Origin of the sequence: Serratia sp. BNK-17 (assembly GCF_048684935.1) — a bacterium.
Classification (GTDB): Bacteria; Pseudomonadota; Gammaproteobacteria; order Enterobacterales; family Enterobacteriaceae; genus Serratia; species Serratia nematodiphila.
Genome location: NZ_JBLQTR010000001.1, coordinates 4,196,089 through 4,309,521 on the forward strand (window position 1 = coordinate 4,196,089; position 113,433 = coordinate 4,309,521).

The following is a 113,433-nucleotide window of genomic DNA, read 5'->3' on the forward strand; positions in this document are numbered from 1 at the left end:
GCCGTGCAGCAGCTCGTCGCTGACCAGCCGCCCCAGAGTCGGAGCGCACATCACGGCCGGATGCATCACCGCCACATAGAGACAGGTGGCGCCCAGCGGCCCGAGGATGGGATAACCGTCGCGCGGCCTGGGGCGCAGCCCCACCGAACACGTCTGCAGCTGCAATGGCGCCGAGCCGTGCAGGCGGTTTTGAAGCGCCGATCGCGCGTCCTCTTCCACGTGTTTGACATCGCCGCCAGCGGGATAATCCTCCGCCGCGAGCAGATCGCCATTTTGCGCATGACGCACTTCGATGTCGTCGCCCGCAATCAGCGTGTTCACCGCCTGCGCCGCCGCGTGATAGCGCAACAAAATTGCCGGCGACGCCTCGATCGGCAACGAGAATTCGCTGCCGTCCAGCAGCGCAGAGATCCCCGTACCGCAGGCGAGCACGACCCGTTCGGCGGCGATCGCGCCCTCATCGGTAACGATGCCGGTTATCTGCCCACCGGCTTCGCGCAGAAATCCGCTGACCGCACGTCCCAGAAGCAACTCGCCGCCCAACGCGCCTACCCGTTCGAGCAGCCGCTGTGTCACCTCTTGCGGATCGACCGCGCCATCGCGCGCCGCAAAATAGGCCTGGCTATCGGGCCGCCAGAGCGCCGGCTCCAGCGCCATCACCTCGGCTAAGGACAGACGCCGATTGTCGGGGTTTTGCGTAGCCGGCGCCTGACCATAGCTGAGCGCGCCGGACCAATTCACCCACAATTCCGGGATCTCCTGCGTCAGGCGCATCCAGTCAGCCACGATCTCGCGCCGCAGAAACGCGTCGGGAGCGCCGTCAGGTACGCCTTCGCTGATCCAGCCGAACGAGCTGCCTGTGGCCCCCGCTGCGGGATACGCCTGCTCAACGACGATAACGCGCTGCCCCTGACGCGCAAGATGATAGGCGATCGATGCCCCGACAATCCCGGCGCCCACGATAATAATGCGTGATGATGTTCCATTCATTAATGATGCCCGTGCCTCATTTCAAATGTTGTCGCCAAAGCAGCCAGGCCGCCAGACAGGCTACCCCGCCGCCGCAGGCCAGCACGGCGTAAGACGCGCCCCAACTGTGGGTGGTATCCATCACCACGCCAAAGGATAACGGGGCGAACGAACCGATGCCGAACCCCAGCAACGATCGCCAGCCCATCACGCTGCCCAGCTGTTGCGGCGGCACGTTGTCCGCCATCGCAGCCGACAGCACGCCGGAGTCGCCGAGGATGAAGAAACTGCCGATGCTGACGACCAGCAGCGTCCAGCCCGGCCCCCAGTTCGCCGACCACCCCATCAACAGCGAACCCAATGCGCCGGCGGCGCCCATAAACATCAGCACCGACGCGCGATTGAAATAGTCCGAAACGGTGCCGACAATCAATGTAGCCACCATGCCGGCCAGGTGGATCACCGCCGCGACGATCAATCCGGCGCTGAGCGGATCCAGAGAGAAGCCGCTCAACGCCTCGCTGACCAGGCTGGGCGCCCAGGCCCAGTTGCCGAGCAGCTCCCAGCTGTGGGCGATATACCCGATCAGCAACAGCAGGGTCGCGTAGGTGATAGCATAGCTTTCACGTTTCGTCTTCCTCCCCAGCGTGCGCGGTTGCGGTTCCCGATAACCGACCAGGGCCAACGATCCCGCCAGCGCTCCCAGTAACGCACCGGCGGCACACAGCGAAAACGCCACGCCGGCGCCCCAGCGCGTGGCGCTCCAACCGGCGATGAAAACCGACAGAAAATACCCCAGCGAACTGGCCGCCAGCACCATGCCAATGGCATAACCGCGCCGCGCCGGACCGTTCATCCCCATCGCCAACAGCAGCGCCGGCGTATAAGCCCCGCCCTGCGTCAAACCGACGAAGGCCATCAACACCAACGCGCCGAGATAAGAATGGGCAAATACGGCGAACAGCATCAACGCAGCGGCACCCAGCCAGGAGAACAGCAGATAAACCCGGCGGGCGCCCAACGAATCACACCACCAGGAGGCCACCAGCAACGCCAGGGCGTTGGTCAGGCTGAACACCGTCTGCACCGTGCCGGCGGAGGCGGCGTCGAGCTGCCACTCGCTCCTGATGGTCGGCAATGCGCCGGCGAACATCATGGTGCCCAGGCAGAGGCCGGCCCGGCTCACGCAAAGCAGAAAGAAAGCTCGCATCTCAGCGCCGCCTCCCTGTCCATCGATGGGTGAGGATGACTCGACTAACACGGGCGACAGGTGGGGAAAACGTCAGCATGACACACTCACAGACAAGGGAGAATGCGCCATAATAATGAGCAAAATCAATGGCCGACAAACGATCTTTTCTCCCTCATTTGGTTGAGCTAAACTCAACCTATGAAGCGACTTTATTCCCTGCCGCACCTGCCCGCTTTCGAAGCCGCCGCCCGTCTTGGCAGCTTCAGCGCCGCTGCGGATGAGCTGTTTCTCACCACCGGCGCGGTCAGCCGCCATATTCGCAGCCTGGAAGCACAGCTGGGGATCACGCTGTTTTATCGCGCACACAAGTCCGTGCGGCTGACGCCGGCCGGTGAGAATTTTTCGCGCACCGCGTCTCGGGTGATAAGCGAATTGTTTGCGGCGGAAAGCGCGCTGAAAGCGAGCGCCGGCCGGCAGCGGCTGGTAGTGCACAGCCTGCCGACGTTTACCATGCACTGGCTGATGCCAAAGCTGGCGGCATTCAATGAGATACATCCGGGGATCGCGGTTGATATCACCACCAGCACCGGCGCCGTCGATCGCAATACGCCGTTTGACGTGGCGATCCGGCGCGATCCCGCGCACTTCTCCGGGCTGAAGGCGATCCCTTTCCTGCAGGAAGACAGCTTGCTGGTCTGCAGCCAGAGCTATTTGCGCGCCATGCCGGTCAGTGCGCCGGACAAGCTTGGCGAGCATACCGCCATCCGCATTCGCGCCCGGGAAGATTTATGGCACAGCTGGCTGAATACCTACCCGACGGCGCTGGACGCCTCACCGCCGCCGCTCACGCTCGACCATACCTTCGCCGCCATTCAGGCGGCCGAAGACGGCCTGGGGCTGGCCGTCGTACCTTACCTGTTCTGCGCCAAACATCTGTCGTCCGGTCGGCTGGTGTCGCCTTTCCCGGCGTTGACTATCCGAACCGGCGTTTACTCCCTGCTGCTGCGCGATCGGGACGATGAGATCGTGAGAAAATTCGCCGCCTGGCTGCAGACGTTCCAGGCCTAAGCGCCGTATTGGAAGCGCACCGCGCTAACGGTATTCTCAGGCGTGGAGCGTCAGCCCTTTTATCGCCTTATCCACCGCTTTCTTCGGCCCGCGCAGCGCCAGGCCGACCAAATCCAGGTTGTCCGCGTTTTCAGCGAGAAAAACCTGCCGGTTGGCTTCATCGTGCCCGGTCGAGAACATGGCGTGCACATAGGGGATCAGCGTCAATTCCCGTTCCAGCCCTTTACGATGCGCATTTTGCAGGCCCGGCAGATCCGCGGCGAAAATCAGCATCGGCTGCCCGGAAATGCCGCCGTAGCGTCTGCCTTCCGCATCCACGTAACATTCGCCGATGATCTCCGGGGCCGCAGCGGCGATCCCCGTCGCCAGAAAGGCCACCACGTTCAGCCGCTGCCAGGTTTGCAGATCGTCACGCACGATAAACGCTATCTTGGTATCAAACATGTTTCGCTTTACTCCGTTGTGCTCTTAAAAGCGCATCATCGGCGATGAGCGAGTCAGCGGTATAGAACGTTTGTGCACTGGCGTTGATAGGCCGCCGGCGATAAACGGTAGGCGCGCCGGAACCAGCGGCCCAAATGACTCTGGTCGGCAAAGCCGACCTGCATGGCGACCTGCGCCGGCTCTTCCCCCTGCGCCAGTAACAGTCGCGCGGCACGCAGCCTCAGCCGGATCAGGTAAGCATGCGGCGACTGGCCGAAAGCGCGGGCGAATTGGCGAGTCAGACGGAAACGATCCAGGCCGCACTGAAGCGCAAGTTCCTCCAGACTGGGATTATCCGCCATGTGCTCGTGCAAGTAGTCCCGTAAACGATTCATCTCAATCAAAGCGTCATCGCTTTGGGACGTTGGCCTGACGCGTATATGCCGCGCCAAAAGCGTCAGCAGTTGGTCCAGGCTTTGATCGCGCGCCAGCCGGCCTTCCCTCTGATGCAACGCAAAAAAAGCCTGTTGTATCGCGGTCGCCAGCATCGGATCGTCGGTCAACGTGCTGTGGAAAGCGCCTTCCAGCACTGAGGCGTCCCCCAATCCGCGGCGCTGCATCGCGTCGGAGACCCAGCGCTGCGGTAGATAAAGCATCGCATAGGTAAACCCTTCGGCCTGCGGCGCATGGCCATCGTGCACCGCGCCCGGCTCGATCAGCATGGCGCGCCCCGGCCGGCTGGTATGCAGCGAGCGGTGGCAATTGAAACGCTGCAAGCCCTGCTGCGTGACGCCCACCAGCATTTCATCATGATCGTGAGGATCGTAGGCATGCCCCTGAAAGTGGGCGTTGACGCTCTCAATACCCGTTTCGTCATCGCGCTGCAGTTCGAGCCAGTCGGTATGTTGATGATTTGACGCCATGCAATAAATCCGGAGTTCTGCTCACAGGAAAAGAAAAAACAGCTTACCCTGAGACCGCCACCGTTGCACGCTCACAGCTCGCAGATGGCATAAGTGCCCTTTCCGGCCGATTTCGCCTGATACATTGCGCCGTCGGCGCGGGTCAGCAGCATCTCCTCCGTCACATCGCCGCGTGGGGAAATGGCCGCGCCGATGCTGGCGGATTATCGAAAAATCGCGGGTCTTTGGCGGTATCGGGCACCAGCAGCGCTTCGCGTTGCAAGATAGCATGGCCGCAAAACGAGATATTGCGCGGCGTTTCCCGGGCATCCAGACCGTAACGCGATAAAAACCATTGGCGATCCAGTTTTTCCACCGAGTTTGAATCCAGCACGTTCAGCGAATGCAATACCGACAGGCGTTCGGCTTCGTTTTCGGGGAAGCAGGGTTCGAGCATGTTGTCTCCCATTGTGTCACCGACGGACCCGGCATAGCCGGCGTGAGTCCGTTCAGCGTTTCCGTCGGTTAGCGGCAAATATCCTTGTCCATCATAGACTCACTCAGTATCAATCCGATTGCGCATTCTCGTCAGCTTTGCCGGGCGTTGCGTTTGTCACCGCGCTGCGCTACAGTCGTTAACAAGGTGATGGTGTTCCACCTTTCCCAACCGCCGCGTTCGCTCGAACCGGATGATGACGCCTGATATACAACTTCGCTTTATTTTTTAGGCAGGTATGTCAGGAGTCGCTATGAATGAAATCTCACGCTTTACCCTTTTTCCACTCCAGCCCGATGCCGTCGCGCGGGAAATGCCGCTGTACGTTTTCGGCCATAAAAATCCCGACAGCGACAGCATCTGCAGCGCGCTGGTGGTCGCGGACTGGCTCAATCACCTCGGCAAACCGGCCGTCGCTTTCCGCCTTGGCGAACTGACGCCGGAAACCCGCTACATACTGGCCGCCGCCGGCGTACAAGCGCCTCCGCTGCTGACAGAAGATCTCCGTGACCGTAAAGTCTGGCTGGTCGATTTTACCGACGTCGAACAAGGGCCGGCCTCATTGCCCGACAGCGATGTGGTCGGCGTTATCGACCATCACCGGCTGGGCACGTTAGTCACTCGCAACCCGCCCGATGTCTGGGTTCGCGCCGTCGGCTGTTGCGCCACCGTGATCCTGCAGATCCTGGCGACGGAAAGGCCGATGCCGCTTTCTTCCGCCCAGGCCACGCTGCTGCTGGGCGCCATTTTGAGCGATACCGTCGCGCTGAGCGCGCCGACCGCCACCGAACAGGATCGGCTGGCGGTCTCGCGGTTGCGCGCAATTTCTCATGTCGACTATGACGCCTTCACCGCCGGGCTGCTCGCCGCCAAAACCGATCTCTCGGGGCAATCCGCCGCGCAGTTGCTGCACCGCGACGCCAAGAATTACCGCATCCAGAGCGTCTCGCTGCTGCTGTCGCAGATAGAAGTGCGGACCATGAGCGACATCGATCCGCTGTTGCCCGCACTGCAACAGGCGCTTGAACATGCGAAGCAGGACGCCGGGCTGGAGATGGCCGCGCTATTGGTCACCGATATCACCTGGCGTCGCTCCACACTGTATTTCTCGCCGAACCGGGTGCTCGACATTCGTCAGGTGTCTCTGCCCGGCATGACGAGCCGGAAAAAAGAGGTTTTACCGTGGTTAACCCGCCAGATCGCTAACGCAGGGAGATAAGTCATGCCGCTCTACCAACATGCTTTACTGCTGGTGCAGGATGAACGCGACGGCCGGCTGCTGTTGCATCATGCCGAACGCCTCAATCAGCAGATGAATACGCGCATTACCGTGGCGCACATCAGCGCCGACTATGCCGAGCTGGACTATCTCAGCGATTCGCTGACCAAAGATCGCCAGTCCAGCGAGGTGATCGCCGCCAAGGCCATGCTCAGCCGTCTGGTGGAAGACTGCTCAATCCCCCTGGAGGTGCGCGCAATTGTCAGTATCCATCGCTTCAAAGACGTCGAAGCCCTGATTGCCCGCGAAGGCGTCGATCTGTTGCTGTTAGGCCATCAGAACCGTCCGTTCGGCGTCTTTTCCTCCTTCGGCTTCGAGTTCATTAACCATTTGTCCATCGACGTGCTGATAAAGCATGTGCCAACTCCCTAGAATGAGGTGACTACCCATGAGCTATGAGATTGAAAACGTAACCGCCAGAGAAATCCTGGATTCGCGCGGCAACCCGACCGTCGAAGTCGAAATGAGCGCGGCGGGCGTCGTAGCCCGGGCTTCGGTCCCCTCCGGTGCCAGCACCGGGTCGCGCGAGGCGGTGGAGCACCGCGACGGCGATCCGCACCGTTTCGGCGGCAAAGGCGTACTGGAGGCGGTGCACAGCATCAAAACGGCGATCAATGAGGCGCTGCGCGGGGTGGATGTGCGCCAACAAGAGGAGATTGACCGCCGACTGATCGCGCTGGACGGCAGCGAGAACAAGAGCCGATTGGGGGCCAACGCCCTGCTCGGCGTTTCTCTGGCCGCCGCCCGCCTCGCAGCGCAATTGTCGCAGTTGCCGCTGTATCGTTATCTGGGCGGCATCGGCGCCAACCTGCTGCCGGTGCCCTGCATGAATATCATCAACGGCGGCGTGCACGCCCGTTGGCAAGGGGCGGACTTTCAGGAGTTTATGATAGCCCCTCTGGGCGCGCCGTCGCTGCGCGAGGCCGTGCGCTGGGGCAGTGAAGTCTATCAGGCGCTGCGCCAAATCCTGTTGGAACAAGGCCTGTCGGTCGGCGTCGGCGACGAAGGCGGTTTCGCGCCGGCGGTCGCCTCAAACCGCCAGCCGCTGGAGCTGATCGTGCAGGCGATAGAGAAAGCCGGCTACCGACCGGGAGAAGATATCGCTATCTGCATGGATCCGGCCTCGAGTGAATTCTACGCCGACGGCAAATACCGCCTGCGCAGCGAGAACCTCGAGTTGGACGCAACCCAGATGACGGCCTATTACCAGCGGCTGGTACAGGATTTCCCCATTGTGCTGATTGAAGATGGCTTGGCCGAGGACGATTGGGCCGGCTGGCGTATTCTGAGCGACGCCCTGGGCGATCAGGTGGAGCTGGTCGGTGACGATCTGTTCGTCACCAACGTGAAATATATCCAGCGCGGGATTGATGAACGGTTGGCTAATGCCGCGCTGATCAAGCTGAACCAGATCGGCACCCTGAGCGAAACCTTCGCCGCCGTGCAGCTTTGCCAGGCAAACGGCTGGGGCGCCTTTATCTCGCACCGCAGCGGCGAAACCGTCGACAGCTTTATCGCCGATATGACGGTTGCGATGCGAGCCGGCCATGTGAAAACCGGCGCGCCGTGCCGCGGCGAGCGCATCGAAAAATACAATCAGCTGATGCGCATTGAGGACCAATTGGGCACCGCGGCGGTATATGCCGGGCGCTCCGCCTTTAAACGCCGCTAATCTTTGCAGGCCGGCCACGCACCGGCCAACTTTTCATTTTTGACCTGGCATAACCCCGCCACGCCGGATCCCAGCAAGGTAAGTCGGGTCGCCAGCAATGCTTCTCGCTGCTCATTCAGCGTGACCAACATCCGCTCGATTTCCGCCAGACGGGTCTCGACGCCCTGTATCAACCCATCCTCATAAGCGCTGCCCTGCAGCGCCAGCACGCGTTGGATCGCCTGCAGCGAAAAGCCCAGATTCTGGCCAATTTGGATCAGATGCAGCCGTTCCAGCGCGCTTTCGCTATACACCCGATAACCGTTGACGCCGCGCACCGCTTTGGGCAGCAGCCCCTGCTGCTCGTAGTAGCGTATCGCCGAGGCGGCCACGCCGGCCCGTTCCGCCAATTCTCCGATCTTCATGCCCTATTGACCTTAAAGTTAACTTTAAACCTAGTATAGCGCCATTCCCCCTGCGACAGGAGCGCAAACCCGATGTTTACCCCACTGACACTACCCAACGGCAGCCGCCTGACCAACCGTTTGGCCAAAGCCGCGTTGGAAGAAAATTTGGCCGATGAAGGCCAACTGCCCGGCCCCGCGCTATGGCGCTTGTATCGCCACTGGGGTATCGGCGGCGCCGGTCTTATCATCACCGGCAACGTGATGATCGACGGCCGCGCCATGACCGGACCCGGCGGCGTGGTGCTGGAACAGGATACGCCGCTCGCCTCGTTCGAAACCTGGGCCAAGGCCGCGCGCCAGGAAGGCGCGCAGGTTTGGATGCAGCTCAGCCACCCGGGCCGCCAGGTAATGGCCGACATGGGCGGCAACGCCTGGGCGCCCTCCGCCATTCCGATGGCCATGGGTAAGTACAGTAAAGCGTTCGCGCAGCCGAAAGCCATGAGCGAAGCGCAGATTGCCGAGGTGATCGCCCGCTTTGCCGCCAGCGCGCACGCCGCCGAGCGGGCCGGGTTTACCGGCGTGCAGATCCACGCGGCGCATGGCTACCTGATCTCTCAGTTTTTGTCGCCGTTGGCCAACCAGCGCAGCGATCGTTGGGGGGGCGAGCTGGCAAATCGCGCCCGCCTGCTGCTGGAGGTGGTGCGCGCGGTGCGCAAGCGGGTCTCGCCAGGTTTTTGCGTGGCGGTAAAGCTCAATTCCGCCGATTTTCAGCGCGGCGGCTTTTCGCCGGACGAAGCCCGGCAGGTGTTGCTGATGCTCAACGAACTGCCGGTCGATCTGGTGGAGTTATCGGGCGGGAGCTATGAAAGCCCGGCGATGCAGGGCGAAACGGCAGACGACAGTACCCTGGCGCGTGAAGCTTATTTTCTGACCTTCGCCCGCGATCTCGCCGCAGTAGCCCGCATGCCGGTGATGACCACCGGCGGCATCACCCGCCCGACGGTGGCGCAACGGGTGCTGAACAGCGGCGTCGCGGTGGTCGGCATCGCCACCGCCATGGCGGAAATTCCCGATCTGCCGCGCCGCTGGCAAACCGGCGAAGCCCCTCATGCGCTGCCCGCGCCGGTAACATGGCGCGACAAAACGCTGACGCTGCTCGCCCGCATGGCGCTGATCAAGCGCCGCATGCACGCTCTGAGCCGCGATCGGACGCGCAACGTGCGTTACTCCCCGCTGTGGTCGCTGCTCATCGATCGGTGGCGCACCCGCCGCACTCTGCGGCGCTATCATGCCTGGTTACGGCAACGTTAATGACCGCGGCGCCGGCAGACATGCCGGCACCGCACAAAAATCCCGCTGTTTTGATCGCGCTACGTAAAATCTGCAAGAAATCACCACTCTGGGTACTGCGCTTTTAACGCTCGATTGCTTATATTCATCACAAATTTTGTGTATATAACCGCTATAGGACTTAAGGTGGTGAATAGATGAAAATAAGCCGCTATTTTCTATTTATGTTATTAATCGGAAATTCACCTTAATAATAAATGCATTAAAGAAGCAGCCAAAGGAAAGCAGAAAAGGATTTTTACGCAATGTTAAAGAAATGTTGTTTTCTGCCGGCAAAACCAACGGTCAACAAATCAACAACATATTGATGAGCCTAAGAAAAAACTAAACAATTCAAAACAAAATCGGCTATTGAGTCCCAGGCGAAAAAGCCATATATTGGTCGCGCTTTTCACAAGGCAGTTACTTTTCTAATTCATTAATTCAATCGTTGCGTCTTGAGACCTTCGGTTGTAGGAGAGATATGATGACGGATAAAGTCCGTATTGATACTTTAGTTGCAAACTCATTAAACGGAAACAATGAAACCTATTTGGCGCGTCAAGCCGAATTTGAGTCGAATGTTAGGAGTTATCCGCGCAAATTGCCGTTGGCAATTGCGAAAGCCCAGGGCGTTTGGATCACTGATGTTGAGAATAATCAATATCTTGATTGCCTGGCCGGGGCGGGAACGTTGGCTCTTGGACATAATCACCCCGACGTCCTGCAAAGCATCCAAAATGTCATTACCAGCGGCTTGCCGTTACATACTCTCGATCTCACGACCCCGTTGAAAGATCGTTTCTCCGATTACCTGCTCTCTCTGTTGCCTGGCGAAGGCAAAGAGTATTGCCTGCAGTTCTGCGGCCCGTCCGGCGCCGATGCGGTGGAAGCCGCGCTGAAGCTGGCGAAAAAGCACACCGGCCGTTCCGGTGTGATCAGCTTCTCCGGCGGCTACCACGGCATGACCCACGGCGCGCTGTCGGTCACCGGCAACCTGTCGCCGAAGGCGGCGATCAACGGCATGATGCCGGAAGTGCAGTTCATGCCTTATCCGCATGAATACCGCTGCCCGCTGGGCATCGGCGGTGAAGCCGGCGTCAAGGCGCTGACCTACTACTTCGACAACCTGATCAACGACGTGGAAAGCGGCGTGCGTAAACCGGCTGCGGTGATCCTGGAAGCCGTTCAGGGCGAAGGCGGGGTTAACCCGGCGCCGGCCGAGTGGCTGCAGCGCATCCGCAAAGTGACCCAGGAACACGGCATTCTGCTGATCATCGACGAAGTTCAGGCCGGTTTCGCCCGTACGGGCAAGCTGTTCGCCTTCGAACACGCGGGCATCGAGCCGGACATCATCGTGATGTCGAAAGCGGTCGGCGGCGGCTTGCCGCTCGCGGTGCTGGGCATCAAAAAAGAGTTCGACGCCTGGGAACCGGGCCACCACACCGGCACCTTCCGCGGCAACCAGCTGGCGATGGCCACCGGCCTGACCACCCTGCAGTACCTGAAAGAGCATAAGGTCGCCGACAAAGTGGCCGCTCAGGGTGAGTGGCTGAAAGGCAAGCTGGCCGAGCTGCAGAAACGTTATCCGGTGATCGGTCACGTCCGCGGTCTGGGCCTGATGATCGGCATCGAGATCGTCAAGCCGAACGAAGCGCAGGATCACATGGGCTGCTACCCGGCCGATGGCGAACTGTCCGCGCTGCTGCAGAAGAAATGCTTCGAATCCGGTCTGATCCTGGAGCGCGGCGGCCGCAACGGCTGCGTGCTGCGTCTGCTGCCTTCGCTGCTGATCACCAACGATGAGCTGGGTATTTTCCTGGATAAATTTGAGCAGGCGCTGTTGGCCGCCGGCATCAAGCCAGTCTAAGTGGAGCGAATAACCGCGATGTCCAAGTTAAACCCGATTCTGGCTTCCTCGGCGCACAGCGCCGAGGCTTACCGCCAGGCGATCGCGCAGAGCAGTGAAGCCGTCGTGCAGTGGCTGCAACAGCCCGAGATGTATCAGGGCAAAAGCGTTGCCGAACTGCGCGAGCGCATCCAGCTCGACTTCACTCCGCAAGGCCTGGGCAACCAGGCGGCGATCGAGCGCGCCATCGAGTACTTTTTGAAAGACAGCCTGTCGGTGCACCACCCGCAGTGCGTGGCGCACCTGCACTGCCCGAGCCTGGTGATTAGCCAGGCCGCCGAAGTGCTGATCAACGCCACCAACCAAAGCATGGACTCCTGGGATCAGAGCCCGTCGGCCACGCTGATCGAAATGAAATTGATCGAGTGGCTGCGCGCCCAGGTCGGTTACCAGCCCGGCGACGCCGGGGTGTTCACCAGCGGCGGCACCCAGAGCAACCTGATGGGGCTGATGCTGGCGCGCGATGCGTTCTTCGCGCGTCAGGGCCACTCCGTGCAGCAGGACGGTCTGGTGGGCGATCTGCGCAAGCTGAAAGTGTTCTGTTCTGAAAACGCCCACTTCTCGGTGCAGAAGAACATGGCGCTGATGGGCCTCGGCTACCAGTCCGTCACCCTGGTGAAAACCGATCGCTTCGCCCGCATGGACGTGAACGATCTGGCGGACAAACTGGCGCAGGCGAAGGCCAACGGCGAGCAGGTGATGGCGATCGTCGCCACCGCCGGCACCACCGACGCCGGCGCGATCGACCCGCTGCGCGATATCGCGCGGCTGGCGGCGGAGCAGAAAATTTGGGTGCACGTGGATGCGGCCTGGGGCGGCGCGCTGCTGCTCTCCGAGCAGTACCGCGACTACCTGGACGGCCTGGAGTTGGTGGACTCCATCACCCTGGACTTCCACAAGCAGTTCTTCCAGACCATCAGCTGCGGCGCCTTCCTGCTGAAAGACGCGCGCCATTATGAGCTGATGCGCTATCAGGCGGCCTACCTGAACTCCGAGTTCGACGAGGCGCAAGGCGTGCCGAACCTGGTCTCCAAATCGCTGCAGACCACCCGCCGCTTCGATGCGTTGAAGCTGTGGATGGGGCTGGAAGCGCTGGGGCAGAAGCAATACGCCGAGATCATCGATCACGGCGTCACGCTGGCGCAACAGGTGGCGCGTTACATCGCCGACCAGGAATCGCTGGAACTGGTGATGCAGCCGCAGCTGGCCAGCGTGCTGTTCCGTTACCGTCCGGCGCAGCTGGCGGCGAAAGGCGACGCAGCGGTCGCCCTGTTCAACCAGCGCATCGGCGACGCCTTGCTGGAATCAGGCCGCGCCAACGTCGGCGTGACCGAGTTCGATGGCGTGACCTGCCTGAAAATGACGCTGCTGAACCCGATCGTGACGCTGGAAGACATCAAGCTGTTGCTGGCGCTGGTCGAGAAAACCGCGCAGCAGCTGCCGGCGTAACGTCGTCCCCCTGCCTGTAAAGCCGATAACGTTTGTTATCGGCTTTTTTATTGCTCATCAATCGCAGGAGACGCAGCGCTTACGCTGATATACTGCAGCAAACGCCTTCCCTATTTCCAGCGCCACAGGATAAACGCATGACCGACCCGGATTTCAACCTGCTGATCGCGCTCGACGCGCTGCTGACGGCGGGCAGCGTTGCCGGCGCGGCGCGCCGTCTCGGTTTAAGCCCCTCGGCGATGAGCCGTACCCTCAGCCGACTGCGCGCGGCCACCGGCGATCCGCTGTTGGTGCGCGCCGGCCGTCATATGGTGCTGACGCCCTATGCCGAAACGCTGTGCGAGCGGGCACGGCACGCGACGTTCGAAGCGCGCGCTGTGTTGCGCCCGGCGCAGGGAGCATTGGATCCCGCCGCGCTGGATCGTACCTTCACGCTGCGCGCCAACGACGGCTTCGTCGAGGCCTTCGGCCCGGCGCTGATCGCCGCCGCTGCCGAACAGGCGCCGCGGGCACGGTTGCGCTTTGCGCCCAAGCCGGAGAAAAGCGACCGCCCCCTGCGTGAAGGGCTGGTCGATCTGGAGATCGGCGTGCTGGGTGACATGGGCCCGGAAATCCGCCTGCAGGCGCTGTTCCGCGATCGCTTCGTCGGCGTGATGAGAACCGCACATCCGCTGGCGCAGCAGCGCGAGATCGGCGCCGTCGACTACGCCGCCTGCGGCCACGTGGTGGCCTCGCGCAGCGGGCGCATCCTCGGGCCGGTAGACGCCGCGCTGGCGGAGCTGGGGCTGGCACGCCATATCGCCGCCGTGGTGCCGAGCTTTCCGGCCGCGCTGGCGGTGGCGCAGGCCTCGAACCTGTTGGCGTTGCTGCCCGCCTCTTTCCTCCAGGCTCAACCTGCCGATGGCCCGCTGCGCGTCTTCGAGCTGCCGGTAAGAACGCCGCCCATCACCGTCTCGCAGATGTGGCATCCGCGTCTGGACGCCGAGACGGATCACCGCTGGCTGCGGCAGCTACTGCTGACGGTCTGCCGCCAACGCGTGCAGGAACCGCTTTGCGAATAGTGACAATGTCACTAAGTTTTGCCCTGCTGATGTCGAGTGATCCAGTCGACGGCAAAACCCCCATAGCCTGAGGGTTGTTCCCCCTCGCGCGATGGGAGAACATAGCATTCACGATGCCTGACTCAGTGAAATGCCCATGACGCTTCCCCCTCTCTGGCCGGTGTTCGACGGCCATAACGATCTGCTGCTCAACCTGTGGCTACAGCATGACGACGATCCGGTCGCCGCCTTTTATTCCCGCGTCACGCCGGGCCACCTCGATTTCTCCCGCATGCAGCGCGGCGGATTCTGCGGCGGGCTGTTCGCGGTATTTATTCCCCCGGTCAGCTATATCGCCCAGATGCGTAATCAAACGCCGGAGGAGGCGCAGGCCGCCTTCGATCCGCTGGCGATCGCCGAACGGCAGATCGCTATCCTTTATCAGCTGGAACAGGCTTCCCAGGGGCGGCTGCACATCTGCCGCACCGCCGCCGAGATAGAACAGTGCCGCCTCAACCGGCAAATGGCCGCGGTGCTGCATATCGAAGGCGCCGGCATGATCGATGCGGAGCTGACGCAGTTGGAGGCCTTCTACCGGCTGGGCGTGCGCAGCATCGGGCCATTCTGGAATCTGCCGAACGCCTTCGGCACCGGCGTCAGCGGGCCGTTCCCCGGCTCCCCCGATACCGGCCCCGGCCTGACGCCGGCCGGCGAGGCGCTGCTCCGCGCCTGCAACCAGCGCCGCATCATGATCGACGTCTCGCACATGAACGAGAAAACCTTCTGGCAAACCGCCGCGCTGAGCCGCGCACCGCTGGTCGCCACCCACTCCAACGTCCATGCCCTCTGCCCGCAGCCGCGCAACCTGACCGACGCACAGCTGGAGGCCATCGCCCAGAGCGGCGGGATAGTCGGCGTCAATTTCGGCACCGCCTTCCTGCGCGCTGACGGTAAACGTGACAGTGCAACGACCGACCTAACAGAAATTGTTAAACACGTTGAGTATTTGATCGCTAAACTTGGTGAAGATCACGTGGGATTTGGCTCTGATTTTGACGGGGTCAACGTACCGCAACCGTTGGAGGACGCCGCCGGCCTGCCGCGCCTGACGCAAGCGCTGGCGCAGGCCGGGTTCGATAACCGGCTGCTGGAGAAGCTGACCTGGCGCAACTGGCTGAACGTGCTCGCCGCCACCTGGGGTGAATAACCCGGTTACGCTTTAAAGGTTGCGATCTTCGTCACATTTCGCCAACATTGGGCCGGCCTAATGCGAAAATTTCTCATTGGGCTCGAACTATCACGATGCATGTAAAGGAGCACCGCTATGACTACCTGGACTAAACCTGAGTTTGTTGACCTGCGTCTGGGGCTGGAAGTGACGCTGTACATTTCCAACCGTTAATCGCCCGTCTGCCCGCCTTTCGCGCGGGCATTTCTTTCCTTCTTTTTCTGGTTCAGACATGCAGATAAAAGTTCTCGGCTCGGCAGCGGGCGGCGGCTTTCCCCAGTGGAATTGCAACTGCGACAACTGCCGGGGCGTTCGCAGCCACAGCATCAGCGCCACGCGCCGCACGCAGTCTTCCATCGCCGTCAGCGATGACGGTAAAAACTGGGTACTGTGCAACGTTTCACCGGACATTTGCCATCAGCTGCTGGCCTCGCCCGAATTGAACAATCCCGACGTGCTGCGCGGCACCGGTATCGGCGCGATCGTGCTGACCGACAGCCAGATCGATCACAGCGCGGGCTTGCTCAATTTGCGTGAGGGGTGCCCGCACCACGTCTGGTGCACACCTGAAGTGCATGACGATCTCAGCACCGGCTTCCCGCTGTTTCCCATGCTCTCCCACTGGAACGGCGGGTTGATTCACCACCCGGTAACGCCCGGTGAACCTTTTCACACGGCGGTCTGCCCGAACGTACGCTTTACCGCCATTCCATTGCTCAGCAACGCGCCGCCCTATTCGCCGTACCGCGATCGCCCGCTGCCGGGCCACAATGTGGCGCTGTTCATCGAAGATATCGCGCGCGGTGTCGGCCTGCTGTATGCGCCGGGCCTCGGTGAACCGGACGAAGCGCTGATGCCCTGGCTGCGCCGCGCCGACTGCCTGCTGATCGACGGCACGCTGTGGCGCGACAATGAGCTGGCCAACGCCGGCGTGGGGCGCAACACCGGCAAGGATATGGGGCACCTGGCGCTAGCGGAAGAGCACGGGCTGGCGGCCCTGCTCAGCGCCTTGCCCGCCAAACGCAAGATCCTGATCCACATTAACAATACCAACCCGATCCTCAATGAAGACTCGGCAGAGCGGCAGAGCCTGACCGCCGCCGGCATCGAAGTGAGCTGGGACGGCATGAACATCGAACTGTAGGGAATCGCCATGACGCAACCACGCCCCCTGACGCCGCAGGCATTTGAAGCGGCGCTGCGCGCCAAAGGCGCTTATTATCATATCCACCACCCGTATCACATCGCAATGCACAACGGCGAAGCGACGCGTGAGCAGATCCAGGGCTGGGTGGCCAACCGCTTCTACTACCAGACCAGCATTCCGATCAAGGATGCGGCGATCATGGCCAACTGTCCGCAGCCGGACACCCGCCGTAAATGGGTGCAGCGCATCCTGGATCACGACGGCTACGGCGGCAGCGAAGGCGGCATCGAAGCCTGGCTGCGTCTGGGCGAGGCCGTCGGGTTGCAGCGCGACGCCCTGCTTTCTGAACAGCTGGTGCTGCCGGGCGTGCGCTTTGCGGTGGATGCCTACGTCAATTTTGCGCGCCGCGCCTGCTGGCAAGAAGCGGCCTGCAGCTCGCTGACCGAACTGTTCGCACCGCAGATCCACCAGTCGCGCCTCGACAGCTGGCCGCAGCACTACCCGTGGATCGACGCCGCCGGCTACGACTATTTCCGCAGCCGCCTCGGCCAGGCCAACCGCGATGTGGAACACGGTCTGGCGCTGGCGCTGGACTATTGCGACACCGTCGAAAAGCAGCAGCGCATGTTGGAAATCCTGCAGTTCAAGCTGGATATTTTGTGGAGCATGCTGGACGCCATGAGCATGGCCTATACCCTGAACCGCCCGCCTTACCACAGCGTGACCGCCGCGCGGGTATGGCACAACCAGAGGCTGGTGTAATGACGCCGAATCCTGAACACACCCCGGTCTTCCGCCGCGGCTACCGCCTGCAATGGGAGCAGGTGCAAAACAGCCACGTGATCCTCTATCCGGAGGGCATGGCCAAACTGAACGACAGCGCCGCCGCCATTTTACAGCTGGTCGACGGCCACACCACGCTGAACGGCATCATCGCGCAGCTGAACGCCCGCTTCCCCGGCGCCGAGGGGTTGGCGGATGACGTGCTGGAGTTTTTCCAGCGCGCCTACGAACAAAAATGGGTGACCTTCCGTGACTGAGCCACGCGCGCCGACGGTCAATCCGCCGCTCTGGCTGCTGGCGGAGCTCACCTATCGCTGCCCGCTGCAGTGTCCCTACTGCTCCAACCCGCTCGATTTTGCCGCACAGGAAAAAGAGCTGACGACCGAACAATGGATCTCGGTATTTCGCCAGGCGCGGGCGATGGGCAGCGTACAACTCGGTTTCTCCGGCGGCGAGCCGCTGGTGCGTAAAGACCTGCCTGAACTGATCGCCGCCGCGCGCGATCTCGGCTTCTACACCAACCTGATCACCTCCGGCATCGGCCTGACCGAGAAGAAACTGCAAACCTTCGCCGACGCCGGTCTGGACCATATCCAGATCAGTTTTCAGGCCAGCGACGAAACGCTGAACGCCGCGCTGGCGGGCTCGGCCAAGGCGTTCCAGCAAAAGCTGGCAATGGCCAGGGCGGTCAAGGCGCTCGGCTACCCGATGGTGCTCAACTTCGTGTTGCATCGCCATAACATCGGCCAGATCGATCGCATTATCGAACTGGCGATCCAGCTGGATGCCGACGATGTCGAGCTGGCGACCTGCCAGTTCTACGGCTGGGCGCACCTGAACCGCGAAGGGCTGCTGCCGACCCGCGAACAGATCGCCGAGGCAGAAGCGGTGGTGAAACGCTATCGCGAGCGCATGGCCGCCGACGGCAAGCTGGCCAACCTGCTGTTCGTCACGCCGGATTACTACGAGGAGCGGCCTAAAGGCTGCATGGGCGGTTGGGGGGCCATCTTCATGAGCGTGACGCCGGAAGGCATGGCGTTACCCTGCCACAGCGCCCGTCAGTTACCGATTACGTTTCCGTCGGTGCTGGAGCACGATCTGCAGCATATCTGGTACCACTCCTTCGGCTTTAACCGCTATCGCGGCTATGACTGGATGCCGGAGCCCTGCCGGTCCTGTTCGGAGAAAGAGCAAGACTACGGCGGCTGCCGCTGCCAGGCGTTCATGCTGACCGGCAACGCCGACAACGCCGACCCGGTGTGCGGCAAATCGCCGCACCACGGCACCATTCTGGCGGCGCGTGAAGCGGCGAATCGCTCGCAGATCGGTATCGATCAGCTGCGTTTTCGCAATCAGACCAACTCCCGACTGATCTTCAAGGGCTGACGATGACACTCGCCGCTTCGTGGCAGCTCGATAACGGTTTGGCCGTCAGGGCGATAAGCACCCCTGGCGCCGAGGCCGCCGCCGCGCTGGTGCGCATCGAGGCGGGCAGCTTTCAGGCGCCTGCCGCCTGGCCGGGCCTGGCGCATCTGCTGGAGCATATGCTGTTTCGCGGCAGCGCGAACTTCAGCGCGCAAGATGGGCTGATGGGCTGGACGCAGGCGGCCGGCGGCCGGCTAAACGCCACCACCCAGGCCACGCAAACCGCGTTTTTCTTTGAAGTGGGCGCTGACCCTCTGGCGGAGGGGGTGGCTCGGCTGAGCGATATGCTCGCCGCCCCGCAGCTGGCGGCTGAGGCCATCGCCCAGGAGATCGAGGTTATCGACGCCGAATACCGCCTGTTGCGCGCCGACGGTGAAACCCGCTGCGAAGCGGCGCAGCGGCAGATGTTCAGCGGATTTGACGCGCTGCATCGCTTTCATATCGGCAGCCGCGCCGCTTTCGGCAGCGATATTTCCGCATTGCAGCAGGCGTTGCGGCAGTTTCACCACCACTATTACCGCACACCGAACATGACGCTGTGGCTGCAAGGCCCGCAATCGCTCGAGCAGCTGCATGCGCTGGCGCAGCGCTACGGTGGCGGCTTGCCGTCGGGCAGCGCCACGCCGCCCGAGACATTGCCGCCGCTGGCCGCCGGACAAGATTACACGCTGTCTCTTCCCGGCGCGCCTCAGCTGCGGCTGGTGTTTGCTCTGCCGCACTGCCGTTCACGCGGCTGGCTGCGACGGCTTGAGCGTTTATTGCTGGACGATGCCCCTGGCGGGCTGCTGGCACGGCTGCGCGCGCACGCGTGGGGCGACGCCGTTCGTCTGGATTATGCCCGCTGCGGCGAAAACAGCGCCCTGCTGAGTTTTATTTTCACCGTCAATCACGGCTCGGCGTCTGAGGCCGCCCATATCGAAAGCGCCTTGCTGGCATGGCTGCAGGCGCTGAACGCGCTGACACCGGGCCAGCTCGAGCATTTCGGGCAACTGGCGAACCGCGATTTTCACCGTTTGGCGCCGCTCGCTCAGCTGCGGGCCCGGGCATTGGGGCTGCCGCCGACGGAACAGCATGACGACTGGACACGGCAACTCGCTATGCTGATGGCAGCGCCGCGCCGCCGCCTGGCCGTGCTGCCCGAGGGGGGCGGTGAAACGCGCGAAATCCAAGGGCTGCCGCTGACCCTTGGCCCCTTCGTCGGCGCCGCGCTGACGCCTACAGTGGAGCCTTTCCGCTTTTTCTCCGTTTCGGCGGCGCTGCCGATACCGCCCTTGCCGGCCGGCCAGGCGCCGCTGCAGCATCTACGTTCCGGCGAGGCGCAGCCGGTGCTGTTGCTGCGCCCATCGTCGCATGGCGCACTCAGCGAAGAACAGGCCTGTGGTTTGCAGGCGGCATTGCGCCCCGGAGCGGCCGAGTTAGCGCATCGGGAGGGACATTTAAGCGTCGAACGCCACCAGGGTGTGTGGCTGCTGCAGCTGGCGGGCAGCCACGGGCTGATCTGCCACGGCCTGAACGTCGTGAACCGGGCCCTGGCGGTGCCGTCGCCGGCCGTCATCAACGAGGCGGCGAGAAACCTGCGCCACGCGCAGTTAAAACAACAAAACGATATCGCCATTCGCCGCCTGTTAGCCCAATTGCCGGCGGCGTTGAACGTCTCTACGGCAACGGCGCCACACTGGCATGCCACCCTGGTCGGCGGCGATGGCGAGTTAAAACGGCGGCTGTCACATTTGCTGTATGACTTCCCCTACGCCATAACGGCTGAGCCGCAAACGCCGCCGCGTTTACATCCTCCTGTCACGCTGACGGAAAGCGGCGCCGAACACGCTTTGCTGCAGTTTTACCCGCTGCAAAGCGATGAAGCCGAAGGCCGCTGGGCGCTGCGCGTGCTGGCCCGGCTTTACGCGCCGCGCTATTTTCAGCGGCTGCGCGTGGAACGCAACGTGGGCTACGTGGTGCAATGCACCTTCCACCGCTGCACCCATGTCGAAGGCCTGCTGTTCGCGCTGCAATCCCCGACGTTCACCGCGGAACAGCTGCGGCAGTTAACCGACGAATTCTTGCAGCAGATGCATCATGAGCTGACGCACGTTAGCGTTGGTGAGCTGGAGCAAACGCAACAGGCGCTGCAACAAAACTTGCAACGCCTCAGCGCCGAGCCGTTGCAACGCGCGCGGGAGATTGCGTTGGAAAATCGCGCGACCATTGCTGCCGCTGCGCCAATCACGCTGACACAACTGTTGCACTGGCAGCAGCGGCTGTTCGTTGCCGGCTGATATTGCGCCGGTGTCCACCCGACGCAATATAAACGCAGCAAGACAACGAATAACCAAGGGAACGATATCTCAGAAAATCGTGAGCGGAGCGACGTGAAACCTGATGACCGCGTTCAGAAGCGCCGGCCGAGGCCGAGGGATAAGAAGGCGTTGTTGGCTAGTTATTTCTCTTCAAGATTTTTCCTGTCTCAGCCCAGATTTGACTACGGTAATGATCGTCTTCCTGAGAGAAGAAAAGTACGGTTAGCCCATCCTTGTCCAACAGCGCAATGCCATCGGGGGCGGGACGCCATGCGGCAGGCTCTTGCGGCAATACGTCGGGCGTGCAATCAGACAAGAATTTCAGGCTATAGCCGCCAGCCGAATCCACACTCTCCGTGTTGAGCTGCACAACACAAGATTTTGATTTATCACTGACCGTCCACTGCCCGGATAGCGTTTCGGCGGAAGGTAAAACCAGGCTGCTTGCCATAGAGACTCCTGAAAACAAGAATATTATTCCGACAAGAATAAATTTATACATAGGTGGCCCATGTGAAACGGTGGGCATCATCGCCCACCGTTGCCATTTTAAACGATAAAATCAACAGCGACGTCAGCCTGTCCAACGATGTGCACCAGGAAGTCTGGATTTGCACCGCCCTGGATGTTGAAGGCCAATTCACTCAGATTGTTCTGGATATCATAGGACAATAGCGCCTCACCGGCCTGCCCGCTGAAATGATCGACGAACTGAATGAAATCACTGCCTTTATCGCCTTGGTTGAAGAAGGACAGATCGATCTTGTCCTTGCCTGACTCAAAGTCCCAAATTGTATCAGGTGCCTGAACAGGCGAGTCATTAAGATCAGAGAAGACAAAAATGTCATTACCGTCTCCTCCCCATAATTGATCCTGACCAGCCCCGCCGTAAATAACATCATTGCCGGCGCCGCCTTTGAGCGTATTGTCTGCGTGATTCCCAACGATGATGTCATTACCTGAGCCCCCTATCGCGTTTTCGATGGTGACACCGGCAGCGATGGAAACATTCCCTTTTAATCCCCCGACGTCGGAGAAAGCGCCTTCGTTCAAGTTGATACGTTGATTTTGGCTATACCCCGAGAAATCAAGGGTATCATTACCACCTGCATCCCAGACAGACATCACCAGCTTGTCGTGGCTGCCCTTGAGTGTATAGAAGTCTCGGCCTGTATTTGAATTAAACCCGTAAACGGTGTCGCCGGTTCGGGTGGTCATGTTGGCACCGTAAAGATGTTGGATGGCCGCGATATCATCAACCAGCGGTGCAGCGGCATAGTAGTGGCCATGATCCGCATCGGTAATGGATTCATTCCAGTAACTCATTACGCTAAACTGCCGGGTATCTTCGGCGTAAACTGCCTTGGTATAATTTGGGCTTCCTTGCCCCGCATTATACGTTCCCGGATGATCTAACCCGAGAGTATGGCCAACTTCGTGGGTAATGGTTAAACGGCCGTAATTACCCAGCTCAGGGTGCAAGTTTTCAGAATGGTTCTTAATATTATACCAACTTTGCCCATCAGAATTGTATCCTCTGTAGTCATTGCCATTATATGAGAATGGTTTCAAGGCATACGCTTGCCCTTTCCCCTCATAATTCCCAAAAGTAATATTGGAAGGTTGATCCGATGCCACTTCGACAAACTTTAGGTTGGCAACATCGGCCCAGGATTGCAAAGATAACTTCGCCTGTTCTTGTTGATGTTGCGTGAACGCACTTAGCCCCGTATCGCGTTCTGAGGAGCGGTGGCCCAGGTTCAGTTCGTTATATTCCCAATCCGGGAAGGAATAGGTCACCGTCGCATCTTTGCCCGTGACGTGAACGCCATTCCAGGTTTTATCGCTGCGCGCTATCTGCAACCCCGCATCATTTATGTCATAGGACGGTTTATTATTGATCGTTAAACCATTCCCGCGCTCATGGTAGTGAATAAGATCGTTAACACTGTCCCAACCTGTTTTGTTTCCATTCATGGTATTACCCATAGCTTTCTCCACAAAGAAGCTAGTATTAATATGACATCCGAAATGTCTCTTGGGGTTAATCAAAGTCCTGAGAATAGCGGTAACCCGATACGCCCCATTCTTTTTGCCAATTCCTTTACACCCAGAGAGTAAATTTAATTTTAACCGCCCGAGGCCTCCTTACCCATGATTGAGAACGTATGCAACTCCGTGAGATCGCGATATATCCGCGAAAAATGCGTGGAAATAATAGACCGCCTTGATCCGGCCATGGCTTAATACTGAGATCTGCTGGTTGAGGCTAAGTGAAGATGCCGCCCAAGAGGCCTGATGACAACTGCCGTTCGATACATTGTCTCGTTGCCAGAGACCACAGCAGACGTGGTCTCGTGTGATGAACGTTGCCTGTCATCCGAACCGCTACCTGGGGATCATTACGTGAATGCATTTGCGACACTATCCAGTTTTGCTAATGATTATCATTCGCGAGGCTATCTCACACGTCAGCAAAGTGTCAACAGATGAAACAAAACATTTCTTGATTTATATCATCACTTTTCTCGTCATCGCCCGGGAACCGTGCTTTGGCGTCTGTTGAAACGTGCATAAAATGGTGAGCATCACCGCCATAAGCGAGGATTTCTTCAGTATTGGTGCATAGCGCAAGCAAAATGCCGAGCGCAACAACAGCATGGCAGCTAAACATTTCGCCACATTGAAACATCAATATTGATTACTTTTTCAGACAGTAAAACATCGTAGTCAGAGCACTTATTTTTCGATGCAATATAAGAGGGGCTTATAAATAACAGGAGTATTCCTAATGCGTTCTTGCGTAATCTATTTCATGCTACCAGGCTGGTTCTTAGCCACGCCCGCTGGCTATTTCCATTTTCATTGGCAATGACTATATTGAAAGAGGCTCTGCTATAGAGCAAGAATATGGGTAATTTTCCGAGGAAATACCGCATGACCCTGTTGCCCAAGCAGAGTAATAACAAAAATCCGATTGATCTCTATAGCGAAATCGTAGACGACTTGCCAGGTCTGATTTGCTTCGGCAACCGCCTTGGCGGTTACTTCAATAAGCAGTGGCGCGACTATACCGGCGCCATCGCCGGTGAGCACTCCGCCGCAGACTGGCTCGATGCACTGCATCCCGACGACCGCGATCGCCTGGCCGCGCAATGGCGCCAGGCGATCGTTGCCCTCTCCTCGTTCGCCGGCGAAGCCCGTCTGCGCGAGCGCAGCGGCGCCTACCGGTGGTTTATGCTGGCGTTTAACGCCCGTCAGGACGGCATGGCGCAGGAGCCCAGCTGGTACCTCACCGCCACCGACATCCATCCGCAAATGCTGCAACGCCAGCAAAACGTTCAGGCGCTCTCTATCCAGCAAGACATGCTGGACGCCAGCGTCGACTGCATCAAAGTGATCAATCACGACGGCACGCTGCGCCACATGAATCGCTCCGGCAGCCTGGCGCTCGGTCTTGATCCGGCGCAAAAAGAGTTTGGCATGCCCTGGCTGGGGCTGCTGTCCCCCGAGATCCGTCGCCGCGGCGGCAAGGCGCTGCGCAACGTCAGAGCCGGAAAAAATGCGCGCTTCACCGGATTGAGCGTGACGCCTCAGGGTAAAAAACAGCACTGGGACAACATTCTCACACCGGTCAGCGATGAACACGGCGCCGTGGCCGAGATCTTGTGCGTCTCGCGCGACGTGACGTCGCAACGCGTGATGGAACAACGTCTGTTGCTCGCCAGCGAATATGACGAATTGACCGGCCTGCCCAACCGGCGCTTATTCAAGAAAAAGCTGAAGCAAGAGATGAAACGCGCCCTGCACGGCAAAAAGTCGCTTGGGCTGATGCTGCTGGATCTTGACCACTTCAAGCTGGTGAACGACACGCTGGGCCACGCGGCGGGCGACCATCTGCTGCGGGTCTTGGGTAAAAGGCTCAGCGCCTGCATGAGTGCGCATTCGTTCGTCTCCCGCCTCGGCGGCGACGAGTTCGCCGTGGTGATCAGCGATGTCGAAAACGAGCAGGATATTTTCCGCATCGCCAACAAGTTTCTGCTGCAGTTGGAGACGCCGATCACCCACGGCGGCAAGACGCTGCATTGCGGCATGAGCATCGGCGGCGCCATCTATCCCAAAGACGCTCGTGACGCTTCGGAGCTGATGAAATGCGCCGATACCGCGCTGTATGAACTGAAAGACGGCGGCCGCGGCGGCGTCTACATGTTCGATCGCAAGATGATGGACAAAGCCCGCGCCCGCGCCAGCCAGCTCAACTACGCGCGCCAGATCGTGCGCGACAACTGCATCCGCCCCAGCTACCAACCGAAAGTCTGCCTGATCGACGGCAGCATCGTCGGCTTTGAAGCGCTGCTGCGCTGGCACTGCCCGCAAAACGGCGTACAGCTGCCGGCGACGGTAAGTGAGGCCTTCAACGACTACGAATTGGCAACCAAGATCAGCGAAGCCATGCAGCTGAAAGTCTTCGCCGATATCGCCCGCTGGCGCGCGGCCGGCGTGGCGGTGCGGCCTATTTCGCTGAATGTGTCGCCGATCGAGTTTTTACGCGACAACTACGCCGAAACCTTCCTGCAACGTCTGCTGAAGTTCCGCATTCCCCATCACCTGATCGAACTGGAAGTGACCGAACACGCGTTCAACAAGCACGGTTCGAAATACGTACTGCGCGCGCTGCAAATGCTTAAAGAGATGGGTATTCGCATCGCGCTGGACGACTTTGGCACCGGCCACTCCTCATTCAGCCATATCATGGATTACCCGCTGGACTGCATTAAGCTGGACTGCGACTTTATTCAACGCATGAACACCGAACCGGCGATCCTGGCGATCGTGGAAAGCATCGGCATTCTCGGTCAAAAACTGTCGATCGATATCATCGCCGAAGGCGTGGAAACCGAGCAGCAGCGCCAAACGCTGTGCGAAGCCGGTTTCCATATCGGCCAGGGTTTTCTGTTCAGCCGGGCGGTGGAGTCCCAGCAGGTGCCCGAGTTGCTGCAGGCGATGCCGCAGTTTGTCGAGGGCCGCTAAGCGCCCTGCCGTTCGCCGAACGGTGCCAGCTTCATGCCGACCAGCGTCACCACGCAGATGATCGCCCCGGCGTAAAAGGTGGAGGCGGAACCGAACAGTTCCCACAGGGTTCCGGCGCCGAGACTCGCCAGCAGCAATGCCGCGCCACCGATCAGATTGAACATGCCGAACGCGGTGCCGCGCAGGTGCGCCGGCGCAGTGTGCGCCACCATCGCCGCCAACAGTCCCTGCGTCATGCCCATGTGCACGCCCCACAGCGCCACGCCAAACAGCACGCCCGCCCAATGATCGCTCAGCGCCAATACCAGGTCGGCGGCGATCAGCACCAGCAGCCCGGCTTTCAGCAATCCTTCATGGCTCATGCGGTCGGACAATTTACCGAACGGATAGGCCGAACAGGCGTAGACCAGATTCATGGCGACCATCACCAGCGGGATCAACGCCAGCGGCGTGCCGCCCTGCTGCGCCTTCAACACCAGGAACGCTTCACTGAAGCGCGCCAACGTGAAGATCGCGCCGATGCTCACCACCCACCAATAGCTGCGCCCCAATAGCCGCAGGTTGGCGCGGGTGATCGGGTTGGTGCGTTTGTGGGTTATCGCGGCGGCCGGCTCTTTCAGGCCGAAAAACAGCAGCGCAATCGCCAGCGCCGCCGGGATCGCCGCCACCCAGAAGATGGCGCGAAAATCGTTGTGCCACAGCAGCATCAGGCCGACGGCCAGCAGCGGCCCTAAAAAGGCGCCAACGGTATCCAGCGACTGGCGCAGCCCGAAAGCCGCGCCGCGGATCTCCGGCGGCGTCACGTCGGCCACCAGGGCATCGCGCGGCGCCCCACGGATGCCTTTGCCCACGCGATCCAGCAGGCGCGCGCTCATCACCATGCCGGACGACGACGCGATGGCGAAAAACGGTTTGCTGATGGCGCCCAGCCCGTAGCCCAGCAGCGCCAGCCCCTTGCGTTTGCCGAGGTAATCGCTGAGCACGCCGGAGAACACCTTGACGATCAACGCCGTCGCCTCCGCCAGCCCTTCGATCAACCCGATGACGATCACGCTGGCACCGAGCGTCGTCGCCATAAACAGCGGCAACAGGCTATGGATCATCTCCGAGGAAACGTCCATCAGCAGGCTCACGCCACCCAATATCCACACGCCGCGCGGTATGCGCGAAACGCGACGACATGGTGCATCCTCGATCGATTCAGCGCCGCCAGAGGCGCCTCATGATTTTTCCAAGATTGGTTAGTTGATTTTGTTCGTTCACAGATCTGCCGCCTTTAGAGATAGTGCAACGACCGTGTGACACCCATAATAATGAAGGTAATTAACATAATGATATATAGCAAAAAGATGATAGTGATTGCGGCGCTGCTGAGTTTTTCCGCCGCCGCCGCACCAGGCGTGGATCTCGTCGCCAACGAAACGCCGATCCACACGGTGAAGAGCGCCGAAGCCGTGGCCAAAATCCCCGCCGGCTTCCGGTTCGTGGAACCCGGCACGCTGACGGTCGCCATTTCTCTGCTGGGCAGCGGCCCGCCGTTCGGCCTGTACGCCCGCGACAATAAAACGGTGATTGGCAGCGAGGCGGACATTGCGCGCCTGGTGGCCGACGGTTTGGGGTTAAAACTCAAGCTGGTGCCCACCTCGTGGGAAGACTGGCCGCTGGGGGTGGCCTCCGGCAAATATGACGCCGCGGTTTACAACATCACCGTGACCAACGAACGCAAGACCAAATTCGATTTCGCCACCTATCGGCAGGATACGCTGGGTTTCTACGTCAAATCCGACAGTAAAATCACCCAGATCAAAACCGCGCCGGATATCGCCGGTAAAAAGATCATCGTCGACTCCGGCACCAATCAGGAAGCGGTGCTGCTGGCCTGGGACAAAGAGAACCGCGCCAAAGGGCTGGCGCCGCTGCAGCCGGTGTATGTCACCGACAAGGCCGCCTCCACGCTGGCTATTCAGTCCGGCCGCGCCGACGCCACCTTCGGGCCCAACGTTTCCGGCGCTTATCAGGCGCGGCTGACCGGCAAAACCCGGCTGGTGGGCATCGTGCCCGGCGGCTGGCCGAAGACCGCCAACATCGCCGTCACGCTGAAGAAAGGCAACGGCCTGGTGGACGCGGTGCAGGCTTCGCTCAACAGCGCCATCGCCAACGGCAGCTATCTGCAGGTGCTGGATCGCTGGGCGGAGAGCGACGAGAAGATTGCCCATTCCGAGATTAACCCGCCGGGGCTGGGGGATTGAGAGAGCAACAGGCCCCGCGCAGCGGGGCCTTATCGCCGCTCAATCGCGCCGCCTTATTCCGCCGCCGTTTTCTGCCTCCCCAGCTTGCGGTACAGCGTGCTGCGTGAAACGCCGAGCGCCTTCGCCGCCCGGCTGAGATTGCCGCCCGCCCTGTCGATCGCCGCCTGCAGCGCCCCCAGATCGGTATCGGCGTTCTCTTGCCGCGGCGCCAGCACCGCGATGGACTGAGGAAGATCGTCCAGGGTAAGCACCGCATGATCGTCCGCCAGCGCCAGCAGCACCTTGAGCGTACTCAACAGTTGCCGCACGTTGCCGGGCCACGGATAGCGCGCCAGCATCGCCAGCGCCTCCGGCAACAGACGAATGTCGCGCCGCTCGCCGCCCAGATCTCGCCACAGCTGCAAAATGAAGGCCTCCAGCTGCGCCCGCTCTCTGAGCGGCGGAATGCGCAGACTGTATTCCTGTATGCGGTACAGCAAATCCTCGCGAAACGCCCCCGCCTCTACCTGCCGATGCAGATCGTGGTGCGTGGCGCAGACCAGCGCGAATTCGACCGGATAAGCGCTGCGGCTGCCGAGCGGGGTGACCGTTTTTTCCTGTAATACCCGCAGCAGGCGCGTTTGCAGGCCCGCTGGCATGTCGCCGATTTCATCGAGAAACAGCACGCCGCCGTCCGCCTCGCGGATCTTGCCGATGTAGCCTTTCGGATTGGCGCCGGTAAACGCCCCCGGCGCATAGCCAAACAGTTCGGATTCGATCAGCGGCTCAGGCAGCGCCGCGCAGTTGATCGCCACGAAGTTGCCGTTGCGCCAGCGGCTCTCTTGAAACAGGCGGCGGCTGAAATGCTCTTTACCACAGCCGGTTTCGCCGGTCACGCACAGCGAAAGGCCGGCGTTGAGAATGCGCAGCGCTTTCTGATGCTGCTCGTCGTGCCGTTCCGCCGGCGGCGCAGAACGCAGAGCGCTGACGCGGCGCTGCGGCGCCTCAAGCAACGAATAATAGTGCTGTTGATTGCCTGCCAGCGTCTGGCGCGGTGCCCCGGAAGGCTGTCGCAACAGGTCGGGAAACAGCTGGGTGAACTCAACGGAGCCGAATGAGGCCGACGAGAGCTGGAACTCCATCATCGCCAGTCGATTGGCAGCGATCAGCACTTCGTCGTGAAACACCAGTAGCAGCTCTTGCGCACTGCCCAGGCAGCGGGCATCGGCGTGCAGACGCAGCGTCCAGTGGCGGTCGGCGATCGCGCTTCTGACCCAGCGGTGTTCGATATGCCGCACCGCCTGCATGATCAGGCGCTGTGCATCGCGGTACGGGCGCTGCGCGGGTGCGGAGAGATCCAGTATGCCGGCAATGCGGCCATCCGGCCGATAGATCGGTGCGGCGGTGCAGTTCAATCCGGCATTTTGGTTGAGAAAATGCTGGTCGCCGCGCACTTCGCAGAACGCGCCCAGCGCCAGCGCGGTGCCGATGGCGTTGGTGCCCCGCTCCGCTTCTCCCCACTGGTTGCCCGGCGCCAGCGCAAAGCGCGACGCCTTATGCAGAAAGTCAGTATTGCCGCGGGTTTCCAGCACCAACCCGTCGGCGTCGGCGATCACCACAATGGCGGGCTGGCGCGTAATTTGCGCGCCCAGCTGCTCGATCAGCGGCTGTACCCGCTGCGGCACCCAATCGTTGCGGCTGCGCAGCTCTTCGAGCAATCCGGCTTTGATAAACGGGATATGTTGATCGGTGCGCGTCAAGCCATAACCCTGGCTGCGTTGCCAGGATTCCGCCAACGGCTGGGTCAGCAAGCTGGCGCCCTCTGCGGGCAAGCGGTCGTCAGACAACATGCGTTTCTCCCCCGTTCGCGAGTGTTGCAAATGTGTATCATAAATGTGTACCAGGCGTTGCGACACGGGACACAAAAAATCATCGGCGACGGCGGCGCCGCCCGAAGTTCTCAGCCCTCTCAATGCTTAAGGTTTTAATAACTCGTTCTTTTTTTTTACGGATGCTACCTCTGTCGCTAATCTGGCACGCGCCGTGCTTCTCTGTGCTGCGGCGACATGCCGCATTCACAGGCGCAGCCCAATAGCGCCGCTTTTCATCTGCAGAGAGGTGCTTAACATGAAATATGTCCACCCCGGTTTGCCTGGCTCGCTGGTTTCGTTCCGCAAACGCTATGGCAACTACATTGGCGGCAAATTCGTCGAACCGGTATCCGGCAACTACTTCACCAACACCTCGCCGGTGACCGGCCAGCCGATCGCCGAATTCCCGCGTTCCGACGCCAAAGACATCGAGCTGGCGCTTGACGCGGCGCATGCGGCGGCGAACGCCTGGGGTAAAACCAGCGTGCAGGAGCGTTCCAACGTGTTGCTGGCGATCGCCGATCGCATCGAATCGCGGCTGGAGATGCTGGCGCTGACCGAAACCTGGGACAACGGCAAACCGATCCGCGAAACCCTGAATGCCGATCTGCCGTTGGCGGTCGACCATTTCCGTTACTTTGCCGGTTGCCTGCGCGCGCAGGAAGGCACCGCGGCGGAGATCGACCAGAACACCGTGGCCTACCATATCTATGAACCGCTGGGCGTGGTCGGCCAGATCATTCCGTGGAACTTCCCGCTGCTGATGGCCGCCTGGAAACTGGCGCCGGCGCTGGCGGGCGGTAACTGTGTGGTGCTGAAACCGGCGGAACAAACGCCGCTCGGCATCAGCGTGCTGATGGAAGAGATCGGCGATCTGCTGCCGCCGGGCGTGCTCAACGTGGTGCAAGGTTTCGGCGCCGAGGCCGGCGAAGCGCTGGCGCGCAGCAAACGCATCGAAAAAATCGCCTTCACCGGCTCCACGCCGGTTGGCCGCCACATCCTCGCCTGTGCGGCGGAGAACATCATCCCCAGCACCGTCGAGCTGGGCGGAAAATCGCCGAACATTTATTTTGAAGACATCATGCAGGCGGAACCGGAGTTTATCGACAAGGCGGTTGAGGGGCTGGTGCTGGGCTTCTTCAACCAGGGGGAGGTTTGCACCTGCCCTTCACGCGCACTGATCCAGGAGTCCATCTACCCGCAGTTCATGGAGAAAGTGCTGGCGCGTATCGCCACCATCCGCCAGGGCGATCCCTTCGACACCGAGACCATGATCGGCGCCCAGGCGTCAAAACAGCAGTACGACAAGATCCTGTCCTATATCGAGATCGCTAAAAACGAGGGAGGCAAAATCGTTGCGGGCGGCGAGCCCGCTCAGCGCGGCGACGAAGTGCAAAACGGTTTCTACCTGCAGCCGACGCTGATTACCGGCAACAACAGCATGCGTTTCTTCCGCGAGGAGATCTTCGGGCCGGTGATTGGCGTCACCACCTTCAAGGATGAGGCCGAAGCCCTGGCGCTGGCCAACGACACCGAGTTCGGGCTGGGCGCCGGGCTGTGGACCCGCGACATCAACCGCGCTTACCGCATGGGCCGCGCGATCAAGGCCGGCCGCGTGTGGACCAACTGCTACCACCTGTACCCGGCGCACGCCGCGTTCGGCGGCTACAAGAACTCCGGCATCGGACGCGAAACCCACAAGGCGGCGCTGTCGCACTATCAACAGGTGAAAAACCTGCTGGTCAGCTACGACGCCAAGCCGCTGGGCCTGTTCTGAATCCGGCGTAATGACAAGAAGGCCACCCGCAGGTGGCCTTCTTTTTTCGCGTGGCCTACTTCGCCATGCCGAGATCGATCACCATGCGACCGCGAATGGTGCCCGCCTTCATCTCGTCGAAGATGGCGTTGATATCCCCCAGCGGCCGCTTGGTCACTTTCGGCGTCACCTTGCCTTCGGCGGCGAACTGGAACGCCTCCTTCAGATCTTCGCGCGTGCCCACCAGCGAACCCACCACCTGAATGCCGTCCAGCACCAGGCGCGGAATGCTCAGATCCATGCTCTCCGGCGGCAGCCCCACGGCCACCACTTTACCGCCGGCGCGCACCGCATTCACCGCCGAGTTGAAGGCGGCTTTCGCCACCGCCGTCACCACCGCCGCGTGAGCGCCGCCGGTTTGCTGCTGAATGATCTCCTCCGCGTTTTGCGTTTTGGAGTTGATGGTCAGATCGGCGCCGATCTGTTTGGCGAACTCCAACTGACCGTCGTTGACGTCGATGGCGATCACTTTGGCGTTAAACACGTTCTTGGCATACTGCAGCGCCAGGTTGCCCAGCCCGCCCAAGCCGTAGATGGCGATCCACTGTCCCGGTTTGATATCGGAAATCTTCACCGCCTTGTAGGTGGTGACGCCGGCGCAGGTGATGCTGCTGGCGGCGAAAGAATCGAGCCCATCCGGCACTTTCACCGCGTAGTCCGCCACCACGATGCACTCTTCCGCCATGCCGCCGTCAACGCTATAGCCGGCGTTTTTCACCGAGCGGCACAGGGTCTCGTTGCCGCTGACGCAGTATTCGCAATGGCCGCACCCCTGGTAAAACCAGGCGACGCTGGCGCGGTCACCCACTTTTAACGAGGTGACGCCCTCACCGACGGCGGAGACCACGCCGATGCCCTCATGCCCCAACGTAATGCCCGGCACCTCACCGAAATCGCCATTTTTCACGTGCAAATCGGTGTGGCACACCCCGCAACACTCCATTTTCAACGCCGCTTCGCCGTGCTTCAGCGGGCGCAGCACTTTATCCTGAATGTCTACGGTATGGTTTTTCGTCACTACGGCAGCTTTCATGGTGTTTTCCTTAGCAGAGTGGGAAGTACAGTTGTTAATGTAGTGACTGTATTCGGTGAGGGCAAGTGCCACCTGTTTTGTGTAAAAACAAATAATTAAATATGAATCAGTCTGCTTATTTCATAAAAAACCATTAACAGACGGCGCGATCGCCTTGAGGTTGGCAGCCGTGAACGATCGCGCCTCCACGGCTTGATTTACCCCTTGAAGCGATTAACAGGGATTTTGAGGTAGTGCCGCCCATCATCTTCGCAATCTGGCAGAACGCCGCCGCGAATATTGACCTGCAGCGCCATCAGCATCAATTCCGGATGCGGCAACGTGGCGTCTCGCTGCTTTCTTTGCGCGATAAATTGGGCTTTATCCATGTTGGCCACCCAGGGGTTGTTCTCGCGCTGCTCTCGCACGGTGCTTTCCCAGCGGGCCTCACGCCCCGCCGGGCGATAATCATGGCCGGTAAACAGGCGGGTATCCGCTGGCAGGCTCAAGATCCGCTGCAACGAATCCCACAGGGCTTCCGCATTTCCGCCGGGGAAATCGGCCCTTGCGGTGCCGCTGTCCGGCATGAAAAACGTATCGTGAATAAACGCCGCATCGGCGATGTGATAAGTGACGGACGCCAGGGTGTGGCCAGGAGACAGCAAGACTTCAGCACGCAGGTTGCCGATAAAAAAGACGTCCCCATCCGCAAACAGCGCATCCCACAGGGTCTCGGCAGGAGGCAATTCTTTCAAATTATAGATGTCTTGCCACAGCCCCTGCACAGCGGTAATTTTTTCGCCTATGCCGGTGAGGGCGCCGGTTTTCTGCGCCAGCCAGGTGGCGGCAGAAAAATGGTCGGCATGCGGGTGCGTATCCAGCACCCAGGCCACTCCCCATCCTTGCTGCTGGATAAAGCTTAAAATGGTGCGGGCCTGCTGATGCGAGACCGTGCCCGATCGGCGATCAAAATCCAGCACCGGGTCGATGATGGCGCAGCGACGCGCTGCGGGATCGGCGACGACATACTGCAGGCTGCCGCTTTCCGGCTCATAAAACGCGTGCACTTGCGCGTGAGGCTGAACGGCCTGATGCCGGCCATACCAGCCCAGCGCCTTATCGGCATCGGCGCCATACTCTGCGCACTGGCTGCGGAATTGCGCTTCGTCTATCTGGCCTTCGCGCAGCGCATACAGCAGGGAAAGGCAGGCAGAACGCGCTCCGCTCCTGCAATGCGCCAGGGTCTTCTCACCCCGCCGCAACAGGTAATGGAAGATATAAACGGTCTCCCAGGTCAGCGTGTCGAATGTGTAAGGCAGATAGACGTAGCCCATTCCCCATTGCTCAGCCAACGCTTTTTCTTGTTGATGGTTAAGGTACTCGCCCGGCTCTTCATCTGGCCGATTGTTGACGATAAACCGATAGCCTTGTTGATGCAGGATGGCGAAATCATTCGCTGCGGGCGCCCCCGAAAAGGAGAGCTGATGATGGTAAGTACGGATGTGCATATTTTTTCCTTTTGTTTTATAGGCTTTTAAAAAGCATATAAAGGGCCAGCACCAACAACATGCCGGCATAGAGCACACGGATAATGTCCTCGCGTTTTTTCAGGCGCTCGGTGAGCGCCACCCCCACGACGCCCCCCAGAACACCGCCGACGATGAGCCAGCAGGTAATGACCAGCGACACCTTGCCGGACATGGCATAGCTTGCGCTTGTCGATAATCCCATGGCGGAAACCACGACCAGTGAGGTCGCCACCGCTTCAACCAGCGAAAAGCGGAAGAACCAGAGCAGCGCCGGCACCACCAAAAATCCGCCGCCGATGCCCAAAAAACCGGCCACCGCGCCCAGCGCCAGCACGCTGGGCCACACGATGGCGGGATGAAATGTCGGATGGGAGGACGGTAATCCGTTGCCTGCCCGATGATTTTTTTTCAGCGTCAATCCGGCGACAACCAGCATCAGCAGAGAGAAAGGCAGGGTTAAATGGTGCCCGTCCGTCATTTTTCCCACCTGAGAGCCCGCCAGCGTTCCCACCACCGCCACCAGCGAAACGGTAACGCCGGTCCGCCACCGGACGTTTCCTTTGGCGGCATGAACAAAAAGATTGATCAGCGCGCTAATGGCAACGGACATGGCACTGGTGCCTATAACCAAGTGCGTATCCGGGATTTTCACCATATACAGCAACAAGGGCACGCAGACGATGGATCCGCCTCCCCCGGTCAGAGCCAGGAGAAATCCGACTATTCCCCCGGTTATCACCAACAGCGTCAGGGTATAAAAAGTAAAATGGAAAAAATCCAATGCATTAATTCCCTTTCGATATTTATGGCATTTATTAACGATCAGTTTGCGTTGATTGTCAAATAACTTATTACATTTGGCTATTACATATAGCAAAATCGAATATGCGAATTTTAATATAACCATAAGTTCTATAAATTATCTTTAAATCTGAGCCGCAACCCCCTACTTTCTTATGAAAGGAGACCTGCATGAAACCAGAAAAAATAAACACCCTGAAGAAAGTTGTTGTTATTGGCGGTGGTTCATCTGGCATCGGCGTCATCGCAAGCTTAAGGAAGCGAGTTAAAGATGCGGATATAATTGTCGTTGAACCCAATGACTGTCATTATTACCAGCCGGCATGGACCCTGGTGGGCGGCGGGCTCTTTGATATCAATAAAACGCAGCGCGCCATGCGCGATGTTATTCCTTCTGGCGTCTCATGGCTCCAGGACAGCGTTGTCAGGGTTGATCCCAATGAAAAATATATAGAGACCCGTCAGGGTAAACGCGTAAACTATGATTTCCTTATTGTTGCCTGCGGCCTTGTTTTACGTTGGGATAAAATAGAAGGCCTTGAAGAGACGTTAGGATTTAACGGCGTCACCTCTAATTATCGTTTTGATCTTGCAGAATACACCTGGCAACTGGTCCGGGAGATGCAAGGCGGCAAGGCGATATTTTCCCAACCCACGCTTCCCATAAAATGCGCCGGCGCGCCGCAAAAAGCCTTATATCTTTCATGCGACCATTGGCGGCGGCAAGGCGTTCTGAATAATATTAACGTCAATTTCTGTCTTGCGGGCACGGCGGTTTTTGGCATTCCGCAATTTGTCCCCCCGCTGAGCGGCTATTTGGAAAAATACCGTGCACAGGTCAACTTCAATCATAATTTAATCCGTATAGATGGCGAAAATCGGCAAGCGATATTTGCCGTGGAGACAAATGAAGAGGAAAAACGCGAGTTAACCCTGCCCTTCGATATGCTTCACGTGGTGCCGCCTCAATCAGCCCCGGCGTTTATTTCGCAAAGCGGACTCGCGGATGGCGCCGGCTGGTGCGATGTGGATAAATTGACGCTGCAACATAAGCATTGGCCGGATATTTTTGCGGTAGGCGACTGTTGCTCAACGCCAAACGCCAAAACCCTGGCGGCAGCGCGAAAGCAGGTGGTGGTGGTGGCGGAAAACGTCGCGGCACGTATTCATGGCACGCCTCTCACAGCCCATTATGATGGTTATGGTTCCTGTCCATTGACGGTCGAGAAAGGCAAAGTTGTGCTGGCGGAGTTTGGCTATGACGGTAAATTGCTGCCCACGTTTCCACTGCTCGACGCAACCCAGCCCAGCCGTATGGCCTGGTGGCTGAAAGCCTGGTTTTTACCCCGGTTTTATTGGGCGGGCATGCTGCGCGGGGTTGAATGGTTTGCCGGAAGCAAGCGGCCGTGATGCGCACTCGGCTCCCCTTGTCGCTCTGGCCGCAGCAGGCGCTTGACTATTTGGCGATACACAGCCACCATCGCTTGCGAGCCAGCAGGCTGATTGCAAGCCGTCACCACTAACCGGTCGATCAACGATGAAAAACGCACCCGCCGTTACGATTCACTACTGTTCACAATGCAACTGGTTGCTGCGCGCCGGCTGGATGGCGCAAGAGCTGCTGAACACCTTCGGCGACGATCTCGCCTCCGTCACCCTGATGCCGGGCACCGGCGGGGTCTACCAAATCAGCGTCGATGGCGTGATGATTTGGGATCGCAAGATTGACGGCGGCTTCCCCGATGCGGCGCAGTTAAAGCAGCGGCTGCGCGATCACAGCTTCCCCGATCGTTCTCTCGGCCACAGCGACGGTAAAAAAGCCAGACACTGAAGGCCGTCAGCGCCCCGTCGGCGGCTGCGCGCCGAGAATGCGCGGCATCGTTTCTTTCATCATTTCCATGAATTTGCGTAAACGCGCGGGATAATAGCTGGCGTAGGGATACAACAGGTAAATAGGCAGTGGCTCGGCTCGCCACAGGGGTAACAGCGTCTGCAGAGCGCCTTGCGCCAATTCTTCTTTCACCACCCAAGACGACACGATCGCGACGCCCAGCCCTTCCAGCGCCGCCTTGCGCGCCGCATAAAGGCTGTCGGTGCTCAACCTCGGCGCGATGTCGAAACGCCGCTGTTCACCGCTGGTCGCGTGGGTCAAGACGACCTCATTACGATAAAAACTGTTTACCGCCAGCCACGGCAATGAGGCCAAATCGTCGAGATCGACGATCGCCGGTCGTTCAGCCAACAGCGCCGGTGACGCCACCGTGCTGCGCGGCACCTCCGCCAGCAACACCGCCACGACCGACGGATCGGTCACCGCACCGACGTGAATGGCGCAATCCACCCCCTCGGGAATAAAGTCCGGAGAATGATCGTTTAGCGTCCACTCAACGTAAGTTTGCGGGTAGCGCCGCAAATACTCGCCCAACGGACCGATCAGCTGATCCTGGCCGAATGCGTGCGGCGCCCGCACGCGCAACACGCCGACCGGTTCGTCGCGCGCGCCGCCAAGCCCTTCTTCCAGGCTTTGCCATTGTTCGATCAGCCCCCGCGCCTGGCGGTAACAGCGCTCGCCGTCGTCGGTCAGTTTGAGGGCGTGGGTGGTCCGCTGGATCAGTTTGGCGCCCAGCAGCTGTTCCAATGCCTGCAGACGCCGGCTGATCGTCGGCTGCGAAGTGCCCAGCTGCTGCGCCGCCGCCGACAGGCTGCCGCTTTCGACGATGCGCACCAGCGTATGCAGCAAAGTTATGCGGTCGCCGTTAGGTAAGTTAATTTTATTCATACGTTGAGTGTATAACAGTTTTACCTGCGAGGGGGCTACAGCGGCATGAAGCAAGCGGTAAAAATGACCGCACATTCACCTTACAGGAATTTTTGCCATGAGCACCGCCACCACCCACGGCGCACCGTCCGCCAACGTCGTATTTCTGCTGGCCGCCGGCGCCGGCCTCAGCGTCGCGTCAATCTATTACAGCCAGCCCATGCTTGGCATGATGGGCGCCGATTTCCACGCCGGCGTCGCCGATGCCGGCATGGTGCCGACGCTGACCCAGTTAGGCTATGCGCTGGGCATTTTACTGTTGGCGCCGCTCGGCGACCGGTACGATCGCCGGCGGATCATTCTGGTAAAAGGCGCGCTGCTGACGCTGACGCTGTTACTCTGCGCTTTTGCTGCCTCGTTCCCGCTGTTGTTGCTCAGCAGCCTGGCGATAGGCCTGACCGCCACCGTCGCGCAGGACATTATCCCCGCCGCCGCCACGCTGGCGCCGGAGGCCAGCCGCGGCAAAACCGTCGGCGCGGTGATGACCGGGCTATTGGCCGGCATTTTGCTGTCGCGTGTGTTCAGCGGCGCGCTCGCCGAGTACGCCGGCTGGCGCAGCGTCTACGCGCTCGCGGCGCTGGGCGTTTTGTCGATCACGCTGGCGATCTGGCGCATGTTGCCGCGTCTTCGCCCTCATAACGCGCTGAGTTACCCCGCGCTGCTGCGCTCGCTGGGACATCTGTGGGCCGAGTATCCCGCGCTGCGGCGCGCAACGCTGGCGCAAGGCTTTCTGTCATTGGGCTTCAGCGCTTTCTGGTCAACGCTGGCGTTGATGCTGGCGGAGCGCTACCAGATCGGCAGCGCGGCCGCCGGCGCGTTTGGCCTGGCGGGGGCGGCGGGTGCGCTGGCGGCGCCGTTGGCGGGCAGTCTGGCCGATCGGCACGGCCCTGACGTCGTGACCCGTATCGGCGCGGGACTGGTTCTGGCCTCCTTCGCCTTGATGTTTCTGCTGCCGCTGTTGCCGCTCCCGGCGCAACTGGCGCTCATTGCGCTGAGCGCCGTCGGATTCGACCTGGGCATCCAGGCTACGCTGATCGCGCACCAAACCATCGTTTACGGTCTCGATCCGGCAGCCCGCAGCCGATTGAACGCCCTCTTGTTCACCGGCGTGTTCATCGGTATGGCGACCGGCGCCGCCCTCGGCAGCCGCATTCTGGCAAGCGCGGGCTGGCCGGGCGTCGTGGCGCTGGCGACGGCGGCGGGGGCCGTGGCGCTGTGGATCCGCAGCGGGCGAAAAACGGCGCGCGTAGTGGCCTGATAGCGCCCTCTGCTGGCGCAAGCGGTTGATTTCACCCAGGCCTCTTGCGCTATACTGAGCGCCCTTTTTGCTACGCATTTAAAACAATTTTATGATGGAACGCTTGCTAGAAAACGCGATGTACGCCTCCCGCTGGCTGCTCGCACCGGTTTATTTCGGCCTTTCGCTCACTCTGGTCGCCCTGTCGATCAAGTTTTTTCAGGAAATTCTCCACGTCCTGCCAAATATTTTTGCCGTTACCGAAGCCGATCTGGTGTTGACCTTGCTGTCGCTGATCGACATGGCGCTGGTCGGCGGCCTGTTGGTGATGGTGATGTTCTCCGGCTATGAAAACTTCGTCTCGCAATTGGATATCACCGAAGGGAAAGAGAAACTGAGCTGGCTGGGCAAAATGGACGCCACCTCGCTGAAAAACAAGGTCGCCGCATCTATCGTCGCCATCTCCTCCATTCACCTGCTGCGGGTGTTTATGGACGCCAAGAACGTGCCCGACAACAAGCTGATGTGGTATGTGATCATCCACCTCACCTTCGTGCTCTCCGCCTTCGTGATGGGTTATTTGGACAAGGTGACCCGCTCCAAGCACTAAACGCGCCACCACGCCCGATCGTCAGGATCGGGTGTCTTCCCCTCCTTCGCTGTTCCCCAACCGTCACCGCCGTCATGTCTTTCATCTGGCACATCTGATGATAATTTTATTATAATGTCATTACACTCATTATGGACCGAACGCCGGCCACCGCACCGGATTCGCCGCAGACAGGATCACGCACTTCCATGCCATTAAACGGTCACCCCCTGCAATTCAACGATATTCAGGCGATTCTGCCTCATCGTTATCCCTGCCTGTTGGTCGATCGCGTGCTGCCCGCCGGCACCTGCATTGCCGAAGGCCGGTTGAGCGCCATCAAGAACATCACCGCCAATGAGCCGACGTTCTGGAGCGGCCATGCGCACTTCGCCGGTTTTCCCGGCGTGCTGTTGGTGGAAGCGCTGGCGCAAAGCACTGGGCTGCTGGCGCATTATTATCTCGGGGCGTTGAATGAAGGAGAACATTACTACTTCGCTTCCATTCAGCGGGCGCGGTTTTATCGCGCCGCCCGTCCCGGCGACCAGGTGTTGATGGAGGTCGCCTTTGTACGCCGGCGGGGCGCGATCGCCCGCTTCACCGGCCGCGCCAGCATCGATGGCCGGCGCATTTGCACCGCCGATTTCATGTGCGCCCGTAAATAGGCCGCTTGCCAAAGGAAACCTGCGAATACCATGTCTCTGGTTGACAGCTTACTCAGAACCCTCGATTTCTCCCCGCGCGGCCAGGTGATCGCTCGCGAAACCGACGCCTGGGGCGAAATCATCGTTTCCGATCACAAGGACTACCGCACGCTGCGGTTTGACGGCATCTGCGAGCAAAGCAAGATGAGCCTCAGCAACCCCGCGCAGCCGATCCACAACTATATCAAAGCGATGCTGATGGCGGTGGCCTGGCAGCCGCCGACCTCGGCGCTGATCCTGGGGTTAGGCGGCGGCAGCTTGCTGCGTGCGCTGCACGCGCTCGATCCGGCCATGCGTCTGGACGTAGTTGAACTGCGCGCCGCGGTGATCGCCGTCGCGCGCCGCTATTTTACGCTGCCGGCCACCGACACCATCAGCCTGCGTACCGCCGACGCCATGGACTTTGTGCGCCCACCCGCCGAGACGCGTTACGATCTGATTTTCTCCGATCTCTATTCGGCGTTCGCCATGGATCCGCAGCAAGGCACCCAGACATTCCTGGAAAACTGCGCCGCGCGGCTGAACGACGGGGGCTGGCTGGTGCTCAATTACCACGATCTGCCCGATGAAAACAGCCTGCTGTACCACAGCCTGCACCGGATATTCGGCACCGTATTATTTTGCGTCGCCCCCAGCGGCAACGTGATCATTTACGCCACGCCGGCGCCGGTGACGTTGCCGCTCAGCACGCTGCGCACGCTGGCCGCCGGCAGCGGCGAGCTGTTCAACTGCGAACTCGGCTACCTGTCACGCAAAATAGAACGGCTGCATTTCCGCTAAGAACGAGCGGCGACGCGGTCTGGCTGGCCGCTTCGTCCACATGGTATTATCATTCAGTCATCATTCTCTGGAGGATCCTGATGGAAAAGAAAACGGCGCGGCTAACGGTGCTGATTGACCCGGACAAGAAGAAAGCTCTGGAAGAGCTGTGCCTGCAGCAGGACGTCACCCCTTCTCAGGTGGTGCGTCAGCTGATCCGCGATTATCTGCACAAGCATCAGGTGGATTATCCCAGCCAGCCGACCCACGCCAATCCGCGCGTCGAGAGCAATTGAACGGCAGCCTGCCCCGCGAACCGTGAAGCGCGCTACACCTGCGCGCGTCCCTAATCCGAATCCTCCACGGCGGTCTGTCCATCCTGCGATATCGCTGCTACTGTTTTAGGCGTTCATTATTCTCTCTTGGGGAAGGAAACGCGCCATGTTCAGCCATATTACCGTCGGCGTCAGCGATCTGGATGCCGCCGCCGCGTTCTACGACGCCATTCTGTTGCCATTGGGCTTACAACGGCGGGAAGTGACGCCGGACGGCGGTCCCGCCGCCCGCTGCTGGGTGATGCCAGGCCAAACGCTGCCGCGTTTTTACGCCTACCAACCCTTCGACAGACAGCCCGCCAGCGCCGGCAACGGCAGCATGCTGGCCTTCCTCGCCGCCGACGAGCTGGCGGTTAAACGCGCCTACGCCGCCGGTCTGCTGGCGGGCGGCAGCAGTGAAGGCGAGCCCGGCGAGCGCGCGCACTACGGCAAAGGCTATTTCGGCGCTTACCTGCGCGATCCCGACGGCAACAAGGTGCATGTGGTTTATCGGGGAGATCTCGCCTGATGAAATGCTCGGTTTACATCGCCACCAGCGTAGACGGATTCATTGCCGGACCGGACGGCGACATCGACTGGCTGCTGCGGCCCGAATATGCGGTTTCGCTGCTCAATGGGCTGAGTTTTGAAGCGTTTGTCGCCGACATCGACGCGCTGGTGATGGGCCGCCATACCTATGATAAAGTCCGCGCCTTTCCCGAGTGGCCCTATGGCGCACTGCCGGTGGTGGTGCTGTCGACGCAGCCGCCCGCGCCGCACGCAACGGGCCACGTTCGCTGGATGAATGGCGAACCGGCGGCCATCGTGACGCAGTTGGCCGAGCAAGGCTGCCGTCACCTGTATATCGACGGCGGCCAGACCGTGCAGCGCTTCCTGCAGGCCGGCTTGATCGACGAACTGACGATTACGCGCGTGCCGCTGCTGTTGGGCGGCGGTATCCCCTTATTCGGCACCGATGGCCAGGAGCAGCGCCTGCGCCTGCTTGCCGTCACTTCATCGGACAACGGTTTCGTGCAAGAACGCTACGCGGTTCAGCGCGCGCCGTAACGCAGCATCAGGCGGCGGCCGCCGAAGGCGATGATCAACGCCGCCAATGCCAACAGCGACGCCACGCCGTAGCTCACCCGCATGCCGTAAGCCGCGGCGGCCGCAGTGCCCGCGACCTGCTGCGAAGCCAGATAAAACAGCGCCCCCATCGCCGACGCGCCGGTGATCGCCCCCAGATTGCGCGACAGGTTCACCATGCCGGCGATCAGCCCGCGCCGTTCAGGAAACAGATCCTTCATCAGCATGGTGTTGTTGGCCACCTGAAACAGCGCATAGCCGGCGGTCAACAGCGCGATGGGGGCGATATAGCCAAGCACGCCCCAACGGTTAAACAGCGACAGCAACGCCGCGCCTGCGGCCACCGCCGTCAGCCCAAACTGGGCGATGCGCTGCGATCCGAAGCGATCCACCAGATAGCCGGCCGGTATGCCGGTCAGGATCGCCACCGCCGGTCCCGCCGACATCACCAGCCCGACCTGCGCGGCGCTTAAGCCCAGCGCCCGCGACAGATAGAACGGCCCGACCACCAGCGTGGCGGTCATCACCGTCATCACCAGCGCACTGGACGCCAGCCCCGCCGTCAGGGCCGGATGGCGGAACATCGACGGCGCAAGCAACGGCGATGCGGCGCGGCGTTCCACGCGGATAAACAGTGCCCCCGCCAACAGCGCCCCCAACATCAACGCCAGGTTAAGCGCGCCGAAGTCGCCGCGCCCGAGGGTCATCGCCAGCGAATAGCAGAGCAATGCGCCGCCCAGCAGCAACGTGCCGGCGCGATCGAACGGTTCCGCGCGCGTTGCCGCGCGCGGCCCATTCGGCAAGTATCGCCAGGCAAGCCACAGCGCCAGCAGCCCCAGCGGCAGGTTGATCAGGAACATCGCCCGCCAGCCGAAACCGGCGATCAGCGCGCCGCCCAACGACGGCCCCAGCGCGGTGCCCACCGCCGACATAGTGCCGAGCAGCCCCATCGCGCGGCCGATTTTTTCCTTCCCCAGAACCTCGCCCGCCAGCGCCATGGCGATCGACATCATGACTGCGCCCCCCAGCCCCTGCGCCAGGCGCGCCGCCAGCAACAGCCACAGTTGCGGAGCCAGCGCGCAAGCCAGCGAAGCGGCGGTAAACAGCGCAATGCCCGCCAGCAGCAGGCGGCGACGATTGAGGCTATCCCCCAAACGGCCGATGCCGATAATGCAAGTGGTGACGGCCAGCAAATAGCAGAGCAACACCCACTGCACCGCCTGGAACGAGGCATGGAACGCAGTGGCGAGCGCCGGCAGCCCGACGTTGGCAATGCTGATGCCAAGCGATGACAGCAGCATGCTCAGAGAAAGAGCGGCCAGTATGCCGCGGACGCCTTGCGGCGAAGGGTGGGATAACATGATGAACACTCCTGACATAGACTGCGGGTAAGCCTATGTCAGGGGTTAGCATGGCGGAAGACGCATGGCATGCACTGTATCCATGCGCCTGACGCCTTATCTGACGCGAGCCGTTACCAGGCGGCGATTTCCGCCTCGGTGAGCGGCAACGTCTGAGTCACACCGGTTTCCGCCGCCAGGGTGGCCGCTTCCAGCACCGCCATCACCGCCAACGCCTGCGCCGCGGTAACCGGGTTGGCGCCTGCGCCGCGCAACGCATCGCGCACTTGGAAGTAATACTGGCGCTGATCGCCATCCGGCGTCGGCAGCGTGCGCACCGGCTCCGTACCGATAAACAGGCTCATCGCGTCGTCGTCTTTGCCCCACTCCGCCGAACCCGGCGTCACGCCGGCCAGCAGCTGGCTCTCCTGCCCGTCGGCGCGCGCTTTGACCACGCTGCCTTTCTCGCCGTGCACGGTAAAGCGTGAGACGCCGCCCGCCACCAGCATGCTGCCGTGCAGGATCACGCGGTGCGTCGGATAGTTCAGCACCACGTGGGCCCAGTCGTTAATCTGCGCGTTGGGGCGCAACGTGGCGATGTTGGCCTGCACGCTGTGCGGCAAACCGAACAGCTGCAGCGCCTGATCGACCATGTGCGGCCCCAGATCGAACCACAGCCCGCTGCCTGGGAGGTTTTGTTCACGCCAGCGCACCCGTACTTCAGGGCGATAGCGGTCGATATGGGACTCAAAGTGCGTCACCTTACCGATCAGCCCCTGCTCGATCACCTGTTTCACCCCCAGGAAATCGCTGTCCCAGCGACGGTTCTGGAACACCGACAGCAGGCGGCCGTGCTTCTCCGCCGCGGCAATCAGCGCGCGCGCCTGCGCCAAATCCAGCGTAAACGGCTTATCCACCACCACGTGCTTGCCCGCCTCCAGTGCGGCCAGCGCCAGCGGCGCATGGGTGTCGTTCGGCGATGCGATCACCACCAAATCCACCTCCGGCCGGCGGATGGCCTCCAGCGGATCGGCGATCACCTGCGCGTGCGGCAGATCGGCATGTACCTTGGCGGCATCGCGCGAAGCCACCACGCTCAGTTCCAACCCCGGCACCGCGTTAATCAGCGGCGCGTGAAACGCCTTGCCGACAAAGCCGTAGCCAATCAGGGCCACCTGCAACGGTCGAGCGGTATCGTTCATCAGTGTTCTCCTCTAGCGGTCGTCGGCGACGACACAAAGTTCAATCAATGATTGTTCGTCCAGGTTGTCCCACGGGCGATCGGTAAACAGGCGTTGGATCTGCGCCAGATCCGCAACGTGATGCGGCTCGCAGCGATCCAGTTTCATATGGTCGGCCACCAGCCAGCGCTCGCCGCTGTTAGCCAGCATGGCGCGTTTGACCTCTGCATCGGCCTCTTCGCCGGCGCTCAGTCCCAGCTGAGGATGCACCGCGCAGGCGCCCAGCAAGGCGATATCCGCGCGGTAGCGCGCCAGCAACGCCAGCGTGGCGCTGCCGGCGAACAGCCGCTGGCGCGCATCCCACTGGCCGCCGAGCAAGATCAGATTGATCTCCGGCCTGTCGCTCAGGCACTGCGCGATATCCAGCGAAGCGGTGATCACCGTCGCCGGGCCGCGCAACGCCTGCGCCACCGCCAACAGCGTACTGCCCGCATCCAGCATCAGGGTGCTGCCGGGCGGGATCTGCGCGGCCACCGCGCGGCCAAGCCGCTGCTTGACCTGCGGCAACAGCGCAGCGCGCGCCTGGCGCGGCATGCCGGACGGTTCGAGCGCTATCGCCCCGCCGTGATGTTTCTGCGCCAACCCCTGCCGCTCGAGATCGGCCAAGTCGCGGCGCACGGTATCGACCGAAACACCGATGGCGCTGGCCAATTCCGCCACCGCCGCCTGCCCGCGTTCGCTGAGCAAATCCAGTAAATGGCGCTGTCGTGCCGCTTTGTGCATGAGTTTATTCCGCAGTAGAACGCATAAAACAGCAATATACCGCAAAAAGAAGCAAAAAAGAACGCCCGTCGGCGACGCATTCCGCATCAAACATTAAAAAAGCATTAGGTGGATAATCGAGCGTCACCAACAAGGAGAAGTTATGAAAATCGACCTGATGTTCGACGATACCGCCGCCAGAGCGGTGCAATACAACGCCCGCGCGTCGGTGGAAGATTTTGACGCCTGCATGGCGGAATACGCCGCGCTGGCCCAGCGAGCCAAGGCACAGACCCCCGGCATTTACGATCTGCGTTACGGCATGAGCGCCGCCGAGCGCCTCGATCTGTTCCCGGCCTGCACGCAGCCCGCCCCGCTGCTGATCTTTATTCATGGCGGCTACTGGCATTCGCAGCGCAAAGAGGAAGCCTGTTCGATGGCCGCCGCGTTTGCCCAGCGCGGCGTGGCCGTCGCCACGCTGGAATACACACTGGCGCCAGAAGCGACGCTGGCGGAGATCGTGCACGAGGTGCGCAGCGCCGTCGCCTGGCTTTATCATCACGGGGCGCCGTTCGGCATCGATCCGGCGCGCATTTTCGTCAGCGGCAGTTCGGCCGGCGGCCACCTGTGCGGCATGCTGATCGCCGACGGCTGGCAGCAACGCTATCGCCTGCCGCCCGACGCGATCAAAGGCGCGCTGGCGCTGAGTGGCCTCTACGATCTGCGCCCGCTGTGCGATATCTACATCAACGACTGGCTGCACCTGACGCCCGAACAGGCGCAAACCCTCAGCCCGCTGTTTCTGCTGCCGGAGAAAGACCATGCGCCGCAGATCCTGCTCGACGTCGGCCAACGCGAAACGCAAGGGTTCAAAAACCAAACGCAGGCCTATTATGACGCCTGCCTGTCGCGCGGCCTCGACGTTCAGTTGCTGGCCGATCGCCACTGCAATCACTTTACGCTGGTCAACGAACTGGCCGATGCGGAAAGCGCGATGTTCCGGCAGGTGATGGCGATGATCGACCCAACGCAGCGGTAGCCTGCCGCTGCAACCGCAGCCTGGCGGCGATCGTTATCACCGCCAGCGCGGCGAACAAGGCTCCGCACAGCAGGCTGCCCTGTAGCCCCCACGCGGTGATGGACCAGCCGCCCGTCAGCGACCCCAACGCCACCCCCAGATTGATAAAGGCGATATACAGCCCGGTGGCGAACGCCGGCGCCTGCGGCGCTTCGGATGTCAACCAGACCTGCGTCACGATCAAACCGCTGGTGTGCGCCGCTCCCCAATACAGACAAAGCGCCGTCATCGAACCGATATTCGCGCTGCCGTAGCGATACAGCAGCGCATAAGCCACAATCAAGGCTAGCGGGTGCAGCAGCACCGTCACTGCACGATGGCGGCTCAACCCCTTGCCGGCCAACAGATTGCCCGCGACGCCGCCCACGCCGAACACCACCAGAAGAAAGCCGATGGCGGCGGCGCCAATGCCGGCTTCACGGCTGAGGTACTCGGCCGCATAAGCGTAGACGGCAAACATCGCGGCAAAGATCAGCACGCAGGTAATGATATTCAACCACAGCGTGCCGCTGCGCAGGATTGCCAACTGTTTGCCATAGCTGAGGCGCTGCACGGCCGCATCAGGCAAGCGCCACAGCAATCCCAACGCCGCCAGAAGGTTTACCAGCGCGCAAAATCGAAACGACGCCTCATAGCTGAACTGCCCGGCGATCCATTGCGTCAACGGTATCCCCAACACCATGCCCATGCTGGTGCCGATGAACGCATAGGCGGTTGCTTTGGTGGCCAGATGCGGCGGATAAAGCGCCGCGGCCGCCACCATGGCCAGCGAAAAATAGATCGGATGAAACAACGCCGGCACAATGCGCAGCAACATGAGCATGGCGAAGCTGTCCGTCTGAGCGGACAGCGCGCTGGCCGCCGCAAACACGGCCAACGCGATCAACAACATGCGTTTGCGATTGAATCGCGACGCCAGCAGCACCAACAGCGGCCCGAGCAGCGCGATGGTCAGGGCGAAGATCCCGACCAGCCAGCCGGCCTGCGCCGTGGAGATGCCATACCGTGCGATGATCTGCGGCAAAATACCCACCACGCCAAACTCGATGCAGTAAACGCCGAACAGCCCCAGCGCGATAAAGAAAATCGGTGGCATCAGGCGCATTGCATCGCTCCCGTCGCGGCATAGACCGCCTGACAAATCTCGCCGACAAAGGCGCCGGACATGCCCTCCAGCGCCGTGTTGGTAAACGCGACGACGCTGAGCTGCCGGACAGGATCGACGAACCAGGAATGGCCATAGGTGCCGCCCATTCGCCAGGTCCCCACGGACTCCGGCGTTTGCGCGGCGATGGGGTCTTTCAGTACGGTAATGCCGAGGCCGAAACCGCGCCCCGGCCAAAACGGCATCGGCAAATCGCCGATTTGGTTGGTGGTCAGCGCCGTCACCCATTCGGCCGGCAGCACCTGCCCGCCCCCTTGGCGCAACGTTTCCAGCAGGCGCAGGAAATCCTCCGCCGAGCCGACCATGCCGGCGCCGCCGGAGGCGTACGCCTGCGGATCCAGCGCACGCGCCGGCGACAGATGAAAACCGGCGCAGCCATCGATGAACGGTAAACGATCCGGTTGGCGCAAACGGCGCGGCTCGCCGGGATGATCGGCGTAAGCGGCCGCCAAACGTGCGGGATCCACCGCCAGGAAATCGGTATCCGTCATCGCCAGCGGCCCGGTCACCCATTTTTTTACTGCCTGCGTCAGCGGCAGGCCGCTCGCCTGTTCGATCGCCGCGCCCAGGACATCGGTGGCGATGGAATAGCGCCACGCCGCGCCGGGCGGAGCCAGCAAAGGGGCGCAGGCAATACGCCGCACGTTCTCCTGCAGGCTGACAGACGCTTCATCCATGCCGTCGGAGACGCCCAGCTGGGCATAGAATCCCCCTTCCGGCTGGAAAAAGCGGTAGCTTAGTCCGGCGGTGTGGGTCATGAGATGCCGTAGCGTCATCAACGGAGTGGTGCCGTCCGCCAGCCGCGGGCGAAAATTCGGCAGCCAACGGGTGATCGGATCGTCTAACCGCATGGCGCCTTGCGCCATCAATGCCAGCGCCGCCGTGGACACGATCGGTTTGGATACCGAGGCCAGACGAAACAGCGTATTGAGCGCCATCGGCTTGCCCGCTTCGCGATCTGCCATGCCCGCCGCGCGGTGATAAACGATCTCACCGCCCTGCGCCACCAAAACGACCGCGCCAACCAATCGTTTTTCACGCAAGGCTTGCTCTATCGCGCCGTCAATCGCGTTGGCAGAGGATCCGTATTCATTCATTTTTATTACCCCAGGTAGTCAGCCCATGCTGTCGCCACCGAGCATAGAGCGTGGTGATTAACGAAAAAACAGGCTAGATTTCCTTTCATAGCGGACACTCAAGTCCGCAATGGGGCAAGCAATGGATAATCTGTCTGGGGTGAACGTCTTTGTGCAGGCCGCAGAGACGCTGAGTTTCGTAGAGGCCGGGCGCGTGCTCGGCATTTCCGCTTCCGCGGTGGGGAAAAGCATCGCCCGCCTGGAAAATCGGCTGGGCGCGCGTCTGTTCCACCGCAGCACGCGCAGCATGACGCTGACCGCCGAAGGCCGGCTGTTTCTGCACCGCTGCCAGCGCATTCTCGGGGAATTGGCGGCGGCGGAACGGGAAATCAGCGATACGCACAGCGCGCCGCGCGGCAAGCTGCGTGTCAGTTTGCCGCTGGTGGGCGGCCTGCTGAATCCGGTGCTGGCGGAATTTGTCCGGCGTTACCCGGAGATTGAGCTGGAAACCGATTTTTCCGACCGTCGAGTCGCGGTGATCGAAGAAGGGTTCGATGCGGTGATCCGCGTGGGCGATACCGAGGACTCTCGCTTAATGAGCCGCCAACTGGGCACGTTTCACCTACAGCTGGTGGCGGCGCCAGAGTATCTGCGCCGAGCGGGAATACCCCGCCAGCCGGCAGAACTGCGCGATCACGCCTGCCTGTTATACAGATTCCCCACCACCGGCAAAATCGAGACCTGGCCGGTGGCGGGCGGAGATAAACTGCTCGACGAAGGCCTGGGCAAGCGCACGGTATGCAACACCGTCGACACGCTGATTTACCTGGCGGAACAGGGCCTGGGCATCGCCTGCTTGCCCGATTTCGCGGTGCGAGAGGCGCTGGAGCGACGGCGGCTCCAACCGGTGCTTGGCGACCACTGCCGACACAGTGGCAGTCTCAAAATTCTCTGGCCTTCAAGCAAACATCTTACACCGCGTCTCAGGGCATTTATCGACATCATGAGCGTTCGCCTTTTCTCGGCCTGAGTCCTCTATCGTGCTAGAGCAAATACAGCTTTGCTTTGCACAAAAATAGCTAAGGCGCAGACTGCCGCGCCTGCCAGCAGCTCTGACGGCGGCGCAGTGCCGTCGTTATATTCCATTCAGAGATATGGAAGCGCCGTTCGTTCTTTCGGGACAACGAAAATCGCCACACAATACCTTTCACCCCGCACTCGTGCATAACCGTATATAAATTCAGGTGTTAACGCCTTGTCATTACCGATAACCGCCCAATTCGCCCATCTGATATTGAACAGCCAGCCGGATGAAAACGCCCTGTCAGCCGCTCGCCGCGGCGTGAAAGATTACTTCGCCTGCGCGCTGCCGATTGCCCGCGGGGCGTTGAGCGATGCCGGTCTGGCAGCGATCGGTAAGACGTTTCCGCCGAACGGCAGCGAGAACCGCGCACTGCGCTATGGCTATGTCAGCCACGCGTTGGACTTCGATGATTACCATCCTGCGCTGCGTGGCCATCCGAGCACCGTAGTGCTCTCAGCCCTGCTGGCGCTGAACGGTGAGAGTGACGATGTCACTGAGCTGTTAACCGCCTATGTCATCGGCGTAGAGGCCGCTGGCCGGCTGGGATTGGCCGCTGGCACGCAACATTACGTGCTGGGTTTTCACAGCACCGCCACCCTGGGCGCGGTCGCCGCCTGCGCCGCCGTGGCGCGTTATCTGCAGCTTGACCAGCGGCAGACGCAGATTGCTCTGGGCCTGGCGGCCACGCAGGCAGCGGGCCTGCGCAGCCAGTTCGGTTCGGCGGCCAAACCGCTGCATGCCGGGTTGGCGGCACGCAACGCGGTCAACGCCGCTCTGCTGGCTCAGGCCGGTTTCATCGGCCAACCGGAGGGCGTGCTGAACAGCCTGCTGACTTCCCACGGCGGCGGCCGGCAAAAACCGGAATGCCTGACCGCCGGCTGGGGCACGCCCTGGCGCATCCTGCAGCCGGGGCTGGAATTCAAGCGGTACCCGACTTGCGGTGGCACTCACAGCGCGGCCGAGGCGGCGCTCGCCCTGCGCGCGCGGCTGCTGGCACAAGGCGACGCCCTTGCGGAGATCGCACAGGTTGAGGTCAGTTTTCCGCCCGGCGCAGATACTGCGCCCTTTATTCGCCAACCGGCCACCGGTGTGGAAGCGCGCTTTAGCCTCGAATACGTCATCGCCGATGCGCTATACCACGGCGAGGTCCCGCTGACGCATTACGGCGAACAGCCTGTCGATGCGGCTATCGCCGCCCTGGCGGCAAAAGTTGTGCGCCATGTCGATCCCGCAGCCCCGCCGGACGCGCTCGATCCGGAGATGCGCTTCCATCGTCTGACCCTGACGCTGCAGGACGGGAGGCAAATAAGTGACATAGTCACAAGAAAGCAAACCGCCGCCCGGCCGACAGACCTCGACGCCAAGCTGCGCGCCATTCTGCAGCTGCTTCCGGGCCTCGAAGGCGAGAGCGTTATCCGCGACTGCGCGCTTATGTCCCCTGGCGCGCTGCCGCGACTGATTGCATTGTTAAATTAATAATAAAACAGGAATAATTATGAGTACTTCACCTTCAACACCATCGCGCCAACTCCGTCTCGGCCTGTTCGTTCAGGCTCTGGGGCACCACATCGGGGGATGGCGCGCAGAAGGCGCCAGCGGTTCACCGACCGATATCGACTGGTTCACCTGGATCGCAAAAAAAGCCGAAGAAGGCACTTTCGATATGTTCTTCGTCGGCGACGCGTTGGCAACCAGCGTGCACCGCCTGCCCTCGACGATGTCACGCCTGGAGCCGCTGACGCTGCTCGCGGCGCTGGCGGTCAACACCCGCCATATCGGGCTGGCGGCGACCGCCTCCACCACGTTCGATCAACCCTTCCACCTGGCACGCGCCATGGCCTCCATCGACCATATCAGCCACGGCCGCGCCGCCTGGAACGTAGTGACCTCTTTCTCCAGCGATGCGGCGCGCAACTTCAGCCGTGAAGATCTGCCGTCGCACGCCGAACGCTATGAAGTGGCGCGGGAATTCCTCGAGGCCAGCTACAAACTGTGGGACGGCTGGGAAAAAGACGCCATCGTGCGCGACAAGCAAAATGGCGTGTACGCCATCGACGAGAAAATCCACGCCGCCAACCATAAGGGCAAGCATTTCTCGGTGCAGGGCCCGCTGAACATTTCCCGCTCGCCGCAAGGACGGCCGGTGATCATTGAGGCCGGCTCTTCCCCGGCCGGCCAGCAGCTGGCGGCGGAAACCGCCGAAGTGGTGTTCACCGCCGCCGCCAGCCTGGAAGAAGGACAAGCTTTCTACCGCAGTCAGAAAAAATACGTGGCCGACGCCGGCCGCAACCCGGACCACCTGCTGATCCTGCCAGGTGTGATGCCGATTGTCGGGCGTACCAAAGAAGAAGCGCAGGAAACCTGGTATCAGCTGAATCAACTGGTGGATATCGATAACGGCATTGAGCAGCTGTCGGCGCGCTTTGGTTTCGATTTGAGCGATTATCCGCTGGACGGCCCGGTGCCGAACGTGGGCGCCACCGAAGGCGGCCAAAGCCGCGTGAAACTGCTGACCGATCTGGCCGCGCGGGAAAACCTGACGCTGCGTGAGCTGGCGGCCGTCGCGGCCGGTTCGCGCGGCCACCGCGTGGTGGTAGGCACCGCCGAAGAGATCGCCGACGACTTCCAGCTGTGGCTGGAACAGCAAGGCGCAGACGGCTTCAACATCATGCCGGCGGTATTGCCCAACCAGCTGGAACTGTTCGTCGAGCAGGTGATCCCGGAGCTGCGTCGCCGTGGCCTGTTCCGTGAAGAGTATCAGCATGCAACCCTGCGTGAAAACCTGGGTCTGCCGGAACCGGCAATCAACTTCGCTAACGTAAAATCGGCTTAATCCGCAGGGAAATCATGATGAAAACCACATTCAAACGCACCGTACTGTCCCTGCTGTTGGCTTCCTCCACGCTGGCGCCGTTGGCAGCCGGTCATGCCGCTGAAGGCGATGTTCCCTTCAAGGCGGCGCTGAAAGCTGCCGCCGATCCGGCGCTGCACGACAGCCTGCCTGAAGCGATCAAAAAGGCCGGCTACATCGTTGCCGGCACCAACCCGAACACCCCGCCGACCACCTTTTACCAGGCGGACAACAAAACGCTGGCCGGGCGTGAAATCGACGTGATGAGCGCGATTGCCGATCGCCTGGGCGTGGCGATCCACTGGAAGGACACCGGCGGCTTCGACAACATCATCCCCGGCCTGAAGTCCGGCCGTTATGACGTCGCGCTGGCCAACATTGACGCCAACAAAAAGCGCTTCCAACAGGTGGACTTCGTCGGCTATTACCACGCTTCCAAGCTGGCCTTGATCGCACGCAAAGACGCTGCGCTAGGCCCTTACACCGAGCTGGCGCAGCTGTGCGGCCAGACCGTCGGCGCCGGCGCAGGCACCTCGCAGATCACCCGCCTGCAGCAGGCCAGCGATCAATGCGTCGCCGCCGGCAAGCCGGCCATCACCATGCCGATCTTCCCGGACCGCCCGGCCGGGGTGCAAGCGGTGATCAGCGGCCGCGTACCGATGTTTTTCGGCCCGTATGAAGGGTTGCGCTACCAGGCCACCCACGTTAAACCGCTGACGCTGGCCGGTGATATCAACATTGACGGCACCACGGTGGCCATTGCCCTGCCGAAAGGCTCCGAACTGGTGAAACCGGTGCAGGCAGCGCTGAATTCTCTGATCGCCGACGGCAGTTACCAGAAAATCCTCGACGGCTGGGATATCGGTTTTGGTGCAGTGAAAACCGCCGGCATCAATGAAGAGATCGCCAAATGAGTGGGCAACACCCTGTCGACGACGCGGAACTGAGCATCGTCGGCCATCGGCATTACGGGCGTTGGCTCAGCGCCCTGATTGTGCTGTTGATCGTCGGCGTTATCATCAATTCCATGCTGCACAACCCGCGCTTTGAATGGGCGGTGGTGGCGGAAAACCTCACCGAGGCTTCCATCCTCAACGGCGTGCTCATGACGCTTAAGCTGACGGTGATTTCGGTGGTGTTCGGCTTCGCCGGTGGCGTGCTGCTGGCGCTGATGCGCCTGTCGGCCAATCCGGTATTGGTTGCGGTAAGCTGGTTCTACACCTGGTTCTTCCGTGCGGTGCCGATGCTGGTGCAGCTGTTCCTTTGGTACAACATCGCCGCGCTTTATCCGCGCATCAGCCTGTGGATCCCGTTTCTTGGCGAAGTCGCCAGCGCGCCGACCAATACCCTTATCAGCACCTTCAGCGCGGCGGTGATCGCGCTGGTGATGCATCAGTCGGCCTATGCGGCGGAGATCGTGCGCGCAGGCATCCAAAGCGTCGGCAGCGGCCAGCTGGAAGCCGCCAAAGCGCTGGGATACCGTCGTGGGCAAATCCTGTGGCGCGTGGTATTGCCGCAGGCGATGCGCACCATCCTGCCGCCGGCGGGCAATGAGGTGATCGGGCAGTTGAAAACCACCGCGGTGGTGTCGGTGATTGCCCTGCAGGACGTGCTGTATTCGGCGCAGATCATTTACCAACGCACCTACGAGGTCATCCCGCTGCTGCTGGTCGCCACCCTGTGGTATCTGGCCATGACTTCGATTCTGTCGATTGGCCAATACTACGTGGAGCGCTATTTTGGCCGCGGCACGCAGGCAACGCGCCGCGGCGGGTTCTTCCTCAACCGCAAAGCCCCTCAGGGAGGTGAACAATGAGCGCATCCATCCACATCAACCGGGTGCGGAAATCCTTTTCCGGCACCGACGTGTTGAAAAACATCAGCCTGACCATCCCGGCAGGCTCGGTGACGGTGATCCTCGGCCCTTCCGGCTCCGGCAAATCCACCCTGTTGCGCTGCATCAACCACCTGGAAAAGCTGGACGGCGGCACCATTCGCGTTGGCGAACAGCTGATCGGCTATCGTCAAAAAGGCCGGCATCTGTACGAGCTGAAAGAAGCCGAGGTGGCCGAACAGCGTAAAAGCATCGGCATGGTATTTCAGCAGTTCAACTTGTTTGCGCACCGCACCGTGTTGCAAAACGTCAGCGACGCGCCGCTGCGGGTGAAAAAGGAAAAAAAAGCCGAGGTGCAGGAACGGGCGAAGCAGCTGCTGGCCCGCGTCGGGCTGGAACATCGCATCAACGCCTGGCCGCGAGAACTGTCCGGCGGCCAGCAACAGCGCGTCGCCATCGCCCGCGCGCTGGCGATGAACCCGCAGGTGTTACTGTTTGATGAACCGACCTCCGCCCTCGATCCTGAATTGGTTGGCGAAGTGCTGCAGGTGATGAAAGACTTGGCGCATTCGGGCATGACCATGGTGGTGGTCACGCACGAAATCGGCTTCGCCCGCGAAGTGGCCGACCAGATTGTCTTTATGGATCAGGGAAAGGTGGTTGAAACGGGCAGCGTGCAGCAGGTTCTGGATGCGCCGGGACATGAGAGGACGCGCAACTTCCTGGCGACGGTATTGTAGTCCTGCGTCAGGGGGCGCTGCGTCCCCTGACGTTCAAATTCAGCCGTTATTTTTGCGGCCGATAGCGGAAAAGACGTTGAACACTTCACCCAAGCCGTAAATCGCGCCGAGCAAGACGGCCACCATTACCGGCACCAGGACCACCACGGTGGCCAAGCTTTCAAGCATTTCTAACATCGTTCTCTCCTGGTTTATAAGCACAGCGAATCTGCGCCGGAAGAAAAGGTTTCCGGCCAATCGATCGATTATCGTGGGGAGGCAGTCTAAAACGTGACCCACATCACACTTGATGCGAGCTAATGTAACTTACACAATTACATTAACGCAATGCAAAAAATGCTCTGCGGGAAGACGGAATTGGCGTGGGTTTTTATTGCGTATCCGCTTGATATTGCGCTGAACAAGGGACAAAAGGATAGCCGGCTTGCCGCTCGACCTGCCCGGCCATTTCGGCGATGCTGGTTTGCGCCAGGCTGGCCTCCAGCGCGTGACCAACGCGCGCAAACTCTTGCTCCAGCACCGGGGTAATCGCGTGGCCGATATAACACGCATCGTTAGGCCGGGCGCGGTGCAGCATGAAATAGGGTTGATCCTCCACCGCGCGATACACGTCCAGCAGCGAGATCGCTTCTGCCGGCCGCGCCAGCAGCGCCCCGCCGCCTTGCCCCATCTGCGAATAGGTCAGCCCGGCCTCCGCCAGCGCGCCGAGGATCCGCCGCACCACCGTCGGGTTGGTGTTGACGCTGCGCGCGATATCTTCGGAACGCACCGTCTGGCCACGACACAGCGTGATGTTGGTCAGAATATGGATGGCAACGGCAAATCGCGTAGAGGTAGACACCTTGGCACCTGCTCAGAGTTTCGTTTATGTCGGATTAAAACATAAGGAAAGCGTATCAGTTTCCAGTAATACACATAATGAGTAGGGATAAGCGGAATGTCAACCTGCCCCCGCCCGGCGGCGGCGGCATGTCAGGCTTCAGTACTGATTTCTGTCACTTTGTCGGGATAAAATGCCAGATAATCCTTGATCGCCACCACGGCGTTGTAAGGCATTTCATAGCTCCAGGCCGTATTGGCCCCCTGTGCGCCGTTCAGCGCGAAGGTGAAATAACTGCAGTCGCCCTTATACGGGCAGTAGCTGACGTGCCCGTTTTTCTGCAATAGCGCCATATTCACGTCCTCACGCGGAAAGTAAAACACCGGCGGATAGGTGGCCTCCTGCAGGATGAGCGCATTGCGACTGTCGGCCAGGGTTTTCCCGGCAGCACGCACCACGACCCGCGTCGGATGACGAGTCAAGGTGATCGGGTGATCCGGGCCGGGGATTTTCACCGGTTTGCCGGACGCGGAAACGAGATCGGACATGGCGGCCTCCAGAGTGTGTGCCCCGCCCCCGCGAGGCGTCTTCCCAGTATAGACCAGCGGTTTTATCGGTGGCCGCACATTCGGCGAGCAATCGCTTTTCACCGCCGCAAAATTAAGAATTTTTACCTGTTCGATTTTCTTTCGGAGGAATACATTCATCCCAACTTCTACCGGTGGGTTAATCGGATTATTTTTAATCCATTAATCAGCCAATTTACCAGGAACTCATTATGAATATTAAACGTGCCGCAGGTGTGTTGGTGGTGGTGATGGCGACGCTTTCCGTTACCGCATGTGGGCATATGTCCAATCGCGATCGCAACACGGCGATCGGCGCGGGCGTCGGCGCGGTCGGCGGCGCAGTGCTGACCGACGGCAGCACGCTGGGCACCCTCGGCGGCGCAGCGCTGGGCGGTATTATCGGCCACCAGACCAGCCGTTAATCCTCCCGTTAAAATAATCTCTGCAGGCCGGCGCTTTTTTAATCCATAAGCGCCGGCCTGTTTTTATTTATCGAAATAACGTCCCTCAGCACAGGGAAATAATGAATAACATTAAGCGCAGCTTTATTATTCATTAACCTGCATCGGAAGTATTTATTGCGCCGGCAGCCTGAAACGCGCCATCGCTTTTTCTAACCGTTCCGACTCGCCCTGCAACAGCTGCGAAGCCTCGGTCACCGCGCTCACCACGGCGCCGGTTTGCTGCGCCACCTGATTCAGCGCGGTGATGCGCGCCGTCACGTCCTGGATGCTCTCCCCTTGATTGAATGACGCCAGCGAGATTTCCCCCATCAGCGCACTGCATTTGTTCACCAGATCGATAATTTTGCGCAGGTTGCCCGTCAGCCGTTCGACCGCCTGCGAACCTTGATCGATTTGCTGCAATGAGCGGCCGATCAACTGCTGAATATCGCGCGTCGAATGGCTGCTCTTTTGCGCCAGCAAGCCCACTTCTTTAGCCACGATGGCGAAACCGCGGCCGTGAACGCCGGCGTGCGCAGCCTCGATCGCCGCATTCAACGCCAGAATATGGGTCTGAAACGCCACGCTGTCGATCAGCGCGACAATGCCGCGCATCTCGGCCGATTGGTTGACGATCCCGTGCATCGAAACATTGACGGTTTGCATCATCTGCTCACCGGCGCCGGCGCACTGCCGGGCCTGTTCGGTTCGTTGGCTGGCCTGCAGCGCGTATTGGCCGTTTTCTTCCACCCGCGCCGCCAACTGCTGCACGTGCTCGGTCGCCAACTGCAGTTCCCCGTCCTGCTTCGCCGACTGTGCCGTCAACTGTCGATTGCCGTCCGCCAGCCGCTCGACGCCGTTCAGGATCCCGCTCGTCGCATCGCGCACCTCGCTTACCAGGCGCTGCAGACCGCCCTGCATGTGGCCAATGCTGGTTTGCAGCTGACGCATCTCGCGGTTCAACGCCCGCTCAGGCGGCAGCGGCCGCGAAAGATCGCCGGCGGCCAGCACGTTGAGGTGGACAATTGCCCGCTGCAGCGGTGCTATCACCCAGCGGGCGACGCCGAACCACACCCCCACGGCGATCAGCGCCAGCGCGGCCAATGCGCCAAGCGCAAAGGTATTGGCCTGCTCCAGCGCCGCCAATTGCCGCACGTTGACGTCATTGCCATGCTGTTCGTTCAGCGCCTGATAAGCGAGGTACTTTTCGTTGAAATCCGCCTGAAACGCCTGGATCGGCACGGCGAAAAACGCATCGATGCTGGCGCTGCTTTGCAACCCTTGCGCCTGTTCCTTCAGGCCGTCATAGAACAGGCGATAACTGTCTTTCAGGGCGCCCGCCGCTTCGGGCGCAGCCGCGCTCAAGCGCTCGAACCGGGCAAAGGCCTGCTTTGAAGCCTCCAACGCCGCCAACGATTCATCCAGCAGGCTATGCCAACTGCCGTCGGAGCCGGTGACTTTGTCCTGCAGATAATAGATGCCCGCACGGTTCAGGGTGTCGCTGGCCGTCAGCAGCGACAGTCTGGCGCGATCCATCGTCGCCTGCTGGCGATGCAACCCGTCTCCCGTCACCAGGTTAACCTTGGCGTCGTGCAGAATAGTGGAAATAAATACGGTGGAAAACAATTGCAGCAGAGAAAATAGCGCAATAACGCAAATTACGCCGCCTAATAAGCCCATGCTCTTGCCGATGCCAAACGCGTGCGGCAGCGCTGCCGCAGGTTTTACCCGGCGGCCAAGTGTCAGTTTTATGCTCATGATTTTTAGTCAGTAATGCCAGAATGCCGCGAGTCTAACGCGCATTTATGACACGACTATTTCAGCCTGCTTTGTGTCGCCCCCGCAAACCAGGGCGACTCAATAATCGGAATTTCTCGTCAACGCTCATTTTTATTTCTTGACTTGTTCAATACCGGATTTATAGTTTTTCCATTAAACAAGAAACAAAGTTTCATATATTAACCGAAAATGAATTTAATATATGAAACGCACAATGAAACGTCTCAAATATAAAACAAACGAGCAACATCGCCTTATTCACAGGTAAACCCCGCTCGTCTTAATAAAAACCAAACATTCACCAGGGGCCAGGCATGCGCAAGATCACACTTTGTTTTTTTCTTGTTTCACCAGTGAGTTACGCGACTACCGTCGCATTGCCCAGCGATGCTGCTGCCACCGTGGCGCCGGTAAAAAAAAACCGCCCGGCCTTTCCGCATATTCATTGGCAAAACGAGGATAATAAAAAGAATATTGATATCGGCGGCGCGCTGCGCGCCAATTATCGCTATGAAGACTGGCACAGCAGCAATTATCGGCATCCGCCGCATTTACGCTTTGACGCCTTTCGCATCGATGCCGCCGGCCAGATAAACGACGCGTTTTTCGATAGCGGATTCTGGTTTCAGGATCGGCGCAAATACGCCATCGACCGCGCCTATGTCGGCTACCACCTGTCTGAGCGCTCCACCGTGCAGCTGGGCGCGCCGTTCAAACCGTTCGGCCTGATGCCCTATCCGCAGTTCGGCTGGTCGTACGGCATTCCGTTTTACCTCGGCTTTGGCGTCAACACCGGGCTCGGCGCCAAATACCAATACCAACGGGGCGATTGGGCCTTTGACGCCGCCTACTACCCGCGCATGATGCCGACCGGCGTGCGTTACGCCCCCGACGTCGCCAGCTACGACGATCTGAAGAACACCAACTTTGCCTCACAGCATCTGCAGCGCAACGAAAAACGCGATCAGGTAAACCTGCGGCTGACGCGGGCTTTCCACCAGGGCGGCTGGGACAATGAGCTCGGCGGTTCGCTGGCGGCCTCGCGGCTCTACAACCAGGCGACCGGCGATAACGGCAGCTTCTGGGCGGCGGGCCTGCATACGCTGGTGAATCGGGATGCCTGGCATCTGTCCGGCCAGGTGATCCGCTACGGTTACGACGCCAAAGGCCCGGCCGGCGCCAGCAATTCGGTGATCCTGATGGGCGGCAACGGCCTGACGCCGGCCTATCTGATCCCGTCGCAGGCCACCACTGCCGCCATCAACCTGGCGCGCGACGTCGAGGTGCCCTGGGGACCGGTGAAAAAGCTGCGCTTCTACAACGACTACAGCGTGCTCTGGAAGGACCGGCACGGCGGCTCCGACTCCAAAATGAATACGCTCGGGGTACAGGTGTTCGCCATGCCGGTGATGCTGTGGGTGGATCTGACCTGGGCGCAGAACGCCAATCCGTGGGGCGGCGTGGAAAACGCCACCGGCTGGACCGGCACCCAGTCCTCCGGCAGCAATAAATGGTATTTTCGCACCAACGTAAACATCGGTTACTACTTCTGAGCGCGGCGGGATCTACACTGAAGTATCGCCGTCAACCGGAGAAATCATGATGCTGAGCGCGCAAACGCTGCATGTCGCCATCAACCGCCCCTGTGACGAGGTGTACGCCTTTCTCAGCCGCCCGGAAAACTTCCCGTTGTGGGCCAAAGGATTACCCAATAGCTTACGGCGGGAAGGTGAAGATTGGATGGCGGAGACCCCGCAGGGGCGGATCCGCATTCGATTTAGCGCGCCCAATGCCTTCGGCGTGCTGGATCATTGGGTGACGCTGCCGGACGGCGGCGTAGTCTACGTGCCGCTGCGCGCGCTCGCCAACCGACAAGGCGCCGAGGTGATCTTCACCCTGTTCCGCCAGCCGGACATGGACGACGCGCTGTTCGCCCGCGACGTCGGGCTGGTGAACGCCGATCTGCAGGCGCTGAAGCGCCTGCTGGAATCGCGCTAATCCCCCTTACCCCTTGACCGACGACACCACGTTAAGCGGCTGGGCATCCGGCAGAATATTCATGTGCTCCAGCACCTGGGCCATGATCTTGCCGAACACCGGCCCGGCCACCGAACCGCCGAAGTGCTTGCCGGCTTTCGGGTTGTTGACCATCACCACCAGCGCCACCTGAGGATCGCTGGCCGGCGCCACGCCGGCGGTGTAGTTGATGTAGCCGCCGTCGTATTTGCCGCTCGGGCCCATTTTCTCGGCGGTACCGGTTTTGATCGCCAGCCGGTAGCCCGGCACTGCGGCGCTCACCCCGCTGCCGCCCGGCAAGGCGTCGCTCTCCATCATATGCACCACGGACCGAACCGTATCCGCCGGCAGAATACGTTGCCCCATCACCGGCGGCGTCACCTTGGTGATCGACAGCGGCCGATAAATGCCGAAGGAACCGATCGCGGCATACTCGCGCGCCATCTGCAGCGGCGTCACGCGCAGCCCATAGCCGAAGGAGAAGGTAGCGCGTTCGATATCGGCCCAGCGTTCGCGATGCTGCGGCAAGTAGCCGCTGCTCTCGTTGCCGATGCCGAGCTCGGTCGGTCGCCCCAGGCCAAAGCTGCGGTAGACCGCCGGCAGCACCGTGGCCGGCAGCGCCAGCGCAATGTGCGATACCGCGATGTCGCTCGATTTTTGCAGCACGCCGGTGATGGTCAGTTTCGACCAATGGCCGACGTCTTTGATCAGGTGACCGTTCACCCGATACGGCGTAGTGTCCAGCACCGTATCCGGCCGGATCAGCTTATGCTCCAGCCCCACCATTACCACCACCGGTTTCACCGTCGAGCCCGGTTCGAAGCTGTCGCTGCTGCACACGTTGCGAATATCCTTCGCCGGGGTGCTGCCATAGTTGTTCGGGTTGAACGACGGGTAGCTGGCCATGCCGAGGACCTCGCCGGTGTCGATCTTGACCAGCACCGCACAGCCGGAGTCGGCCTGGTTAGCCACCACGCCGTCGCGGATCTGCGCATAGAGCACATACTGAATAAATTTATCGATGCTGAGCGTCACGTTCGGCGGCGGCACCGGATCCACGCTTTTAAGCACGCCGATCACCGCGCCGCTGCCGTCCTTCTGATAGACCCGCAGGCCGTTTTTGCCCTGCAACAGCGGGTTGAAACCCAGCTCAATGCCCTCCAGCCCCTGATTGTCCTGGCCGACGATGCCGATCAGCCCGGCGGCGTCCTGGCCCATCGGATAGAAGCGGCTGAAATCCTGTTCGGTGCTGACGCCGGTCAGGTGCAGCTTACTGATGTAGGCGGCGTTATCGTCCTCTACCTTACGAGCGAGGTAGACAAAACGTTTGCGCGCGTTGCTCTGGATCAGGTGCTGGATGTCCGCCAGCGGGATCTTCAGCACGTTGGCCATGCTCTGCCAGCGTTCGTTGCCGGTATCGGTCTGGGTATCGAGAATATGCTTCGGATCCAGCACGATGTCTTTGGACGACACGCTGACCGCCAGCGCCTCATCGTTGCGATCGGTGATCATGGCGCGGTTGGTCGGCACCACCTGGGTGCGGATTGAACGCTGGTCAGCCTGGTTGGCCAACTGCTGGTGTTCCAGCAGTTGCAGGTAGCCGACCCTGAACGCCAACAGAAAAAAACAGACCAGCATGCCGGCACAGATCCAGCCGAAACGAACTGTGGAATAGGTTTTACCGCTCTTTTTGGTCGATGGCGCCACTGTTGTGTTAACCCTACGTTTTTATTCAGTTTATGGTGTTATTTCAGTCTACCTTGCCGGAAATGGTCAGGAGATTGCAGTTTGTAAGAAAGTAAAAACAAACCGCATCACCGTTGCACATCCGCGCTGTCGTTTAACTGCGGTTTACTTTGCGGCGTATCGCCGGGCTGTGGCGCATTGGCCGGGTCAAAAATGTGGTCGAGGATCGCGCGCGCGGTCGGCCCCGCCACCACGCCGTCGCCGCCGCCGTTTTCCAGGATCAGCGCCATCGCCACCCGGGGATTTTTGTAGGGCGCAAACAGCGTATAAAAGATGTGATCGCGCAGCCGCACCGGGATCATTTTGGCGTTGTAAGTCTGGTTTTGCTTCAGGCTGAACACTTGCGAGGTGCCGGATTTGGCGGCGATCTGATACGGCGCGGTGTGGAACAGCTTGTAACCGGTGCCGTTCGGCAAGTTGGCCATGCCGTACATGCCGTTGCGCACGATGCCCCAGTAAGGCGAGTTGGGATCGCCGATCTGCGCCGTTTGCGCCGGCGGCTGGTAGCGCGTCACCCGGTTGCCCTGCTGCAGCGAATATAACAGATGCGGCGTTTTCACCCGGCCGTTGTTGAGCAGCGTGCTCAAGGCTTTCACCATCTGGATCGGCGTCGCCACCCAATACCCCTGGCCGATGCCCACCGAGACCGTATCCCCCTGATACCAGCCCTTTTTGTGCACCTTCAGCTTCCAGTCGCGGCTCGGCAGCACGCCGCGGTACTCTTCGTTCAGATCGATGCCGGTCGACTGGCCGTAACCGAACTGGCTCAGCCAGTGGTGAATGCGATCGATGCCCATCTCATACGCTACCTGATAAAAGAAGGTGTCGGCGGACTCTTCAATCGCTTTGGTGACGTTGAGCATGCCGTGGCCGGTTTTCAGCCAGTCGCGGTAGCGCCGCTCGGTGCCGGGCAGCGTCCAGGTCGGCGCGCCGAAAAAGGTGGTGGCGGGCGTGATCACCCCGGCGAACAGCGCCGAAACGGCCATGTAGGGCTTCACCGTGGAAGCCGGCGGGTACAACCCCTGGGTAACGCGGTTGATCAGCGGCAGATCCGGGTTGTCCAGCAGCGCCTTATAGGCCTGATAGCCGATGCCTTTGACGAAGGGATTGGGATCGTAACTGGGGCTGGAGACCATCGCCAGGATACCGCCGTCGCGCGGGTCTTCCACCACCACGGCGGCGCGTTGCCCCTTCAGCACCGATTCGATGTACTGCTGCAGCGGCAGATCCAGCGTCAGGTAAATGTTTTTGCCGGCCTTCGGCGGCTGCTCCTTCAGCAAGCGGATCACCCGCCCATGGTTATCCACCTCCACCTCCTGATAGCCGGTGGTGCCGTGCAGTTCTGACTCATAATAGGCTTCGATGCCCTGTTTGCCGATGTTGCGGTCGGCGGCATAGTTCTCGCTCAGGCCGGCCTTGTCCAGGCGCTTGAGATCGCTGTCGTTGATCTTCGACACATAGCCCAGCACGTGCGCCAGCTGGGCGCCGTAAGGATATTCACGCTGCTGATAGGTATCGATAGTCACCCCGTCGAAACGGTATTGATTGACGGCAAAGCGCGCCACCTCGGTGTCGTTCAGCCCCGCCTTCAGCGTGACCGGTTTGTAGCGGCTGTTGTGGTGCATATCGTCGCGAAACGCGCTGATGTCTTCCGGCGTCAGATCGACGACCGGCGTCAACGCCCGCAGCAGCGCCGCCATGTCGGCGACTTTGCTGGGCGTGACTTCGATACGATACAGTGTCACGTTTCGCACCAGCGGAATGCCGTTGCGATCGAAGATCAACCCGCGGCTGGGCGCGATCGGCAGCATCTTGATGTCATTTTGATTGGAGCGCGTCTGGTAAAAGCCGTGCTGGCGAATTTGCAGCCGGTAGAGGTTGACGATCAGCGCGCCGAAACAGACGACGACCAGCGCCAGCGCCACGGCCGCCCGGCGGATGAACAGCCTCTCTTCCGCAGAGTGGTCGCGAATTTTTTCTTTTAACAGGGCCATGCGGTGCCGGTACCTTTTGCGTCACATTTCCCCGTAAAATCAGGGAACTGAAAAGCCGGCAAGCATAGCGTTATCGAGCGCGCCGCCCCATGAAAAGGTTGCTAATGAAATGGCATAACTGTTTCAGCATATTGGAATGTTACCGTCGGCGTTTTTTTCACCGCGCGCCCCATTGAGCCGTCGTTCGCCCCAATGCTACAATGTGATCTGAATCACATTATTCCCGTTATTCCCCCGCATTTCCCTGTCGGCGCCCTGCCGGATGCGGCTTTTTGTTACATAGGATCGAGTTCGATGAGTACCATTGCCACCGGTTTAGTCATGATGCGCTGGGAGTTGCTGAGCGCCGTGATGATGTTCTTCGCCAGCCAGTTAAACGTCGTTTGCCGTAAAACCAGCCGCAACGGCATGGCGTTCATGTTCAGCAGCCTGGGCCTGTTTACCGCCTGCTGGTTCGTGATGGGCCTGATGGGCATCCACCTCACCCTGGAAGCCTTCACCCAATTCTGGTCATCGGCCTGGGATCGCTACGTGGACGTCGTCAGCACCATGCCGGCCGATTGGCCGATGCCGTAACCTCGCTGCACGGGCGGCGCATCTGCCGCCCCGCCGATTATTCCGCGTCCGTTGACGGCGCCGCCGCCAGCCGCGCCATCAACGACCCCGCTTCGATCAGCTGCGCCTGTTCTTGCTCCGTTAAACAGCTTTCCATCGCCGCCAGCAGCCACGCCTCGCGCCGGGTGCGGCTTTGCTGCAACAGGCCCAGCCCGGCGGGCGTCAGGCGCACCCGCACCCGGCGTTTGTCTTCAGCATCCGGCGTGCGCACCAGCAGCCCATCGGCCTCCAGCTCGCGCAAGGCGGCCGCCAGGTTAGAGGAACGCATGCGCTCCGACTCCGCCAGCAGCGACGGCGTCGCCTCACCGCCGTGGCGATCGATAGCTCCCAGCAGCATCAGCTGGGCCCAGGATTTTTCGTCGCTGCGCGACTCGCGCCGCAAACGGCGCACCAGCGACATTAACTGCGTGCGCAGCAGCGTCACGTCTTCAGGATGATCTTTTTTCATTGGCATCAATAGATAACGATAGATTTGTCCGTACTTTCACACCGAGACCGGGAACGGTCAACCGAAATTGGCGGACGAAATATGCCAGCTCGCTATTGGCGGGTGCCGGCGTTGAGCGGCAACACCGCGTGCACCGCCAAAGCGAACAGCAGACCGATGCCACCGCCCAGCAACACATTGACCACCCTTTCTGCGGCGATCGACGGCGCTTTTCCGGCAATCACCAACGCGCAGGCGATGCAGGCGCAACGGGCGCCAAACCCCAAGGTATAACGATGAAAAGACACCAGGGTGAGCATCGTCACCACGCTCAGTAGTTCATAACCCACATTGCCATGCGGCATGAGGCTGCCCAGCAAAATACCGATGGGCACCCCCAGCAATGCGCCTGACGCACGCTGGCGGAGTTTGTTGCGCGTACCGGCCATATCGCCGCTGATCACGCTGACGGCCGACCAGATCACCCATTGCCCGTAATCGAGGTGTTGCCACTCAACGATCGCCGCCGATAGTGCAACGGCACAACTTACGGCGAGCAAAGCCTCGCCGCAGGCCACGCGAGCGCCAAGCTCATCGCTGCGGCGCAGCTGGAGATAATGATGCAGGCTGTCACTCGTCGACAGCCGCGCTAGCCGCCGATGCTCCGCCAGTGCAAGCATCAGCACCGGCAAGACGGCTGCCCCCAGAAAAGGGAGCTGCGCCCAGCCGCATTGGGCTAATGGCGCGCCGGCGCCACCTTCAGCGGTTTCACACGCCAGATAAAGAGCCGGAATAAAAATAAAATTCCCCAGGGATCGCAGCTTGCCGCCGAACGCGGAGATCCCAACCGCCGCCGCCGCTGCCAACACGCACGCCAAAATGAAGATTACCGGCGTGTGCATGGCGCACAGCAGCGCCATAAAGAGCAGCAGCAATGCCGCCGCATGCAGCGCCACGCCGAGCGGCGCCAGTTCAAGGCGCTCGCAAACGACAAACAGCGATATGGTGACCACCGAAGCCTTCAGCCAGTTGGCATTGCCTGTCGCCAGGCTCAGGGCCAGCAACGGCGCCAACACCCATGCTCCCCGTCGCAGCTGACGCCAGGCGATTTCTTCACGCAGCAGCTTCACAATGTGCTCAGCTGTTCCAGCGTGACGATATCGGCAATAGTGGAAAGCGTTTCCATTGAGATCCGGTGCTCTTCCGCCGTGGCCGCCGCGCAAGCCTCTTCCAGTATCAGCACCTGATAATCGCGATCGTGCGCGTCGCGCGCCGTCGCCTGTACCGCCCAGGTGCTGCTGACCCCACAGATCACCAACCGTTCAATGCGGCGGGCGCGCAGCGTCGCATCCAGATTGGTGCCATAAAACGCGCTGACGCGCGGTTTTACGATGGTTAACTCCCCCAAATCAGACGCTAAATCAGGATGAAAATCCGTGCCCGGCTGGCCCAGTGCGATAGCGCCAAATTGATGCGCCTGCCCAAACATCCGCGAGTATTTGGGTTGATCGACATAGCCGGCCGCGAAACCGACTTTAACCAATATGCGCAGCCAATCCTTGCGCTGCGCGAGAGACAATGCGCTATTTGCCCGCGCGATAGCATCGCGCTCAATGACCTGCTGCGCCGAGCGCGCAATTTTTCCTTCCGGGTGGGAGATATCCACGATGTAATCCAGAGCGATCAGTGCGGTATTCATAGAAAGCGTCTCCTTGCCGCCGACACGGCGAAATGGGTAGAGAGAGTGTGGCGCCGCCGAATTGTTGAGCGGCTTGGTGGAGTAGCTTAAAATAAATACCTATGATAATATAGCTATTAATTTATAGCTAAATATAACAACGCCGCCGACGGGCTTTACGTTTTCTCACGCATTTCCCCCGCGCCGGCCAGTTCGCGGTGTTATTATTATCTTGCTTAACAAATCCCTCCAAATTCAAAGTGGTACGACAAGTCGATGGAAGCGTGGAAAGTCAATCTGATCTCGGTCTGGCTCGGGTGTTTCTTCACCGGGCTGGCGATGAGCCAAATCCTCCCTTTTCTGCCGCTGTACGTCGAACAGCTCGGCGTCAGCGATCATCAGTCCCTCAGCCTGTGGTCCGGGCTGGTGTTCAGCGGCACCTTTTTGGTCTCGGCGGTGGTGTCGCCACTGTGGGGCAGCCTCGCCGACCGCAAAGGCCGCAAGCTGATGCTGCTGCGCGCTTCGCTGGGTATGGCGATCGTCATCGCCCTGCAGGGGCTGGCCACCAACGTCTGGCAGCTGTTCGCGCTGCGCGCCCTGATGGGGCTGACGTCCGGCTATATTCCCAACGCCATGGCGCTGGTCGCCTCGCAGGCGCCACGCGATAAAAGCGGCTGGGCGCTGGGCACGCTCTCTACCGGGCAGATCTCCGGCGTGATCGCCGGGCCGCTGCTGGGCGGGTTGATGGCCGACCATCTGGGGCTGCGGGTGGTGTTTTTCGTCACCGCCGGGCTGATGTTCGTCAGCTTCCTGGTGACGCTGTTTCTGATTAAAGAACGGCGCATCACGGTGAAAAAAGCGGATCAGCTAAGCGGCAAGGCGGTATTCCGTTCGCTGCCTTATCCAACGCTGATCGTCACGCTGTTCGTTTGTACCCTGATGATCCAGCTGGCTAACTCCTCCATCAGCCCGATCCTGACGCTGTTCATCCGCGAACTGTCGGGCGACGTCAGCAATATCGCCTTTGTCAGCGGCATGATTGCCGCCGTGCCCGGCATTGCGGCGCTGATCTCGGCGCCACGCCTTGGGCGGCTCGGCGATCGCATCGGCACCGCGCGCATCCTGATCGCCGCGCTGCTGTTCACCACCGGCCTGTTCGCCGTGATGGCCTGGGTGAATACGCCGCTGCAGCTGGGCATTCTGCGCTTCCTGCTGGGGTTCGCCGACGGCGCGCTGATGCCGGCGGTGCAGGCGCTGTTGCTGAAGTATTCCTCCGATCAGGTGACCGGGCGCATCTTCGGCTATAACCAATCCTTTATGTACCTGGGCAACGTGGTTGGCCCGCTGCTGGGATCGGGCATTTCGGCGATGATGGGGTTCCGCTGGGTGTTCGCCGTCACGGCGGTATTGGTGCTTTGCAATGCGCTGCAGCTGCGGCATCAGTTCAAAAAAGTGGAAAGTCAACGCGCGGGATAACGAGGAATGTGGGGAAACGCCTCAAGCAGTGGCGGGACAATGACGCCCATCAACCGTACCACCACTGCCAAAGGCGGCCGTAGCCTACTCGACACGATGAACGTTTGGTATTTATGTAAGTAAATAAAGTGTTGCGGGCGTGTGGAGGGCCGCCGCAGCGGCCCTTTTGGATCAGAACATGGTATTGTCGTTGGCCGATTTTTCCGGCACATCCTGATTGACGTCCCAATGCTCGGTGATTTTCCCCTGATCGTTCACCCGATAAATATCCACGCTGGCGGTGCCGCGATCCTGCGGGTTATTTTGGTATTGGACGTGAACATAGACCAGATCGCCGTTGACCGCGCTGCGGTATATTTTGGCGCTGTACTGCGGATTGTCTTTGAAGGTCTGGCTGAAGAAATCCAGGAACGGCTTGATGCCGTCGCCGACGAACGGGTTATGCTGCTTGTAGTTCTCCACAATCAGCTTTTGCGCCACGCTGATGTCATGACGGTTGAAAAAGCCCGCATACAGATCTTCCACCACCTTCAGCTTCTGCTGGGCATGATGATAACCGCCCTTGCCGGCCGATTTGTAAGACGCCGCCTGATCCGTTGACAGCGCCGGGTAACTCGCCAGCAAACCGCCGACGATCGCACAGGTAATCAATGCCTTTTTCATAACTGCTCCTTAGTTTCCTGAGTGACCTACGATTTTCAGCTGCCCTTTCAGATGGGTGAAGCTGCCGTCCCTGGCGGCGATGTTGGTGTACACCTCGCCGCGCTCAAAGTCCTCGACATGCGTCACGTTGTCGCCGGACTGCGGTTCATGCCAATAAACCATGTAGACCTTCGGCCGAATCTCCACCGCGGTGTACTGCACGGTATCGGTGATGCACTGCGACGCTTCGCCGATACCGGTGAAGGTCATGGTCTTGTCATCGGTAAAATCCAGCTTGAAGGCGAAATCGCCGAAGGTCACCTGCACCACTTTACCGACCGCAATAAACTGCCCGTGTTTTTCCGTCATCGTCGCCGCCTTACTGTTTGTCAGGGTGGTTTGCGCCGCCAAAGCGGCAGGCAATGCCAGGGGGAAAGTCAGGGCTATCGCCAGCGCGATGCCCGTTCGTTTCACTGTTTTCATCGTTCCTTCTCCTTTCCGTGGTTGAAAACGAGAATCATTATTATTTCTTAACGGTTGGCGGAAATATAAGAATAATCTCTATTCCTATCAGGCACCTGGCGGCGAAAAAAGCGGGCGAAAAATCGCCGTAAAATGGCATAGCAATAGCGCGTTCTGGCCATTGGTTTTTACGCAATGAACGGAATTACTGCTTTCAGAAAGGGAAACCACTCGGGGATTTGATGGGTCTATAGCGCAGATCGCTTTAAGCTAATGCGTATTTATTCTTAAGCCGCCCGCCGCAGGGAAACGGCGGCGAACGGCGTAGCGTTTAACGCAGCCAGGGCGTATAGGTGACGCCAACCAGCAACCCTTCCGGGCTGAGCAAACGGGTAACGCTTTGCCCCCACGGTTCTTCACGATTGGCGACCAGCAGCCGATAACCGCGATCGATCAGTCCCTGGGTGGCGGCCGCCATGTCGGCCACGTCGAACTCGATCCATGCCTGCGGCACCGCGAGATCCGCCGGCCAGCGATCGTCGCCAAAGCAGGACTGCGCCGCCTGCGCCAGCGGCCACAGGGCGAAGTGCTTCACCCCGTCCAGTGCGCCCTGCTCGGCCAGCAGATAGGTTTCGTTGCCCGGCATCGGCTTGAGCGGCAGCCCCAGCGCCTCGACATAAAACACCTTGCTCTCGTCGCTCTCACGCGTGATCGGCCCGAATCCGGCGACGAACAACACGCCCAGCCCGGCAAATGGTTGATCCATGCTTGCACTCCCTTCCGGTTAGCGCCCCTGCCGCACCTGCAGCGGAGCAAATCCATAGGCCGCCTTGAAGCGGTTGCTGAAATGGCTGGCGGAGCTGAAGCCGCACGCCAGCGCGATCTCGGTGATCGGCTGTTGGCTATGCCGCAACAGCTGTTCCGCCCGCTGCAGCCGCGCGCGCATCACAAACTGGTGCGGCGCCAGGCCGGTCGAATGTTTGAACATGCGAGCAAAATGGTATTCGCTCAACCCGGCCTGCGCCGCCAGATCGGCCAACAACAAAGGCCGATCCAGGTGGCTTGCGATATATTCCCGCACCCGCCTGGCTACCGCGGGAGCCAGGCCGCCGCGCGCCGCCGGCAGCTTCCACTGCAGCTGGCTGTAGCGCTGGATCAGGTGCGACATCAACAGGTTCGAGGCGCTGCTGAGCGCCAGCAGGTTGGCGCTGTCCCGCCAGTCGCAGTTGAGCAAAAACTGACGATACAGCAGCGTGATCTGCGGATCTTCGCCGAAGCTGCGTTGCTCCACGTTGATCGCCGCCGGGCTGCGATCCCAGGTTTGCTCCGCCAACTGCCGCAGATGGTCATCGGTGCAGTACAGATGCACGAATGACAGATCGCTGCGCACATCCCAGGTGGAAGCGTACTGGCGCGGCATGATGCAGAAGCGATCCGGCCCGCCGCCATTGCGCCAGCCGCCCGGCACCTGCTGGTAGCACTCATAGCCGTCGGCGACGTACAGGCTCAGGGTATGGTGGTCGGCGCTTTCCTGCGTGACGCGATCGTTGCAGTTAGACCAGGCCGCCAGCTCCACGCCGGTGCCCAGCAGCACGCTGCCGTGCAGCCGCGCCTTGTGCTCACGCAGTGTTTCAAACGCCTGATAGTTGGACATCGCCGGCCCCGTTGTTCGACATGCTGACAGTGTAAAGAGTGGCGCCGCGGCATGCCAGCGGCCGCCCCGCGCTTTTGGCAAAAAAAGCGCAAGAATATGCAACTGGGCGCAAAGCGCTGCAAGCGCCGCCGCGCGCCAAAGCGGATACTGCGCCATCGGTTTTTTCGGAGTGAATAGAATGAATGCGCTGTTGTACCTCGCCGTGGTGCTGATTTGGGGCACCACCTGGATAGCGATTACCCTGCAACAGGAAGGCCCGGTGGCCATTCCCGTGTCGATCGCTTACCGTTTCGCCATTTCCGCCACGGTGATGTTCGCCGCGCTGTTGCTAACGCGCCGCCTGCGCCGCATCGCCCCGCGCGATCATCTGTTCTGCGTGCTGCAGGGCTGCTGCGTGTTCGGTTTCAACTTCTTCTGCTTCTACCATGCGGCGGCTTATATCAGCAGCGGGCTGGAATCGGTGATCTTCTCGATGGCGGTGCTGTTCAACGCCCTCAACAGCCTGCTGTTCTTCCGCCAGCGCCCCAGCCCCAACCTGCTGCCGGCGGCGCTGCTGGGGTTGACCGGCATCGTGGCGCTGTTCTGGCAAGATCTGGCCGCCACCCGCATGGCGCCGGAGCTGCTTAAAGGCATCGGCCTGAGCGCGCTCGGCACCTACGGCTTCTCGCTGGGCAATATGATCAGCGCGCGCCATCAGCGCCGCGGGCTGGATATTTTTTCCACCAATACCTATGCCATGACCTACGGTGCGCTGTTAATGGCGCTGATCGCCCTGGCGCAGGGCGCATCATTCCAGATGGAGTACAGCAGCCGCTATATCGGATCCCTGTTGTATCTGGCGATCTTCGGATCGGTGATCGCCTTCGCCGCCTACTTCAGCCTGCTCGGCCGCATCGGCGCCGGCGCGGCGGCCTACAGCACCCTGCTGTTCCCGCTGGTGGCGCTGACCATCTCAACGATTTACGAAGGCTACCAGTGGCATTTCAACGCCGTGCTGGGCCTGTGCCTGATCCTGTTGGGCAACCTGGTGATGTTCGCCAAGCCGGGGATGAAGTGGCGACGGGCGGGCATCTCAAAACAAAACTCAACCCTTTGAAGCCATTGGCGAATATCGTTATTATCAGGTTTTGTTGATAACGGATGATGGCAAATGCTCAGAAGTGATGATGTGACACCCCGCGCCTACCAACAGGTGGACGTTTTCACCGCCACGCCACTGCAGGGCAATCCCGTGGCGGTGGTGCTGGAAGCCGAAGGGCTGAACGACGCGCAGATGCTGGCATTGGCCCGTTGGACCAACCTTTCGGAAACCACCTTCGTGCTTAAACCGACGCACCCGGCGGCGGATTATAAGGTGCGCATTTTCACCACCGAAAAAGAGCTGCCCTTCGCCGGCCACCCGACGCTGGGCACCGCCCACGCCTTGCTGAAAGCCGGATTGACGCCTAAACGCCCTGGAACGGTGATGCAGGAATGCGGCGTCGGCCTGGTGGCGGTCAATATCCTGCCGGAAGGCACATTGGCGTTCGCCGCGCCCGAAGTTGAGTTCCGCCCCATGGCGGCCGAGGAAACCGAACGGCTGACGGCCGCTTTACGGCCTGCAGTGATTGCAGCAGGCACCCCGCCGGTGATTGCCGAGATGGGCATTCGCTGGCTGATGGTGCGCCTGCCGGACGCGCAGTCCTGCCTGGCGGTAACGCCGGATCAGGCCACGATTAAACAGCTGCAAACGGCTTGCGATGTGGATGGCGTGGTGGTTTATGGCGCCAGCTCCGCAACCGAACCGGCCGATTACGAAATGCGCGCGTTTATGGTGGAATGCGGTGTTTTGATTGAAGATCCGGTAACCGGCAGCGCCAATGCCTGCCTGGCGCGCTTATTGAAGGCCAGCCGCTTCCCCGACGGCGGCCAGACCGCACAGGGTTACCAGGTGCGCCAGGGCACCCAACTGAATCGAGATGGCCGCGTGAGCGTGCGCTTTATTGACGGCGAACCCTGGATCGGCGGGCAGTGCCGCACCCTGATTAATGGCACGGTGGGTATTTAGTTTGTCGGCGATCGGCGCCAGCGGCAGGTGCGCGTCGATGTCGTTCTGCGGGCTGCGCTCGCCCAGCAGGTTATCCGCCACAGCCGCGCGCCCGGTTTACCTTGATTAGGTTCGCGGTGTTGCAGCAGGCTGCATGCTCTACAATAAATACTTTGAATATTAATTTTCTATGATTCTTTATTTTTAAAGAGCTGAAGATTATCTATTCACACTTTAATTTTTTTATATAAATTAGATGTTATCTGAAAGCAGACCATTATAAAATGGTTGCTCATTAGCCACCGATAGACAACACTCAGCACAAAAAACCTTGATTTAGTGAATTCATTGCTTCCAATGAAAACCCGAAAAAATCAGTGTGCGGTTGCGGCTAAACAGAGCATCGTAATGGTCTGACATGCCAACCAATCTCTAAAAAATGCTCTATTTAAATTATTAAAAAAGCGCCCAATTAATTGAGAGTCGAGCACCTTTTAGTACATTTTTCATTTAACCAAAAGTAATAAAATCAATGCTTCGTCACCAAACGATATAGCCCCTTTATTGATAGCCTCTACCGCCAATAAAAAATTATATCTAATATCGTCAGGCAGAGAATTTATTCCATTGATTTTCACCAGCAAATACTCATCCTTATCTAAGTGTATGCTAGTCATTCCATCATCAGGAAATCTAAGGCTATTTAAACAGTCAACAAAAGCGTTGAAGTTATTCCCATAAAAATCTGGAAAACCAAAAATCCTATTCATTTCATCATGAAATTCATCATCCGTATTTATTTCTGAAAAATCAACAACTACTCGTTTAAACTTCATCATTTCCACCCTGAGAGATCTATTTCTATAAAGGAATCGTAATGATCATGACTGTAGTAAGCTTTCCCTGTCGCTTTATCAACAACAAGCGGTAGTACTGTTCGTACAGGCCGTTGCATCGGCTGATCAGGTTGGTCTGCGCTCGCCCAGCAGGTTATCCGCCAGATCGTACACCAGCCGCGCGCCCGGTTTACCCTGATTGGGTTCGCTGTGTTGCAGCAGGCGGCCTTTGATGCAACTAACAATCTAATGTTTTTACTCTTCCTTTTTTATTTTTAAAGAACCTAATATCTCCTTTTCAAGCTTTGATCTTATATCTCATATTTAATGCTGCACACTAAAGAGCCCGAAAGAAAGGATCCTTTCGACAGCTTGTCGGTCACTCTTCTTCGATGCACTCATCACTTATGATCGATAATCCATCAAGTTGATTAAACGCATTCTTCAAGAATTTGTACCTGCTGAGTTTTTCTGGATTCTTCCCATTAGTGAAAGACACCTTAATTATCGTGCTAAACTCTTTGTTATCCTCCTCTAACCACTCATTAGAGTGAGGAATATAATTATCAGTAATGGTTAACTTGTCCGCATAAAGGCCAGTATATGCAAAGTAAACACCAAAATAGGAGCTGTCATACTCCGAGCAAGTTATATCCCATTTATCGTCCAGTAATTTGCTCGCTTCTTTTTTTGATATAATACTGCCATATTTTAAAAAATATAATTTTTTCATAATTTATCCACCACATTTACCAGGTATTCTAGTTCCCTTTCCTTTAGCCTTAGCTTCAGCAGCAGATTCAAAGACCATTGCGTTCACAGGTCTACCTCCTGACATTTTGGATAATTTTTGCAATGTATCATCAATACCTAATTTCTTAGCCATTTCACTCCCCATATCAATTGGTCCAGTGCGCCCTCCTTTTCCTATTCCCAGCTGCTCTGCTTTTTGATATAGCTCAGGATGTGAAATAACAACGTCAAAATCACTAACACGGCCGACATCAAATGGTTGACCTGTAGAGAAACTTACCCCGATACGGAACTTCCTTGCATATATGAAACTGTGCCGGGATATCCTAATTTACTCATTCCTGCCTGTAATGCTTCACCGAACTGTTTAAATTGGCCAAAACTATTAAAGCCATGTGGAACTCCTTTTACAGATAACCCAAACGGATCCACCCACATCAGCGGGTTCGGCGCATACTGATACAGGTTCAACCCGCCGCGCAACCCTATCGGATCCTGCGTGGTGAAACGCCCCACCTCGGGTTCGTAGTAGCGGAACAGGTTGTAGTGCAGGCCGCTTTCGTCGTCCTGATATTGCCCGGCGTAGCGCAGCGGCTGCTGATATTGCGCGCCCTGCCGCTTCGCCGCACCGGCCACCGTCTGGCCCTGCAGCTTGCCGAAGGTGTCGTATTGCCCGGACCAGCACAGGTTGCCCGCTGCGTCGGTCACTTCCAGCGGCGCGCTGTTCAGATCGGTGTGATACCAGTAAATATCCGCCGAGCGGCTGTCGCCCGCCTGCTCCAGCGCCGCCAGCGGGCTCCACGGGCTGGCCGGATCGTAGCTCCAGCTGCGGCGGCTGCCGTCGTCGCGCTGCTCCTGCACCAGCCGATTGTCGGCGTCGTAGCGGTAGTGCTGTTCGTACAGGCCGTTGCGCCGGCTGATCAGGTTGCCCCAGGCGTCGTAACGGTAAAACAGTTTTTGCCAGTGCGTCAGGCGGTTGTCGGCGATCGGCGCCAGCGGCAGGTACGCGTCGATGTCGCTCTGCGGGCTGCGCTCGTCCAGCAGGTTATCCGCCAGATCGTACACCAGCCACGCGCCCGGTTTGCCTGATTGGGTTCGCGGTGTTACAGCAGGCGGCCTACTCTACAATAAACACTTGGAATATTTAATTTTCAATGGCTTCATTTTTAAAGAGCTGGAAATTAATTTTTCATAATTTTATTTTTTAATTTTAGTCAGGAACTGGCTGAATAATGTTAATTCAAAAAGCCATTGAATACCCTCTTATAACCGCAACCATTGCGGTTAATATTTATAAACGCCAACAAAAATTGATATAGGCACCAATTTTCTCATCATACTCAATCCTTCTCCCTGTTTTATCATCAGGGGGCACTTCAACAGATTGCCCCTAGTTGCACCAAATTTACCCGCATTGACTTTTCGCTTTGAAATCAAGTTGTTCAAGCTATTTGAGCAAGTCATTCTTAGTATCAAGCATTAAGAATTAGCGCCAAAATGAAAAATCAGATACAAAAAACTCGTTTATTTCTATATCTCCAGGAATGTGTTTTATTGTATCAGCAATCTCATCATATGGCGGAGGAAGTATAAGTGAAATACCAAAATCATCATTGATAATTATTGAACCATTATATAATTTCTGAGTTTTTGTTAATTTTATCACATCCATCACCTTCATCCCTGTGAATATAGCTCCCTTGTAGCCGCCTTGATAACGCTCATTACATCCAAGTGAAAAGATAACACCATCTTTATCAGTCGCAATGGTCAAGGTATTGTCGATTTTATATGATTTCTTTTCCTCACCATCAGGGAGAAAATAACTTTTAACCTCCACACTAAATCCAGAATAAATCTCATTAATATATGACGAGATATTTTCATTTATAACGACATTCCCTATGGAAATCCCCGATACAATCTCAGCATTAAAGTCAATCATCTTAGACACCACCATTCTTAATAACTCCATCAACGTACACAGGTGAATCTTTTATCAGATCGTAATTTTTAAATTCACCATGCCCAATTCTACCAAAAACAACATCCTCACCATTCTCAACCTTATAAACCTTCCAATAATCATTGCCATGAATATTAGGCTGACTTGCATTACCTCCGGGGTGATAATCAAGTTTATATGTCGCACCCGATTTCGTTGTTCGCACATATTGAGTATGTTGAATTGCTTCTGGTCTGCCTGCTTGAGGGTAATGCTTTGCCCAACCGCGACTAGTTAAAAACGCGTCAACATCAGCTGGCTTTTTGCCAGATAGTTTATCCACCCATCTGCGAGCGATTCTATCTTTTCTAGCAAAGCCTTTAGAAACCCCACAACTCATCAACCCCAGCGGATCCACCCACATCAGCGGGTTCGGCGTATACTGATACAGGTTCAACCCGCCACGCAACCCTATCGGATCCTGCGTGGTAAAACGCCCCACCTCGGGTTCGTAGTAGCGGAACAGGTTGTAGTGCAGGCCGCTTTCGTCGTCCTGATATTGCCCGGCGTAGCGCAGTGGCTGCTGATATTGCGCGCCCTGGCGCTTCGCCGCGCCGGCCACCGTCTGGCCCTGCAGCTTGCCGAAGGTGTCGTATTGCCCGGACCAGCACAGGTTGCCCGCTGCGTCGGTCACCTCCAGCGGCGCGCTGTTCAGATCGGTGTGGTACCAGTAAATATCCGCCGAGCGGCTGTCGCCCGCCTGCTCCAGCGCCGCCAGCGGGCTCCACGGGCTGGCCGGATCGTAGCTCCAGCTGCGGCGGCTGCCGTCGTCGCGCTGCTCCTGCAGCAACCGGTAGCCCTGCCACAGGAAACGGGTCGTCTGTTCGGTTTTGCCCTTGTAGCGCACCGCTTTGCTGCTGCGGCGGCCCAGCGCGTCGTAATGGTACTGCGCCTCGAACTCACCCTGCGGGCCGCGGCCGTGCGCCTGCACCAGCCGGTTGTCGGCGTCGTAGCGGTAGTGCTGCTCGTACAGGCCGTTGCGCCGGCTGATCAGGTTGCCCCAGGCGTCGTAACGGTAAAACAGTTTTTGCCAGTGCGTCAGGCGGTTGTCGGCGATCGGCGCCAGCGGCAGGTGCGCGTCGATGTCGTTCTGCGGGCTGCGCTCGCCCAGCAGGTTATCCGCCAGATCGTACACCAGCCGCGCGCCCGGTTTGCCCTGATTGGGTTCGCGGTGTTGCAGCAGGCGGCCTTCGGCGTCGTAACCATAGTGCACTTCGCCGCGCAGCGCGTCGCTCACCCCGGCCAGCTCGCCGCGGCCGGTGTAGCGATAAGCGCGCCACAGCACGCCGTCTTCCGGCCGGGTCAGTTTATCGTGGCCGAAGGCGCTGCTCTGCCAGCTACGGCGGCCCAGGGCATCGTAACGCCGCTGCTGCTGCAGCGCGCCCTGGCTGCGGCCGGTTTCCCGGTGCAGGCGATCGCGGATGAATTCGCTCACCACCTGCTGGTTGAATTTGATGGCGCTGGCGTGGCCGGAGCCGTAATACAGCCACTGCAGGCGATCGCCCTGCGGCAGCGTCAGCGCCTGCAGGTTGGCCAGCGCATCCCACTGGTATTGCAGCTCGCCGTTCACGCCCTGTTCGCTGAGCAGCCGCCCGGCGGCGTCATAGCGCATCTGCACGCTGTCCGGCTCGATGCCCAGCGCCGCGCCGCTCGCCGTCGGCAGGCGGTTCAGCTCGCGCAGCCGCCCCATGGCGTCGAAACGGTAATGCCATTCAGCGCTGGCGTTGCCGCGCCAGACCAGCTGCCCCGCCTCGTCGAAGCGGAAGCGCTGTTCGCGCTGAGTCAGCTCACCTGCGTTGCCCGGCAAGCCGACCTCGCGGTGCTCCTCCAGCAGCCCGGCCGCGCCGTAGCGATAATCGTGGCGGGTGTCGTCCGGGCGCTCTTCGGTCAGCACGCGGCCCACCGCATCGTAGCTGAAGCGGTATTCGCCGCCGTTGCCGTTCTCCAGCCGCGTCAGCCAGCCCTGCGGGCTGTAGTGATAGCGCCGGGTGCGGTTGATGCGATCGGTGATGCTGACCGGCAGCCCCAGGGCGTTGTACTGCCAGCGGGTCAGGCTGCCCAGCGCGTCCTGATGTTCGGCCAGCTGGCCGTGCGCATTCCAGTTAAAGCGCTCTTCGCCGCCGTCCGGGTGGATCAGGGTGTGCAGGCGGCCGCCGTTATCCCACAGGTAGCGCGTCTGATGGCCTTCGGCATCGGTCTGCGTCGTCAGTTGCCCCAGCGCATCGTAGGTATAAGCCGTGACGCTGCCGGAACAGTCGGTGTAGCGCGTCAGCTGGCCGCGGGCGTCCCACTCCAGCTTCACTTCCCCGCCCAGCGCGTCGATCACACTAGCGGGCAGGCTCTCTTCGTCATCCGGATAACGGTACAGCGTGGCATTGCCCAGCGCATCGACATAGCGCGTCGGGCGCCCCAGCGTGTCCCAATGCTGCGCCTCGCTGCTGCCGTCCGGGTAGGCGACGGCGAACAGCCGGCCGCTGTTGCGCGAATATTGATAGCGCGTCACGCGGCCGAGCGGATCGGTCTCCGACAGCAGGCGGCCGTAAGGATCCCATTCGCTCTGGCGCTGCGCGCCGCCGGGCAGCAGCACGCTGCACAGCTCGCCGCGTTGGTAGATAAAACCGTAGCGGCGCTGGTCGAAATCGGTGTACTGCGCCACGTTGTCGTCGTCATCCAGCCGCCACTCCGCCCGTTTGCCGTCGCCGCGCACCGCGCTGCGGCGCCCGCCGGCGAAGTCGTAACCGAACTCAAGGGATTCCCCGGCGCTGTTGCGGTAGGCCGTCACGCGCGGCACGCCGTCGAGCTCTTGCCATTGGTATTCGTTCAGCAGCCCGGCGGCGTCCTGGTGGCTGATCATCAGGCCGTCGCGCCAGCCAAAGCGGCGCGTCACCTCACCGGCGCGGTTGCTCACCGTCGTCAGTTGGCCCTGCTCATCGTAACCGTAGCGCGCCAGCGTCCGTTCACCGTCGGCGGTTTGCAGCGCCACTGCACGCAGGCGGCCCTGCGCATAGCGGCACATCAGGCGCTGCCCGGCGCTGTCCACCAGTTCGCTCAGCAGCCCCTCATCGTCGTAAAACAGCGAGGTGGCGTTGCCGATGGCGTCGGTGATCATGCTCAGCCGGCTCGGCTGGTCGCCCGCCAGCGGCGGGTAGTGGAAAATCTGTTCGCCGACGTCAAACAGCTGCCAGCTGCCGTCGTCGTTGTGCATCAGCCAGCTTTTTTCGGCTTCGCAGTAGGTTTTATGGCCGCGCGGCACCATAGGGAAAGCGACGAAGTCGCCGGAAGGCGCACGCCACACCAGGCCGTCCTGATACGGCTGCAGGCTGCTCTCCCAGAACAGGTTCCAGCCGCGGCCCAGTACGCCGTCGCCGGGGTTGCCGCTGCGCCAATAGCGCTGCCAGGCGACCGGCAGCCGCGAAGGCAGCACGAAATCGAGATCGTCTTCGCCGTCGAGGAATTTCTGGCCGCTGACGATATCCACCGGCCGGGCGATAATGCCGACCGCGGCGGTCGCGGTCATCAGGGTGCCGGCGCGGCAGGCGATGCGCGCCAGTTTGTTGATGCCGGGCAGCTTGCCCAGCAGTTTGCCGAGCGCCCCCAGCTTGCCGGCGGCGCCGCCCACGCCGCCCACCAGGCCGGCGAACAACAGCGTCAGGTCAGAGACCTTGTACAGCCAATCCGGCACTTCGGGCTTGATCGGCAAGGTGGTGACGGTGCCGCCGCCAATAAACACGTTGGGCGAGCCTTCCATCACCTGCGCGTCGCAGTTGGTTTTGTCCCCCACGCGCGAGGCGGGCTGGCCGTTGATGCTGACCTTATCGGAGCCCTGCGCCATCTGCATGCTCGGGCCGTCGTCGCTGCAGGCCACCTGGCTGTTGGTGGCGAGCGCAGCGGGTTTGCCGTTGATGAAGACGTTGGGGGAGCCGGTGACGATATTGCCTTTGGGGGTCAGGCTACCGGCACCGGCGTCGGCAATGCCGTCGCGCGCCGCGGTGGCCGCCTCCCCGGTGAGATACCCCACCGCCAGGCTGGCGCCGATAAGCAGCACGCCGACGCCGATACAGGAAGCCGCCAGGCCGGCAACGAACAGCGCGCCCGCCGCCACCGCGCCTGCGGCGGCGATCAGGCCGCCGACAAGGGTGCCGGCAATCATGCCGGCCAGGGCATGGGAATGCCCGATGGTATCGCCGACGCGAGCCGCTTCGGTCATCGTAAGTTCCTTTTACGCAAAGAGTTCATCGTTAGGCCGCCCGGTAGCTGCTCAGCACCTGCTGCAGCAGCGCGTCGTCTTGCGGCGTCAGCTTGCGCGCCATCGCCAGGGTGAACACCAGCACCCGGCCCTCCGCCAGCGCGAACACCGCCTGGTTCTGCCAGATGCGTTTGCCGTCGCGCAGGTAGCTGGCGCGCACCCACTCACCGGCGGCCAGCCCATCGCCCAACGTCGCCGGTTCGCGGCTTTTGAACGCCCAGCCTTTCAGCCCCTGCGCCAGCGCATCGAGCTGGCGGGTGACGTACCTTTCCAGGCTCTCCGCCGGCTGCAGCGCATCGCGGGAAATATTGACTGAGGGGGAAACATCATCGCCGGCCAACAGGACGTTGACCGTACGATCGGCATAGCCTTCCGGCAAAGCGACGCTGCCTTCGCTGAAAGCGCAGCGGGATAAAGCGGACATGCGAGGATCCTTTTGCATAAATAATGCTTAAGCATCGCATAACTTAGCCTTGAAATAAAACCATCAGATACGGCGAATGTTGCGCGGCGTGACCGCGTTCACTGTGCAAAAGAGCGGTGCCGGAATCTGGCCGGGAATCAAACCGTCATATTACAGAATTATCTGAATCCACCGGCGCGCCGCCGCGCCGATTATGGCTATACTCGGCTTTCGTCCGTTTTTCAGGAGATCAGGATGCTGAGATTCACCCGTAGCGCGCTGCTGTGCGCCGCGCTGGCCGCGTTCGCCGCCGGCGCCGCCGAAACGCCGACGTTCGGCCCGGAGCTGCAGGGCTTTCACTACCCCTACCCGTTGCAGCAGTTCAGCTTCACCTCGCAGGGGCAGCCGTTAAAAATGGGCTATATGGACGTGCCGCCGGAAGGCGCCGCCAACGGCCGCACCGCGCTGTTGCTGCACGGTAAAAACTTCTGCGCCGCCACCTGGCAGGACACCATCAAGGCGCTGAGCAAGGCCGGTTATCGCGTGATCGCGCCGGATCAGATCGGTTTTTGTTCCTCCACCAAGCCGGCGCATTACCAGTACAGCTTCCAGCAGCTGGCGCAAAATACCCACGGCCTGCTGCAGAACCTGAACATCAGCAAGGCCATCGTCATCGGCCACTCCACCGGCGGCATGCTGGCCACGCGTTACAGCCTGATGTACCCGCAGGCGGTGGAACGGCTGGTGATGGTCAACCCGATCGGCCTTGAGGACTGGAAGGCGAAAGGCGTGCCGTGGCGCAGCGTCGATCAATGGTTCGCGCGCGAGCTGAACACCTCCGCTGAGAGCATCCGCAATTATGAGCAGCACACTTACTACGGCGGCCGCTGGAAGCCGGAGTACGATCGCTGGGTGGACATGCTGGCCGGGCTGAACAACGGGCCGGGCCATCGCCTGGTGGCGTGGAACTCGGCGCTGATCTACGACATGATCTTCACCCAGCCGGTGTATTACGAGTTCAAGGATCTGCAAACGCCCACCACGCTGATGATCGGCACCGCCGACACCACCGCCATCGGCAGCGATATCGCCCCGCCGGCAGTCAAGGCCAAAATCGGGCATTATGATGTGTTAGGCAAACAGGCGGCGAAACTGATCCCGCACGCCACGCTGATCGAGTTCGCCGGGCTCGGCCACGCGCCGCAGATGGAGGAGCCGGAGCGTTTCCATCAGGCGCTGCTCAAGGCGCTGGAACCCTGAGCGGCCGGTTGGCGCGGCTGCCGCACGGCGGCTAAACTTTCAGCTGGCACTCAACTGCAGGAGACAGCCATGCGACAGATTATTGCCAGCGCCTTCATCAGCCTCGACGGCGTGATGCAGGCGCCGGGCGGGCAGGACGAAGACCGCAGCGGCGGCTTTCGCTTCGGCGGTTGGACCACCCCCTACTGGGATGACGCCGTCGCGGAAACGATGAGCGATCTTTTCTCAGCGCCTTTCGATCTGCTGCTCGGGCGGCGCACCTACGATATCTTCGCCGGTTACTGGCCGCAGATCACCGATGAGGCTGACCCGTTTTCGGCCGATATCGCCCGCACGTTCAATCAGGCGGTCAAATACGTCGCCACCCACCACGGCGAGACGCTGGCGTGGCAGAACAGCCAGTGGCTGGGGCGGGACATCATCGCCCGGCTGCGCGAGCTGAAGCGCGCCCAGGGGCCGGTGCTGCTGGTGCAGGGCAGCAGCACCCTGATGCAACAGCTGCTGGCCAACGATCTGGTGGATGAACTGCGCCTGCTCACCTACCCGGTGCTGCTCGGCGCAGGCAAGCGGCTGTTCGATGACAACGCCGCGCCGGCGGCCTTCACGCTGGCCCAATCGGTGGTCTCGCCCGGCGGCGTGATCGTGGCCCACTACCGCCGCGCCGGCGAGGTGGCCACCGGCGACTTCACGGTGGAAAGCGCAGCGGCCCAGTCGTAAAAAAAGGGCCGTTCGGCCCTTTTCTCTTTTCCTTCCTCGCCATCAGGCAAACAGAATATCGCTCTGCTCCACCTGCCCGACCACGTGGATCTTGAAGTCGGCGGCGTAGCTGTTGCTCTGGGTGTTCATCAACAGATCGGTGGTGCCGTTGAAGGCGTCGAAGTTGAGTTGGATCTCGCCTTTCTGGCCGCTGAAGGCGCTGCCGCTGTCGATAAAGCGCAGCTCGCTCAGGCTGTTGTTGAAGCGCAGGCCGGAGAGATCGATCTTGTCGATGCCGTGCTCGAAGTCTTCAATCACGTCGAACGCCGCCACCGTGGACTCTTTGGCGTTGAGATAGACGAAATAGTCGGTGAAGTTATTGGCGTCTTTGCCGCCCCACAGATGATCCGCCCCCAGGCCGCCGTACAGGATATCGGAGCCGGCGTTGCCCGCCAGCAGGTTGTCCTGATCGTTGCCGATGATCAGATCGCGCCCGCTGCCGCCGATGGCGTTCTCGATGATCGCCCCGCGCGCGATGGCGACGTTCTGCGTGCCGCCGCCGACGCTGGAGAACGCGCCGTCGTTCAGGTTGATCATCTGCTGCTGGCTGTAGCCGGAGAAGTCCAGCGTGTCGTTGCCGCCGGCGTCCCACACCGCGAAGTTGACCGGTTTGCCGTTGTCCGCCGTGGCGGTCAGGAAATCGCGCCCGGTGTTGGAGTTGAAGCCGTACACCGTGTCGCCGGTGCGGGTGCTCATGTTGGCGCCGTACAGTTTTTGGATCGCGGCGATGTCATCCACCATCGGGCCATAGCCGTACACCCCTTTGGTGTCGGCGCCGGTGTAACCGGCGTTGAAATAGCTCATGATCGAGTATTGCAACGAATCCTGATAATAGGCGGCATCGTTCTGGTAGCTCGGGTTGCCCAGCGAGGCGTCATAAGATCCCGGGTGCGCCAGCCCCAGGGCATGGCCCAGCTCGTGGGTAAAGGTCTGGCTGCTGAAGTCGCCGCTAACCGGCGCCTTATGGGTGGCGAAGTTTTTGTTGAACCACACCGTGCCGGCGAAGGCGTTATCGCTGCCCGCTTTGGAACTCGGCGGGTAATAGGCGTAAGCGTTGATGGCATTCGGGCCGCTGCCGGCTGCGGTGCTGCCGTCGGCGCGCTGGGTGAAGTACGCGAAGGTGATGTCCGCACGGTGGTTGATATCGGTGGACGCCGCCTCGGTAAAGGTCACGTTCGCCACGTCGGCCCAGGCCTGCATCGATTTCAGCGCCTGAGCCTGCGCCGCCTGAGTCAGCGGCTGCAGCCCCTTGTCGCCGTCGCCGGTCTGGCCGATGCGGTTCAGCGCGCTCTGCGTCAGGAAGGAATAGGTCAGAGCCACCGGCTGGTGATACACCTGATCGCCGTTGTGCGTCAGGCCCGGCCGCGTCAGCTGATCGGCGGCACGATCGAAGCTGAAGTTATCGCGGATTTTACCCAGGTTGTTGATGGCTGCCCCGCCGCGCTGGTTGCTGTACAGGTTGGCGTTATCCAGCGTAAACAGCGCGCCGTAGCCCAATCCGTCATAGGGGCTGCCGGGCTGGTGATAGTAAAACTGATAGTTGTGATCGTTGGGGGATGTGGCGGCCAGGCTGGTGAACTCATCGTCATCTTGCAAAATGTCGTTGTGGCGACTGCTCATTGCATTCTCCTTTTACACAGTAGGAATCCACTCGCTTTGTAAGACTATTCATCAGTCGTTCTAATCTAAGCCAAGGCTTAGGATTGACCAGTATAGTAATTAACCCCGACGGCGCGAGCCCACGCCGCCGCGCATCACCGCGCCGGGCGTTAAGGCGGAAATAATCATAACGATTTGTATTAGCGCAGTATTAATGAGAAAGATAAGCGTATCGGCAGGCTAATGACTCGTCTTTTTGGGCATGTTATCGCCGGTTAGATCAGAAATATCGAGGATTAAAAAACCTAATCCTTGCCTCATCATCCCGCCGGGAACGTGCTAAGGTGTGAACGGACAGCCGAAAGGAGTGACCCGATGCCAACCCATTTCCTTATGCGCGCCTTGCGCCGCGCCAGCCTGACAGGAGTCGTTATGAGCGTATTGTGCAGCAGTGCCCTGGGCAGTTCACTGCCGTTGCTGGAACCCGCCGCGCTGAAGGGCGACTGGCAGCTCGCCGCCATCGGCGGCGGTAAAACCGTCTGCGAGGTGCAGCTGAGCGACGAAGCGGTAGCCAATACCAACGCCTTCCGCTTCAGCGCCTCAGCCGAATGCCTGCAGCCGCTGGCGCTGCACGCGCTGCCGGTCGCCTGGCGGCCGACGCCGGACGGCATGACGCTGACCGACGCCGAAGGGAGCATGGTGGCGTTTCTGGCCCTGACCGCGCCGAAGCGCTATGAGCTGATCGACCGCAACGGCCCTTCGCGCTTTGTGCTGATCCCGCGCTAATCCTTCAGGCGAACAGCAAGCCAAGCAGCGCGCCACCGGCCAGCACCCACAGCGGATGGAGGCGCTTGCTCATGCTCAATCCCGTCGCCAGCGCCACGATCGCCGCCAGCCGCCAATTGGGCGCGGAAGCCTCGGCGATCAAAAGGCCGCTGGCCACCACCAGCCCCACGGTCAGCGGCACCAGCCCGGCCTGCACGATGCGGCGCCACGGGCGATCCTTAAAGCGCCGCCAGGCGCCCATCACCAGCAGCGTGACGATGGAAGACGGCCCGAACTTGGCGACCGAAGACACCAGCAGCCCCGCCCAGCCGGCCACATGCCAACCGACCAGCGGCACGATCATCATGTTCGGCCCCGGCGCGGCCTGCGCCATGGCGAACAGCGCGCTGAACTCCTGGGCGCTCATCCACTGATGCACCTCCACCACCTGCCGCTGCATCTCCGGCAGAATGGTCATGCCGCCGCCGAACGCCAGCAGAGACAGCTCGGTGAAAATCAGCGCCAACGCCATCAACACCCCGCTCATGACGGCCACCGCCACATCAGCAGAATGCTCAGCGGCGCCAGCACCAGCATGGTCGGCAGCAGCGGCAAGCGCAGCCAAGCAATGGCGATCAGCGCCAGCGCCACAATCGCCAGCGCCGCCCACTTGCCGCGCAGCGGCAGCAGCATCTTAATCCCGGTCGAGAGCAGCAACCCGGCGGCGGCGGCGGCCAGACCGGCGAACACATGCTGCACATGAGGATCGTTTTGGAAGCGGGCGTACACCATGCCCAGCCCCACTACGATCGCCGTCGGCGCGCTGATGAGGCCCAGCAAGGCGCACAGCGCGCCGCGCAGCCCGCGAAACTCCATGCCCACCGCCACCGACAGGTTGATCACATTGCCGCCGGGCAGGAACTGGCACAGCCCGAGCAGCTCGGTGAACTGTTCGCCGCTCAGCCAGCGCCGCCGCTCCACCAACATGCTGCGCGCCATCGGCAGCACGCCGCCGAAGCCGATCAGCCCCAGCCACAGAAAGCCCAAAAACAGCGCCGCGTTGCCCGGCGCTGCCGCCGGGTGCGGTTTTATCGTATTGATATCTGACATGACATTGCCGTTCCACATCGCTTGTTTTGATGTCTGGTATCATGCGCGCCGCCGTGCCATGATGTCTAATGCATTCCGGAACAACGAAAGATACCTTTGAGGTATGGTTATGATTGAACTGCGTCGCCTGCGGGCGTTCGTCACCGTGGTGGAAGAAGGCAACATCACCCGCGCCGCCGAGCGGCTGTTTATCCAGCAGCCGCCGCTGACCCGCCTGTTGCAGGGGTTGGAAGATGAATTGGGCGTGAAGTTGTTACAACGATTGCCGCGCGGCGTGCGCGTCACCGAAGCGGGCGGCGTGCTGTTCGAAGAAGCCCGCGCCTTGCTGGCGCGCGCCGAACGCCTGCGGGAAGCGGTGCAGCGCGCCGCCCGCGGCGAGCAGGGCCACATCGCTATCGGTTTCACCAGTTCCGCTGCACTGCACCCGTTCGTGCCCAACCTGCTGCGCCGCTACCGCGACATCCTGCCGGGCATCACTACTCAGTTGGAAGAGGCCGGCAGCGGCGAACTGATGGAAGCGTTGCTGGAACAGCGCCTCGACGCCGCCTTCGTGCGTTCGCCGGCCAACGGCATTCCCGGCCTGAGCGTCGAGCCGGTGCTCAGCGAGCCGATGATCGTCGCCCTGCCGCTGGGCCATCGGCTGGCGCAAGAAACGCAGCAACCGCTGCCGTTGACCGAACTGGCTCACGAGGCGTTTATTCTCTATCGCCGCCCGGCCGGCCAGGGGCTGTACGACGCCATTCTGGCCGCCTGCCACCGCGCCGGCTTCAGCCCGCGCATCGTGCAGGAAGCGCCGCGCCTGCCGGCCACCCTCAGCCTGGTCGGCGCCGGATTGGGGGTGTCAATCGTGCCCGGTTCCATGCGGCGGCTGGGCGGCGACGGCATCGTCTACCGCACTCTCGCCGCAGAGGCGCAGCTCAGCGCCCCGCTTTACCTGGCGCTGCGCCGCAGCCCGGCTTCGCCGATCGTCGAGCGCTTTCGTCAGCTGGTGCTGGAGACCGTGGGGGAGAGTTGATGATGGCGATCGCATCGTTCAGCCCCATTACGCGTCCGCATCCCAGTGGCGGAAATAGCGTTTCAGCTTCTCAATGGTATGGCGCCACTTCGGCGCCGTCGGTTTACATACCGTATTCTGATTGCCAAAGAAGCCGACCTCATTGACCGCATTTTCTTCACTGCGGGTTTCCAGCCATTTTACCGGGACAAAATACTCTGACTTGTCCGGATCATCGGCATTGCGGCGATACAGCTCGCGATACTTAAGCACTTCCATCGCCGGTTTTTCACCGTCTTCGGTGTTAACCGTAAAACTGCTGACAGGCTCTACAGCACTCTGAACCAAACCGACGCCCACATAGCCCATTGCCGGGATCTTTACCCACACGCGGTTGCCGGGCTGGAGCTGCTTTAAGGTCTGGCTGTACCAACTGCCGCCACCGGCGCTGATAAACCCGTAGCGACGCGCTTCTTCCCAGCTCCGGCTTAACGGATCGCCAAATGAAACATAGAATTCCCCATTCCAGGGATCTTTGGTTTTAGCGCTGGTTCCTGCGGTGGCCTGCGCAGCATTGGTCTGCGTCTCGCTCGGATCGAGAAGCCAGGCGCGGCTTAAGAACTGATCGTCACCGTGCTGGAACACTTTAAAGAACAGCACGTTAATGGAGATGCCATTCTTGCTGAGATAGTCCACGATGAGCTCGGTCGAGGGATCCAGCTCTGCCGCCACGATGATAATTTGATGTGACTGATTCAGAGAATCTTCTTCAAGCTCGGTGTTGAAGCGCTGCTTAAACGCCTCCCCCAGATTGCCGCCGCCGGAGAATTTTTCGTAAATCTGCGACAGGCGATCGGCGGTAAGGTCATCCACCCAGGAGGCATAGTCCAGCGCCTGCGCCACGACCTCGCGCGGCGTGCGATCGCGCTTCAGCTCAATCAGAATCAACGAGGCATCCGGCGCGATAGCCAGCAAATCGATACGTCCCTTATCGAGCGTATTTTCCTGATGCCCAATAATCATCCACTGGTCAGAGAGAATAGTGGGGTCGTTTAAAATCATCTTCTCCAGCAGTTGCTCGCTGGCGAGTTTGCTGATGGTCAGTGGCTGGGGATTCTCCCCTATCCGCCAGATTGCATGATGAACCGGCATCGTCTGTTCCTTAGTTTAATGCTGCGTCAGTGAGCGCATCCGCCAGGTTGAGCTGGGTTTGTTGGGCGGATTGGAGACGAGATTTGAGTTGGTCATATACTTTGAAAAAGTCTTCAATTGTGGATATTACCTTCCATTGAATTGCCGCAGGAGGAAGTGCCACTGGTGCTGACCTCAAATTTTCTTGGGATATATTCATTTGGCTTTCAGCCATACCAGATTTCGATGCTTCCAAATAATCAGCTGTCACCCCACAGTTAAGGCATAAAGAAATATATTTTGCAGATATATCATTTGAAATTAAATGAAATCTGATAATTTTGTCCGATATCATTAGCCTAGGCCGTGTTTTTTCAACTAAACACGAAATACCGACTCTATTCTTTGGTCCCGCTCTTGTTACTAAGATATCACCATCCTGAACCTCATATTGAGGTCGGGGCAGTTTACTACTTGGCAAGATTTTATTTTCCTGTTGTCTATACTCCAAACTTTGCACTGCAGTAGTTTTTAATACTCCCCAAATATTGTCATTGGGGGATGATTCAGGAGAGCAAGCGGGACTCCAGCCAGCATCCATATTTGCAATGATTTCACCGATGCGACACCACTCCCACCTCTCCGGCAAATCAAACGGTTTTTCCTCATCACTCACTGGCGGCAACGGTTTTTGCTTTTTAATTTTCCCTTCTTTTACCAATTGCGCTTTTTCCTGCTCAATACGTTTAAGCAGTTCAGAAGCCGGTTCGTCGTCAGGATCTTGCGGCACCAGTTTACCCATAACAGCCAGTTGCAGAATGGTTTGCTTAAGCGCCTCGATACTCGCTTCGGTGGTAAAGAGTGTGTCGAAATGCTGGCTGATTCGCGCCCAGTTTTCTGCGAGTTCTTCGGCATGTTGGCTATCGACCAGCGTTGCCAGCAGGGTTTCTACCAGTTGCTGATGCGCGTCCAGACTGGTTAGCGATTGCTGTTCCAGTTGGTCACAAAGGGACATCAGTTCATTAACTTTAGCAACGATGCGATATTGTTCTGTAATCGGTGGAATTGGAGTGATAGATGTTTTGATTAGACCAACATTTAGCGTTGGCTGTGCTAATGTTCGTGTATCGCCTTTAAAGCTAGCTTGCATTAATTTGCTTTGTAAGAGAAGTAAAATAAATTCCTTTGATAAATTCGACACAGGAACAATTCTGCATAACGCACGTGCAATATTTGCTCCTTTCCAACTATCAGGCGCTACTCCAAGTTTTCCGATTGAACCTACCACTGCCATAAGAATTTCGCCGCCATTCAGACGAGTGCGCTCATACTTTGCAGCAACTAAATGGCTGATGGTTTTTTCTGGTAACATTGGCGGGTTGATCATGGCTATGTCACCGATTCGTACAAATGGCACCCCTCCTACTTCTGGTTCACCAGGGACTAACACTCCATAAGATATTGGATATTGTGGGTTGATAATCTCATCGAAGCACCGCCACTCCCAACCTGCCGGCAATTCAAAAGGCGTCTCGTCCTCGCTGATCTCAGGCAGTAGTTTTTGCTTTTTAATTTTACCCTGCTTCACCAGCTCCGCTTTCTCGGCAGCAATACGCTTTAACAACTCAGACGCCGGTTCATCATTCGGGTCCTGTGGCACCAATTTGCCACGCACCGCCAGCTCCAGAATCAGCTCGCGCAGTTTCTTAATGCCATAGAGGTCGATTTTGCCGTTGCTGCCTCGCCCGGCGGTAGATCGAGTTTGCAAGGCCGAGGACCAGATATCGATATGGTCTGTGATCAGTTTCTCAACGCTCATCAGTGCGCCCCCTTGTTGCTGGCCAGCGCAGCGCCGAGGATGTCGCGAAGCTGATTACGCAGCTCGCTGATTTCCGCCTGCTGTGCCTGGTACTGTGCCAGCAGTTCATCCGGATCGTGGCTGACGGTTTCACCCTGGTACGGATTTTTGATATCGAGGTTGAAGTTGCGGGCGATGATGTCGTCGATGCTGACTTGCCACGCCTGGTTGTTTTCCTCGCGGCCGGAAAAACCGTCCGCTTCGTTGCCCCACCAGTCGATTTCGGCCTGGAACTCTTCAAACTTCATCGGTTTGGTTTTGCTGTAGTTCTTTACGCCGTCCGGGTACGGATGCTCGTAGAACCACACCTGTTTAGTTGGCTGACCTTTGGTGAAGAACAGAATATTGGTTTTGATTCCGGTATACGGGTTAAACACGCCATTCGGCAAACGCACGATGGTGTGCAGGTTGCACTCTTCGGTGAGCAGCTTTTTGATTTTGGTTTTCACGCCTTCGCCAAACAGCGTGCCGTCCGGTAAAACCACCGCCGCACGGCCTTTATCGGCCAGCACTTCAATAATCAGCTGCAGGAACAGGTCGGCGGTTTCACGGGTCTGCATCTCGGCCGGGAAATTCTTCTCGATGCCGTCTTCTTCGGTGCCGCCAAACGGCGGGTTGGTGACGATCACGTCAATCTGCTCATCCCAGGAAGACAGCGGCTTGTTGAGCGTATTGTCATGGCGAATTTGCACCGGCACCTCAATGCCGTGCAACAACATATTGGTGGTGCACAAGAGGTGCGGCAGCTGTTTCTTCTCTACGCCGTGAATCTGCGTTTGCAGCGTTTTGTGGTCTTCGGTCGTTTTGACGTAATGCTCTTTCACATGGTCAAACGCACAGGCGAGAAAACCGCCGGTGCCGCAGGCCGGATCCATGACCGACTCGCCCAGTTTCGGGTCAATACGGTTGACCATAAAGCGCGTCACGGCGCGCGGGGTGTAGAACTCGCCCGCATTACCGGCACTTTGCAAGTCACGCAGGATCTGTTCGTAGATATCGCCGAACAGATGGCGTTCCTGGCTGCTGCTGAAGTCGATTTCGTTGAGTTTGTTGATCACCTGGCGCAGCAACGTGCCGTTTTTCATGTAGTTATAGGCATCGCTAAACGCCTGTTTGACCACAAAACCGCGTGGGTTTTTGTCGATAGGCGCGGTGAGGTTCTTCAGCGTCGGGAACAGATCGTCGTTGACGAACTCCAGCAGTGCTTCCCCGGTGATCCCTTCGCTGTTCGCCGCCCAGCTGCGCCATAAATAGCGCTGCGGGATCGGGAACTGGTAATCATCCTGCTCCAGTTCCAGCTCTTCTTCCTGGGTATCGAAAATTTTCAGAAACAGCAGCCACGAAAGCTGGCCAAGGCGCTGCGCGTCGCCGTCTACGCCGGCGTCTTTACGCATAATGTCCTGAAGGGATTTAATCACTGAGCTAATCGACATGTTTTCTTTCCATACTAAAAAAAGGATGCCACCGGCTGCGGGAGCAACCCGTGGCAAAATGTTTATGCGCTATCAGGCGAAACGCGGCGGCAACCGATAGATTTCGTTTTCCAGTTCGTTAACCGCCTGTTCGTAAGCCTGCTTGTCACCGAAGCGGGTTTTGATGATTTCCAGCGGGCGCCCCAGCGTATCGAACGGCTTCAGTTTCAAGACCTGAACGTCTTCGATTTCCTGAACCCCTTCATCGGCATATTTATCCAGCAGCGTGCTGAGCACCTGCTGCGCCGGTTCGGCGTATTTGGTGAAATAGTCACGCTTACGCACGTTGGCGGCGCGCTCCTGGCGCGTTAACGGCGGCTGACCGTACACCACATGGCAGAGCAAATCAAACGGGTCGAGATCTTTCCCCACCTCTTCGGCCAGCACATCCCACAGGATACCCAATTGTTCCAGCTCTTCGATAATGGCCTGTTTGCGCGGCGCCGCCTGCCATTTACGCACAAAGCCATCAAGCGAGGCGAACTCACCGTCTTTGAGCAAGGTTTTACGGGTGTAATCCTGGAAAGATTCAGTGACCAGCTTGCCATCGGCATCGTAATATTGAACACGTTTGGCCAGCACGCTGACGGTCACGCCATTGACATAGAATTTACGGGTTTTGCCGTCGTCATCCTGATGGAATTCACCGTTCCCCGCCGGTTTATCCGGATTGGCCTGGTATTCCGCCGGTTCTTCATGTGCAGCACCGTAGGCCTCTTCTGTGTTCTCTTCGGCATCCAACCGTTCATTAAAATCAGACTCCGCGTCTGAAATATCGTCAGGCTTCACGACCAGCACTTTTTCCGGTACGCCGTCAAAGCGCTCATCCGCAAACAGCTCGGTCGCTTTTTTGAAATCGAGAATGGTGAACCACAGTTTGCCGTACTTTTCGTTGATACGCGTGCCGCGCCCGATGATCTGTTTGAACTTGGTCATCGACTGGATGTTCTGATCCAGCACGACCAATTTACAGGTTTGAGCATCCACGCCGGTAGTCATCAACTCGGAGGTCGTCGCGATAACCGGGTAGGCTTTTTTAGGATTGATAAAGTTATCCAGCTGCGCCTTACCTGCGTCATCATCGCCGGTGATTTTCATCACATATTTTTCGTTCTTCAGGACCTGTTCGGGATTCAGCACCACCAACGCGTGACGCATACGCTCGGCATGCTCGATGTCGTTGCAGAAGACGATGGTCTTATCCATCGGGTTGGTGCGCTTGAGGTAATCGGTGATGGTCTGCGCCACCAGCATGGTGCGCTCATCAATCACCAGCGTGCGGTCAAAATCTTTCAGGTTATAAATACGATCTTCAATTTCTGCGCCGTATTTATCCAACTGCCCTTTAAGCGGCCGCCATCCCTGTACGTCAACGTCGATATCCACACGCACTACTTTGTACGGCGCGAGGAAGCCGTCTTCAATACCCTCTTTCAGCGAGTAGGTGTACACCGGATCACCGAAGTAGTCGATGTTGGAGACGTCTTCGGTTTCTTTCGGCGTCGCCGTCAGGCCAATCTGGGTGGCGCTGCCGAAATACTCCAGAACTTCGCGCCATGCAGAATCCTCGGAAGCGCTGCCGCGGTGGCATTCGTCGATCACGATCAGATCGAAGAAGTCGGGCGCCACCTGTTTGTAGGCTTTTTGATACTCTTCGGGGCCAGTTATCGCCTGATACAATGCCAGATGAACCTCATAGGCCGGATCGATGGTGCGCCCGGTAATTTTGGTCATGGCGTTACCAAACGGCTGGAAATCGTTATTTTTGGTCTGATCGACCAGAATGTTGCGATCCGCCAGGAACAGAATGCGTTTTTTGTTTTTCGCTTTCCACAGCCGCCAGATGATCTGAAACGCGGTATAGGTTTTGCCCGTGCCGGTCGCCATCACCAATAAAACGCGGTTTTTCCCCGCCGATACGGCATCGACCGTTCGGTTCACCGCCTGCATCTGATAATAACGGGGAGACTTGCCGCTGCCATCATCGTAATAATCCTGGCTGATGACCGGCAATTGTTCCTGCGTGAACCCTTTCCAGACACAGTATTTCTGCCATAGCTGTTCAGGCGTTGGAAAGTCGCTAAGTGCAATTTCGGACTCCAACTGCTGTGGATTGGTTTTGTCATGGAAGATAAAACCATCGCCGTTGGAAGTGAACACAAAGGGAACGTCAAGCAGCCCGGCGTAATCCAGCCCCTGTTGCATCCCTTTGCCGATGGCGTGCTGATTGGCTTTTGCCTCGATCACCGCCAATGGCAAGTTTGGCTTGTGGTAGAGAACGATATCGGCGGATTTGACTTTGATACGGGAAGCCAGTTTTCCGCGCACCACGATCTTACCATCCCGGAGTTTCACTTCCTGCCGAATCTGTGACATCACATCCCAACCGGCTTCCTTGACCGCCGGCAGAATAAATTTGGTGATGATGTCCGTTTCGGTCAGATGTGTTTTGTTTACGCCAGCCATAGCAAAGTTCTCAACGGTATTGGGTTAACTCTGATTTTACACAAATTAATGCATTACGTAATGACTTGAAATGGGTTTTCAGGCTGTTGTCACCCTTTAACCTCGTCGAGCGCTTTCGTCAGCTGGTGCTGGAGACCGTGGGGCAGTCATAAAAATAGCCCGAACGGCCAATAAAAAATGACGTTCGTTTATTATTTATTTAAGCCTGTGCGCGGTGAAAATTAATTCCAATCCATGACTATTCAACTTCCGTTTAATTAATTAAACCTGCACTCACTTAGTAACAAACGCAAACAAATAAGCGCCTACGCAATACCTTCCAGCCGCTAGGATTTAAGGGTCAAAGCCTATTCCCGCCGATGACAAAAATCATTTCAATGGCGATCGCGCCTTCCCTGTCGCCTGCTTCTGCAGGCGCACGGCTTTATATTGGAGAAAATGCTATGCTATCGCGTCGTGATATATTGAAAGTCTCCGCCGTCAGCGCGGCCGCCGCCGGCATGATCGGCGGCATCGCCAAAAATGCCGCTGCTGACGACCATCGCAATATCGTGCCCCCCAGCAGCTATCAGCCGCCTGCCGATGCGCAGCATCTCTATAAATACAAATTCACCGATAGCAAAAAGCGCAGCCTGCCCAGCGGCTGGGCGCGCGAAGCCACCGTCGAGCAATTCCCGATCTCCGAGGGCGTGGCCGGCGTCGACATGACGCTGGAACCGGGCGGCGTGCGCGAACTGCACTGGCATGCCATCGCCGCCGAATGGGCGTTTATGCTGGAGGGCCATGCGCGCATCACCATTCTCGATCCCGAGGGCAAATGCGAAGTGGCGGATTTCGGGCCCGGCGACGTCTGGTATTTCCCAAAAGGTTACGGCCATTCCATTCAGGCGTTGGCGGACGGCGCGCATTTTATTTTGGCGTTCGATAACGGCCATTTCTCCGAATTCGGCACCTTCAGCATCACCGATTGGGTGGCGCATATGCCGAAAGAGGTATTGGAAAAAAGCGTCAACATGCCGGCGGCGGTATTTTCCAAGGCCAAACTGGGTGAAGCTTATATTGTCGGCGGCGCCGTTCCGCCCGCCTTGCCATTGCCGAAAAACGACGGCGGATTAAATAACGCCCCGCTGACCCACCGTTATGAATTAATGAAGCAAAAGCCGTTCTTTGAAAATGACGCGGGCAGCGTCCATTTGGTGTCGTCGAAAGAATTCCCCATCTCCACCACCATGACCGGCATCATCGAGATCGTGAAACCCGGCGCGATCCGGGAATTGCACTGGCACCCCAATGCCAACGAATGGCAATACTATATCTCCGGCAAAGGCCGAATGACGGTGTTCAGCTCGCACGGCCACGCGCAGACGGAAGAGTACGCCCCTTCGGACGTCGGTTACGTGCCGCAGGGCTTCGGCCATTACATCGAGAACATCGGCGATGAGGATTTGAAGGTATTGATCGTGATGGACAACGGCATTTATCAGGATATTTCGTTGTCCGACTGGCTGGCGAAAACCCCGGCCTACCTGCTGGCGGACAACTTCAATAACCAGGTTGAGGACTGGCAGGATCGGCCGAAAGACAAACGGGTGATGTCGCGGCGCAGCCGCTGACGGCGTGGCGAGGGAGAATCTCCCTCGCCGCTTTTCTTTACTGCTTACGCTGCTCCGCCACCTGTTTGGCGGTGACCTTGCCTTGCTTGTCGCCGAAATGGCCGACCACAAAGTTGGCGACCGCCGCCACTTCCTCGTCGGAATAGGCGCTGCCGAACGCCGGCATCATCTCATGCCGCTCGCCGACGCTGATGCTCGTCCCCTTCAGGATGGCCTGCACCACGCTGCGCCCCTGCGGATCGTTCACCGCCGTGCTGCCGACCAGCGATGCGTACTCGCTCTGGCGGCCCGGCCCGTTCCACTGGTGGCAACCGCTGCAGTCGTTGGCGAACACCCGGCGCCCAAGCGAACTGTCTTGCCCGCCCGGCAGGATCGGCGTGGAAGCCCCCGCGCCCTTCGGCTGCAGGTTCACCGCCGCCGCGCCGTCGCCGGCGATAGGCTCGATGTCGCGCAGGTATTTCACCAGCGCCAGATTATCTTCCGGCGTCAGGAACTGCAGGCTGTTTTCCACCGCCTCCGCCATCGGGCCGGCGGCGCTGCTACGCCCCGGCGCATGGCCGGTAGTCAGATATTGCGACAGCTGCTGGTCGCTCCAGCCGCCGATGCCGGTCTGTTTGTCCGGCGTGATGTTGGCGGCGAACCAGCCCTGCACCACTTCACCGCTCAGGTGCTTGCTCTGGTTAAGACCGAACCCCAGATTGCGCGGCGTATGGCACTCGCCGCAGTGGCCCAGCGCCGTCGCCAGATAGGCGCCGCGATTCCACTGTTCGTCCTTGTTGAGATCCGGCGCGAAGCGCTGCTCATGGAAGAACGCCAGGTTCCAGAATTTCATGCCCCAGCGCTGGTTGAACGGGAACGACAGCTCGTTTTGCGGGTTGGCCTGTTTCACCGGCGGCAGGCTGAACAGATAATCCTTGATCGCCAGCACGTCGTCGCGGCTCAGCCCGGTGTACGAGGTATAAGGCATCGCCGGATACAGGTTGCCCTGCGGTCCGATGCCCTCACGCACCGCGCGCACGAACTGATCGTCGCTCCAGTTGCCGATGCCGGTCTCCTTGTCGGCGGTGATGTTGGTGCCGTAAATGGTGCCGAACGGCAATTTGAAGGCGAAGCCGCCCGCATAAGGCGCGCCGCCCGGCGCGGTGTGGCACGCCACGCAGTCGGCGGCGCGCGCCAGGTACTCGCCGCGCGCCAGTTTGTCGGTCATGCCGGCCGGCGCCCCGGCGATCGGCGCCGCCGGCTCAGCGCCGGTGGGCCGCAGCAGCGTGTACAGCGCGTATCCTCCCGCCAACACCACCACGGCGATAATCAGCCATAACAGCCCTTTCAAGGCATTGCTCATCGCATCTCTCCCTAACCCAACGCCTTGGCGGCCTGGTGGATGGCGGCGCGAATGCGCACATAGGTGGCGCAGCGGCAGACGTTGCCGCCCATCGCCGCGTCAATGTCCGCATCGCTCGGATCCTTGCTTTGCGCCAACAGCGCGCTGGCGCTCATGATCTGGCCGGACTGGCAGTAACCGCACTGCACCACGTCCAGATCAAGCCAGGCTTCCTGCACCGCCTTGCCTTCCGGCGTGGCGCCCACGGCTTCGATGGTGGTGATTTTCTTGCCGACGGCGGCGGAGACCGGCGTCATGCACGAACGCACCGGCACGCCGTCCAGATGCACGGTACAGGCGCCGCACATGGCGATGCCGCAGCCGAACTTGGTGCCGGTCAGGCCGGCTTCGTCACGCAAAAACCACAGCAGCGGCATGTGCGGATCGCCCTCAAATGTCAGCGGCTGATCGTTTACGGTTAAATGAATCATCAGGTTCTCTCCTTGTCAGACGCCGGATTCGCAGTGGGATTATGCAGCGGCAGGCTCAGCGAGGTGCGCGGCCGCCCGAGCAGCGCCAGCGCATTGCCGACCGCCGGGGCGATGGTCGGCACCCCCAGCTCGCCCACGCCGGTCGGTTTCTCGGTCGAGGGCACGATGATCACCTCGATCTCCGGCATCTCATCGATACGCAGCGGGCGGAAGTTATTGAAATTGGACTGTTCGACCACGCCGTCTTTCAGCGTGATATTGCCGTATAGCGCCATGCTGAGGCCGTAACCAATGCCGCCCTCGATCTGCGCGCGGATCACGTCGGGGTTCACCGCCACGCCGCAATCCACCGCACACCACACTTTATGCACTTTCGGGATGCCGCCTTCGCCGATCGACACCTCGGCCACCTGCGCCACATAGGTATCGAACGCCTTGGCGACGCCCACGCCGCGCGCGCGCCCGTCCACCACCTTGGCGCCCTGCCAGTCGGCGGCTTTAGCCACCGCCCGCAGCACGCCCGCCGCGCGCGGTGCATCGCCCATCAGCGCCAGCCGCCCTTCGACCGGATCCTGCCCGGTTTCCTGCAACAGCTGATCGATAAAGCTCTCCACCGCGTGGCCGGTGTGGGTGCTGGCGACCGACCGCAGCGAGGTGGTCGGCACCTTGCCGGGCACGATGTGCGCATCGCAGCGGAAGGCTTCGAAGGTGTATGACACCTCGCTGGCGCCCTCGACCATCATTTGATCGAGCCCGTTGACCACCAGCGCATCCATCGCGCTGTGGCGCGTCCAGGAGTGGCCGACCACGGTATCGATCCAGCCCACCACCTTGCCGCCGCGAATGGCGCCGCGCAGGCGGTGCAGGATCATCGGGCGATACCAGCCGTTGCGGATGTCGTCCTCGCGCGTCCACACCACCTTCACGCCGTGACCGGGGCCGATGCCCTTGGCCGCCGCCGCCATGTCGGCCGCCAGATCCGGCCCCAGCGTCGGGTTGCCTAAATCGATGCGCCGGCCGAAGCTGCCGCCCGCCAGAATGGTTTCAATCTGCACCTTCTCCGGCGGCAGCTCGAACAGATCGCACAGCTGCTTATGGTCAAGCGTCTGGATTTGGCAACCGTAGCGCGCCTTAACGCTCTCGCCGTCCCAGAACAGATAGCCGTCCAGCGGCTCCATCGGCGCGTGGGCGACGTACGGGAAGGTGTATTCAGCCTCGATCACCTTGTCGGCCTTATCGAACACCTCGTCCGGCTTGCCGTGGCTCTTCGCCACCACGCCGGTTTTCTGCGCCACCTGGCGGAACTCGGCGTAGATCTCCTCGGTGTTGCGCCGTTCGGCCTGCGCATCGTCCCAGGTGACCCTCAGCCGTTCCCGCCCCTGGATCGCCGCCCAGGTGTTTTTGGCGTAAACCGCTACGCCGGTGGCAACCTGTTTCACCGCCACCACGCCCGGCACCGCCAGCGCCCGCTCGGCGTCGAAGGTCGCCACTTTGCCGCCGAAACGCGGCGGTTTCTTGATGGTGACGGTCAGCATGTCCGGCTCGTGGATATCCTGCGAGAACTGCGCGCTGCCGTTGGTTTTCGCCAGCGAATCGACGCGGTGCAAACCGCGCGTTTTGCCGATCAGGATGAAATTGGCCGGGTCCTTCAGCGTCAGGCTGGCGGGATCGGGCGGCGGCAACGTGGCGGCCAGCGCGGCGAACTCGCCAAAGCCCGCTTCTCGCCCGCTGGCGGCATGGCGGATCTTGCCCGCCTGCACGGTGATTTCCTGCGCCGAGGTTTTCCAGCTCTGCGCGGCGGCCTGCACCAGCAGCGCGCGCGCCATGGCGCCCATGCGCCGCATTTGCTCATAGGCATTGGCCACCGAACTGGAACCGCCGGTACCCTGGAATCCGAACGCCAGGTTCTTGTAGATATTGGTGTCCACCGGCGCGGCCACGACCCGCACCTGCGCCCAGTCGGCGTCGAGCTCTTCGGCGACCAGCGTCGCCATGCCGGTATAGACCCCCTGGCCCACTTCGGTGTGTTTACTGATGACGGTGACGACGCCGTCGGCGCCAATCTGAACGAAGGCGTTGGCGTCTAACGCCGCCGTGCCGGAGGCGGCCGGGGCGTTCGAGCGCGCCAGCGCGCCGGTGGACGGCAGATAGGCGCCGATCACCAACGCCCCGGCGCCGACGATAAACCGCCGCCGCGAAAGCGGAACTTGGGATATGCTCATTGCTCATGACTCCAAAAAAACCGAAGGCGTCACTGCCTTCGGCGAAACAACTCTTGTTATGGGAATGGCTTGCCGCGCCGGTCAGGTGACATAGCGCAACAGAGCAATAATTAGCGTAGCCTATTATTCAGCAGGCCTAATCTTGATAAGGGATTTTCTGTTGGAGAATCGTGCGGTGCGGGCGGGAACCCGCACCGGGAGTCAGCTCTGCGTCGTCGCCAGAGAGGAGAAGACGCTGAGCAGGCGGATTTGCGCCGCCATGTTGTCGCTGTCGAAGGCCACGGTGAGCGCGTCCTGGCGCTGCACGCCGGGCACCAGGCTGAACAGATCCGCCAGCACCGGTTTGGCCGCCATCAGCGTCAACCGGTAAGGTGGCATGAAGCGGCGCTCCACCGGCAGTCTGGCGCCCTGGCGCACCTGCTGCATCGCCCGCTCGCGGATCTCCGCCCGCGCCCGCTGAGGGCTGAGCGATTCGGCGGCGGTTTGCGAGATGGCGCGTTTCACGCAAACATAGCCAGATTGCGGATAACGTTCAGCGATCCAGCGTTGCAGCTCGTCGTCACCGCTCACCAGCCACAGCGGGACGTTCAACTCGGCCGCCGCCGCCGCATACAGATCGCTTTCGCCTACCACCTCGCCGTTCAGGCTGACGCGGTAAAAGGCCCGGCCATTGATGGTATGCGCCAGCACGCCGCGTTCGCCGGCGGCGCTGTGATAACCGATACACATCAGGCCGTCGTAACGTTGATGCTGCAGCCCTTCCACCATCGATAGCCCGCGCGGTTTGCCCTGCACCAGGCGCGCCCGCGCATCGATGCGATCGGCGCGCAGGTTCTGCATCATCGCGTGGCTGTCGGCCACCGTCACCTCGGTGGCGCCGCCGGCAAAAGCGCCGTCGATGGCGGCGTTGACCTCCTGCTCCATCAGCTCGCGCGCCGCAGTATAGTCAGCATGGGCCGGGTTGCACTGCTCCGGCCGCATCACGCCGGCAATACCCTCAATATCCGCAGAGATAAAGACTTTCACATCACACTCCCGTTATTTAATTTGCCGCCAGCCGATCGAGCAGCGGGCCCAACGCCATACGATCGTGCTGCTGGAAACCGCTGACGCCTTCCGCGCTCAGCAAGGCATCCAGCACCGCGTATTCGGTGGCGTCCGCCGCCGCCGCAAACAGCGGCTCCAGCCGTTCGTCCGGCAACGTCGCCCCCAGCAACCGGGTGGAAAACGCCAGCGCGATATCGCCGGAGCCGTGCCCCCAATGGCTGCCCACCCGCCCCAAACCGGCGCCCGCGCGGCGGGCGATGCGGTTCAGCTGGCGGCTGTCCAGCGCCCGATCGCAGGCGATGATGATAATGACCGAACCGGCGTCCACCTGCGGCGGCGGATCCGCCAACAGTTTGCCCAGCGCCTGGCCAACGCGCACGCCGCTCAGCGTCAGCGAGTCGAGGGTGCCGAAGTTGGCCAGCACCAGCACGCCGAGCGTGGTGCCAAGCCCTGGGCAATAGCGCGAGGCGGTGCCGATGCCCCCTTTCAAGCCGAAGCTGCTCATGCCGCGCCCGGCGCCGACGCTGCCGCGCGCAAAGCGGGTGGAATGGTTATCCAGCGCGCTGAAGACGTGCTCCTCACGCACCGCCATCGCCTGAATATCGTTGAGGTAGCCGTCGTTGCACTCCAGCACCAGCGGGTTGATGGTGGCGCTGCCGCGGCCGATCTGCGGGTAACGCAGACAGCTGCGCCGCACCATGGCGTTGAACAGCGTGCCGACGGCGAAGGTGTTGCTCAGCAGAATAGGCGTTTGCAGCACCCCCAGCTCGTTCAGCTGCACCAGCCCCAGCGGCTTGGCGAAGCCGTTGAGCACCGCGCTGCCGCACGGCAGCGGCTGGTTAAACAGATCGCCCGGCGGCACGATGGCGGTAACGCCGGTCTGGCATTCGCCGTCGGCCAGCGTGTGATGCCCGACGCTGACGCCCGGCACGTCGCACAGGGTGTCGGTCGGGCCGGCCGGATAGCGCGCGCCCGGCAGGCGGCGATGGCGCCGCCAATAGCTCAGCAGATTGTCGAGGCTTTGTTGTTCAAACGCCTGGCTGTCTGTCATGGTTCCCTCATCCGCCGTCAGCCCATCAGAAAACCAGAATATCGCGCAATGCGCCGCGCCGTAAATTGAAAGCCGAAGCGAGCAGCAAAAATAGCCTTGCCCCATCGCCATTTATTGGGTTTTTAGGGGGGAACAGTGAAAATGGCCGGTGCCGCGGGTGATACCCCCCTTATCCCAAATGTATAACCCGATCTGCCGACGCAATGGTCGTTTCACGGTGGGCAATGATCAGCTTAGTGATATTGAGTCTCTTGATGGCCTGATTCACCACAGCTTCGCTCTCCTTATCCAGCGCGCTGGTGGCCTCATCCAGAAACAAAATAGCCGGTTTTTTGTAGATTGCCCGGGCTATGAATAGCCGTTGTTTTTGCCCGCCGGACAATCCTTCCCCCAACTCGCCAATCAGTGTTTCATATCCCATAGGCATGCGTAAAACCACGTCATGCAGATAGCTGGCACGGGCACAGGCTTGCATCCAGGCATCGTCCACCTCGTCCGCAAACCCGCAAATATTTTCCCGGATCGAGCCGGAGAACAGTTTGTCGTCCTGCATCACGCAGGCAATCATTTTGTGGTAGTTGTTGATGCCGAGCTGGCGGATATCGACACCGTTCACCTCAACCCGCCCTGAATCCGGGGTAAACAGTCCGCACAACACCTTCATCAACGTGGTTTTGCCGGCGCCGGACGGGCCCACGATGGCCACGCTTTCGCCCGGCGCAACGCTGATGTCCAGGCCATCAAAGATAGCCGGTGACTGGCTGTCGTAACGATAGCTCAGGGCATGGGTCGTCAATCCCAAAGGTTGCAGGCCCGCCGTGTAAGGGTGATCGGGTTTACGCGCCTCCCGCGGATGCAGAGCGATATCGGCAATGCGCTCGTTATGCAGGCTCATCATGCGCAACTGCAGCAAAAATTCCGTCAGCGACCCGATGCGGTCGGAGAACTGGCCCCGAAAGGCGCCGAACGCCACGAACATGCCGAGGGTCATCTGGTTATCGATCACCAGGCTGGTTCCCAACCACAGAATGACGATCTGGTCGCACGCCGCTATGAAGGTGTTGATCCCGCCAAACAGCATGTCCATTCGGGTGACGCGGATACCCGTGTTGATGGTGTCGATTTCAAGGTTTAGCCAGTGAGCGATGCGGCGTTCTCCCATGCCCTGCATCTTGACGGTAGCGATACCGTACAGCGTTTCCATAAAATACGAGCCGGCCCGCGCCTCTCTCACCAGCGCCTCCTCGGACAGCTGACGGTAATATCCATAGGTCAGCAGCCGCATCAACACATAAAGCGCAGTGAAACTGAGCACTACCCAGGTCAGCCAGCCGCCATACAGCACCATCATCACCAACACACCGATCACCATGATGCCGTCCATGATGGCGCCGACGATACTGGTGGTGAAAGTGCTGCGCAGCGTATCCAGTGAACCGAAGCGTGATTGAATGTCACCCAGCTTACGCCGTTCAAAGTAACCGAGCGGCAGGCGCAGCAGATGGGTGAACAACCCGGACTGCCACTGCACGTTGATAAGCGTCGCCATGACCAATCCTGACCATGCCCGCACCATGCCGATGGCAGCCCGCAACAAGATAAACAGCATCAATCCGGCGCAGATGAGCGACAGTAACCCGCGATCTCCGGCGGGAATGGCGTGATCCATCACCAGCTGCGTGCCGATGGGCATCACCAGGTTGATGGTTTCGAACACCAGAGACAGGCAAAAGATTTTGCCGAGCGCCCCCTTGAGGCCATGCACGCTGCCGATCAGCGTGCGAAGATGAATGCGATGGCGGACGCTGTCGGCGGTAAAGGTGCTGCCGGGCCAGGCCTCAAGCGCTACGCCGGTGAAACTGTGCGACAGTTCCGTCAGGCTGACGGCCCGGCGCCCGCGCGCCGGATCGTGCAGCACTGCGCGGCGGCCTTTGACGCTGACCAGCACGACAAAATGGTTGAATTCCCAGTGCAGAATGCAGGGCAGTTTTAGCGCGCCAAGTTCGTCCAGCTCCAGTGACAAGGGGCGAGTGCTCAACCCCAGCTGTTCGGCGATACCGGTCAGCCCAACCAGCGTTGCACCGCGGGATGACAGATTGAACTGCCGGCGCAGCGCAATCAGGTCGATGTTTTTGCCGTAATAACCGCAGATCATCGCCAGACAGGCCAGCCCGCATTCCGACGACTCGGTCTGGTGCACCATCGGAACCCGGTGGCGCAGCCGCAGATCCAGTTGGCTGGCCCGCTGTTTGAATGTGCTCCTACTCATTGACCGGCCCCGTCGCACTGTGTTTCATGTCGTAGAACGGCGACAGCATCCATTGATACATCTTCCTTTTTTCCAGAAACAGAGTGCTTTGCGCTTTCATGCCGTTTTCCAGGCTCAGACGTTTACCATCGTAAGCAATGGATTGTTTTTCCGGGATAACGATCACTTTGTAGTAAGGCACGGCGGCGGTCAGCGCCGCTTTGGGCGCCCCCTGGTAGGTCAGCATTTCCTGCGGTGAGGCCGGGGCTTTGGAGATGACGGACACTGTGCCGGCGAACTGGCCGAACTTCTCCGCCGGAAAGGCGTCATAGCGCACATTGACCTTATCGCCGGCGGCAATGTAGGGGATGGCGTCGTTGGGCACCCACAGTACCAGGGCATAGCGATCGATGTTTTGCGGAATAATCTGCAGCAGACTGTCGCCAATGTTGACCATCTGGCCAACCGTGACGCTCAGCGAATCGATGCGGCCGCCGGCCAGCGCGCGAACGATAATATCGCCAGTGGCATCGATGTTTTGCCGCTCCTTTTGCAGCTCGTAGCGCTGCAGCTCCATCTGGTAGATCTGGTTGTCGAATTCGGCAGCCTGGGTATGGATCTGGCTTTCCAGCGCGGTGATCTGCAACGCATTCTGTTCGTTCTGGCCGGACAGGCCCAGCAGGTTGTTCTGCTGCTGGTAATACAGCGCCACCTGATTGGTGAGCTGATCCTTATTGATCAGCCCCTGGGTCTGATAGTGCCGGTAGTTCTCCATGTTTTCCTTCATGATGCGTATCCCTTCCTGGGCGCGTTTGAGGATATCGGTGGAGCGGGTGAATGCAGCGGTGTATTGCGCCTTCTGTTGTTCCAGCATGATAAGCGTGGCCTGCTTGCTGCTTTCCAGTCGGCTGATGATTTGCGCAATGCGTGCCAGCTGGCCATCAATATCCCGGCGCTGGTTATCGCTGATCACACCGCTACGGGTACTCTTGCTGACGTCGATCTGGTAAATGGGGGCACCAGCGGCAATCACCTGCCCTTCGGTGACAAATTGCTTGACCACTATCCCCTGAACGGCGGAATAAACGTTGGCGGCTCGCGGATAAGTGCTGATCTCGCCGGTCACGTTGACCCGCCGGGTATAGGTACCGGCGATGGTGAAGGTGAGAAAAGCAATGAGGAAAAACAGGCACAGCCCTGCCGTGAGCCAAAAGGGAATGCCGGGTAGCAGGAGCGCCCTGCCACGCCATTTCATTTTCTGATTCTCGATCGCTTCCTGGCGAAACATGATCAGCGTCCCTTATTGATAGCTAACATTCAAATTCACAGGCTATTGTATTGACAATAAAACAAACAGAAGGTCAGTTCTGCATTTCAAGCCATTCTTCTTATTTGCGCCACGTGGAATAGGCGCCATCAGGTGTATCTATATTGTGTTGAAACAATGCAATTCCAAAGTCAGGGTTTTGCATATACTCCGCAATGCTGGATGGCTCAATCAGATATCCAATATTAAAGACCTCATAAGCCAACCCCAATAAAACCTCAACAATTAAACCCGGCCCAGTTAAGACCGGGGTCACGCAATAGTCCCTTGTTATTAACTCGGTTCTCCATGGTAAGAGTCTGGTCAGATAACACCTTGATCCATCATCAATATAACAGTTAAATATGCAATTGTTTTTTTCTAAAAAACGGTATCTTTTTTTCATTGTTCTAAGGATGATTCTTACCGTCTTGGATTTTTTGTGAGAGGACATGAAATTATTAAAATAAACACCTTTAAATCTTCTGAGTGATCCTAGCGCCAATAAATTTTTATGAACGTATGTTTCACCCAATGGCAATATCATATCCAGGGAAAACTCAGAGAGATCCAGTTCGATAAGCCTTTTTATTTTTTTAAATTCAACAGCATCTACGCCTAACTTATTTTCATCGCAGCTGAACACGGCTTCAGGCAGCGCCTCTTCTGAATTTATCTTTTTTAAAAGACATAGGGTCTTAAATAACAGAAGCGAGTCGCTCTCGACAACGCCCTCTTTTTCTATATATTTATTTAGTTTATGATATATGTTATCAATGTATGGAAGCGTATCAACATCTATATAAGTACCACCATACTGATAGATAATTAAAAGTCTGACAATATCACTTGCACTGGCAATGTTATGCCTTAGTATAATCTCATAATAATAATACTTCATAAAATCATCGAAACCATTGCAAAAAAGCTCCGCTATGCACTTTTTTATAAAACCTCTGTTGCCAAACCATGAGTCTTCAATCGCTTTTGGCGGTTTCTGATAAGGAATTTCATTTTTTATTAAGAATTCGATAACCAGCTCATCAAAAGAAAAACCTGCCTTTATTTTGGGGTATATATAATTAAAGGCGTGATTTTTTATTTCCAATTCAGCCTTAACTTTATTTTTAATTTTTTTTGCGTTGACGAAATCGCGTATGGCATTGTTTAGTAAATGACACAGTGAAGAGTCTCTGTCACACCAAAAGAATATCTGCTTATCTTTATTTGTTTTTTTCCATATGTCGATATAATGAGCATTTACTTCATTTAAATCACCAATCCATATAAAATGCAGAATACTTGGAACGGATGACTTTTCTGTATTTGATAAATCGATACCCAATGCCTGATGGCTCATTTAAATCACCACGAAAATATAGTATGGGAAACTTGAATGATTCAATGCTGGATTATGGTTTAACTCAAAAAATAGACTAGCGCCATAGCGACAACACAAATAGAACAGAACCATAAATCACCGGAAAAATTTCTCAATGAGTCCAAATAGTCATTGCTGTTCTTATTTAGTTTGTTAATGGCATCGGTTTCGTTCTCAGCCTCTACTTCAACATGATGCTTTCTGAACCCCTTCCGCCTCATCTCCTTAATTATTTCTCGTGTAACCACTTCCTTTCTCAACACCCTTGACGCATCGCTCTTTATAAAAACAACATATCTATTCATCATATACCCCATAAAAGCACAGAATGTTACTTCTGTGCTGGGATTGCAACTGTTAATTAGCGTTTGGTTCCGAACTCTCTGGCCTCTCTCGGCCCAGTACCATTGCCACCGTAACCATTTCCTGCAGCCATTGAATTACCATCCCCCCAAAAACCGCTAGCGCCGGAACCGCTGCCATACGGGCTATTTTTTGACAAAAATGACTGAAGCCCACGATCGTCGCCGTTATTTCCACCGCGACCTGAAGAGCCAGACCCTCCGTTATCAGACGATCTTTTTCCACTCCCATCGCGATCCTGCCATCCCCCCGACACCGCATCGAATTGGCTACTTAATATTTCCTTCATAAATACTCTCCTATGGGTTTACTGGTTTTACAGTCATTAAAAATAGCTGTAATGGCAAAAGTAAAACACACTAATAACAATCCATAACCATCCTGTATTTCATAAAAAAAACCAATAAGAAAAGTGTGTTCTAAACATTGCAACTCATCATATTAAAATAAAACCCAGAATAATATACCGAACCTAATTACACGCAGATGCTATCGATTCAATTAATTGAATCGCCAAATAATCTCAACGCCCAAGATTAATAACCCAATAAAGAAAAGGCGGCGAAACAGCTGCGGGCGACAATGACGACGCACGATCCCGCCCAGCCACATGCCGGCCAACGCCGGCAACAGCGACAGCAAGGAAACGCCGAGCAGCGTGCCGGGCAGCGCCTGATGCCAGGCCAACCCTGCGGCCAGCGCCAGCGTCGAGACGGTGAACGACAGCCCCAGCGCCTGCACCAGCTCATCGCGCGCCAGGCCCAACGCATTCAGGTAAGGCACCGCCGGAATGACGAACACCCCGGTGGTGCCGGTCAGCGTACCGGTCACCAGGCCGCACAGCGGCCCCAGCCAAGGCTCTGCCTCGGCGGAAATGCGCCAGTCGAAACGGGTGAATCCCAACAGGGCATAGCCGATCAGACACATGCCCAGCGCCAGCGGCGCCAGGCGGCCGTCGCCGGCAGTGAGCGCCCCCGCGCTCAACAATGTGCCCAGCGTGACGCACAGCATCATCGGCCAGAGCCGCCGCCACAGCGCCCCCAACCGCGGTCCGCACAGCAGTTGCCACAGGTTGGTGATCAGCGAGGGCAACAGCAGCAGCGCGGCGGCCTGTCCCGGCGGCATCATCAGGCTGAGCAACCCCATCGACACCGTCGGCAACCCCAGGCCGATCGCCCCTTTGACCGTGCCGGCCAGCGTAAAAATGCCCGTCAGGGCGACAATTTCGAGTAACGTCAGCGACATGCGTCTATCCTTATGGCGAATCAACGGCTCGATTGTGGCCAGCGCCGCGCCGCGGCACAATGCGGCAATGACAGAGCCTGCCTGCGGCAAAGACAGAGGGAAAACGCATGCATTTTGACTTTATCGATCTGCGGCTGTTGGCGGCAGTGCTCGAGACCGGCAGCATCACCGCCGGCGCCGAGCGCGTCGGGCTGTCGCTGGCCGCCGCCAGCGCCCGCATGCGCGGGCTGGAGCAACAGGCCGGCGTAGCGCTGCTGACGCGCAATCCGCGCGGCGTCCAGGCGACGCCCGCCGGTGAGCGCCTGTTGCATCACGCGCGAGTGCTATTGCAGCAGCGCGACCGGCTGCGCGGTGATATGGCCGAGTTCGCGCCGGGCCAGCGCAGCCAGCTGCGCATCGTCGCCAATACCGTCGCCGCCGACGCCTTTTTGCCGGAGCTGTTGGCGGATTTTCTGATGCTGCACCCGCACACCGATATCGCGCTGGAAGAGCTGCCCAGCCCGGCCATCGCGCAGGCAATCGCCGAACGGGCGGCGGATATCGGCATCGTCGCGGACCACGCCGATCTGCGCGGGCTGACAAGTTACCCTTTTCGCCAGGATCGTCTGGTGCTGGCACTGCCGCCGGGGCATGCGCTCAGCGGCCGCCGGCAGGTCAGCTTTGCGGACGCCCTGCCTTTTGATTTCATCGGCCTGCCGGAAGAGAGCGCGCTGCAACAACATCTTGAGCAATTGGCGATACGCAGCGGCGGCCCGATGCGATTGCGGGCGCGTGCCGCTCATTTCGACGCCATCTGCCGCATGGTGCTGCGCGGCGCCGGGCTGGCGGTGGTGCCGGAAGAGAGCGCACAACGCCAGCCGGAAATTCGGCACAGCGCACTGCCGCTGACGGACGATTGGGCGACCCGGCGCCTGTCGATCGCGGTGCGTGACCCGGCGCAGTTGCCGCTGCCGGCGCAGCGGCTGGTGGCGTTCCTGCGCCATGCCTGAGGCGGCTCAGTGCGTGCCCGGCTCTGCGCGCAGCCGCGCAACCTGCGCCTCCACGTCGCGCCAGGCCGGTTTGTCGCCGGCATAGCGTTGGCGTAAATAATTCACCAGCGCCGTTACCTGCCGATCGGAAAAACTGTCCTTAAAGCCCGGCATAAAGCCCAATTCGGCGGTGGCCGGTTTGGGGATCCCTTGCAGGATCACCTTGATCAGGTTATCGGGGCGATCGCTGAAGATGTTGGTGTTATTGGCCAGATCCGGGCTGACGCCGAACAGCTGCGGCCCGCCGGCGGCGGCGCTGTGGCAGGCCAGGCAAGCGCCCTGAAACAACCGCTCACCGGCAAGTTGCCCCACCGCCGGCAATGCGCGAGCCGCCAACTGCGCCTGCGGTTCCACGTTCAGCGTCGACTTGGCGCTCAGCGACATCACATAATTGGCCATCGCCCGCAGATCGCTCTGCGGCAACGTCGCCAGCTCGCTCACCACCGGCCCCATCGGCCCGGCCGCCACGCCGTGCTCGGCGGAATGCCCGCTGCGGAAATACTGAAACAGCTGTTCCTCGGTCCAGGGTTTTTCCGCGTTGGCCAATTGATTCAGCGCCGGCGCTTCCCACCCGTCCACCATCCCCCCCGCCAGGAAAGCCGCGCCGCCCTTTTCCGCCCCCAGCAGGTTGCGCGGCGAATGGCAGGCGGCGCAATGGCCAAGCCCGTTGACCAGATAAGCGCCGCGGTTCCATTGCGCGCTTTGTTGCGGATCGGGTTGATATTCCCCCTGGCGCAGGAACAGCGCGTTCCAGCCGGCCATCAGCGGCCGCAGGTTAAACGGGAAACGCATCTGATTGGCCGGGTTGCTCTGGCGCACCGCCGGTTGCGACATCAGATAAGCGTACAGCGCCTGCATGTCGCCGTCGGTCATTTTGCTGAAGGCGGTGTAAGGAAATGCCGGATAGAGGTGGCGGCCGTCGCGGGCGATACCCTGGCGCATCGCCCGATCGAACGCGGTAAACGACCAGTTGCCGATGCCGGTTGCCACGTCCGGGGTAATATTGGTGCTGTAGAGCGTGCCGAACGGCGTCGCCATCGCCAGCCCGCCGGCGTTGGTCGCCCCTTCCGATGCGGTATGGCAAACCGCGCAGTCTCCGGCGGCGGCCAGCTGACGGCCGCGCTCCAGCGTGGCGGCCGACCAGGTGCCGGCGCCGGGCGTCGCCACCGGCGCGATCTCCGCCCGCCACGGCAAGGCGCTGCCGGCGATGCCCAGCACGGCGCCGAACAGCCCCGCCGCGCCGCCGAACCACCATTTGCCGCGCTTCTTTTTCTTGGGCGGCGCGGCCTGCCGTTCGGCATCCGGCCCGTTCAGCGCCTCACGCAGCTTGTCCGAGGTGATCGGCAGCTCGCGAAAACGAATGCCGGTGGCGTCGAACACCGCGTTGGCGATGGCCGCCGCGCTGGGCACCGACGCCGACTCCCCGGCGCCCAGCGGCGGATCGTAAGGGCGCGGCATCATCACCACGTCCACCTCCGGCACCTCCGGGAAGGTCAGGATCGGGTAGGCCCCCCATTCTTTGGCGGAGACCGTCGATTCCTCAAAGGTCACGCGCTCTTTCAATACCCGGCTGGTCGATTGCAATACATTGCCGTGAATTTGGTGGCGCACGCCGTCCGGGTTAACCATCATGCCCGCGTCGTGGCCGACCACGATGCGCGTCACCGCCACTTCGCCGCTGGCTTTGTCGATCGCCACGTCGGCCACCCAGGCGGCCCAGGCCGCGCCAAAGCCGGGAAACTTGCTGTGGATGTAACGGGCATAGGCAAAGCCGCGCCCGCGCAGCACGCCGTCTTCCGCCGGGGTCTGCATCGGTTCGGTATGCGGCGTCCAGCCGGCGCGTTCTGCAGTGCTGCGCATCAGTTCACTGGCGCGTTCATCATTGATGTAGCGCAGCCGATACTCCAGCGGATCGACGCCGGCGGCGTGGGCCAGCTCATCGATATAAGACTCGTGGGCGAAGGTGTTGGGCAAGGCGGAAACGCCGCGCATCCAGGAGGCGCGCACGATCGGCGCCATGTCCTCGATGCTGACGCGCAGCGCCGGATACTCATAAGGCGGCACCGAGGTGCGATCGCCCATTTCATAGGCCACCGGCAGCGGCTCGACCCGGCCGGTCAGCAGCAGCGCCAGCGTCGGCGCGCCGTTGGAAGGATAATAGGTGCGAAAATCGTAGGCGACCGGGTGCCCGGCGGCGTCCAGCCCGCCGTCCACCT

103 protein-coding genes, 2 pseudogenes and 1 riboswitch (2 of these 106 cut by a window edge) are annotated in these 113,433 nt (G+C 59.6%); of the genes and pseudogenes, 47 read left to right on the forward strand and 58 right to left on the reverse strand.

Translation table 11 applies throughout. From position 1 onward, the window contains the following. Together ACMGF7_RS19935 and ACMGF7_RS19940 are read right to left on the reverse strand one after the other, a co-directional pair. Window positions 1-990: the 5' portion of an NAD(P)/FAD-dependent oxidoreductase gene (locus tag ACMGF7_RS19935; RefSeq protein WP_197763559.1), read on the reverse strand. The gene continues 63 nt to the left of window position 1, outside the view; 990 of the gene's 1,053 nt are visible here — the first part of the coding sequence; its start codon is at window positions 988-990; its stop codon lies off the left edge, out of view. 16 nt (window positions 991-1,006) lie between these two features. After that, window positions 1,007-2,179 carry an MFS transporter gene (locus tag ACMGF7_RS19940; protein WP_239504273.1) on the reverse strand — a complete coding sequence of 391 codons (1,173 nt, stop codon included), beginning with the start codon at window positions 2,177-2,179 and terminating at the stop codon, window positions 1,007-1,009. 180 nt (window positions 2,180-2,359) lie between these two features. Between ACMGF7_RS19940 and ACMGF7_RS19945 the strand changes: the two genes are divergently transcribed. Continuing rightward, a complete protein-coding gene (locus ACMGF7_RS19945; protein ID WP_049241006.1) occupies window positions 2,360-3,229 on the forward strand; it encodes a LysR substrate-binding domain-containing protein in 870 nt (289 codons plus the stop codon). A 36-nt stretch (window positions 3,230-3,265) separates the two neighbouring features. On the opposite strand, the gene ACMGF7_RS19950 is transcribed toward ACMGF7_RS19945, so the two are convergent. The 3 genes and pseudogenes from ACMGF7_RS19950 to ACMGF7_RS19960 all read right to left on the reverse strand — a co-directional run. Continuing rightward, a complete protein-coding gene (locus tag ACMGF7_RS19950) occupies window positions 3,266-3,673 on the reverse strand; it encodes a DUF2000 domain-containing protein (protein ID WP_049241007.1) in 408 nt (135 codons plus the stop codon). A gap of 53 nt (window positions 3,674-3,726) precedes the next feature. Beyond that, on the reverse strand, window positions 3,727-4,575 hold the full coding sequence (locus ACMGF7_RS19955; RefSeq protein WP_164094955.1) for an AraC family transcriptional regulator: 849 nt from the start codon (window positions 4,573-4,575) through the stop codon (window positions 3,727-3,729). Between the two features lie 199 nt (window positions 4,576-4,774). Continuing rightward, a pseudogene (locus ACMGF7_RS19960) lies at window positions 4,775-5,011 on the reverse strand (sensor domain-containing diguanylate cyclase); the annotation flags it as partial. A 176-nt stretch (window positions 5,012-5,187) separates the two neighbouring features. Further along, window positions 5,188-5,263: riboswitch (Fluoride riboswitch) on the forward strand. A 40-nt stretch (window positions 5,264-5,303) separates the two neighbouring features. Between ACMGF7_RS19960 and ACMGF7_RS19965 the strand changes: the two are divergent. The 3 genes from ACMGF7_RS19965 to eno are packed head-to-tail and all read left to right on the forward strand — an operon-like array spanning window position 5,304 to window position 8,001. Next, entirely contained in the window at window positions 5,304-6,269 is a 966-nt protein-coding gene (locus ACMGF7_RS19965) for a DHHA2 domain-containing protein (RefSeq protein ID WP_164094956.1), read from the forward strand. A 3-nt stretch (window positions 6,270-6,272) separates the two neighbouring features. After that, complete coding sequence (locus ACMGF7_RS19970) at window positions 6,273-6,701, forward strand: hypothetical protein (protein ID WP_004937850.1); 429 nt, start codon at window positions 6,273-6,275, stop codon at window positions 6,699-6,701. A 16-nt stretch (window positions 6,702-6,717) separates the two neighbouring features. After that, the gene (eno, locus tag ACMGF7_RS19975; RefSeq protein WP_164094957.1) at window positions 6,718-8,001 is read left to right on the forward strand and encodes a phosphopyruvate hydratase; all 1,284 of its coding nucleotides are present in this window, start codon (window positions 6,718-6,720) and stop codon (window positions 7,999-8,001) included. On the opposite strand, the gene ACMGF7_RS19980 is transcribed toward eno, so the two are convergent. After that, window positions 7,998-8,405 carry a MerR family transcriptional regulator gene (locus ACMGF7_RS19980; protein WP_031299644.1) on the reverse strand — a complete coding sequence of 136 codons (408 nt, stop codon included), beginning with the start codon at window positions 8,403-8,405 and terminating at the stop codon, window positions 7,998-8,000. The genes eno and ACMGF7_RS19980 overlap by 4 nt on opposite strands. Window positions 8,406-8,477: 72 nt before the next feature. Here ACMGF7_RS19980 and ACMGF7_RS19985 point away from each other — a divergent pair, with 72 nt between their 5' ends. From ACMGF7_RS19985 to pqqF, 11 genes are all read left to right on the forward strand, one after another. Then, window positions 8,478-9,698: an NADH:flavin oxidoreductase/NADH oxidase family protein gene (locus ACMGF7_RS19985; RefSeq protein WP_164094958.1), complete on the forward strand. Its 1,221-nt coding sequence runs from the start codon at window positions 8,478-8,480 to the stop codon at window positions 9,696-9,698. Between the two features lie 505 nt (window positions 9,699-10,203). Then, window positions 10,204-11,586: a diaminobutyrate--2-oxoglutarate transaminase gene (locus ACMGF7_RS19990; protein WP_164094959.1), complete on the forward strand. Its 1,383-nt coding sequence runs from the start codon at window positions 10,204-10,206 to the stop codon at window positions 11,584-11,586. 18 nt (window positions 11,587-11,604) lie between these two features. After that, window positions 11,605-13,074 (forward strand): pyridoxal phosphate-dependent decarboxylase family protein, encoded by a 1,470-nt coding sequence (locus ACMGF7_RS19995; RefSeq protein WP_031299643.1) that lies wholly within the window; start codon window positions 11,605-11,607, stop codon window positions 13,072-13,074. A 137-nt stretch (window positions 13,075-13,211) separates the two neighbouring features. Further along, the gene (locus ACMGF7_RS20000; RefSeq protein ID WP_197799557.1) at window positions 13,212-14,135 is read left to right on the forward strand and encodes a LysR family transcriptional regulator; all 924 of its coding nucleotides are present in this window, start codon (window positions 13,212-13,214) and stop codon (window positions 14,133-14,135) included. Between the two features lie 136 nt (window positions 14,136-14,271). Beyond that, the gene (locus tag ACMGF7_RS20005) at window positions 14,272-15,321 is read left to right on the forward strand and encodes a dipeptidase (protein ID WP_049241016.1); all 1,050 of its coding nucleotides are present in this window, start codon (window positions 14,272-14,274) and stop codon (window positions 15,319-15,321) included. Window positions 15,322-15,438: 117 nt separating this feature from the next. Beyond that, complete coding sequence (gene pqqA / locus ACMGF7_RS20010; protein WP_004937827.1) at window positions 15,439-15,516, forward strand: pyrroloquinoline quinone precursor peptide PqqA; 78 nt, start codon at window positions 15,439-15,441, stop codon at window positions 15,514-15,516. A 58-nt stretch (window positions 15,517-15,574) separates the two neighbouring features. After that, entirely contained in the window at window positions 15,575-16,486 is a 912-nt protein-coding gene (pqqB, locus tag ACMGF7_RS20015; RefSeq protein ID WP_197763562.1) for a pyrroloquinoline quinone biosynthesis protein PqqB, read from the forward strand. A 9-nt stretch (window positions 16,487-16,495) separates the two neighbouring features. Continuing rightward, entirely contained in the window at window positions 16,496-17,251 is a 756-nt protein-coding gene (gene pqqC, locus ACMGF7_RS20020) for a pyrroloquinoline-quinone synthase PqqC (protein WP_015376769.1), read from the forward strand. Next, window positions 17,251-17,529, forward strand: coding sequence for a pyrroloquinoline quinone biosynthesis peptide chaperone PqqD (gene pqqD / locus ACMGF7_RS20025; RefSeq protein ID WP_019455334.1), 279 nt, complete (start codon window positions 17,251-17,253; stop codon window positions 17,527-17,529). Before pqqC ends, pqqD begins: the two co-directional genes overlap by 1 nt. Continuing rightward, the gene (pqqE, locus tag ACMGF7_RS20030; protein WP_197842818.1) at window positions 17,522-18,658 is read left to right on the forward strand and encodes a pyrroloquinoline quinone biosynthesis protein PqqE; all 1,137 of its coding nucleotides are present in this window, start codon (window positions 17,522-17,524) and stop codon (window positions 18,656-18,658) included. The genes pqqD and pqqE overlap by 8 nt, the downstream gene beginning before the upstream one ends. Before the next feature lie 2 nt (window positions 18,659-18,660). After that, window positions 18,661-20,973, forward strand: a complete 2,313-nt coding sequence (gene pqqF, locus ACMGF7_RS20035; protein ID WP_420286600.1) for a pyrroloquinoline quinone biosynthesis protein PqqF — start codon at window positions 18,661-18,663, stop codon at window positions 20,971-20,973. A gap of 157 nt (window positions 20,974-21,130) precedes the next feature. Here pqqF and ACMGF7_RS20040 read toward each other — a convergent pair whose 3' ends face one another. After that, window positions 21,131-21,445 (reverse strand): AprI/Inh family metalloprotease inhibitor, encoded by a 315-nt coding sequence (locus tag ACMGF7_RS20040; RefSeq protein WP_004928502.1) that lies wholly within the window; start codon window positions 21,443-21,445, stop codon window positions 21,131-21,133. 98 nt (window positions 21,446-21,543) lie between these two features. Next, window positions 21,544-22,983, reverse strand: coding sequence for a serralysin family metalloprotease (locus ACMGF7_RS20045; protein WP_044031244.1), 1,440 nt, complete (start codon window positions 22,981-22,983; stop codon window positions 21,544-21,546). A gap of 948 nt (window positions 22,984-23,931) precedes the next feature. Between ACMGF7_RS20045 and ACMGF7_RS20050 the strand changes: the two genes are divergently transcribed. Further along, window positions 23,932-26,025: a putative bifunctional diguanylate cyclase/phosphodiesterase gene (locus tag ACMGF7_RS20050; protein WP_306377452.1), complete on the forward strand. Its 2,094-nt coding sequence runs from the start codon at window positions 23,932-23,934 to the stop codon at window positions 26,023-26,025. Here the strand turns inward: ACMGF7_RS20050 and ACMGF7_RS20055 are convergent. Further along, the gene (locus tag ACMGF7_RS20055; protein WP_164094993.1) at window positions 26,022-27,221 is read right to left on the reverse strand and encodes an MFS transporter; all 1,200 of its coding nucleotides are present in this window, start codon (window positions 27,219-27,221) and stop codon (window positions 26,022-26,024) included. The genes ACMGF7_RS20050 and ACMGF7_RS20055 overlap by 4 nt on opposite strands. A 135-nt stretch (window positions 27,222-27,356) precedes the next feature. On the opposite strand from ACMGF7_RS20055, the gene ACMGF7_RS20060 reads away from it, so the two are divergent. Further along, window positions 27,357-28,274, forward strand: coding sequence for an ABC transporter substrate-binding protein (locus tag ACMGF7_RS20060; RefSeq protein ID WP_021504584.1), 918 nt, complete (start codon window positions 27,357-27,359; stop codon window positions 28,272-28,274). 53 nt (window positions 28,275-28,327) lie between these two features. Here ACMGF7_RS20060 and ACMGF7_RS20065 read toward each other — a convergent pair whose 3' ends face one another. Continuing rightward, window positions 28,328-30,103, reverse strand: a complete 1,776-nt coding sequence (locus tag ACMGF7_RS20065) for a sigma-54-dependent Fis family transcriptional regulator (protein WP_076740219.1) — start codon at window positions 30,101-30,103, stop codon at window positions 28,328-28,330. Window positions 30,104-30,380: 277 nt separating this feature from the next. Here ACMGF7_RS20065 and ACMGF7_RS20070 point away from each other — a divergent pair, with 277 nt between their 5' ends. Further along, the gene (locus ACMGF7_RS20070; RefSeq protein WP_420286601.1) at window positions 30,381-31,901 is read left to right on the forward strand and encodes an aldehyde dehydrogenase family protein; all 1,521 of its coding nucleotides are present in this window, start codon (window positions 30,381-30,383) and stop codon (window positions 31,899-31,901) included. A gap of 55 nt (window positions 31,902-31,956) precedes the next feature. On the opposite strand, the gene adhP is transcribed toward ACMGF7_RS20070, so the two are convergent. From adhP to ACMGF7_RS20085, 3 genes are all read right to left on the reverse strand, one after another. Then, a complete protein-coding gene (gene adhP / locus ACMGF7_RS20075) occupies window positions 31,957-32,973 on the reverse strand; it encodes an alcohol dehydrogenase AdhP (protein ID WP_004928541.1) in 1,017 nt (338 codons plus the stop codon). A 197-nt stretch (window positions 32,974-33,170) separates the two neighbouring features. Next, window positions 33,171-34,460 carry a bifunctional sulfur transferase/dioxygenase Blh gene (blh, locus tag ACMGF7_RS20080; RefSeq protein WP_004928544.1) on the reverse strand — a complete coding sequence of 430 codons (1,290 nt, stop codon included), beginning with the start codon at window positions 34,458-34,460 and terminating at the stop codon, window positions 33,171-33,173. A gap of 16 nt (window positions 34,461-34,476) precedes the next feature. Then, window positions 34,477-35,388: a sulfite exporter TauE/SafE family protein gene (locus ACMGF7_RS20085; protein WP_321147673.1), complete on the reverse strand. Its 912-nt coding sequence runs from the start codon at window positions 35,386-35,388 to the stop codon at window positions 34,477-34,479. A gap of 65 nt (window positions 35,389-35,453) precedes the next feature. Here ACMGF7_RS20085 and ACMGF7_RS20090 point away from each other — a divergent pair, with 65 nt between their 5' ends. Together ACMGF7_RS20090 and ACMGF7_RS20095 are read left to right on the forward strand one after the other, a co-directional pair. Then, window positions 35,454-36,692 (forward strand): NAD(P)/FAD-dependent oxidoreductase, encoded by a 1,239-nt coding sequence (locus ACMGF7_RS20090; RefSeq protein WP_049241037.1) that lies wholly within the window; start codon window positions 35,454-35,456, stop codon window positions 36,690-36,692. A gap of 127 nt (window positions 36,693-36,819) precedes the next feature. Further along, window positions 36,820-37,113, forward strand: a complete 294-nt coding sequence (locus tag ACMGF7_RS20095) for a SelT/SelW/SelH family protein (protein WP_004928553.1) — start codon at window positions 36,820-36,822, stop codon at window positions 37,111-37,113. A 6-nt stretch (window positions 37,114-37,119) separates the two neighbouring features. On the opposite strand, the gene ACMGF7_RS20100 is transcribed toward ACMGF7_RS20095, so the two are convergent. Continuing rightward, a complete protein-coding gene (locus tag ACMGF7_RS20100; RefSeq protein ID WP_015377850.1) occupies window positions 37,120-38,061 on the reverse strand; it encodes a LysR family transcriptional regulator in 942 nt (313 codons plus the stop codon). Window positions 38,062-38,158: 97 nt separating this feature from the next. Here ACMGF7_RS20100 and ACMGF7_RS20105 point away from each other — a divergent pair, with 97 nt between their 5' ends. The 7 genes from ACMGF7_RS20105 (at window position 38,159) to ACMGF7_RS20135 (ending at window position 42,771) form a co-directional block, all read left to right on the forward strand. After that, window positions 38,159-39,358 carry an MFS transporter gene (locus ACMGF7_RS20105; RefSeq protein ID WP_049188839.1) on the forward strand — a complete coding sequence of 400 codons (1,200 nt, stop codon included), beginning with the start codon at window positions 38,159-38,161 and terminating at the stop codon, window positions 39,356-39,358. Window positions 39,359-39,452: 94 nt separating this feature from the next. After that, on the forward strand, window positions 39,453-39,947 hold the full coding sequence (locus tag ACMGF7_RS20110; RefSeq protein WP_004928561.1) for a TIGR00645 family protein: 495 nt from the start codon (window positions 39,453-39,455) through the stop codon (window positions 39,945-39,947). A gap of 188 nt (window positions 39,948-40,135) precedes the next feature. Beyond that, window positions 40,136-40,591: a 3-hydroxyacyl-ACP dehydratase FabZ gene (gene fabZ / locus ACMGF7_RS20115; RefSeq protein ID WP_015377847.1), complete on the forward strand. Its 456-nt coding sequence runs from the start codon at window positions 40,136-40,138 to the stop codon at window positions 40,589-40,591. Between the two features lie 30 nt (window positions 40,592-40,621). Beyond that, complete coding sequence (locus tag ACMGF7_RS20120) at window positions 40,622-41,410, forward strand: spermidine synthase (RefSeq protein ID WP_049241041.1); 789 nt, start codon at window positions 40,622-40,624, stop codon at window positions 41,408-41,410. An 80-nt stretch (window positions 41,411-41,490) separates the two neighbouring features. Continuing rightward, window positions 41,491-41,685, forward strand: a complete 195-nt coding sequence (locus tag ACMGF7_RS20125) for a ribbon-helix-helix protein, CopG family (protein ID WP_004928567.1) — start codon at window positions 41,491-41,493, stop codon at window positions 41,683-41,685. Window positions 41,686-41,830: 145 nt separating this feature from the next. Further along, complete coding sequence (locus tag ACMGF7_RS20130) at window positions 41,831-42,232, forward strand: VOC family protein (RefSeq protein ID WP_015377846.1); 402 nt, start codon at window positions 41,831-41,833, stop codon at window positions 42,230-42,232. Continuing rightward, window positions 42,232-42,771 carry a dihydrofolate reductase family protein gene (locus tag ACMGF7_RS20135; protein ID WP_170310335.1) on the forward strand — a complete coding sequence of 180 codons (540 nt, stop codon included), beginning with the start codon at window positions 42,232-42,234 and terminating at the stop codon, window positions 42,769-42,771. The genes ACMGF7_RS20130 and ACMGF7_RS20135 overlap by 1 nt, the downstream gene beginning before the upstream one ends. On the opposite strand, the gene ACMGF7_RS20140 is transcribed toward ACMGF7_RS20135, so the two are convergent. From ACMGF7_RS20140 to ACMGF7_RS20150, 3 genes are all read right to left on the reverse strand, one after another. Then, window positions 42,756-44,150, reverse strand: coding sequence for an MFS transporter (locus tag ACMGF7_RS20140; RefSeq protein ID WP_197798863.1), 1,395 nt, complete (start codon window positions 44,148-44,150; stop codon window positions 42,756-42,758). The genes ACMGF7_RS20135 and ACMGF7_RS20140 overlap by 16 nt on opposite strands. Window positions 44,151-44,263: 113 nt before the next feature. Then, a complete protein-coding gene (locus ACMGF7_RS20145) occupies window positions 44,264-45,331 on the reverse strand; it encodes an oxidoreductase (RefSeq protein ID WP_076740223.1) in 1,068 nt (355 codons plus the stop codon). 12 nt (window positions 45,332-45,343) lie between these two features. Next, window positions 45,344-46,093, reverse strand: coding sequence for a DeoR/GlpR family DNA-binding transcription regulator (locus tag ACMGF7_RS20150; RefSeq protein ID WP_033645883.1), 750 nt, complete (start codon window positions 46,091-46,093; stop codon window positions 45,344-45,346). Between the two features lie 142 nt (window positions 46,094-46,235). On the opposite strand from ACMGF7_RS20150, the gene ACMGF7_RS20155 reads away from it, so the two are divergent. After that, window positions 46,236-47,111, forward strand: coding sequence for an alpha/beta hydrolase (locus ACMGF7_RS20155; protein WP_197798862.1), 876 nt, complete (start codon window positions 46,236-46,238; stop codon window positions 47,109-47,111). Here ACMGF7_RS20155 and ACMGF7_RS20160 read toward each other — a convergent pair. Together ACMGF7_RS20160 and ACMGF7_RS20165 are read right to left on the reverse strand one after the other, a co-directional pair. After that, a complete protein-coding gene (locus ACMGF7_RS20160; protein ID WP_197763570.1) occupies window positions 47,038-48,255 on the reverse strand; it encodes an MFS transporter in 1,218 nt (405 codons plus the stop codon). The genes ACMGF7_RS20155 and ACMGF7_RS20160 overlap by 74 nt on opposite strands. Further along, complete coding sequence (locus ACMGF7_RS20165; protein ID WP_197763571.1) at window positions 48,246-49,412, reverse strand: serine hydrolase domain-containing protein; 1,167 nt, start codon at window positions 49,410-49,412, stop codon at window positions 48,246-48,248. Before ACMGF7_RS20165 ends, ACMGF7_RS20160 begins: the two co-directional genes overlap by 10 nt. A 121-nt stretch (window positions 49,413-49,533) precedes the next feature. Between ACMGF7_RS20165 and ACMGF7_RS20170 the strand changes: the two genes are divergently transcribed. The 6 genes from ACMGF7_RS20170 (at window position 49,534) to ACMGF7_RS20195 (ending at window position 55,900) form a co-directional block, all read left to right on the forward strand. Continuing rightward, window positions 49,534-50,421 (forward strand): LysR family transcriptional regulator, encoded by an 888-nt coding sequence (locus ACMGF7_RS20170; protein WP_041922234.1) that lies wholly within the window; start codon window positions 49,534-49,536, stop codon window positions 50,419-50,421. Between the two features lie 225 nt (window positions 50,422-50,646). Next, window positions 50,647-51,951: an MmgE/PrpD family protein gene (locus ACMGF7_RS20175; RefSeq protein ID WP_021504571.1), complete on the forward strand. Its 1,305-nt coding sequence runs from the start codon at window positions 50,647-50,649 to the stop codon at window positions 51,949-51,951. Between the two features lie 19 nt (window positions 51,952-51,970). Then, window positions 51,971-53,308: an LLM class flavin-dependent oxidoreductase gene (locus ACMGF7_RS20180; RefSeq protein ID WP_021504570.1), complete on the forward strand. Its 1,338-nt coding sequence runs from the start codon at window positions 51,971-51,973 to the stop codon at window positions 53,306-53,308. Window positions 53,309-53,325: 17 nt separating this feature from the next. After that, window positions 53,326-54,240, forward strand: a complete 915-nt coding sequence (locus ACMGF7_RS20185; protein ID WP_049241050.1) for an ABC transporter substrate-binding protein — start codon at window positions 53,326-53,328, stop codon at window positions 54,238-54,240. Further along, window positions 54,237-55,142, forward strand: coding sequence for an amino acid ABC transporter permease (locus ACMGF7_RS20190; RefSeq protein ID WP_049241052.1), 906 nt, complete (start codon window positions 54,237-54,239; stop codon window positions 55,140-55,142). Before ACMGF7_RS20185 ends, ACMGF7_RS20190 begins: the two co-directional genes overlap by 4 nt. Continuing rightward, window positions 55,139-55,900 (forward strand): amino acid ABC transporter ATP-binding protein, encoded by a 762-nt coding sequence (locus ACMGF7_RS20195; protein ID WP_004940693.1) that lies wholly within the window; start codon window positions 55,139-55,141, stop codon window positions 55,898-55,900. The genes ACMGF7_RS20190 and ACMGF7_RS20195 overlap by 4 nt, the downstream gene beginning before the upstream one ends. Window positions 55,901-55,939: 39 nt before the next feature. Here ACMGF7_RS20195 and ACMGF7_RS20200 read toward each other — a convergent pair whose 3' ends face one another. The 3 genes from ACMGF7_RS20200 to ACMGF7_RS20210 all read right to left on the reverse strand — a co-directional run bounded on the left by ACMGF7_RS20200 (window position 55,940) and on the right by ACMGF7_RS20210 (window position 57,268). Next, on the reverse strand, window positions 55,940-56,077 hold the full coding sequence (locus ACMGF7_RS20200) for an AcrZ family multidrug efflux pump-associated protein (protein WP_004940695.1): 138 nt from the start codon (window positions 56,075-56,077) through the stop codon (window positions 55,940-55,942). Window positions 56,078-56,270: 193 nt separating this feature from the next. Further along, entirely contained in the window at window positions 56,271-56,741 is a 471-nt protein-coding gene (locus ACMGF7_RS20205; RefSeq protein WP_004940698.1) for an Rrf2 family transcriptional regulator, read from the reverse strand. Between the two features lie 131 nt (window positions 56,742-56,872). Next, complete coding sequence (locus ACMGF7_RS20210) at window positions 56,873-57,268, reverse strand: DUF427 domain-containing protein (protein ID WP_049241054.1); 396 nt, start codon at window positions 57,266-57,268, stop codon at window positions 56,873-56,875. Window positions 57,269-57,498: 230 nt separating this feature from the next. Between ACMGF7_RS20210 and osmB the strand changes: the two genes are divergently transcribed. Further along, window positions 57,499-57,711 carry an osmotically-inducible lipoprotein OsmB gene (gene osmB / locus ACMGF7_RS20215; protein WP_004940700.1) on the forward strand — a complete coding sequence of 71 codons (213 nt, stop codon included), beginning with the start codon at window positions 57,499-57,501 and terminating at the stop codon, window positions 57,709-57,711. A gap of 153 nt (window positions 57,712-57,864) precedes the next feature. On the opposite strand, the gene ACMGF7_RS20220 is transcribed toward osmB, so the two are convergent. Further along, window positions 57,865-59,412, reverse strand: coding sequence for a methyl-accepting chemotaxis protein (locus ACMGF7_RS20220; RefSeq protein WP_197798874.1), 1,548 nt, complete (start codon window positions 59,410-59,412; stop codon window positions 57,865-57,867). Window positions 59,413-59,825: 413 nt separating this feature from the next. Here ACMGF7_RS20220 and ACMGF7_RS20225 point away from each other — a divergent pair, with 413 nt between their 5' ends. Together ACMGF7_RS20225 and ACMGF7_RS20230 are read left to right on the forward strand one after the other, a co-directional pair. Further along, window positions 59,826-61,064, forward strand: coding sequence for a hypothetical protein (locus ACMGF7_RS20225; protein WP_031299972.1), 1,239 nt, complete (start codon window positions 59,826-59,828; stop codon window positions 61,062-61,064). A gap of 46 nt (window positions 61,065-61,110) precedes the next feature. Then, complete coding sequence (locus tag ACMGF7_RS20230) at window positions 61,111-61,509, forward strand: SRPBCC family protein (protein WP_420286603.1); 399 nt, start codon at window positions 61,111-61,113, stop codon at window positions 61,507-61,509. A 6-nt stretch (window positions 61,510-61,515) separates the two neighbouring features. On the opposite strand, the gene ACMGF7_RS20235 is transcribed toward ACMGF7_RS20230, so the two are convergent. Beyond that, window positions 61,516-63,234, reverse strand: coding sequence for a penicillin-binding transpeptidase domain-containing protein (locus tag ACMGF7_RS20235; RefSeq protein WP_033633091.1), 1,719 nt, complete (start codon window positions 63,232-63,234; stop codon window positions 61,516-61,518). Window positions 63,235-63,341: 107 nt separating this feature from the next. Next, window positions 63,342-65,267: a penicillin-binding protein 2 gene (mrdA, locus tag ACMGF7_RS20240; protein ID WP_197763572.1), complete on the reverse strand. Its 1,926-nt coding sequence runs from the start codon at window positions 65,265-65,267 to the stop codon at window positions 63,342-63,344. Between the two features lie 294 nt (window positions 65,268-65,561). Here mrdA and ACMGF7_RS20245 point away from each other — a divergent pair, with 294 nt between their 5' ends. Further along, window positions 65,562-65,843: a YjcB family protein gene (locus ACMGF7_RS20245; RefSeq protein WP_004940713.1), complete on the forward strand. Its 282-nt coding sequence runs from the start codon at window positions 65,562-65,564 to the stop codon at window positions 65,841-65,843. A gap of 37 nt (window positions 65,844-65,880) precedes the next feature. On the opposite strand, the gene ACMGF7_RS20250 is transcribed toward ACMGF7_RS20245, so the two are convergent. The 3 genes from ACMGF7_RS20250 to ACMGF7_RS20260 all read right to left on the reverse strand — a co-directional run bounded on the left by ACMGF7_RS20250 (window position 65,881) and on the right by ACMGF7_RS20260 (window position 68,008). Next, window positions 65,881-66,330: a MarR family winged helix-turn-helix transcriptional regulator gene (locus tag ACMGF7_RS20250; RefSeq protein ID WP_164094976.1), complete on the reverse strand. Its 450-nt coding sequence runs from the start codon at window positions 66,328-66,330 to the stop codon at window positions 65,881-65,883. A 92-nt stretch (window positions 66,331-66,422) separates the two neighbouring features. After that, window positions 66,423-67,439 carry an FUSC family protein gene (locus tag ACMGF7_RS20255; protein WP_049241057.1) on the reverse strand — a complete coding sequence of 339 codons (1,017 nt, stop codon included), beginning with the start codon at window positions 67,437-67,439 and terminating at the stop codon, window positions 66,423-66,425. Then, a complete protein-coding gene (locus ACMGF7_RS20260) occupies window positions 67,436-68,008 on the reverse strand; it encodes an isochorismatase family cysteine hydrolase (protein ID WP_197799538.1) in 573 nt (190 codons plus the stop codon). Before ACMGF7_RS20260 ends, ACMGF7_RS20255 begins: the two co-directional genes overlap by 4 nt. 255 nt (window positions 68,009-68,263) lie before the next feature. Here ACMGF7_RS20260 and ACMGF7_RS20265 point away from each other — a divergent pair, with 255 nt between their 5' ends. Beyond that, entirely contained in the window at window positions 68,264-69,463 is a 1,200-nt protein-coding gene (locus ACMGF7_RS20265) for a multidrug efflux MFS transporter (protein WP_021504559.1), read from the forward strand. Window positions 69,464-69,634: 171 nt separating this feature from the next. Here ACMGF7_RS20265 and ACMGF7_RS20270 read toward each other — a convergent pair whose 3' ends face one another. From ACMGF7_RS20270 to ACMGF7_RS20285, 4 genes are all read right to left on the reverse strand, one after another. Continuing rightward, complete coding sequence (locus ACMGF7_RS20270) at window positions 69,635-70,126, reverse strand: ester cyclase (RefSeq protein WP_021504558.1); 492 nt, start codon at window positions 70,124-70,126, stop codon at window positions 69,635-69,637. A 9-nt stretch (window positions 70,127-70,135) separates the two neighbouring features. Continuing rightward, complete coding sequence (locus ACMGF7_RS20275) at window positions 70,136-70,588, reverse strand: MoaF-related domain-containing protein (RefSeq protein WP_420286605.1); 453 nt, start codon at window positions 70,586-70,588, stop codon at window positions 70,136-70,138. Between the two features lie 310 nt (window positions 70,589-70,898). Next, window positions 70,899-71,333 carry a glyoxalase gene (locus ACMGF7_RS20280; protein ID WP_197763573.1) on the reverse strand — a complete coding sequence of 145 codons (435 nt, stop codon included), beginning with the start codon at window positions 71,331-71,333 and terminating at the stop codon, window positions 70,899-70,901. Window positions 71,334-71,351: 18 nt separating this feature from the next. Continuing rightward, complete coding sequence (locus tag ACMGF7_RS20285) at window positions 71,352-72,221, reverse strand: helix-turn-helix domain-containing protein (protein WP_033633095.1); 870 nt, start codon at window positions 72,219-72,221, stop codon at window positions 71,352-71,354. A gap of 178 nt (window positions 72,222-72,399) precedes the next feature. Here ACMGF7_RS20285 and ACMGF7_RS20290 point away from each other — a divergent pair, with 178 nt between their 5' ends. Both ACMGF7_RS20290 and ACMGF7_RS20295 read left to right on the forward strand, forming a co-directional pair. Next, the gene (locus ACMGF7_RS20290) at window positions 72,400-73,317 is read left to right on the forward strand and encodes a DMT family transporter (protein WP_197763574.1); all 918 of its coding nucleotides are present in this window, start codon (window positions 72,400-72,402) and stop codon (window positions 73,315-73,317) included. Window positions 73,318-73,371: 54 nt separating this feature from the next. Continuing rightward, window positions 73,372-74,268, forward strand: coding sequence for a PhzF family phenazine biosynthesis protein (locus ACMGF7_RS20295; RefSeq protein ID WP_197763575.1), 897 nt, complete (start codon window positions 73,372-73,374; stop codon window positions 74,266-74,268). A 485-nt stretch (window positions 74,269-74,753) separates the two neighbouring features. Here ACMGF7_RS20295 and ACMGF7_RS20300 read toward each other — a convergent pair whose 3' ends face one another. The 7 genes and pseudogenes from ACMGF7_RS20300 to ACMGF7_RS20330 form a co-directional block, all read right to left on the reverse strand. After that, window positions 74,754-75,086 (reverse strand): barstar family protein, encoded by a 333-nt coding sequence (locus ACMGF7_RS20300; protein WP_049299012.1) that lies wholly within the window; start codon window positions 75,084-75,086, stop codon window positions 74,754-74,756. A gap of 376 nt (window positions 75,087-75,462) precedes the next feature. Next, complete coding sequence (locus ACMGF7_RS20305; protein ID WP_033633100.1) at window positions 75,463-75,816, reverse strand: hypothetical protein; 354 nt, start codon at window positions 75,814-75,816, stop codon at window positions 75,463-75,465. Window positions 75,817-75,819: 3 nt separating this feature from the next. Continuing rightward, a complete protein-coding gene (locus ACMGF7_RS20310) occupies window positions 75,820-75,969 on the reverse strand; it encodes a hypothetical protein (RefSeq protein ID WP_239441826.1) in 150 nt (49 codons plus the stop codon). Window positions 75,970-76,241: 272 nt separating this feature from the next. After that, window positions 76,242-76,966, reverse strand: a pseudogene (locus ACMGF7_RS20315) (RHS repeat domain-containing protein); the annotation flags it as partial. Between the two features lie 356 nt (window positions 76,967-77,322). After that, a complete protein-coding gene (locus ACMGF7_RS20320; RefSeq protein ID WP_107228145.1) occupies window positions 77,323-77,781 on the reverse strand; it encodes a hypothetical protein in 459 nt (152 codons plus the stop codon). Window position 77,782: 1 nt separating this feature from the next. Continuing rightward, window positions 77,783-82,048: an RHS repeat-associated core domain-containing protein gene (locus ACMGF7_RS20325; protein WP_420286607.1), complete on the reverse strand. Its 4,266-nt coding sequence runs from the start codon at window positions 82,046-82,048 to the stop codon at window positions 77,783-77,785. Between the two features lie 31 nt (window positions 82,049-82,079). Next, a complete protein-coding gene (locus ACMGF7_RS20330) occupies window positions 82,080-82,511 on the reverse strand; it encodes a DcrB-related protein (RefSeq protein ID WP_420286608.1) in 432 nt (143 codons plus the stop codon). Between the two features lie 234 nt (window positions 82,512-82,745). Between ACMGF7_RS20330 and ACMGF7_RS20335 the strand changes: the two genes are divergently transcribed. Together ACMGF7_RS20335 and ACMGF7_RS20340 are read left to right on the forward strand one after the other, a co-directional pair. Then, a complete protein-coding gene (locus ACMGF7_RS20335) occupies window positions 82,746-83,750 on the forward strand; it encodes an alpha/beta fold hydrolase (protein WP_021504547.1) in 1,005 nt (334 codons plus the stop codon). A gap of 69 nt (window positions 83,751-83,819) precedes the next feature. Continuing rightward, a complete protein-coding gene (locus ACMGF7_RS20340; protein WP_420286609.1) occupies window positions 83,820-84,467 on the forward strand; it encodes a dihydrofolate reductase family protein in 648 nt (215 codons plus the stop codon). A 42-nt stretch (window positions 84,468-84,509) separates the two neighbouring features. On the opposite strand, the gene ACMGF7_RS20345 is transcribed toward ACMGF7_RS20340, so the two are convergent. Then, on the reverse strand, window positions 84,510-86,126 hold the full coding sequence (locus ACMGF7_RS20345; RefSeq protein ID WP_197752639.1) for a serralysin family metalloprotease: 1,617 nt from the start codon (window positions 86,124-86,126) through the stop codon (window positions 84,510-84,512). Between the two features lie 411 nt (window positions 86,127-86,537). Between ACMGF7_RS20345 and ACMGF7_RS20350 the strand changes: the two genes are divergently transcribed. Then, a complete protein-coding gene (locus ACMGF7_RS20350) occupies window positions 86,538-86,891 on the forward strand; it encodes a protease inhibitor Inh/omp19 family protein (RefSeq protein WP_171453976.1) in 354 nt (117 codons plus the stop codon). Between the two features lie 4 nt (window positions 86,892-86,895). Here ACMGF7_RS20350 and ACMGF7_RS20355 read toward each other — a convergent pair whose 3' ends face one another. Both ACMGF7_RS20355 and ACMGF7_RS20360 read right to left on the reverse strand, forming a co-directional pair. Next, window positions 86,896-87,417, reverse strand: coding sequence for a chromate transporter (locus ACMGF7_RS20355; protein WP_041922337.1), 522 nt, complete (start codon window positions 87,415-87,417; stop codon window positions 86,896-86,898). After that, window positions 87,414-87,980: a chromate transporter gene (locus ACMGF7_RS20360; protein ID WP_351110080.1), complete on the reverse strand. Its 567-nt coding sequence runs from the start codon at window positions 87,978-87,980 to the stop codon at window positions 87,414-87,416. The genes ACMGF7_RS20355 and ACMGF7_RS20360 overlap by 4 nt, the downstream gene beginning before the upstream one ends. A 103-nt stretch (window positions 87,981-88,083) precedes the next feature. Between ACMGF7_RS20360 and ACMGF7_RS20365 the strand changes: the two genes are divergently transcribed. Continuing rightward, a complete protein-coding gene (locus tag ACMGF7_RS20365) occupies window positions 88,084-88,995 on the forward strand; it encodes a LysR substrate-binding domain-containing protein (RefSeq protein ID WP_420286611.1) in 912 nt (303 codons plus the stop codon). Between the two features lie 27 nt (window positions 88,996-89,022). Here ACMGF7_RS20365 and ACMGF7_RS20370 read toward each other — a convergent pair whose 3' ends face one another. From ACMGF7_RS20370 to hsdR, 4 genes are all read right to left on the reverse strand, one after another. Continuing rightward, a complete protein-coding gene (locus ACMGF7_RS20370; RefSeq protein ID WP_420286613.1) occupies window positions 89,023-90,126 on the reverse strand; it encodes a nuclease in 1,104 nt (367 codons plus the stop codon). A 10-nt stretch (window positions 90,127-90,136) separates the two neighbouring features. After that, window positions 90,137-91,924: a restriction endonuclease subunit S gene (locus tag ACMGF7_RS20375; RefSeq protein WP_420286614.1), complete on the reverse strand. Its 1,788-nt coding sequence runs from the start codon at window positions 91,922-91,924 to the stop codon at window positions 90,137-90,139. Further along, window positions 91,924-93,396: an N-6 DNA methylase gene (locus ACMGF7_RS20380; RefSeq protein WP_420286615.1), complete on the reverse strand. Its 1,473-nt coding sequence runs from the start codon at window positions 93,394-93,396 to the stop codon at window positions 91,924-91,926. Before ACMGF7_RS20380 ends, ACMGF7_RS20375 begins: the two co-directional genes overlap by 1 nt. Window positions 93,397-93,468: 72 nt before the next feature. After that, complete coding sequence (gene hsdR / locus ACMGF7_RS20385; RefSeq protein ID WP_411261277.1) at window positions 93,469-95,901, reverse strand: EcoAI/FtnUII family type I restriction enzme subunit R; 2,433 nt, start codon at window positions 95,899-95,901, stop codon at window positions 93,469-93,471. Between the two features lie 443 nt (window positions 95,902-96,344). On the opposite strand from hsdR, the gene ACMGF7_RS20390 reads away from it, so the two are divergent. Then, the gene (locus ACMGF7_RS20390; RefSeq protein WP_049240145.1) at window positions 96,345-97,514 is read left to right on the forward strand and encodes a cupin domain-containing protein; all 1,170 of its coding nucleotides are present in this window, start codon (window positions 96,345-96,347) and stop codon (window positions 97,512-97,514) included. 37 nt (window positions 97,515-97,551) lie between these two features. Here ACMGF7_RS20390 and ACMGF7_RS20395 read toward each other — a convergent pair whose 3' ends face one another. The 11 genes from ACMGF7_RS20395 to ACMGF7_RS20445 all read right to left on the reverse strand — a co-directional run bounded on the left by ACMGF7_RS20395 (window position 97,552) and on the right by ACMGF7_RS20445 (window position 110,189). Continuing rightward, the gene (locus ACMGF7_RS20395; RefSeq protein WP_197842756.1) at window positions 97,552-98,856 is read right to left on the reverse strand and encodes a c-type cytochrome; all 1,305 of its coding nucleotides are present in this window, start codon (window positions 98,854-98,856) and stop codon (window positions 97,552-97,554) included. An 11-nt stretch (window positions 98,857-98,867) separates the two neighbouring features. Beyond that, entirely contained in the window at window positions 98,868-99,326 is a 459-nt protein-coding gene (locus ACMGF7_RS20400; protein WP_004940763.1) for a (2Fe-2S)-binding protein, read from the reverse strand. Further along, window positions 99,326-101,548, reverse strand: coding sequence for a xanthine dehydrogenase family protein molybdopterin-binding subunit (locus tag ACMGF7_RS20405; protein WP_049240143.1), 2,223 nt, complete (start codon window positions 101,546-101,548; stop codon window positions 99,326-99,328). The genes ACMGF7_RS20400 and ACMGF7_RS20405 overlap by 1 nt, the downstream gene beginning before the upstream one ends. Window positions 101,549-101,749: 201 nt before the next feature. After that, window positions 101,750-102,574: a M55 family metallopeptidase gene (locus ACMGF7_RS20410; protein ID WP_420286616.1), complete on the reverse strand. Its 825-nt coding sequence runs from the start codon at window positions 102,572-102,574 to the stop codon at window positions 101,750-101,752. Window positions 102,575-102,590: 16 nt separating this feature from the next. Further along, window positions 102,591-103,646 (reverse strand): P1 family peptidase, encoded by a 1,056-nt coding sequence (locus ACMGF7_RS20415; protein ID WP_021504539.1) that lies wholly within the window; start codon window positions 103,644-103,646, stop codon window positions 102,591-102,593. A 169-nt stretch (window positions 103,647-103,815) separates the two neighbouring features. After that, the gene (locus ACMGF7_RS20420; protein WP_420286617.1) at window positions 103,816-105,915 is read right to left on the reverse strand and encodes a peptidase domain-containing ABC transporter; all 2,100 of its coding nucleotides are present in this window, start codon (window positions 105,913-105,915) and stop codon (window positions 103,816-103,818) included. After that, window positions 105,908-107,182, reverse strand: a complete 1,275-nt coding sequence (locus tag ACMGF7_RS20425) for an HlyD family secretion protein (RefSeq protein ID WP_049240141.1) — start codon at window positions 107,180-107,182, stop codon at window positions 105,908-105,910. The genes ACMGF7_RS20420 and ACMGF7_RS20425 overlap by 8 nt, the downstream gene beginning before the upstream one ends. A gap of 100 nt (window positions 107,183-107,282) precedes the next feature. Next, window positions 107,283-108,560 carry a TcdA/TcdB catalytic glycosyltransferase domain-containing protein gene (locus tag ACMGF7_RS20430; protein ID WP_420286618.1) on the reverse strand — a complete coding sequence of 426 codons (1,278 nt, stop codon included), beginning with the start codon at window positions 108,558-108,560 and terminating at the stop codon, window positions 107,283-107,285. A gap of 59 nt (window positions 108,561-108,619) precedes the next feature. Then, window positions 108,620-108,886 (reverse strand): hypothetical protein, encoded by a 267-nt coding sequence (locus ACMGF7_RS20435; protein WP_049240156.1) that lies wholly within the window; start codon window positions 108,884-108,886, stop codon window positions 108,620-108,622. A gap of 52 nt (window positions 108,887-108,938) precedes the next feature. Then, window positions 108,939-109,175, reverse strand: coding sequence for a hypothetical protein (locus ACMGF7_RS20440; protein WP_049240155.1), 237 nt, complete (start codon window positions 109,173-109,175; stop codon window positions 108,939-108,941). Between the two features lie 270 nt (window positions 109,176-109,445). Then, a complete protein-coding gene (locus tag ACMGF7_RS20445; RefSeq protein WP_049240139.1) occupies window positions 109,446-110,189 on the reverse strand; it encodes a sulfite exporter TauE/SafE family protein in 744 nt (247 codons plus the stop codon). Window positions 110,190-110,296: 107 nt separating this feature from the next. On the opposite strand from ACMGF7_RS20445, the gene ACMGF7_RS20450 reads away from it, so the two are divergent. Then, window positions 110,297-111,178, forward strand: a complete 882-nt coding sequence (locus ACMGF7_RS20450; RefSeq protein ID WP_004940783.1) for a LysR substrate-binding domain-containing protein — start codon at window positions 110,297-110,299, stop codon at window positions 111,176-111,178. Between the two features lie 6 nt (window positions 111,179-111,184). Here the strand turns inward: ACMGF7_RS20450 and ACMGF7_RS20455 are convergent, their stop codons facing one another. Then, window positions 111,185-113,433 carry the 3' portion of a molybdopterin cofactor-binding domain-containing protein gene (locus ACMGF7_RS20455; RefSeq protein WP_049240138.1) on the reverse strand. The gene runs 1,324 nt beyond the window's last position, so the window shows 2,249 of its 3,573 coding nt (coding positions 1,325-3,573); its start codon lies beyond the right edge, outside the window; its stop codon occupies window positions 111,185-111,187.

Bases quoted from the DNA above. Each gene is read 5' to 3' on its own strand.
- ACMGF7_RS20445 (WP_049240139.1), bottom strand. From the start codon at position 110,189: ATGTCGCTGACGTTACTCGAAATTGTCGCCCTGACGGGCATTTTTACG.
- ACMGF7_RS20245 (WP_004940713.1), top strand. From the start codon at position 65,562: ATGAGTACCATTGCCACCGGTTTAGTCATGATGCGCTGGGAGTTGCTG.
- ACMGF7_RS20150 (WP_033645883.1), bottom strand. From the start codon at position 46,093: ATGCACAAAGCGGCACGACAGCGCCATTTACTGGATTTGCTCAGCGAA.
- ACMGF7_RS20190 (WP_049241052.1), top strand. From the start codon at position 54,237: ATGAGTGGGCAACACCCTGTCGACGACGCGGAACTGAGCATCGTCGGC.
- ACMGF7_RS20285 (WP_033633095.1), bottom strand. From the start codon at position 72,221: ATGTCCAACTATCAGGCGTTTGAAACACTGCGTGAGCACAAGGCGCGG.
- pqqA (WP_004937827.1), top strand. From the start codon at position 15,439: ATGACTACCTGGACTAAACCTGAGTTTGTTGACCTGCGTCTGGGGCTG.
- ACMGF7_RS20165 (WP_197763571.1), bottom strand. From the start codon at position 49,412: ATGAATGAATACGGATCCTCTGCCAACGCGATTGACGGCGCGATAGAG.
- ACMGF7_RS19980 (WP_031299644.1), bottom strand. From the start codon at position 8,405: ATGAAGATCGGAGAATTGGCGGAACGGGCCGGCGTGGCCGCCTCGGCG.
- ACMGF7_RS20440 (WP_049240155.1), bottom strand. From the start codon at position 109,175: ATGGGAGTGGAAAAAGATCGTCTGATAACGGAGGGTCTGGCTCTTCAG.
- ACMGF7_RS20260 (WP_197799538.1), bottom strand. From the start codon at position 68,008: ATGAATACCGCACTGATCGCTCTGGATTACATCGTGGATATCTCCCAC.
- ACMGF7_RS20375 (WP_420286614.1), bottom strand. From the start codon at position 91,924: ATGAGCGTTGAGAAACTGATCACAGACCATATCGATATCTGGTCCTCG.
- ACMGF7_RS20340 (WP_420286609.1), top strand. From the start codon at position 83,820: ATGCGACAGATTATTGCCAGCGCCTTCATCAGCCTCGACGGCGTGATG.
- ACMGF7_RS20435 (WP_049240156.1), bottom strand. From the start codon at position 108,886: ATGAATAGATATGTTGTTTTTATAAAGAGCGATGCGTCAAGGGTGTTG.
- ACMGF7_RS20320 (WP_107228145.1), bottom strand. From the start codon at position 77,781: ATGATTGACTTTAATGCTGAGATTGTATCGGGGATTTCCATAGGGAAT.
- ACMGF7_RS20135 (WP_170310335.1), top strand. From the start codon at position 42,232: ATGAAATGCTCGGTTTACATCGCCACCAGCGTAGACGGATTCATTGCC.
- ACMGF7_RS19945 (WP_049241006.1), top strand. From the start codon at position 2,360: ATGAAGCGACTTTATTCCCTGCCGCACCTGCCCGCTTTCGAAGCCGCC.
- ACMGF7_RS20230 (WP_420286603.1), top strand. From the start codon at position 61,111: ATGATGCTGAGCGCGCAAACGCTGCATGTCGCCATCAACCGCCCCTGT.
- adhP (WP_004928541.1), bottom strand. From the start codon at position 32,973: ATGAAAGCTGCCGTAGTGACGAAAAACCATACCGTAGACATTCAGGAT.
- ACMGF7_RS20265 (WP_021504559.1), top strand. From the start codon at position 68,264: ATGGAAGCGTGGAAAGTCAATCTGATCTCGGTCTGGCTCGGGTGTTTC.
- ACMGF7_RS19985 (WP_164094958.1), top strand. From the start codon at position 8,478: ATGTTTACCCCACTGACACTACCCAACGGCAGCCGCCTGACCAACCGT.
- ACMGF7_RS20415 (WP_021504539.1), bottom strand. From the start codon at position 103,646: ATGACAGACAGCCAGGCGTTTGAACAACAAAGCCTCGACAATCTGCTG.
- ACMGF7_RS19950 (WP_049241007.1), bottom strand. From the start codon at position 3,673: ATGTTTGATACCAAGATAGCGTTTATCGTGCGTGACGATCTGCAAACC.
- ACMGF7_RS20395 (WP_197842756.1), bottom strand. From the start codon at position 98,856: ATGAGCAATGCCTTGAAAGGGCTGTTATGGCTGATTATCGCCGTGGTG.
- ACMGF7_RS20405 (WP_049240143.1), bottom strand. From the start codon at position 101,548: ATGAGCATATCCCAAGTTCCGCTTTCGCGGCGGCGGTTTATCGTCGGC.
- blh (WP_004928544.1), bottom strand. From the start codon at position 34,460: ATGCACATCCGTACTTACCATCATCAGCTCTCCTTTTCGGGGGCGCCC.
- ACMGF7_RS20280 (WP_197763573.1), bottom strand. From the start codon at position 71,333: ATGGATCAACCATTTGCCGGGCTGGGCGTGTTGTTCGTCGCCGGATTC.
- ACMGF7_RS20110 (WP_004928561.1), top strand. From the start codon at position 39,453: ATGGAACGCTTGCTAGAAAACGCGATGTACGCCTCCCGCTGGCTGCTC.
- ACMGF7_RS20130 (WP_015377846.1), top strand. From the start codon at position 41,831: ATGTTCAGCCATATTACCGTCGGCGTCAGCGATCTGGATGCCGCCGCC.
- ACMGF7_RS20210 (WP_049241054.1), bottom strand. From the start codon at position 57,268: ATGTCCGATCTCGTTTCCGCGTCCGGCAAACCGGTGAAAATCCCCGGC.
- ACMGF7_RS20040 (WP_004928502.1), bottom strand. From the start codon at position 21,445: ATGGCAAGCAGCCTGGTTTTACCTTCCGCCGAAACGCTATCCGGGCAG.
- ACMGF7_RS19990 (WP_164094959.1), top strand. From the start codon at position 10,204: ATGACGGATAAAGTCCGTATTGATACTTTAGTTGCAAACTCATTAAAC.
- ACMGF7_RS20330 (WP_420286608.1), bottom strand. From the start codon at position 82,511: ATGTCCGCTTTATCCCGCTGCGCTTTCAGCGAAGGCAGCGTCGCTTTG.
- ACMGF7_RS20300 (WP_049299012.1), bottom strand. From the start codon at position 75,086: ATGATGAAGTTTAAACGAGTAGTTGTTGATTTTTCAGAAATAAATACG.
- ACMGF7_RS20145 (WP_076740223.1), bottom strand. From the start codon at position 45,331: ATGAACGATACCGCTCGACCGTTGCAGGTGGCCCTGATTGGCTACGGC.
- osmB (WP_004940700.1), top strand. From the start codon at position 57,499: ATGAATATTAAACGTGCCGCAGGTGTGTTGGTGGTGGTGATGGCGACG.
- ACMGF7_RS19995 (WP_031299643.1), top strand. From the start codon at position 11,605: ATGTCCAAGTTAAACCCGATTCTGGCTTCCTCGGCGCACAGCGCCGAG.
- ACMGF7_RS20370 (WP_420286613.1), bottom strand. From the start codon at position 90,126: ATGCCGGTTCATCATGCAATCTGGCGGATAGGGGAGAATCCCCAGCCA.
- ACMGF7_RS20270 (WP_021504558.1), bottom strand. From the start codon at position 70,126: ATGAAAAAGGCATTGATTACCTGTGCGATCGTCGGCGGTTTGCTGGCG.
- ACMGF7_RS20065 (WP_076740219.1), bottom strand. From the start codon at position 30,103: ATGTTGTCTGACGACCGCTTGCCCGCAGAGGGCGCCAGCTTGCTGACC.
- ACMGF7_RS20000 (WP_197799557.1), top strand. From the start codon at position 13,212: ATGACCGACCCGGATTTCAACCTGCTGATCGCGCTCGACGCGCTGCTG.
- ACMGF7_RS20090 (WP_049241037.1), top strand. From the start codon at position 35,454: ATGAAACCAGAAAAAATAAACACCCTGAAGAAAGTTGTTGTTATTGGC.
- ACMGF7_RS20095 (WP_004928553.1), top strand. From the start codon at position 36,820: ATGAAAAACGCACCCGCCGTTACGATTCACTACTGTTCACAATGCAAC.
- ACMGF7_RS20185 (WP_049241050.1), top strand. From the start codon at position 53,326: ATGAAAACCACATTCAAACGCACCGTACTGTCCCTGCTGTTGGCTTCC.
- ACMGF7_RS19955 (WP_164094955.1), bottom strand. From the start codon at position 4,575: ATGGCGTCAAATCATCAACATACCGACTGGCTCGAACTGCAGCGCGAT.
- ACMGF7_RS20155 (WP_197798862.1), top strand. From the start codon at position 46,236: ATGAAAATCGACCTGATGTTCGACGATACCGCCGCCAGAGCGGTGCAA.
- eno (WP_164094957.1), top strand. From the start codon at position 6,718: ATGAGCTATGAGATTGAAAACGTAACCGCCAGAGAAATCCTGGATTCG.
- ACMGF7_RS20195 (WP_004940693.1), top strand. From the start codon at position 55,139: ATGAGCGCATCCATCCACATCAACCGGGTGCGGAAATCCTTTTCCGGC.
- ACMGF7_RS20085 (WP_321147673.1), bottom strand. From the start codon at position 35,388: ATGGTTATATTAAAATTCGCATATTCGATTTTGCTATATGTAATAGCC.
- pqqB (WP_197763562.1), top strand. From the start codon at position 15,575: ATGCAGATAAAAGTTCTCGGCTCGGCAGCGGGCGGCGGCTTTCCCCAG.
- ACMGF7_RS20380 (WP_420286615.1), bottom strand. From the start codon at position 93,396: ATGTCGATTAGCTCAGTGATTAAATCCCTTCAGGACATTATGCGTAAA.
- ACMGF7_RS20310 (WP_239441826.1), bottom strand. From the start codon at position 75,969: ATGGCTAAGAAATTAGGTATTGATGATACATTGCAAAAATTATCCAAA.
- ACMGF7_RS20355 (WP_041922337.1), bottom strand. From the start codon at position 87,417: ATGAGCGGGGTGTTGATGGCGTTGGCGCTGATTTTCACCGAGCTGTCT.
- ACMGF7_RS20100 (WP_015377850.1), bottom strand. From the start codon at position 38,061: ATGAATAAAATTAACTTACCTAACGGCGACCGCATAACTTTGCTGCAT.
- ACMGF7_RS20420 (WP_420286617.1), bottom strand. From the start codon at position 105,915: ATGAGTAGGAGCACATTCAAACAGCGGGCCAGCCAACTGGATCTGCGG.
- ACMGF7_RS20105 (WP_049188839.1), top strand. From the start codon at position 38,159: ATGAGCACCGCCACCACCCACGGCGCACCGTCCGCCAACGTCGTATTT.
- ACMGF7_RS20275 (WP_420286605.1), bottom strand. From the start codon at position 70,588: ATGAAAACAGTGAAACGAACGGGCATCGCGCTGGCGATAGCCCTGACT.
- ACMGF7_RS20220 (WP_197798874.1), bottom strand. From the start codon at position 59,412: ATGGGCTTATTAGGCGGCGTAATTTGCGTTATTGCGCTATTTTCTCTG.
- ACMGF7_RS20305 (WP_033633100.1), bottom strand. From the start codon at position 75,816: ATGAAAAAATTATATTTTTTAAAATATGGCAGTATTATATCAAAAAAA.
- ACMGF7_RS20050 (WP_306377452.1), top strand. From the start codon at position 23,932: ATGACCCTGTTGCCCAAGCAGAGTAATAACAAAAATCCGATTGATCTC.
- hsdR (WP_411261277.1), bottom strand. From the start codon at position 95,901: ATGGCTGGCGTAAACAAAACACATCTGACCGAAACGGACATCATCACC.
- ACMGF7_RS20350 (WP_171453976.1), top strand. From the start codon at position 86,538: ATGAGCGTATTGTGCAGCAGTGCCCTGGGCAGTTCACTGCCGTTGCTG.
- ACMGF7_RS20430 (WP_420286618.1), bottom strand. From the start codon at position 108,560: ATGAGCCATCAGGCATTGGGTATCGATTTATCAAATACAGAAAAGTCA.
- ACMGF7_RS20160 (WP_197763570.1), bottom strand. From the start codon at position 48,255: ATGCGCCTGATGCCACCGATTTTCTTTATCGCGCTGGGGCTGTTCGGC.
- ACMGF7_RS20390 (WP_049240145.1), top strand. From the start codon at position 96,345: ATGCTATCGCGTCGTGATATATTGAAAGTCTCCGCCGTCAGCGCGGCC.
- ACMGF7_RS19940 (WP_239504273.1), bottom strand. From the start codon at position 2,179: ATGCGAGCTTTCTTTCTGCTTTGCGTGAGCCGGGCCGGCCTCTGCCTG.
- ACMGF7_RS20365 (WP_420286611.1), top strand. From the start codon at position 88,084: ATGGTTATGATTGAACTGCGTCGCCTGCGGGCGTTCGTCACCGTGGTG.
- ACMGF7_RS20140 (WP_197798863.1), bottom strand. From the start codon at position 44,150: ATGTTATCCCACCCTTCGCCGCAAGGCGTCCGCGGCATACTGGCCGCT.
- ACMGF7_RS20180 (WP_021504570.1), top strand. From the start codon at position 51,971: ATGAGTACTTCACCTTCAACACCATCGCGCCAACTCCGTCTCGGCCTG.
- ACMGF7_RS20400 (WP_004940763.1), bottom strand. From the start codon at position 99,326: ATGATTCATTTAACCGTAAACGATCAGCCGCTGACATTTGAGGGCGAT.
- ACMGF7_RS20325 (WP_420286607.1), bottom strand. From the start codon at position 82,048: ATGACCGAAGCGGCTCGCGTCGGCGATACCATCGGGCATTCCCATGCC.
- ACMGF7_RS19970 (WP_004937850.1), top strand. From the start codon at position 6,273: ATGCCGCTCTACCAACATGCTTTACTGCTGGTGCAGGATGAACGCGAC.
- ACMGF7_RS20070 (WP_420286601.1), top strand. From the start codon at position 30,381: ATGAAATATGTCCACCCCGGTTTGCCTGGCTCGCTGGTTTCGTTCCGC.
- ACMGF7_RS20290 (WP_197763574.1), top strand. From the start codon at position 72,400: ATGAATGCGCTGTTGTACCTCGCCGTGGTGCTGATTTGGGGCACCACC.
- fabZ (WP_015377847.1), top strand. From the start codon at position 40,136: ATGCCATTAAACGGTCACCCCCTGCAATTCAACGATATTCAGGCGATT.
- ACMGF7_RS20250 (WP_164094976.1), bottom strand. From the start codon at position 66,330: ATGAAAAAAGATCATCCTGAAGACGTGACGCTGCTGCGCACGCAGTTA.
- ACMGF7_RS20425 (WP_049240141.1), bottom strand. From the start codon at position 107,182: ATGTTTCGCCAGGAAGCGATCGAGAATCAGAAAATGAAATGGCGTGGC.
- ACMGF7_RS20450 (WP_004940783.1), top strand. From the start codon at position 110,297: ATGCATTTTGACTTTATCGATCTGCGGCTGTTGGCGGCAGTGCTCGAG.
- ACMGF7_RS20200 (WP_004940695.1), bottom strand. From the start codon at position 56,077: ATGTTAGAAATGCTTGAAAGCTTGGCCACCGTGGTGGTCCTGGTGCCG.
- ACMGF7_RS20170 (WP_041922234.1), top strand. From the start codon at position 49,534: ATGGATAATCTGTCTGGGGTGAACGTCTTTGTGCAGGCCGCAGAGACG.
- pqqD (WP_019455334.1), top strand. From the start codon at position 17,251: ATGACGCCGAATCCTGAACACACCCCGGTCTTCCGCCGCGGCTACCGC.
- ACMGF7_RS20225 (WP_031299972.1), top strand. From the start codon at position 59,826: ATGCGCAAGATCACACTTTGTTTTTTTCTTGTTTCACCAGTGAGTTAC.
- ACMGF7_RS20335 (WP_021504547.1), top strand. From the start codon at position 82,746: ATGCTGAGATTCACCCGTAGCGCGCTGCTGTGCGCCGCGCTGGCCGCG.
- ACMGF7_RS20120 (WP_049241041.1), top strand. From the start codon at position 40,622: ATGTCTCTGGTTGACAGCTTACTCAGAACCCTCGATTTCTCCCCGCGC.
- ACMGF7_RS20005 (WP_049241016.1), top strand. From the start codon at position 14,272: ATGACGCTTCCCCCTCTCTGGCCGGTGTTCGACGGCCATAACGATCTG.
- pqqF (WP_420286600.1), top strand. From the start codon at position 18,661: ATGACACTCGCCGCTTCGTGGCAGCTCGATAACGGTTTGGCCGTCAGG.
- ACMGF7_RS19965 (WP_164094956.1), top strand. From the start codon at position 5,304: ATGAATGAAATCTCACGCTTTACCCTTTTTCCACTCCAGCCCGATGCC.
- ACMGF7_RS20360 (WP_351110080.1), bottom strand. From the start codon at position 87,980: ATGTCAGATATCAATACGATAAAACCGCACCCGGCGGCAGCGCCGGGC.
- ACMGF7_RS20060 (WP_021504584.1), top strand. From the start codon at position 27,357: ATGATATATAGCAAAAAGATGATAGTGATTGCGGCGCTGCTGAGTTTT.
- ACMGF7_RS20045 (WP_044031244.1), bottom strand. From the start codon at position 22,983: ATGGGTAATACCATGAATGGAAACAAAACAGGTTGGGACAGTGTTAAC.
- mrdA (WP_197763572.1), bottom strand. From the start codon at position 65,267: ATGGCCCTGTTAAAAGAAAAAATTCGCGACCACTCTGCGGAAGAGAGG.
- ACMGF7_RS20295 (WP_197763575.1), top strand. From the start codon at position 73,372: ATGCTCAGAAGTGATGATGTGACACCCCGCGCCTACCAACAGGTGGAC.
- ACMGF7_RS20345 (WP_197752639.1), bottom strand. From the start codon at position 86,126: ATGAGCAGTCGCCACAACGACATTTTGCAAGATGACGATGAGTTCACC.
- pqqC (WP_015376769.1), top strand. From the start codon at position 16,496: ATGACGCAACCACGCCCCCTGACGCCGCAGGCATTTGAAGCGGCGCTG.
- ACMGF7_RS20125 (WP_004928567.1), top strand. From the start codon at position 41,491: ATGGAAAAGAAAACGGCGCGGCTAACGGTGCTGATTGACCCGGACAAG.